Raw genomic sequence first — 115,343 nt, forward strand, 5'->3', positions numbered from 1 at the left:
CCAACAACGTTCCCGGTATTGCTTTGCATTCATCCAATCTATTTGGACGGTTGACTCTCAATCAATAGAAAGTGACCCGTCACGACGGGGGTTTAGGTCCACTCTTATTATCATTGTCTGCTTTGTCATGACATCAAAGTCTCGTCTAACGACGAGGCTTTTTTTGTATCTGAAATTTACGTGTTATACCAATCTCATTAAATATCTGGTCAGTTCAGCGTCTCTCAGGTTTTTCAATTCAAGGCGCATTGATGTAGAAATGGTTGTTCTCTTTTAAATAGACGTAACACAGAAGTGGAATAACTGAGAGACTCCATTCTGGCGGGTTTCAAAGTCCTTTATGCTTTGTTAGATGTTTTCAAAATACGACGGCATGGTATATTTTTTTCCATAAAAAATAAGACATCCCCACCATCCATGGCGGTCAGATGCTGGAGGTAGAGTAACGCAGGAGCTTATTACCGAGAATCACTATTCGATTCAATCATCTGCCTTGCCTACAGCACTTTGAACTCCCGCTGAAAGATCACATATTTAATAGGATTGGTATTAACTCCAAATTGATATACATAGCTAAAAGCTGAGTGTTAGTTAAGTTAGATTAAAAGTTTATCGAGATTGTGTACCATTTATTATTGGGTGTGGATTATAGAGATAATAAAATAGTCTTTGTCGTATGGGCCGCTGGTTCATTGTTTATTGCTGTAGTTAGTTTTAGGGAATACTAATTGTTAACTAATTAAGCAGAGGAAAATGGTTGAATATAGACACTTGCTCGGTATTGGTACTGCAGATAACGAATATGATATTAATAGTTATCCGCAGTTATTGCCATGCAGGTTACTTTTATCTGCATGGCATGAGTTTGTTAGTAATCGCTTAGACGTTCTACGATAAAGTCGACAAAACCTGTTCGGTTAATATTAAACAGTACTTTTGCATTGTGCGGTTTACCGGTTAATTGATAGCGATCAACCACAGTCATTCCCTGTGTATATTCACCTTTCGTTTCAACACCCACCCAACAATCGACCGAGGTAAACAGTGATGGATTAAGTAACCATGCGATGGTGCAAGGGTCATGTAGTGGTGCGCCGGTGAATCCCCATTTGGGGTCGCGGTGATAAATCATAAAAAAGTCGAGTAATTCAGCTACACATAGCGCGATAGGATTATTAATAGCCCTAATTCGCTCGATATCCTCATCCATTATCTGAGCTTGGTGGGTGACATCTAGTCCACACATGACTATCGGTAAGCCAGATTTGAATACCATATCTGCAGCTTCTGGATCGACAAAAATATTAAATTCAGCTGCAGGAGTCCAATTACCTACACCTGCAGCACCACCCATAAGTACGATACTATCTATGTTTGAATGTAACTCAGGATGAGCAGCTAGAAACAGCGCAATATTAGTTAACGGTCCAGTTGGAACAAGTGTGACGGGTTGCTTACTGTTACGCACTTTATCGGCCATCAGTTCAATAGCCGTTTGTTCTACAGGTGCAAAGGCTGGATCGGGCAATTTGGGTCCATCCAGACCACTCTCGCCGTGAACATTATCTGCAATGATCAGATCACGAGCTAATGGCTTAGGGGCGCCACTTGCAACGGGTATATCATGACGACCCAATAGTGTTAGTACACGTAAAGCATTGTTTAAGGTTTTGTCTGGTGTTTGGTTGCCTGCACTGGTGGTGACAGCTAATACATCAAGCTTTGTAGAGCTAAGCGCTAAAATAAGTGAGATGGCATCGTCATGACCGGGATCACAGTCGAGAATTACAGGACGTTTCATGGGTAATTTCCTTATTCTATAAGAGGGTATAATGTACCACTATGGTTGTTGTGTGCTTAATGCTTAAGAACTAAAAATGTGATCTAATATACAATGGCATAGTGGTTGAAGAAATGCTCGAGAGTAACTTGCCTTAGCTCGGCGACTATTTCAATTATTCTCGATACCAATAATGTAATTAAACATGTCGTTAAGAGTACATTCTTGTAAAATACAGTGCTTTTTATTTAGTGGGTAAAGTTATGGATTGTCGTTTGGGTTGTGGTGCCTGCTGCATTGCGCCTTCTATCACTAGTGCAATACCAGGCATGCCAATGGGGAAACCTGCTGGGGTGCGTTGTATTCAATTAAATGCCGATAATCTGTGTATGATTTTTGGTCAATCAGAACGTCCAGATGTTTGTGCTGAGTTTAGTGCAAGTATTGATGTGTGCGGCACCACAAATGAACAAGCTTTATGGTTGATCACTGATTTAGAGTCTTCAACATGCTAATCTGCGTCTATTACTTACCTTGGATATTTTAGATCATGCAATTAACCCGATATACAGATTTTGGTATTCGCATTTTGATGTATCTTGCGGTGCAATCTGAACGCGAAAGTTTGTTTCGAATAGCTGAAGTGACTAGTGTGTTTGACCTTTCTTCAAACCATGTAGCCAAGATTATCCATCAATTGGGAAAAAAGGGATATTTGCAGACGGTCAGAGGTAAAAGTGGTGGTTTTAGATTAGCAAAAGCTGCTGATGAGGTGTTAATTGGGCAATTGGTCCGTGATTTAGAGCATTCACTATCACCTATTGATTGTGACTCACCTTATTGCCGATTTACGCCAATATGTCAATTAAAAGGCGTGTTGGGTCAGGCTGTTACAGCTTATCTGGCGGTACTTGATCAATATACCTTAGCTGATATTGTATCCAATAAAACGGAAATTTTATCTACACTACCTGACTTATCTATTTCAGTGTTGCAGTTGGATTAGGCAGACTTGCTGTCGTGACATTCATATCATCAAATAATTGAGATGTTGGTACTAATGTGATGCCATTATCGTTCAAACGAGCTAAATTAGCGTTTAAAAATCGAATGGTCTCTGGGTAAGGATGTGCAATAACAACCAGCTTATCTTGCCGTTTGGATTGCGTAATCATCTGCTGAAACTGACGTTCAAGCGCACGTTCACTAATGTCGTTATCTAAAAATATGTGTCTTCTCAGTGATGGTACTCCAAGCTGCATCGCTTTGTTGCTGGCTTTGGTATATTTAGTGGTAAAACTATCGACAAAAAACAACTGCTGCTGTTTTAAACTCTGCATTACCCATAACATCGGTTCATCCATTTGAGTCAATAAACTCCCCATATGATTATTAGCCCCTTTAGCAAACGGGATATTAGAGAACGCATTTTGTAACTGTTGTTTAATTTGTGTCTCATTCATATCATTGGTTAGCCCTCCAGGTCCTAAAGCTTTGCCATTTAAGGCTTGCATTGGTAGGTGTAACATTATTTCATGACCTTTATGATAACCATCTTGCGCAAGTTTTTGTCCTAGTGGAGTATGGGGCAGCACCGATAAAGTGATCGAAGTGGGTAATGACAATGCTGCTTCGTCAGTTAGGCGATAACCAATATCGTCAATGATAATGGCTAATTTAGTCGCTGTAGCGGGCATGATGCTACATAAGCATAGTAGGAGTAATAGTAGGTTTCGCACGAATTTAGCTTATCTGGTTGTGTGAGTTATATTGTTCAATGATATCTACATAACGGCGTGATTATAGACACAGTTATGCCCGTTGATATAGTGCTAATTAATCGGGCCGTTAACCGCTTTCTTTGGCAAGGCATAATGCTATACCTTGTAATACGTTGAACCATTGAATATTAGCAGTACGTGTTTTGCTATTAACGACAATAATAGGCTGGGTCGACAGCCTTACCTTTATTACGGATTTCGAAATATAACCCTGGTTCGCTTTGCCCACCTGAACGGCCAACAAGCGCAATAGACTCGCCAGTTTTCACCATATCCCCAGGTTGTCTTAATAGTGTTTGGGCGTGACCGTATAGGCTCATATAACCCTTACCATGATCAATAACTAACACCATACCAAAACCACGTAACCAGTCGGCATAAATAACTTTTCCTGATGCCACAGCATTGATATTTTGTCCTTCAGGTGCGGCAAGTACAGTTCCTTTCCAAACAATTTGTCCAGAACGGTTGCTACCAAATCGTTTACTCACTCTGCCGTTAGTTGGCCATTTTAATTTGGCTTTTTGACTGACTAATCCATCCATGGTTGGATTGGCTTTTGCGGCAAGCATTGCTTGTTGCACTATACGTTTTAAACTTGCCTCTTCTATTTGCAGTTGCTCTAATTCCGCACCTTTACTGGATAAGGTTCTTTGTAGTTGAGTCAATGTTTGTTGGCGTTGGCCTTGCTCTTTGGTTAATTGCAGCGCTTGTTGCTTTTGATCTATCACTAAAGCATTGAGTTTTTGCTTTGCTGTTACTTGCTGTTGCTTAACTTTATTAAGATCAATGCTAGTTTGCTTGAGTTGTTGAATAGCTTTTATGCGGGCATTGTTGAGAAATTGATAATACGCCAGCATGCGCTCAACTGTGGCCGGATTTTGCTGATTCAGCATCATCTTAGTGTAATCATGATTACCTGCCAAATAAGCGCTAGATAACTGTTTTGATAAGGTGTCTTGCTGACTTTTTTTAAGCTTGGCTAAATCTATCTGCTGTTTATCCAAGTTGCTAAGTTTGGCGTTAACTTCAGTCAACGAATTTTGTGATTGATTGACTTTTTTAGCTGCTTTTGCAATCGCTTGCTCGTCACTTTTTAGTAACGCAATAAGCTTCTCGCGTTGCCTTGAGGTGTCTTTGAGCGAATTTTGTTGTTGGTTTATTTGTGCTTGAATAGACTTCAAAGCCGACTGGCGTGAAGACAAATCAGCACTATTTGCCGTAAATGAAAAGATTAGAAAGCCAGCAACAATGCTGGCTTTAATAAATAAACGAGTTATCACGAGTTAATGTTTACTCTTTAAGGTCAATGATACAGCGTCCACTCATTTCTTTCGGGATGCTTTGGCCCATTAAGGTTAACATAGTTGGCGCAATATCGCTCAAGCGTCCACCATCTTTTATCACGGCATCACGACCGACATAAACGAACGGTACCAAGTTACTGGTGTGAGCTGTAAATGCTTGTCCGTTAGAAGGATCTTTCATTTTTTCGGCATTACCATGATCGGCAGTAATCAAGCATTCGCCATCAACTTTAGCTAACGCTTCGACGACACGACCAATACATGCATCAACCGCTTCACAAGCTTTAACTGCGGCATCAAAGTTACCGCTATGGCCGACCATATCACCATTTGGATAGTTACAAATGATGACATCATATTTTGTAGATTCTATCGCGGCGACCAATTTATCGGTTAATTCTGTCGAGCTCATTTCAGGTTGCAGATCATACGTAGCGACCTTGGGCGACTGAATTAAAATGCGATCTTCACCTTCGAATGGCTCTTCTTTACCACCATTGAAAAAGAAAGTCACATGAGCATATTTTTCAGTTTCCGAAATACGCAGCTGGGTCTTACCCTGATTTTGCAGGGTTTCGCCTAAAGTATTGACTAAATCACTCGATGGATAGGCTACCGGAGCATTAATGTCTGCAGCGTAGTCAGTTAACATCACAAAGTTGATTTTTGGTGTTTTATTACGTTTAAACCCGTCAAAATCTTGATTCACGAAAGTGCGGGTGATTTGGCGAGCACGATCTGCACGGAAATTCATAAATATCAGTGAATCATTATCGCTTAATACGGCAGCTTCGCCTTGCGCATCAACAATGGCAGATGCTGCAACAAACTCATCGTTTTCATCACGAGCATATGCCGCTTCAAGCGCTTCTGGTGCCGAAGCATAAGCGAACTTACCTTTAGCTTCGGTGATTAATTCGTAGGCTTGCGATACGCGATCCCAACGATTATCACGATCCATGGCAAAATATCGACCAATAATTGAGGCTGTACGGCCATGACCTAATTCAGCAAATAGCTCATCAAAATGGACCAAGCTATTTTGAGCGCTACGAGGTGGCGTATCACGGCCATCTAAAAAGGCATGTAAGTACACTTTTGTTGCGCCGCGTTCAACAGCCATACGGCACATAGCTTCAATGTGCTCTTCATGGCTGTGTACACCACCGGCAGACAATAGCCCCATAATGTGCACAGCACCATTTGCGGCAATGGCTTTGTCTACTGCATCGCAAAGTGCTGCGTTTTGTTCAAACTCATGGTCTACAATTGCTTTACTGATGCGGGTGAGTTCTTGATAAACAATTCGGCCAGAACCAATATTGATATGGCCAACTTCAGAGTTACCCATTTGACCATCGGGTAATCCGACGTCAATACCAGAACCTGAAATAAGACTGTGAGGGTATTGTGCATTGAGCTTATCTAAGACAGGAGTGTTTGCATGAAAAACCGCGTTATCTTGCGTGTCTTCACTGTAACCCCAACCATCAAGGATAAGTAATGCGAGTGGACGTTTTTTAGCCATTTGCAAGTACCTTATTAAGTTAAAATAGAAGTGTTATAAAATTTCAATTGTATGAATATTACTACTTATCGATAGTGTGCAAAAGGCATATAGGTTTGAAGATATAACTAAAGCAGCTGATAACGAGGGGCGAGTCACGAATAACTCGGCGTAAACCGTTTATTTTAGGTGTTTCTTTAATGAAAACTGCCGAGCAAAACGATATACTCGAGGCCATCTCATCTTAGTCATCGTCAGAGAAATCAGTAATTATGCAAGAATATATGGAATTTTTTAAAGCGAATCCAATGTTAAGCTTAGCGTGGGTCGGCTTGTTTGTAGCACTTGTTGTTAGTGTCATTAAATCTGGTACATCAAAAGTGAAAAATGTCAGTCATCAAGAGCTAACACTCATGGTGAATAAGCAAGATGCCAAACTCGTTGATGTGCGTGGCAAAGAAGAATTTAAGAAAGGCCATATTGTTGACTCACTCAATGTGACCTTATCAGAAATTAAAAATAATCAAGTCACTAGCCTTGAAAAGTTTAAAACTAGCCCCATTATATTAGTATGTAACTCAGGTATGACATCGTCACAAGCAGCTCAACTTCTTACTAAACAAGGATTTGAAAACGTGTTTAACCTTAAAGGTGGCATGGGCGAATGGCAAGGTGCTAATTTACCAGTAGTTAAAAGCAAGCGTTAATATGGTTGCTTAATGGTATTCGGTGTTAACGAATTTGGGTATGAGTTAACACGGTTTATTATCAAGATCTTGTTCGTTATCATTTATCGAGCTGGATCAACTTTACGGGATAGCACTAATGTTAGATTAATTCTTTATGCATTGAGTGTGAAAGCCCAACACAATTAGCTTCACAGAAAAGCTAAATAACATTGATAGGTAGGAAATTATGGCTGAAGTAGCAAACAACGAAGCACAAGCACCACAGTTCAACATTCAGCGTATTTATACAAAGGATTTGTCTTTTGAAACGCCAAACAGCCCTGCTGTTTTCCAGAAAGAATGGAACCCAGAAGTAAAATTAGATTTAGATACTCGCAGCAACAAATTGTCTGACGACACATACGAAGTGATTTTATCACTGACTGTTACCGCTAAAAATGGCGAAGACACCGCATTTTTATGTGAAGTTCAGCAAGCGGGTATTTTCTCGATTGTGGGTTTAACTGAGCAACAACTTGCCCATTCTTTAGGTGCATATTGCCCTAACGTATTGTTCCCATACGCACGTGAATTAGTTGGCAACTTAGTTGGCCGTGGTACTTTCCCACAACTAAACCTTGCTCCAGTGAATTTTGATGCTCTATTTGCTCAGTACGTTCAACAGCGTCAAGCTGCTGCAACTGAAGAAGCAACTGCGTAATTTATGAATAACGCTGCCGAAATTACGGTATTAGGGGCGGGGTCTTATGGCACCGCCCTTGCTATTTCTTTAGCCAGCAATGGCCATAAGACATTGCTTTGGGGTCACGATCCTAAAAGCATGCAAGTATTAGCGGAAAGCCGCAGTAATGAACGTTTTTTGCCTGGCATTCAGTTTCCTGATTGTTTATCCATCGAAGCTGATTTAGGCAAAGCCTTAGCCGCCAGCAAGAATATTTTGGTTGTTGTACCAAGCCATGTATTTGGTGACGTGCTTAAGCAAGCAAAACCATTATTGCGTGACGACGCACGTATTGTGTGGGCGACCAAGGGCTTAGAGCCTGAAACTGGCCGTTTATTACAAGATGTTGCTCGTGAGCAATTAGGTGAACATTATCCACTAGCTGTGTTATCTGGGCCTACCTTTGCCAAAGAATTAGCCGCTGGTTTACCTACCGCTATTTCGGTTGCGGGTACTTGCCCACAGTTTACCCATGACTTAGTCGAATTGCTTCATAGTCCAAAACGCTTGCGTGTATACGCAAATGACGATTTTATCGGCATACAATTAGGCGGAGCGGTTAAAAACGTGATTGCCATTGGTGCAGGTATGTCCGACGGTATTGGCTTTGGTGCAAATGCGCGTACCGCACTCATTACTCGTGGTTTAGTTGAACTGAGCCGTTTAGGTGAAGCTATCGGCGCCGATGCATCAACCTTCATGGGTATGGCGGGTTTAGGTGACTTAGTATTAACTTGTACCGATAATCAGTCGCGTAATCGTCGTTTTGGTTTGGCTTTAGGTCAAGGCAAAGACGTTATCACCGCGCAAGAAGAAATCGGTCAAGTAGTCGAAGGTTATCGAAATACTAAAGAAGTGTTTACCTTAGCCAAGCGCCTAGGGGTAGAAATGCCGATCACCGAGCAAATTTACCAAGTCTTATACCAAGGTAAAGCACCGGTTGAAGCAGCAAAAGAGTTACTTAGTCGAGACAAGAAATCTGAAACGCTGAAAAAATAGTGCAACAGAGCGGCTAAGTTAACCGTGAATAGATACTAAAAAGGATGCTAAAATAGCATCCTTTTTTGCATTTAATATTTATCAATTAAATACAAAACAACCCATTTAAAGTGTGGAGTAAAACGTGAAACATCATGACGTAATTATTATCGGCGCCGGCGCGGCAGGATTAATGTGTGCTGCTACTGCGGGCTATCGAGGTCGTGATGTATTGGTGCTAGACAATGCCAAACAAGCTGGTAAAAAAATTCTTATCAGTGGTGGCGGGCGTTGTAACTTTACCAACCAAAAAGTTGAACCACATCAGTTTATTTGTGGCAACCCACACTTTGTCAAATCGGCATTAGCTCGCTATCGTTCAAGCGATTTTATTGAGCTGGTTGAACGTCATGGTATTGAATACCATGAGCGCGAGCATGGGCAGTTATTCTGTAATGACTCAGCCAAAGAAATCGTCACCATGTTAATGACTGAATGCGAATGGGCCGGCGCTAAAGTAAAGCTGCGTACTGAAATGCTATCTGTTACTAAAACGGATACAGGATTTAATTTAACTACCTCAAATGGTGATTTTAGCTGCGAGTCGTTAGTGATAGCGACTGGCGGTTTATCCATGCCCAAATTAGGTGCTACGCCTTATGGCTATAAGCTGGCAGAGCAATTTGGTTTAACGGTGTTATCAACCAGTGCTGGTTTAGTTCCATTTACGTGGCATGCCGAACAAAAAGTGCGCTTTGAGCCGTTATCGGGTATTGCCGTGCCAACAACCATTACCGCCCAAGATGGTACTCAATTTAGCGAAGCGTTATTGTTTACTCATCGAGGTCTATCAGGCCCAGCAGTACTGCAAATTTCTAATTACTGGCAGCCAGGTGAAGCAATTTCTATCAATTTATTACCGGGTGAAAACGCGTTAGATAAAATTGAATTTGCACTAAAACATCATCCAAAGCAAAGCCTACGCAATACCTTAAGCCAGTGGTTACCTAAGCGTTTGGTTGAAACACTATTTGACGAGTCTCAACTGGATAAAGCTTTAAATCAGCTCGGCCACGGCGAGCGTGAAAAACTTGCTAACGACTTAAACGACTGGTCTATTATTATGAATGGCACCGAAGGCTATCGCACTGCCGAAGTGACTTTAGGCGGCGTTGACACCAATGAATTGTCATCTAAAACCATGCAAGCTAATAAGGTACCAGGTTTGTATTTCATTGGTGAGGTAATGGACGTAAGTGGTTGGTTAGGTGGATTTAATTTTCAATGGGCTTGGAGCTCTGGTGTTGCTGCAGGATTGGCAGTTTAATTGTGTGTAGTGACAATAAAGTTTGCCCGTAAGTGCAAATGACCCGTAGTGGCCAACTCATTTTTAACGATGCTACATGCTGAATTCAGGACGACGTTAAACGAAAAGCTGATTAAAGGGTTTCCTTATGGGTAAACTCTTTTGTCATTATTTCGATCACTAATAATTTTTATTGTTCTGCACAAGATCTACCACTCAAAAATTACTTAATATCTTATCCTGTAACATACTTTTTCAACTTAATCGTGTAAGTTAATCGTGTAAATTAATTGTGAACTTTTTATTCTTTAGTCAGTAAACTCTCACAATTGTCGTTAGCTTAATAAGGGAATTGTTGAAAATGTTAAAGTTGAACCTTGTTTCTTATTCCGTGCTATTAGCCTTTTTGGCTAGTTACAGTGCAATTGCCAACGAATCAAACTCTCTCGATCTTAGTCTGCAAGAGTTACTGAATGTCGAAGTCACTTCGGTATCAAAACAAAAACAGTCTTTGTCGAATTCGCCCGCAGCAATCTATGTCATCACAAGCGAACATATTCGTAATTCAGGTGCTACTTCAATCCCGCAAGTGCTTCGCGATGTACCAGGGCTGCATGTAGGGCAGATTGACTCTCAAAAGTGGGCTATCAGCAGCCGAGGTTTTAATGGGCGCTATAACAACAAATTACTCGTATTGATGGATGGCCGAACCCTGTATTCGCCAATATTTTCAGGTGTCTACTGGGAGGTTCAAGATACGCTTATGGCCGATATTGAACGCATCGAAGTTATTCGCGGGCCTAGCGCAGCGATGTGGGGTGCCAATGCAGTAAACGGTGTGATTAATATTATTACCAAACACAGTGCAGATACATCTGGTGGCTATGCAGAATTGGGGGCCGGAGATTATGAGCAAGGATTTGCTGGTTTTCGTTATGGTTCCACATTGTCTGACAATGCAACATCAAGAGTGTATGTAAAAGGCCATAGCAGAGACTCGCTTGAGTATAATTCGCAAGATCTCGATAGAGCTCTTGCGGAGCAATTAGCCACAGTCGAGAAAGAAAATGACTGGACGCATTTTCAAGTTGGAGGTCGCGTTGATATAGAGCTCGAGACGGGCACAAGCCTCATGTTGAGCAGTGATGTGTATCGTACTGAAATGCAGCAGACCTCCTATTACCCATCATTAGTTGGGCCTTCATATCGTGAATTTAACCGTGATGAAATAAGCAGTGATGGCTTTAATCTATTATCAAAACTCACTAAAGCATTATCGTCGACCTCTCAATATAGCCTTCAAGCCTACTACGATTATGCAAAAAGAGATGATGACTGGTACGGATTTAGTAGTGAAACGGTTGATGTTGATTTTCAGCATCAGCTACTTGTTGGACAAAATCATAGTATTGTCTGGGGGCTTGGTTACCGTTTTATACAAGATGATTTCGACCAAAGCAGTATTATCGTAAGTAGCGAGCCAGAATCGACACGAACCAATTTGTGGAGTGCATTTGTTCGTGATGAGATTACGTTAGTCGAAGATGAGTTGTGGCTGACGTTAGCGTCACGTTTTGAACACTATGACTACACTGGCTTTGAGGTCCAACCGAATGCTCGCCTGATGTGGCAGTTGAATAAAAAAAATAATCTGTGGGCCTCTGTTGCTCGCGCAGTCAGAACACCGTCGCGGATAGAGAATAATCTATCGGTGAACTCACAAATCATACCGCCTTCAGTTCAGTCGCCATTGGTCAGTATATGGGTGGCTGGTAATGATAATTATAAATCTGAAGAGATCATTTCTTATGAGGTAGGTTATCGTTTTACGCCTGCAAAAAAATGGTCATTTGATTCAGCAATATTTTATAACGATTATGACCAATTGCGCAGCGCTCCAGCTGGCGCAACAGATTTAAGCACATTTCCCAATTATATTTCGCAATATTTAACATTCAGTAATGATCTTGATGGATATAACTATGGATTTGAATTGTCATCTCAGTGGGCTGCCACTGATACTATCCAATTCAAAATAAACTATAGTTTTACTCAAAATGAGTTTGGTGAAAGTCAAAGTCAAAATACTGATGCTCCAGAGCATATGATATCGACAATGATGGATTGGAGTATTAGCGATAATGTTGACTTTAATCTAGTTTGGCGTTTTGTTGGTGACGCTTACGTATTAAATATTAATGACCTCAGTACTAAGACAATTACCAGCACTAGCGGAGTCGATTTAGGGCTGCACTGGAAGGTTACGCCTGATGTCATACTGTCAGCGTTTGGTAAAAATTTACTTGATCCAGCACATCTTGAGTATGAAGGAGAGAGTTATCAGCTCCCTTATCGTGTGGGGCCAAGTTATTACCTCAAAGCTACTTTGACCTTTTAAGGTAGCAACAATGAAAAGTTCCAGTTTAAGTCGACAGTTACTGTATTCATTATTAGTCGTGGGAGCTATTTTGCTTCCACAAGTCTCTATGGCGCAGAACGTATTCGAGTTAAAAGCGGCATTAACCTATAACTTTGCTAAGTTTACTCAATGGCCTGAAGTGCGTCTTGATGCACAATCCGCGTGGAAAATATGTTATTTCAACAATCAATATCACGATAGTTTTATGGGGCTCTCTGATAAAACACTGTTCACTCAATCTGTCATGATTATTCAGTTGTCAGACACAAGTAAAATCGAACAGTGTGATGTAGTTTTTATTGACGCTAATTCTAGAGGCATAACACATCGCTTATTATTGACGGTAGAGAATAAAGCTATTTTAACGGTTTCGGATATTACCGGTTTTGCAATGCAAGGTGGGATGATTGAAATTGTCGAGCAAGATAAGCGATTACAATTCAAGGTTAATATGCAAGTGTTAGAAAAGTCAGGATTAAAGATCAGCTCCCAAGTATTAAAATTAGCCCTTGAGGTTAAGCGTTAACATCATTAATTGTTCACCGCCAAAAAGGTTATCGTTTAGCATAATACATCGCAGCATGACGCGATATTATCGTGAGCAATCTTTCTATCAGCGATTATGTTTAATCTTTCGGCGCAGCCCAAAAACGGCAACTTGCTAATGATATTGTTGCATTGGCCGATATTTATATTTGTGTCCTCAAAAATTAGCATAAGTTCAAAATTGAGACCTTCGACGGTTCATTTTTCGTGAGTTGTTGAGGTAATATTGCTATGTTTATTGTGCAACACACTTTCAACTTAATCGAATAAGTTGAAAGTGTGATGTAAATTATTTAATCAACAGATTGGCATGCCTGCCTTTAGCTTGACGAAGGAATTATTGAATATGTTAAAGCTGAAAATGACTTGTTATTCTGCGTTATGTATTTTTCTTGCAAGTTCTACAGCTATAGCGGCTGAATCAGACTCTTTGGATCTCAGTCTACAAGAGTTAATGAATGTTGAAGTGACTTCTGTATCAAAGCAAAAACAGCTTTTATCTAATTCACCCGCTGCAATTTATGTCGTCACCAGCGAAAGTATTCGTCGCTCTGGGGCAACCTCAATCCCACAAGCACTTCGCGATGTGCCAGGGCTGCATGTTGCGCAGATTGATTCACAAAAATGGGCCATCGGTAGCCGTGGTTTTAACGGCCGCTACAATAACAAACTATTGGTATTGATGGATGGTAGAACCCTTTATTCTCCAGCTTTCTCCGGTGTTTATTGGGAAGTGCAAGACACGCTTATGGCAGATATTGAACGTATCGAAGTCATCCGTGGTCCAAGTGCTGCTTTGTGGGGCGCCAATGCGGTTAATGGTGTGATTAACATTATTACCAAACACAGTGCCGACACATTAGGAGGCTATGCAGAGCTAGGTGCCGGAGATTATGAACAAGGTTTTGCTGGTTTTCGTTATGGTTCGACATTGTCTGACAAGGTCACGTCGAGAGTATATTTAAAAGGCCATGAAAGAGATTCGTTTGAGCTTGACCCAAATGATCTTGAGAGTGATTTACTGGTACCATTTGCTGATGCTGGCAAAGATAATAGCTGGCAGCATCTGCAATTAGGTGGGCGCATTGATATTCAGCTTGAGACAGACACAAGTCTCACGTTAAGCAGCGACTTTTATACGTCGAAGATGCAGCAAGCACCTAATATTGCATCAACAGACGCGCCGCTATACCGAGAGTATTATACTGACGAAGTCAAAAGTGATGGCTTTAATCTGTTATCAAAGTACACCAAAGCATTATCGGCAACCTCTGAATATAGCGTACAAACCTATTACGATTATGCAAATAGAGATGAAAATTTATATGGTTTAAGCAGTGAAACATTTGATGTTGATTTTCAACATCAGTTAATTGTTGGACAAAATCATAATGTTGTTTGGGGATTAGGATATCGTTATATACAAGATGATCTCGGCTCCAGCCCTATTCTAGAAAGTAGTGAGGCTTTCTCGACAAATACTGATTTGTGGAGTGCATTCATCAGTGACGATATTATGTTAGTTAAAGACGAGTTGTGGCTTACTCTGGCTTCACGCTTTGAACGCAATGATTACACTGGTTTTGAAGTTCAACCCAATATTCGTCTTAGATGGCAGTTAGATGCAAAAAACAGTGTATGGACTTCTATTGCTCGAGCAGTGCGAACCCCGTCAAGATTAGAAAATAATATATCTGTAAATGGCCTGAATATACCGCCTTCTGACGAGGCCCCACTGGTTAAGGTATGGGTGTCGGGTAACGACAACTTTGAATCCGAAGAAATTATCTCATACGAGATGGGGTATCGTTTTATTCCGGCAAGCCAATGGTCTTTTGATACTACCGTGTTTTATAACGATTATGACAAACTGCGCAGTACTTCAATAGCTGCAACAGATTTCAGTACATTTCCTAATTACATTTCGCAACATTACCTATTTGGAAATAGCTTGGACGGATATAACTATGGGGCTGAGTTATCTTCGTTATGGGCTGCAACGGATGCGCTTCAGTTTAGAGTCAATTACAGCTTTATCCAAAGCGAATTTGGTGACAGTTTAAATCAGAATACCGACGCACCAGAGCATATGTTGTCGACCATAATTGATTGGAATATTACCGATGATGTTGATGTTAACTTCGTATGGCGTTTTGTCGATAGCACTAACTTAATAAGCCAAAACGGCACAAGTATAAAGACAATTTCTAGCTATCATAGTGTTGATATTGGAGTGAGTTGGGACATCACGCCTGAGGCTACACTATCGGCCTACGGGAAAAATTTACTTCACCCAGCCCACCTTGAATATGAAGGAGAAAGCTTACAATTCCCTTATCGGGTAGGGCCAAGTTACTTTGTTAAAATGACTTTAACTTTTTAAGGTCGCGACAATGAAAAAAGCTAATTTGAGTCGACAGATATTGTATTCATTATTGATTGTATTTGTGCTGCTTCCACGTTCATCAATAGCCCAGGACTCGTTTGATTTAAAAGCGGCGTTTACCTATAACTTTGCTAAATTTACTCAGTGGCCTGAATCGCGTCTCCATGAAAAATCGGCGTGGAAAATATGTTTTTTTGGTAATCAATATCGTGACAGTTTTATTGAATTGGCTAATAAAAAACTGGCCGGTCAATCCATTGCAGTCATTCAACTTTCAGAAACAAGTGCAATCGCACAATGTGATGTGGTCTTCATTGATACCAACTCAAGAGATTTAACCCGTCGTTTGTTTTTGGCTGTCGATAATAAACCTATTTTAACGGTTTCGGATATCTCGGGGTTTGCAGTGCAAGGAGGCATGATTGAAATCATCGAGCAGGATAAACGATTATATTTCAATATTAATAGTAAGGTGTTAGAGGCATCAGGCTTAAACATCAGTTCACAGGTATTGAAATTAGCACTTGAGGTAAAGCGATGAAAATAATAAATTTTGCATCAATCCGAACAAAGTTGATTTTTTCAATGCTAGCGATCGCTATTATTGTCATTGTTATTATTTCTTCATCATTAATCACTAAACAATATGCCGTGACAAAAGAGAAGGCCGAACAAGGCTTGGCGGTGTTAAGTGATATTGTTGCGAGCAATAGCCTGTCAGCGGTTATTTTTAATGACCCAACATCAGCAGAAAAAACCTTATCTGCACTTATTGCTCAACCAGATATTATGCATGCGGCAATATATAACCCTACTGGGAGTCTATTTGCTACTTATCAGGGCAATAAGGCTTATCAAAGTAGTATTGATCAGCAAACGTTATTAAATATTATTTCTTCCAAGAAAAAACTGACGCAGTTTAATCAAGATGGCGTGCATTCATATACCCCACTAGTATTTGAAGGTGAGGTGGTGGGATTACTGCATATTACCGATAATATGAACGAATTCACCAAGCAACTAGACGACTATTTAGTACTTGTTTTATCCACCAGCATTTTTGCCATTTTTGCCAGCTTGTTGGTGATGTTTTGGTTGCAATCGTTATTCACCAAGCCACTTAATACCCTGTTAGAAGTGATAGAACATATCTCAAATAATAAAGACTATACGCAACGCGTAAACCTCAAGTCTAATGATGAATTCTCTCAGTTGGCGCACAGCTTTAATGTGATGATCGGCGAGGTTGATGCCCGAGGTAGACAATTAGAAACCATTAACCATGAATTAGAAAATCGAGTATCAGAGCGCACGTTTGAATTACAACAAACCCTTGAGATTGCCAAAAAAGCCAGCCAGGCCAAATCTGAGTTTTTAGCGGTAATGAGCCATGAAATTAGAACGCCACTCAATGGCATTGTTGGTTTTTCAGATCTACTGACCTCTTTTAAATTAAATAAAAATGTGTCCAACACGGTTCAAATGATCAACGACTCAGCACAAACATTGCTGGTGCTGTTGAATGAAGTGCTCGATTTCTCGAAAGCAGACGCCAATAAAATGGATTTAGACATTAAAGAATTTAATTTGCCCGATCTTGTCACTTCTGCATGCCATTCTCATAAAGTGTCGGCAGAGAAAAAGGGCCTTAATTTTGACGTGTTCATATCGCCATTGATCCACGAAAACTATTTGGGTGACTCCGTCAGAGTGCGACAAATTATTAATAACTTTGTCTCAAACGCTATAAAGTTTACACACCAAGGCGCTATTTCGGTACAGATAAGCGAGCACATGGAGGCTTCAGATACCTTTATTACGTTTACAGTTAAAGATACCGGTATTGGCATTGCGACAGCTAAACTAGAGAGTATTTTTACCCCCTTTATGCAGGCTGATAACTCTATTACCCGCGAGTTTGGCGGAACCGGCCTTGGTTTAGCCATTTGCCAACAACTCGTCGTATTGATGAATGGCCGTTACGGTGTAGAAAGCACCTTAAATGAAGGCAGCAACTTCTGGTTTAGCATTCCACTTGTACCACAAGACAACTCATTCATCGCTTCTCCTGCAGTAGTTGAACCGGATAAGAGTGTTCAGGCAACGTATCGATCAACAACCGTGCTTGTTGCTGAAGATAATGTGGTCAATCAGCTGGTGGTAAAGAGTCTGCTAGCGTCTTTGGGGCATCAGTGTGAAATTGTTAATAATGGCCAAGAAGCCATTGTCCGAGCGAGCGAGAAAAAGTTTGATTTAATCTTTATGGATTACCATATGCCAATAGCTGATGGAATAGTTGCAACTAAAGCAATCACTGAGTTAGGTCAGAATGGTATTAATCATGAAACCCCTATCATCGCACTTACTGCAGATATCCAACCAAGTGTTAAAAGGCTATTCCGTAATGCTGGCGCTAAAGACACGTTGTTAAAACCTTTTACCCGCCAGAACCTATCTGAATGTATGAATAAATGGGTGTTTGAACCTGCGAGTCTTTCCGAGGTTGTCGAAGATACTCAGGACGAGGCGTCGTTAGTATTTGTTGATGGACCGCTTGATGACATTCAACAAATTTCGCCAGATGACTCGTACGATCTTGTTAACAGCATAGTGGATTTGTACTTACAAAATGCACCTGAGTTAATTAAAAATATTATAGAAGGCGTAGTCGACAATAATGCCGACCAAGTCTTTAAATCTGCACACTCTTTAAAGTCCAGTTCGGCCAATGTCGGGGCGATAAAAATTCAAATGTTAGCGAGCCAAATAGAGTTGTTTGCACGTTGTGGTGACTTGAGCGATGCCAATCATCTCGCAGACACATTATTGCCCGTGTTTGAACAAACGAAAGAGGCAATATTGCTAAAGTTAGCGAGGTTTGTTTAATGTTATTAAATACACTTCAAGATGTGGTGCTAATCGTTGATGATGACCCTGTCATTCGGATTCTGATGCGTCGAGCATTAAACCAGTCAGTGGGTAGTATTATTGAGGCGAGTAGTGGTGAAGAGGCGATACAGCTTTTTTCTGAGCACTCTCCAGATTTAATATTACTCGATGTGTCGATGGATAACATGGATGGTTTTGAATGCTGTTCAATGATCCGTTCATTACCTGAAGGGGATAATGTCGCCATTATTATGGTGACAGCACTAGATCAGCCGCAAGATATTCAAAAGGCCTTTGATGTAGGTGCAACAGACTTCATGACTAAACCGGTTAAGTGGCCGCTGCTGAGTCACCGCATTCACTATGTGCTGAAAGCTAATAAAACAATCAAAGAGTTAACTAAGAGTAAAAACAAACTCGCCAGAGCACAAAGTATTGCTCACTTGGGCTCGTGGGAATGGGACTTCAAATCCAGTAAGTTAGACTGCTCTGATGAGGTGTATCGCATGCTGGGTATGCAACCTCAAGAGATTGATATTACGTTCTCCAAATTGTTAGAAATCATCCACCCAGATGACCGAGAATTCTTAAAGCTAACCGTTAAAACAGCCTTAAAAACCAGGCAGTCGTATGATATTGAATATCGTGTGTTACATGGTAGTGGAGAGGTGATTACCCTGCATGATAGAACCGATATCACTTACGATTTTGGCGAACCACGGATTAATGGCACTTTGCATGATATTTCTAGTCGGAAAAAGTCAGAGCAAGAAATCGCGTATTATGCCTATTACGATACCTTAACGGACCTGCCGAACAGACGTAAGTTTTTGTTGCAGTTGGACTCTGCGATTGCTCTAGCTAAGCGTCACACAACCAAATTAGCATTGTTGTTCATTGATTTAGATCATTTCAAAAGAATAAACGATACGTTGGGGCATAAAGCGGGAGATGAATTGTTATGCGAAGCAGCCACACGTATTAAAAACTCGGTACGCATGTCAGATGAGCTCAGTGTGGGCAGCCGAGTTGATTATGAAAATGAGCACCTTGCCCGTTTGGGCGGAGACGAATTTACTTTGCTTTTATGTGAGTTAGAAGCATTTGATAACGTCGCAATTATTGCTCAGCGAGTGCTCGATTCACTCTCTAAGCCCTATTTTATTCAGGGACAGCAAACGTTTATTTCGGCCAGCATAGGTATTTCGTTTTATCCTGATGACGGCGCTACCGGCGATATTTTGTTGCAGCATGCAGACACAGCCATGTACGAAGTGAAAAATAACGGCAAAAACGGTTATCAATTGTTTTCTCATGATATGCATAAGTCGTTAATGGATCGGCTTCAAATAGAAGCTGAACTACGTGAAGCGGTAAGATTAGGCAATCAACTTATGTTGTATTATCAGCCACAAGTTGACTCTGTGAATGGCAATATTATTGGGTACGAAGCATTGCTACGTTGGAATCATCCAACAAGAGGCTTGTTAGCGCCGATAGATTTTCTCGCGATTGCTGAAAGTAGCGGCTTGATTATCCCTATTGGAGAATGGGCTTTGCTTGAAGCTTGTAACAAAGCGAAGAAAATACACATTGCAGATGCCAATTTTCAGCGCATGGCAGTTAATCTATCGGCATTGCAATTCAACCATGCAAATATTTTTGACCACGTTAAAAGTGCACTTGTTGAAACCGGCTTACCACCAAGCTTACTCGAGCTTGAAATTACAGAATCAGCCATCATCAGTAACGTCGATGAGGCAATTGCTTTGCTGTTTATGTTAAAAAAACTAGGTGTGAAGTTAGCCATTGATGATTTTGGAACCGGCTACTCTTCATTAAATTACTTAAAGAGCTTTCCCATTGATACATTGAAAATAGATAAATCGTTTGTAGATGGCATTGTGAGTAATCAAAAAGATGCCGCTATTGCTCGCACAATTGTGCAGTTAGCACTTAATTTAGAGCTCAGTACGATAGCTGAAGGAGTCGAATTCATAGAGCAGCATGAGTTACTTAAGGCTATGGGGTGTACTAATTTACAAGGTTATTTGTATAGTAAACCCTTACCTTCGGAAATGGTTTAAAGTGATATGTAACAGCATACATTTTAGGGTTTACCTTTCAATGCCTACTAACTAAATACCTAATACCTAATAGCTAAATGCCTACTGATTAATAGTGTAGGTTAATGGCCGTCGATGACCCATTACGCCATTTTACTCACCTCACATCAGTACGAACTTTAAAAAAGCGATTAAAGAACGGTCATTTTCATAACCGACGTAATGCGAAATGTCTTTGGCTGTCATTGTCGTTGATATTAGTCACTGTTAAGGCATATCAATCCGTACTTCTTGTCAGTATTTATGACCCCCTCCAATTGGCGTAGCTAAAAACAATGAATCTGCAAAATGTGAAGCAAAAAACAATAAAATGCAGCGATAGTGTAGAACTTGTTGCCACCATTTATGAGCCCACAATAACAGTAAAAGGTGCCGTGATGATGGCGCCCGCTACAGGCATTAAAAGACAATTTTACGCTAACTTTGCCAACTATCTTGCCAATAATGGTTATGGTGTTATTACCTTTGATAACCGAGGCATTGGCGGATCATTATTAGGACCTGTTGCCCAGAGTACTGCGTCGTTACAGTGTTGGGGCCAAAAAGACATGCCTGCGGTATTGGAACATTTAAAAACGATATTTCCACAAACACAATATCACTTGGTCGGGCACAGTGCTGGAGGTCAACTGATTGGGTTAATGCACAATGCAATGGACATAAGCTCAATGTTCAATTTTGCCTGTTCTTCTGGACAACTACGAAACATGAAGTTGTCTTATCTGGTACAAGCACACTTTTTTATGAATGCTTTTATACCTTTGAGTAATACCTTGTTTGGTCATACTAAGTCGCAATGGGTTGGCATGGGTGAGCCCTTACCAAAGGCCGTCGCTAAGCAATGACGGCAATGGTGTAATGGAAAAGGGTATGTAAAAACGGCTTTTGGTAAAACCGTGTATCAACATTGTTATGACGAACTGACATTGCCGTCATTATGGGTTAATGCGGTAGATGATGACATTGCTAATCATGCCAACGTAGCAGACATGATGTCGGTATTTCCCAAGCTTAATGGTCAAACCTTAACATTAACGCCAAGTGAGCATGGATTATCAGAAATCGGCCACATGAAGTTTTTTAGCAGTAAGTCTCAAGTTTTGTGGCCATTAGCGTTGGATTGGCTAGACAAGCATTAAAGCCTGTTGATGAGTTGATGTTAATCTGTAGTTGAACACTAAACTACTTTTGCTGATTAGAGCTTGAGTGGTGGTATTACAATTAGGCGTCACTAGCGACCTTTAAACCTTAGAACATTACGACTTAGTAAGTGGCTCAATGTATACTGGATAATCTATTGCTATGACTAACTCATATTTTTCTGAGTTAGTGTATTCATGATGCTTTTCCAGTTTGGGTATGCTGTCGATCCAAAATGTATTAATTGCCCATCAAACTTATCTTGTCCTCTGCCACTTAATTGATCATCTATCAATATATCCCCTTTTAGAAGACTTTTATTCGCGCAGATAATTAACTTTTCAGTGAAGGCGATGCCAAAATATTTTTCTATCCATACTCGTTTTTCTGTATATGACAGTGGATTTCTGTTCGATGGGGCCGTGAGAATATAAGGGTCAAATTTTTCAGATTTGATCAGGGTATTTACACTTTCGATGGCACCTATTATAGGTGTTAGATTTGCGTAAAAACCATATTGTGACTGCGGAAATGCAATGGATGGTGTCAGATTAATAGCTTGATGAAAAGCGGTGGTATAATCACAGAGCACATCATCCATGTCGATGTATATAAGCATTATTTTATCTTATCCTTAAACACTTAAATTCCGCTCAAAGTTAACAATGTCTACATCTGGTTTTATTTTATAAAGTTGGGCTAAACGGCCACCGGATTTAACTTTTTCATCTATCGTTGCAAACATTTCAGAAGCTTCAATACGACGAATTAAGCTCTTACGTTGAATCGATTTACCGATAATAGTTTCAATAACGGTTTTGAGTTGTCCAATCGTAAAATATTCAGGCAAGCAGTATACGGGGACCATGGAATATAACGCTTTTTGTTGAAGGCGCAGTTGCGCTTGCTCAATAATGTATTGATGGTCAAAAGCAATGGATAAGCTTTTTAATTGATTAACATCAATCCACTGCACGTCTTCAACCGTGTCTATATGCGATGACACATCTTGTTCAGCAATTAATGCAAAATAAACCAAGGTAACGCTGAATCCTCTTGGATCTCTATCGCTGCTTGAAAATGCCTGTAGTTGTTCAATGTAAGGTGGCGCAATACTAGTTTTTTCTTTTAGCTTTCTCAGTGCTGTTTTATCCGTTGTGTCATCAATATCAATATCAACAAACCCGCCAGGTAATCCCCAACAACCTATAAATGGTTGGTTAGCACGCTTTACCATAAGCACTTTTAATGCCGTATCTTTTACGGTAAATAGCACACTATCTACGGTAAATAATGGGTTTTTGAACTGGTTGATATCGTATTTTTCAGTCATTTTTATTTATCACAACCTCTTTATGTCTTTACGACACATTAATGATTCGTCAGTGTTTCGTCAATTAAAAATAAACATTGACACAATAATGTCCCTGGGACAATAATAATTGTGTCAAAGAGACATTAATTGGAGGTTGTTATGTTTGGTTTAAAATATATAAAAGCAGATCCATCTACACACTTGATGCTATTTAAAAAAGGCAATGTTATTCAAGAAGGCGTAGGAGTCAGTTTTTTCTACTATGCGCCAAGCTCATCATTGGTTGCGATTCCAAGTAATAGTAAAGAACTCCCTTTTGTATTCAGACTACAAACGGCAGACTTCCAAGAATTAAGCCTTCAGGGACAAATTACTTATCGGATTGAAAAGCCACGTGAGGCAGCAAAAATGCTCAATTTCACTATTGAGCCTACAGGGCAGTATGTTTCTGATGACCCTAAAAAATTAGACGAACGTGTTCAGCGAGCAGTACAAGTGTTACTGCGTAATCATATTGAGTCTATGACGTTAAAAAATGCATTAACATGCGCTCGACAACTGACGTTAGACCTTAAGCAAGGACTGGGTAGTATTGACGCTATTACGAGCCTAGGGGTTGGGATTACAGATGTATCACTCACCGCAATCAAGCCAACGCCAGAAACAGGCAAGGCACTAGAGGCGGAAATTAGAGAAAGTTTGTTGAAAGAAGCTGACTCGGCAATTTATGCAAGACGTCTAGCCAGTATTGAGCAAGAAAAGAGTGTTAAAGAGTCTGAGTTAGAGACAGAAAAAGCGATTCAAAAGAAACAGCAGGATCTTGAAACATCGAAGTTAGAAGCTGTGCGACTTCGAAAGCAACAACAATTTAAAATTAATCAAGAAACCATCCAAGCTCAAATTGAAGATGAGAAGCAATTAGAGCAGTTAGTTACCATTAATGCTGCAAACGAAAGGGCACGTGGAGATGTGCAAGCATATAAAATACAAGTGCAGATGCAAGCCTATCAAAATATTGATATTGAAAAGCTTAAAGTCATGAGTATGAGTGGCATGAAGCCAGAGCAATTGATTGCACAGGCAATCGAAAACTTGACTCAAGGGGACAATAAGATTGGCAATCTAAATCTCTCACCTGATTTATTATTGGCGTTAACTAGTCGACAAGATGGGGGCCGTGGATGATTTCAAACCGAAAAATGGTGGTAGTGACTCGCAAAACTCGGCTTGAAGAGCTTAAGCAAAAATATTGTACTTTAGGCCAAGCTAAGTTTTATCTTGAGCATTTAGGTGAGTCATTTACCGATTACGAAGAAGAAAATCATCTTTACACTAATGTAATCAATATTGCTGTTGATTATCTTAAAACGATTAGCCGCGTACAATTACTTGAACGAAGTGTATTGTCTACTTACCTATTTTCACCAGACGACATTGTTATAGTGATTGGACAAGATGGTTTGGTCGCTAATACTTTGAAGTACCTTAATGGGCAACCTGTTATTGCAATTAACCCAATGCCATCAGTGTATGAAGGTAAACTGCTACCTTTTTTGATAGGGGAGCTGAAAGATATTGTTTTACAAACCTTAAGCGGTGTTGTCACCACTGACAACATTTCGATGGCTGAAGTGAACACCAATTTAGGTCAGACTCTATTAGCGGTAAACGATATTTTTATTGGTCCGAAAACACATTCATCCGCACGATATACATTATCCATTAATGAGCAACATGAAGAGCAAAGTTCAAGCGGTGTGATTATTAGTACCGGTCTAGGATCTACGGGTTGGTTTAAAAGCATTCTGGCAGGCGCTAGGGGCATCGCAAAGCAGCCAATACAGAATGAACTTACAGAAGGTTTTCCGTGGGCAAGCCCATATCTCTATTACTCCGTTAGGGAGCCATTTCCTTCAATTAAAACCGGTTGCGAACTCGTTTTTGGTCAAATATCAAATCAATCTTGTTTTTCTATGGCATCAAAAATGCCTGAAAACGGAGTGATATTTTCAGATGGTATTGAACAAGACGCCATTGAGTTCAATGCCGGCGTCGTTGCCCATATTTCAATGAGTTCACGTGTTGGTCATTTGATTAGAAAAGAGTAAATTTTTTATTATCAGTTAGTTGAATTAGCTGTTACTATTTTTTTCTTAAACATTAACAATTGTGTCCTATTGACACAAAGATCTTGTTTAAAATTGGAATCTTTGCTACATTCGATAGTGTCTTACGGACATTATCTTAAAAGGAGTTAACATGAATGTATTTAGTCACGATTTATCAGGAAATAAAACGGTATTTAACTACGACACTTTTACTTTTTCTGGCGGCGAAGAGCACATCCGCTTTAATATAGAAGATATGTTAACGTCAGTAAAAATCGAAATTTTTGCTCGTTTAACCAGTTCATCTCAAATTGTAAAATTAATGGTCGCAGTCGATGCATTAAGAAGACTGTCAAATGACAGTATCCCAATTGAATTAGTCATCCCTTATTTCCCTTACGCTCGCCAAGATAGAGTATGTGTCGAAGGAGAAGCATTAGGTGCTTCTGTTATGGCAAATTTTATCAATCAACTTAATTTTTCTAAAATCACAATATGGGATGCCCATAGTGATGTGTCTCCAGCGCTGTTACACCGAGTAGTCAATATCCCCCAATTGTCATTGCTTATGCGTTGCGAAGAGCTATGCCAACGCTTAGCAACGGGAGAGTTAACACTTATCTCTCCTGATGCCGGAGCCAGTAAAAAAACGATTAAGATTGCCGAAGCATTTAAGGGCGAACCTGAGGTTATTCAAGCTCAGAAAATTCGAGATCTTAAAAGTGGTGACATCATCAGTACCGAAATTATAGGCGACGTTCAAGGCAAAAAAGTGCTGATTGCAGATGACATTTGTGATGGCGGTCGTACATTCATTGAATTGGCAAAAGTCCTTAGAGCTAAAGGTGCCATCGAAATATCATTGTTTATTACCCACGGTATTTTCTCAAAAGGCCTAGCTGTTTTTGAAGGGTTAATCGATACGATTTACACTACAGATTCGTTTAAACCCGCAGCAGAGTTTACACAAAGTAAAAACATTAATTTACACATCATCGAGATGTAAGGAAACCCTCATGACTATTACAGCTGCAAGTATGCAAAAAGATGTTTATAAAGAATTTCATAGCCGTGCTTATCATCCAGACGTCACAGAGGTTTATGCTAATTTTACCTCAAGAAGTGGCAAGCTAAGTAATGTTGAGAATAACGATAAAGTCGCGTTTGTGGGTTTACAGTACTTTATTAAAAGTTATTTACAGGACGAATGGGCTGAATTTTTTAACGTGGATAAAGCCTCTGCCGTTGCTAACCATAAGCGCATTTTGAGTGCAATGTTAGGTTATCCTGTTAATGTTAAATACTTAGAAAACTTACACGATTTAGGTTATTTACCACTAAAAATTAAAGCGTTACCAGAAGGTTCGCTAGTTCCTTACTTGGTTCCACCGATCACAGTTGTCAATACTAAAGAGGGTTTTCAGTGGTTAACTAACATGATTGAAACTGTGTTGAGCTGTGAAAACTGGCCCATTCAAACAAGTGCAACAACGTCAGTTGCCTATTTGAAAGTATTCAAAGAGTTTGCAGAAAAAACCGGGTTACCAATGGATTTTGTGCCTTTTCAGGGGCATGACTTCAGCTTTAGAGGCATGTTTGGTAAACAAGCTGCGGCAATGAGTGGTTTTGGCCATTTGGCGTCAGGTCTCGTTGGAACCGATACGATTCCCGCCGTACTATTTGCAGAAAAGTATTATGGTGCCAATGTGGATGCTGAGCTAGTGGGGTGTTCAGTTGATGCCACGGAGCATTCGGTGACATGCTCTTGGATCATGGAAGGTGAGATAGCGTTTTTTAGATATTTAATGAGAGAACAATCTCCTAAAGGTATATTGAGTGTCGTGTCAGACACTTGGGACTTTTGGACGTTAGTCACTGAGTATCTACCGCAATTAAAACAAGAGATTATGGCTCGTGAAGGTACCTTAGTTATTCGTCCTGACTCTGGTGATCCAGTAAAAATTCTGACCGGATATAAAGTCTCTCCAGTATCTGATTATGCAGAATTGTTTAACAGTCAGAATGAGGCTGAAAAAGATGCTAATACCAACGGTTATGAAGCTTATCGTTGGAATGGGGAGTATTTTGGTTTTGAAGAAGAGCAAACCATTAGTTTAATGGACTTTGAAGTCAAAGGGCTTATTGAGTGTCTTTGGGATATTTTTGGTGGCACTACTACAGACAAAGGTTTTAAGTTACTTGATGAGCATATCGGTGCCATTTATGGCGATGCAATTACTCTACCGCGCCAACGTCAGATATTACAGCGTTTAATGGATAAAGGCTTTGCGTCTAAAGTGGTTTTAGGAATTGGTTCTTATAGCTACCAGTATGTCACCCGTGATACCCATGGTTCAGCAGTTAAAGCTACTAGTGTGGTTAAAAACGGTGAGCGAGTGGCGATATTTAAAGATCCTAAAACAGATACTAAGAAAAAATCTGCTAAAGGATTACTCAAAATCGAGCGAGTTAATGGTGAGTTTGTATTGTTTGATGATGTTACTGAGCTCGAAGAATCTCAAGGTTTACTTGACGTGGTTTTTGAAAATGGACAACTAGTTAAAGAAACGACTCTAGCGCAAATACGAGAAATGATTAATAGCCAGATTTCATGCTAAATTAACTATCGCGTCGTAGCCTATGATTAACAGGCACACAGACAAAAATAGAAACCTATTTACAGATCAGTAAGTAGGTTTTTTTTAACCCGAGCTTGTATATATAAACTTTCATATATACACTTGGTCGTATATTTTTACTTCTTGTTTATCCGTTATGAAAAAGAAAACTGTGTTGTTTCTATGTACTGGCAATTCGGCGCGTTCGCAAATGGCTGAGACGTTGTTACGCAATAAAGCGGCTGATCAATTTGATGTGTTCAGTGCCGGGACATCGCCAGAGCAAGTCGATGTTCGAACTATTGAGGCTATTACTCGCTTTGGTATTGATGCGGGTGATTTAGTGTCTAAGCACTTGCATACTTTTGCTGGCAAAGACTTCGATTATGTTATTACCCTTTGCGAAAAAGCTAATAATGAATGTCGTAGTTACCCTGGTGCAGGTAAACAATTGGCATGGGATTTCCCTGATCCTAAATCCCGTACAGGTAATCATCCATTTTCAAGCACCATGACCGAGCTTAACAATCGTTTGTCGATGTTTTTGCTGGTGGAAAATAAAGTCACTTCCGAGGCCTCGAATGAGATTATCATCGAGACAAAAATCGAAGATCGCAATCAATCTGCCCCAGAACGATTAATCGATTTCGATCCCATTACATTTTATAAATGCCTAACCGATGACATTCGCCTAAAAAGCTTAATGCTGACCCATTACCACGGTGAATTGTGTGTGTGCGAGCTGATGGAAGCGCTAAATGAAGAAAGCCAACCAAAAGTCTCGCGCAATTTAGCCTTGTTAAAAAAGGCTGCGATTATTAGCGACAGAAAACACGGTCAGTGGGTGTTTTATCGCATCAATCCTAACTTACCTCTATGGGCCAAATCAGTAATAGCAGAAACCACTGAAAACAATCTTGGGTTGATTATGTCGCCATTAGAGCGGTTAGACATTATGCAAAATAGACCGAACAAGGTGAGTTTTTGTCGTTAATGCTGTGTTGTAAAAAATATTATTAATATTTTTGTGTTGTACCCTCATTGTTTGGAGTCTTGCTATGGGCATGTTTGAACGGTTTTTATCGGTATGGGTTGGTTTAAGTATGTTGGCCGGAGTGTTGTTAGGTTTATGGCAGCCAGATATCTTTCAAGCTATAGCAAACCTTGAAATCGCCCACGTTAACTTGGTTGTTGCGGTATTTATCTGGGTGATGATTTACCCCATGATGGTGCAAATTGACTTTTCGGCAATGAAAGATGTGGGTAAAAACCCTAGGGGATTATTGCTGACCGTGGTTATTAATTGGTTAATTAAACCCTTTACCATGGCGGCATTAGGATGGCTGTTTTTTAAGGTGTTGTTTGCCGATTTGGTCGACCCTGCATCTGCACAAGAGTATATAGCAGGGATGATTTTATTAGGTGTTGCGCCATGTACTGCGATGGTTTTTGTGTGGTCACAACTAACCAAAGGAGATGCTAATTACACCTTGGTGCAAGTGTCGGTTAATGATGTGATTATGATTTTTGCCTTTGCGCCAATTACCGCATTATTACTGGGCGTGAGCGATATTCAGGTGCCATGGGAAACCTTGCTTATTTCGGTATTACTGTATGTGTTGTTACCGCTATTGGCCGGAGTGACAACACGTTACTTGCTTAATCGCCGCCATGGATTAGCCGCAGTTAACTCATTTTTGGCCACCTTAAAACCATGGTCGATTATCGGCTTACTGGCTACTGTGGTGTTGTTATTTGGTTTTCAAGCTGAAGTCATTGTGTCAGATCCGCAAACCATTGGCTTGATAGCTGTGCCTTTGATTATTCAAACTTACGGTATTTTTATTATTGCGTATATAGCAGCTAAATGGCTTAAATTATCCCATAACATTGCCGCTCCAGCTTGTTTAATTGGCACCTCTAACTTTTTTGAACTGGCGGTGGCCGTGGCGATATCGCTATTTGGGCTACACTCAGGAGCCGCGTTGGCTACAGTGGTTGGGGTATTAGTTGAAGTGCCGGTGATGTTATCGCTAGTAGCCATTATTAATCGAACTCAACATTGGTTTAATCACTGATTTAGTCGCTTTGTGAGTTCAGTTTTATGAGCCAATTTGTTGAAAGCGTTTTTTAAGTTACTTTTTGGAGTTAACCATGCAACCTCATCCTTATGATGTTTTAACGTTAGATAATGGCGCCAAACTGATTTTTACTCCGTGCCCTGGTACCAAAGATGAAGCTGTATCTGCGTCAGTTGCTACATTGAAGGCGGCAGGTACAAAAATGCTAGTCACCTTGATGTTCGATGATGAAATCGTACGCAATGAAGCAGAATATTTACCTGCAGAATGTACCAAACAAGCCATTACATGGGTGCAATTGCCTATTGCTGACGATGCCGCGCCAGGGCAAGAGTTTGAAACCCAGTGGTTAGCCCATAAAACCCAGATTATTGAATTGTTAAATAACCAAGGCATTATTGCAGTGCATTGCAAAGGCGGTTCGGGCCGCACTGGATTGGTGATTGGTCTGATATTAGTCAGCTTAGGCTGGCCTAAAGATAAAGTCATTAATGCAGTACAAGCCTTGCGGCCCAAGGCGCTAGCTCATCCAGTTCAGCGTGAATATTTTGATGCATTTAATGGTTAGCATGTAGTGATTAACCTTTGAAACGATAACTTAACAATGAGAGCAAGCTTAGGACACCATTATGACGATAAAAATAGGTATTAACGGTTTTGGCCGTATGGGACGTTTATCAATGCGCGCGGCATATGATTGGGACGATGTTGAAATTGTGCATATTAACGATCCTGCTGGTGATGCAGCCACGCTGGCGCACTTAATGACCTTTGATTCAGTCCATGGTCGTTGGCATCATGAGGCGACCCATAATGGTGATGCCATTGTGATTAACGGTAAAGCCATTCCTTGCAGCCGTAATGTCGCTACCCAAGACACTGACTGGTCAAAATGTGATGTGGTGATTGAGGCCTCTGGCAAGATAAAAACCAAAGCCTTGCTACAAGTTTACTTAGATCAAGGTGTAAAACGGGTTGTGGTGACTGCGCCAGTAAAAGAAGACGGCGTGCTTAATATTGTGATGGGTGTTAACGATGATTTATACGACAAAGCCATCCATCCCATCGTGACCGCAGCATCGTGTACTACCAACTGTTTAGCGCCAGTGGTAAAAGTGATCCATGAGAACATCGGCATTAAGCATGGCTCGATGACCACAATTCATGACATCACTAATACCCAAACCATTTTAGATGCACCACATCAAGACTTACGTCGCGCCCGCGCATGTGGCATTAGTTTAATTCCCACTACCACTGGTTCAGCTACTGCTATCACCCATATTTTCCCAGAGCTAAAAGGCAAATTAAATGGTCATGCGATACGTGTGCCATTAGCCAATGCGTCACTGACCGATTGTGTATTTGAAGTGGCTCGTGGAACCACAGTTGAAGAAGTAAATCAGCTATTGAAGCAAGCCGCTGATAGCGAGCTTAAGGGCATTATGGGCTATGAAGAGCGCCCATTAGTGTCGGTAGATTATAAAACCGATCCGCGCTCAAGCATTATTGATGCGTTGTCGACCATGGTGGTGAACGACACCCAAGTGAAACTGTATGTGTGGTACGACAACGAGTGGGGATACGCTAATCGTACCGCTGAGCTCGCACGTAAAGTCGGCTTAGCAGATAAGGAATAAGCTTCATGGGGCTGGATACATTGCGTACCTTATCACCATCGATAAAACAGTACTTATTGATTACCGGTAATTACTGGGCATTTACCTTAACCGATGGCGCTTTGCGTATGCTGGTGGTGTTGTATTTTCACCAATTGGGTTACAGCCCGTTAAATATTGCGATGTTGTTTTTGTTTTATGAGATTTTTGGTGTTGTGACTAATCTTGTTGGTGGTTGGTTAGGCGCACGGCTTGGCCTAAATAACACTATGAATATTGGCTTAGGCCTGCAAATAGTGGCACTAGCTATGCTAACTGTACCTGCTGACATGCTAACCGTCATGTACGTTATGGCTGCTCAGGCGCTGTCGGGCATCGCCAAAGATTTGAATAAAATGAGCGCCAAAAGTGCCATTAAAACCTTAGTGCCAGCAGATGCAGAAGGTAAGCTTTACCAATGGGTTGCGTTGTTAACGGGCTCTAAAAATGCCTTAAAAGGAGTGGGATTCTTTTTAGGTGGTGTGTTACTCACAGGCCTAGGGTTTACAGGCGCCATTATTTTAATGGCCACGTTATTAGGCATTGTATGGTTATGTAGTTTAGTGACCTTAAAAGATGATTTAGGCAAAGCGAAAAACAAACCCAAATTCAAAGATATTTTTTCTAAAAGTCAGTCGATTAACATCCTTTCGGCGGCGCGGATGTTTTTGTTTGGCGCCAGAGATGTATGGTTTGTGGTGGCATTACCGGTATTTTTAGCCACAACTTTTGGCTGGGATCATTGGTGGGTTGGTAGCTTTATGGCTAGCTGGGTGATTGGTTATGGTGTGGTGCAATCCATTGCACCTTATTTCACCGGTAAACGACAGGGAAAAGTGCCGAGCGGCCGAGCTGCTTTTACATGGGCAACTTATTTACTACTCATTCCTGCCGCAATTGCAGTCGCACTACATGCCGATTTTTATGTGCTAGAAAGTGTCGTCATCGGTTTATTAATGTTTGGCGCGGTGTTTGCGATTAACTCATCACTGCATAGCTACTTAATTGTTAGCTATGCTGGCAGTGATGGCGTGTCACTGGATGTGGGCTTTTACTATATGGCCAATGCCATGGGAAGGTTGATTGGAACGATACTGTCAGGTTGGGTCTATCAAGCCTATGGCTTAGAAGCTTGTTTATGGATATCGAGTGGTTTTATAGCTCTTGCTGCCTTAATTTCACTTAAGTTGCCTCATAAAAGGTAAGCCATTACAGCCGCTAGATGCATTTTTGTTTACACATCGATATTTCGTTATCTAACCGTGATAGCCTGAAACTCTTACCGTATCATCGGTAAAAATTGCCTGCTCATCTATGGCTTTCTCATTATTGACTTTCTTGCTTTAAATTTTAAAACCATAAAAATCATGGTCTTATGGCTTTTTTTAAAAGTTGGCATGATGCTGGCTTTAACTAATTCATAGTCGTGGTGTGAATCGTTAATTTTTACGATAGAGATAAGATATTTGTATCAATCGTCAGCGTAAATTCAACGCACATCACAATGTAAACCGTACACCAAGGAGGTTTTTATGTTGGGCTGGACATTAATGTTTTTAGTGATAGCCGTTATAGCGGGTCTATTGGGGTTTACCGGTATTGCAGGTGCAGCAGCAGGCATCGCGAAAATTATTTTCTTTATTTTTATTGTGTTGCTAGTGATTTCGTTAGTAGCCAATGCGATTAGAGGCAAAGCTCCCCGAGGATAGTATTAACCCCTTACCTTAATCCAAGTTGAGGCTGCTTAAACAAGTTTATACGATTACAACCATCATCCAGGAGATGAATATGAATTTATTAAAACTACTGACAATGGCAAGTTTAATGGTGTTTTTAACGGCCGGTTTATCAGCATGTTCAGATAACAAAGCTGAAAACGCAGGTGAGAAAGTGGATGAAATGATGCAAGATGCCGGTAATGCAGTTGAAGATACATGTGAAGATGTTAAAGAAGGTATGAAAGCTGAAGATCCAGACTGTTAAGCATTGTACCAATCACATTAACTATTTTATTTGTTTAAGTCGTTAAGTGTTACAACTCAAAATGCATTGTTCTAGGTAGAGTCATTCCATTTAAACCAATGTAAGTCGAGGTGGAATGTTTGACTGACAGCGACGAAATAACCAGATAGTTATTAAGATAAGTATTAGCCTAAGCAGCACACATGTGCTGCTTTTTTTACAACAGGAGGACCACAATGCTAACCCGTATTCATATTAAATATTATTATACTGTTGGCGCATTATTGGCTTTGTGCTTATGTGTGGCGCTTCCTTATGTGTTACTTAAGGTTATTTTTGCTTGGGTTGCATTATCTTTGGGGCTGGTGAGTTCAGCTTATTGGTTTAATAGCGCAGGCATTTTCCGAAAAAGCCAAGATGGCAGCATTCCTTGGTATATCAGTTGGAGTTTTGTTCCCTTTTTAATGGGGTGCCAGCTGTATAACGCCTGGGCAAGAAAGCATGACAAAGTGCCCGTAATCCAAAAAATAGATAAGCAGTTGTATTTAGCCTGCCGATTGTTTCCCAGTGATATTGACCGACTTAAGCATGAAAAAATTGATGCAATTTTGGATGTTACTGCCGAATTTGACGCATTAGAGTGGACCTTGTTTGATGAAAATATTGGCTATTTAAATATTCCCATATTAGATCACAGCGTACCGACTGTCGCGCAGTTAAATCAAGCCATTAATTGGTTACACACTCAAGTCAGTAATGGTAAAAATGTAGTAGTGCATTGCGCGCTAGGCCGGGGGCGTTCGGTGTTGGTATTAGCGGCTTATTTAGTCTGCCGTGAGAGAAATCGTAATGTTAATGATGTGCTTAAATCCATCAATAGTATCCGCCAAACGGCACGGTTAAATAAATGGCAGTTGGCCGCTATAGAAAAAATGCATAGTCAGCAACAAATTAATATTCACAAACGTGCTTGGTTGATTGTTAACCCAGTGTCTGGTGGTGGTAAATGGCATGATGAAGCAGACCATATTACCCAAACCTTGACGGATTACTTTCAGCTTGAAGTGCTGTATACCGCCAAAGATAAGTCTGCAGTGCAATTAGCCAAACAAGCTAAACAAAAGGGCGCAGATATTATAGTTGCCTGTGGTGGCGACGGTACGGTTAACGAGGTGGCATCAGTGATTGTTGATACCGATATTTTCTTAGGTATTATTCCGATGGGAACCACCAATGCACTAAGTCATACTTTGTTTGGCGCCGCCAGTAAATTGGTGCCGGTATCGCAAGCGCTTGATATTTTGATTCAAGGTTATTCACAACGTGTTGATACTGCTACATGTAATGATGAGTTGATGTTGTTGCTGGTGGGGCTAGGCTTTGAACAAAAAATGATAGCGAAGGCTGACCGTGACCAAAAAGATGCCCTAGGACAATTAGCCTACCTTAATGGTTTGTGGGAGGCGGTAGGCGAAAACCAGCCATTGTCGATAAGAGTGCAGATCGATGGTGGCGATATTAAAGTGATTAACACCACTAGCCTAGTGATAGCCAATGCTGCGCCATTTACCAGCTTGTTAGCGCTAGGTAATGGCGAACCCAATATTACCGATGGCTTGTTAGATATTACCTGGATTGAATCGAGTGAGACATCGCCACAACAGTTATTGAGTATGACCGAGTTGCTATTTGCAGGCTTAACTGGAGAACGTGAAGATAATCAACAGAGTCAAATTCATCATGAGCAAGCAAAAAAAATCTACTTAAACACAGATTCGTCTTGCCAATATGTGATCGATGGTGAGTTATTTGAATCAGAAGATTTGTGTATTAAAGTCAAACCCAGGTCATTAAATGTGCTTGTGCCAGAAGCGAGCAAACACGTTTAATGACGCTATGGTTCGTCTGAACCGGTTTGGTCTTCGTATTTACTGAGTTTGTTGTAAAGGGTTTTGACGCTAATACCGAGCTGTTTGGCAGTATCATTTTTATTGCCCAATGAGTTGTCGAGCGCTTGATAAATAGCTACTTTTTCAAGTTCATCTAAGCGCATACCAGCAGGTATTTGTACGTCGTCAGCTAAAGGCTCAGTTGATGGTTCCAGAGGTGTCACCGTGATATGACTCGGTAAAATAGTATCTTCTGCCAAAATATATGCACGTTCTATTGCGTGTTTTAGTTCGCGAACATTTCCAGGCCATTTTTGTTGTTGGATAAGTTTAATCGCATCATCTGAAAAGGTTTTAGTCAGTTTTTCAGCAGTATTTCGGTAGGCTAAAAAATGTTGTGCTAGGCCACTGATGTCATTGCTACGATCGCGTAATGGTGGCACTAGGATAGGGAAATGCGCTAAACGAAAATATAAATCTTCGCGAAAACGCCCAGCATCAATAGCGTCAGCTGGATCGCGATTGGTGGCAGCAACAATGCGAACATTGGCTTTTTTAAGCTGTTGTGAGCCGACAGAGCGATATTCATTGTTTTCGAGTACGCGTAACAATTTTACTTGATGTTCTAGCGGCATTTCGGTGACTTCATCAAGAAATAAGGTACCGCCTTCTGCTTGCTCGAATACACCACGGTGATCACGATGAGCACCGGTAAAAGCGCCTTTTACATGGCCAAACAGCTCACTGTCGACCAGTTCAGGGCTTAATGCACCACAGTTAATGGCGATAAATGGTTGGTTGATTCGGTGACTGGCCAGGTGGATGGTGTTGGCTACAAGCTCTTTACCCGCACCGCTTTCACCGACAATAAGTACGTTGCTTTCGGTTACGGCAACTTTACGAATAGTACGATACAACTTGTGCATTGCCCGCGATGAACCAACCAACAAACCGTATTGGTCTAGTTCACTAGAAAATGGCTGTTGTTGTTTTGTCGATTGTGACTGCAAGTCTTGGGCAAAGTCTTCTAAGGTGTCGTTGATTGCGTCGGCATCGTAAGGCTGACGAAAATGATAACCAGCGCTTTTTGACATTAAGTAATCTAAGTTAGGATTCGGTTTACCTTCGCTTAAGAAGATGAATTCAATATCAGACATTAACGCACTGTCAGTTAACTCTGCGTATTCTAGTTGGCTTAACTGTGATAATTCAATGATCGCAACATCTATCGAGTTACTGTGCAGTTGGTCTAACCAGGGCTGGTCAACTGAACTAGCAATCTTATTAAAGTGCTGACAACTCGGTAAGGCCAGGAGCCGTGCTTCACCTTCTTGACGACGGTGTAAATGATAAAAAAGTGTTGGACGTGGCATACCGATTCACTCCCTGTGGTGTTAAGTCTAATGTTTACCAGTGATGTCGTGTTGACAATCACAAGTGATCATTCCGTGTAATTAGGTAATTAACTCAGACCCGGACAAATTATAATAACTTTAACTATTAGAAGGTTAATTAATTTTTGCCCATGTACATGGGGTGTACATGGTTTAGTTTTTGCTTAATAAAGTGTGCTGTACCCGTATATGTTACACAACCCATCCAACAAAGTGCCAGTAAAATTATCGAATGCAGGAGGATTTACATTGAAATCATTTACTCGAGAAGAACAGGTTGAGTCCGATGTATGGCTATTACATGAGGCAATTGATTTATGCCAGGAAGGGCAACAATTTTATTCCCAAGCTACATTAGGGGCGGACGATTACAACATCAAACGGATTTTTATCCACATGGCCGACATTCGAAAATGCATGCTGGATCGTTTAACTCCTTTGTTTAGCGTGGTGCGAACAAGCCAAGCAAGGCCAATAGACAGTCAAACTTATCATCAACAATCCTCACATCGACACTATGCTAAGGCTGAGCAGGTTATACAGCATAAGCCGTTACCCCAAGTGATTGCGGTATTGGTTGAAACCGAACAACAGGTCTTGGTTCATTTAAAACAAACGGCTAGAAAAACTAAAAACCAGCGTGTTGCTAGCCAACTTGCCGAAGGTATTGCTTGGCTACAAATGAGCTGTGACACCATGAAAAACCTCTCTTTTGCTCATACTTAGCCATCGGCGACACAAACAGCGTGTTTTAATAGATGTTAATTTGTGACTAGCGTGTGTTTACCTGACTGACAGCATAATAGTACGGCATTAGTCATCTGTTCATTCTCTAGAGGGGTCATTTAATGCTAGAGCAGGCTATTCCGCGAATGCAATTAAGAGTCATTAATTCTCATCGCAACGATGAAAAATTTACCTAGCGTCGGTAAAAAAGTCCGATATTATCATCTATCAGTAAGATGAAAATAACCATGAATACTTGTTAATTCATTATTAACAGATACTTATAATAATTGGCATGGTTCACGCATTGTATTCCTTGAGATTAACAACGGAGGAAAACTTTATGAACAAGACCACATTATCTGTAGTAATGAGCATTATGTTAGGTTCAATGGCATTCGGTGCAAATGCAGCACAAGATTGGCAAGATGATGCAAAAGATGCGTGGATCGATGGTAAAGCTGAAACCACACTTTTGTTAAATGCAAATCTGAACTCATTTGATATTAATACCGACGTGCATGATGGCAACGTGACCCTAACAGGTAAAGTTAACAGCAGTGTTGATAAGTCACTTGCTGGAGAGTTAATTAAAAGCTTAGATGGCGTAAAAGACGTTAACAATGAGCTTTCGGTGATGAAGCAGCACAGTGATAAAGACAGCAAAGATTTAAGTGACTCACTCACAGATTCGAAAGTTGCTGCTGTAGTGAAAACCCGATTATTATTCTCTGCTGACGTGTCGGGCACCGATATTAACGTTGATGTCGCACATGGTGTTGTGACCTTAAAAGGTACTGTGTCGAGCGATGCAGAACGTGATTTAGCCTTAACCATCGCTAAAAATACCGATGACGTTAAAGATGTAGTCGATGAGTTACGTGTAACAGGATAATTTATTCGGTTATACTTAAAACCAGCCTTCGTGCTGGTTTTTTTATGCCTAAAATAAGTATGTGAAGTGGTGACTTAAGGATGCTCTTTTCTATGACAAACCATGTGATAAAACCGCTGTTAAATGTCATGTCGTGGCTAGCGTTGGCAAGTGTGTTGTTACTATCTGGCTGTGGCAATGTATTGTGCCAAGCGCAAACTGATAAAGAAGTGGATCCCCTCAAGCAATATGAAGCCCAAAAGCGTTGTGAACAGCTAGTCGATGAGCATATGGACAATAGTTATTCTGATCGGCGTGATGAAAATATGCAGTTATTGAAAGAGTCGATAGCCAATAATACCCATAGTGGTTAACCCCGTTTTATTCAGGGTGGTACAAGCAGTATTTACCCATATATTGGCTGTTTTTTCTGTTCCATCTTGGGTAGATTTTTTGCTTATAAGAAATCTGGCCGATAGTAATTATGTTATGTTGAAAAGCCTGCGTGGTTACCGCTGCATTTAATGCCGTGGTGCTGATAGAACATGGTTTTTCAAAGTCCACTACTGAGCTTAAGTTTTGTCGGAAACATATTTTGGTTGCGTATATAGATGATGGATTGATCCAGAAATAGAGCTTTGATGGGACAATTTTGTTGAATCATCTAAAGATAAAAGCGCATGTTTTAGCTTATCAGTAACTAAAATTAGCCGACTGGTCTATTCTTGTTTATCCTATCACTAAAAAATGGAGGTTAAATGAATAAAAGTGCAGCGAGTAGACAGTCAATATGCGTCGTAGGTGAAAAGCTTTTTGCGTTACACGGTTATAGCGCAGTAGGTATTAAATTAATTCTCGACGAAGTGGGTATTCCTAAAGGTTCTTTTTATCATTACTTTGCCAGTAAAGAAGCGTTTGCTGCAGCTGTGGCTGAACATTATTTCCAGCAGCGCATTCAACCTATCGCTATCGATTCAAGCGTAAACTTTAAAACCAATTTATCTACTGTGCTAAATGGATATCATCAACTCATTGACGAGCTGTTTAGTGGCAGTGAACCACGCGGCTGCTTGATGGGTAACTTGATGGTAGAGGTCAGTAGTCAGTCGCCGCAACTGCATCAAACCTTGAATCAGCTTTATGATCAATGGATCGGCCTATTGAGTGCACTTATTCAACAAGGGCAGCAACAAGGGCATATTCGTGCGGACTTACCGGCATCAACGTTAGCGAGTGTTTTTTGGTCAAATTGGCAAGGAACTATGCTACGCTGCCAAATTAAAATCGATAAAATGGCAGCTAAACGGGCTTTAGTGCAGTGCATACAAATGATGACTCGTTAACGCTAAGCGGTGCGGCGGTTATTTTTATTGTGTATTGCGGCAAAAATATTTATATTTCGGATGATTTTTCGGGGTTTGGAGTGGGTTGAATTGGCTAAAAGATTATTGTTTAGTTGTTTAGTGCTGTTGTTATCTGCATGTGCGTCTTCGCCTGCTGTGGTTATCGCGTCTAAGCCCGTGGTGGTTCCTCCCATGCTTAAGCCAGAACCACCTAAGTGGAGTGAGTCAAACCTACTGAGTTTTCATAATCAATGGAAAGGCACTCCATATCGTTTAGGTGGCCTGAGTAGAAATGGCGTAGATTGTTCAGGGTTTGTGTATTTGGCCTACTTGAATATTGTTGGCGACAAGTTACCTCGTACCGTGAACTCGCAACGTATTTTAGGTAAAGAAATCCCGCGTAATCAGTTAAAAACTGGCGATCTCGTTTTTTTCAAAACCACCCGAACCGTTCGTCATGTCGGTATTTACATGGGCAATGACCGTTTTTTACATGCCTCGACTAAAAAAGGGGTAAAAATTTCGAGTTTGAATAATATCTATTGGAAACCTCGTTTTTGGTTTGCAAAACGCTTAAAAAACCCAACTGTTGAGCAAAATATGTCGATCGCTAGTCTTGTTGATCATGTTCAACAGCAAGACGATTTATAATTTGGCAGCAGTTTAACTAGCTGGTGCCGTTTTTCGCTTAAACGCTAGGCCTGTATCTGAAATGCAGATTTGATTTTCTACCGCCTAGCGTCAGTATATTCATGTTATTTATAGCTATTTTAGGCTAACGCCACGACATAAACGGACCCACTATGCCAGACTCCAAGCATTGGACCTTAAAAAGTATTGCTAAAGAATTAGGTGTGTCGAATGCGACGGTATCTAATGCGTTTAATCGTCCAGATCAGTTGTCGGAAAAACGTCGAATAGACATTCTAGCTGCCTGTAACGAGCTCGGATATTTTGGACCGAATAAAGCAGCGCAATCTTTAAGGCGTGGCAAATTTGATACGGTAGCATTAGTGTTGTCGGACAGTATTGAATACATGGTGTCTGATCCCGTGGCCAGTAAGTTTATGAAAGGCGTTGCGGCAGTTTTTGAGCAACATAAAATTAATTTACTGTTGTTTTCTGGCAGTTCTGACAATGTGAATGGCGTAAATGATTTTGTCGATGGTTTTATTTGTTATGGCCGTCCTCGCAACCGTTTATTGGCCGAGCAATTAAAAAATATCCGTAAAAAAGTGGTGACGGTCGACTTTAATATTCATCGTAGTGCTTCGGTGAGTATCGATAATAAAGCCGGTGCCTATGAAGTGGCTAAATTGGCAATTCAATCTGAGCAAGATCAGGTCGCAATTCTTGGATTACGCTTGCTCGACACTCACTTAACCTGCCGCGTATATGATATTCATTCTATGGAAATCGACACTTCAGTAGCACATCAGCGTTTGCAAGGCTATTTGGATGCCATTGGTGATACTGGGGTTAAGCTTGGTGATGATCGCATTTGGAATATTCCTGAAAGTAATGCCGACTTTGCTGCTATAGCAGCCAAAGAAGCGCTTAATTGTGTACCGCGTCCGAATGTATTTTTGTGCATGAGTGACCTCATTGCCTTGAGTTTAATGCGCGAGGCAATCCAACAAGGTTTGCGGATCCCTGAAGATATTCGAGTGGTGGGTTTTGATGGTATTGATGAAGGCTCACGAGCTATCCCGCCGCTGACAACCGTGTTCCAGCATTCAGAACAAAAAGGCCGTAAAGCCGCAGAAATGTTTATTGCTGATGCCCATCATGCTGAAGTGTTAGGTTATGAACTTTCTCGTGGTGGCAGTTGTTGATGTAATATTGATGACCGGACAATTTTTGATACAAACAGTTCGATACAAATATATCTAGACAATCATATCGAGACCAACAAGGCGCCTAATTAGGCGCCTTGTTTACGTTTAAGCTTACAACACTCGTAGATTATCCGCTGTGTTTAGCCAGTAAATCAGTCAGTACAATGTGAGTCGATTGCTGAGATTCAACGATGTTGATATGGGCTTCTTTGGTGGCAAAATTAACGCTTAACTTGGTTGAACTGTCGCCATGCACCCAACAAAGATCTAACTGATTAGCCTGGTTTGTCATGGTGAACTCACCATTAAAGGCATCGACGTTATTACGTAGAGTAATCAGCTCACATAGCGCTTTAACAACCGGTTTTTGCATGGCGGTTTGAATGTCGCTTACCTGTAGATAAGGGCGGTTAATGTCACGACCTACCTGAGTTTGATTCAGCAATTCCATGGCATTAGGCACAGCCAATAAACCGGTGTAATACACCTGCGGAATACCTGGAGCAAAAAATTGCACGCTTCGAGCGATTAAATAATCAATGTCATTTTGGCCAAGCGCATCGTAGTAGGTGCAATTAACTTGATATAGATCGACATTGCTGGCTGCCGCGCCCGTTGCTTGTAAGCTTTCACCTTTGCTATTGCTATGGATGCGGTTAACTAAGTTATCAATTTCTGCCGCTGTTAATAAACCTGCTTTATTGCCGACCGGGCCAGCGTCAATAATGCCAATGCCGTCATGAGTATCTAATACCGTGACACAGTTGCGTGGGGCAATGGATAGCCAATGGCTTAATGCACTGACATCTTGGCTAAATAAGCTGTGGAGAATCAATGGCGGCAGCGCAAAGTCGTACACCATGTCTACGCGCTTAGCAATATCGAGCTGGGTCATATAATGCGAGTGAATTTCGGCAAGGGTGGTCATGCCTAGGCTGTTGGCTTTTTTGGCTAACTCATCGACAAATTCAAATGATTCTTCAATCATAAAACAGCTAGTGCCTGGTTTTTTAATGGCATAACCCGCAGCGTCAAGACGAATAAGATCGACTTTGCTTTCATGAAAACGCGTTAGCACCTTGTTTAAATGTGCCTGACCTGCAGCGGTATGCACATTAATATCAATTTGATTTGAGGTAAAAGTCGTCCAAAACTCGGCTTGTGTACCGTCGGCGAGTTTATAGGTGGTGAAACAACTCCCCGGACGTGGGCGATAAATTTTAGCTTGGTTTTCTGCGCTTAAACCGTCTGGAAATACACTATCTTTGGTTAAAAATAAATCCCAATAAACAGAGTTTTTGCCGTTGGCAAGCACGTCTTGAAACTCGGTAGACTCTGCTGACATGTGGTTAACGATTAAGTCGGCCATGATGTCGTATTGTTGGCCAATCTGCTTTACGTCATTCCAATCACCAAGACGTTCATCTACTTTTGCATGGTCTATAGGGTCAAAGCCAGCATCGCTGCCGTCAATCGGATAATAAAAAGGTAACAGATGTACGCCACCAAAGAGATCATGCAGTTCTGTGTCGAGAACCTGTTTGAGTCCTTTTAAGTCTGAGTGCGCTATACGATCTACGTAAGTGATCAGCTGAACATTATTTTTCATGTTGGTGACTCTTAAAGTAAGTATTTAAAAAAAACTTAATCGATTAAGTTGTATATTTAACCAATATGAAACATTATTCAAGGGCTTTGTTTAAATATTGAATTCGTTTTCTGTGGGAGAAGACGAATGTGTCGCCATAAATAGACTGTGTGACCACAAAGAAAACATATAACAATAAGGTGAAAAGTATGGTTAACCATATGAAGAGTAATGAGAATAGTGGTAACACTAGGATAAGAATACTAACATATTTAATGTTTTTTATGTTCGCGATGACTTCTGATGCGGTGGGAGTGATTATTCCTGAGCTGATTAACACATTTGATTTATCGATGTCTCAAGCGAGTGCATTTCATTACATGCCAATGCTATTTATCGCATTAAGTGGGCTATTTTTGGGTTTTCTGGCGGATAAGTTAGGCCGGAAAATAACAATTTTAATTGGCTTACTGCTGTTTGCGCTAGCCAGTTTTATGTTCGCATTAGGTGAGTCATTTTATTATTTTCTATGTTTATTGGCGTTAGTCGGTATTGCTATTGGGGTGTTCAAAACGGGTGCGCTAGGATTAATTGGTGATATTTCAACTAACTCAAAACAACACTCAAGTACCATGAATACCGTCGAAGGCTTTTTTGGTGTGGGTGCCATGGTCGGCCCGGCGATTGTCAGCTATTTATTGATAACAGGGGTGTCGTGGAAGTATCTGTATTTTGGTGCAGGGGTGTTTTGTTTAATATTATGTTGGTTAGCTTATAAGGCTGAATACCCGCAACTTAAGCGCTCATCTACTCAAGATATTAATCTAGCCAGTACGTTTAGCATGATGAGGAACCCTTATGCATTGGGCTACTCTTTAGCGATTGGGCTTTATGTTGCTACTGAAGTGGCCATTTATGTATGGATGCCGACGTTATTACTCAACTATGAAGGTGAGTTGGCATTAATCGCGACGTATGCATTAACAATCTTTTTCACATTACGGGCACTGGGACGTTTCTTAGGTGGCTGGATCCTCAATCGATACAGTTGGCAGCAAGTGATGTTTTGGTTCAGCCTAGCAATTAGCCTATGTTATTTAGGTGCAATGATGTATGGCATTTCTGCGGCGGTTATTTTATTGCCTTTATCAGGCTTGTTTATGTCAATGATGTATCCAACATTAAACTCTAAAGGGATCAGTTGTTTCCCTGTTGACCAGCACGGGTCGGTTGCTGGGGTTATTTTATTCTTTACTGCGCTTTCTGCTGCATTAGGTCCATTGTTGATGGGAGTGGTAGGCGACATATTTGGTCATGTTAAATACGGGTTTTATTTAGCAACCGGCTTTGCATTTATGTTGTGCTTATTGGCAGCCTACAATCTGCTTCGTGATCCGTCAGGGCATTTGTTGACCGCTGACGCTAAATAATGAACCTCTGCGATTATAAATATTTAAGCTAATAAACATCTACTTAGGCGATTTTTTAATCCTGTTAACGATAATTGAACATAAATTGTACTTGCAATTTACTATTTAGTTGCTAACTTGTAACTTAATCGATTAAGTATGGGCTTGAATTTAACTTTAACCTTAACCTTTTGACTCGCTACTGAGCTAGTTTGGGGGCTTAGTTCGATTGATGAATATATTACTGATGTTGTTATGGGGAGATAAGACAACATCAATACACTCTATGTGGGGACATAAAAATGATAATAAGCACATCTAAAAAATTTGTATTGAGTACGCTAGCTGTGATGGTTAGTTCGAGCTTGTGGGCTGCTGAAGCAGATACTGCGGAAACCAAGAAAGACGCCATTGGCCTTGAGCGCATTGTGGTAACGGGTGTAGCCCGTGGTACACGTGTAATGGACTCGAGCGTGTCGGTGAGCAGTGTGTCGCCAGAAGATTTAGCGATTAGCTCACCTCGTTCATCAGCCGAAGCGTTCCGTATTATTCCGGGCATGAAGGTTGAATCGACTGGTGGTGAAGGTAACGCCAACATTGCGGTACGTGGTTTACCTGTTGCCTCTGGTGGAGCTAAATTCTTGCAAATTCAAGAAGATGGCTTACCTATTTTACAGTTTGGTGATATTGCATTTGGTAATGCGGATATTTTCTTACGAATTGATTCTACAACACAAACTATTGAGTCAATCCGTGGCGGTTCAGCATCAACAGCTGCCAGTAATGCACCAGGCGGTATTATTAACGTCATCAGTAAAACCGGTACCAGTGATGCTGGCAGTATTTCATCTACTGTAGGCCTAGATTACGATACTTTGCGTACTGATTTTGAATACGGCACCAGCATTAATGACTCGATGCGTTTTCACATCGGTGGCTTTGTGCGCACCGGCGATGGCCCGCGTGACCCTGGTTACACCGCGAACAAGGGGGGCCAAATTAAAGCTAACTTAACCAAAGAGTTTGATTCTGGTTATGTGCGTTTATATGTAAAGCACTTAAATGATAAGAGCATTGGTTATTTGCCGATGCCAATGTATTCCGATGGTAGCTCAATACCTGGATTTGATGCTCAATCTGATACGGTTCATTCAGCTAACATGTTATCAACCCTGCGCTTAGATGCTAACGGCAATATTAGTCGTGGTGATATGCGTGATGGTATGAATCCGATTGTTAACTCGGTGGGACTAGAAGCCTCATTTGATTTAGGTGACGATTGGTTAGTGGAAAACCGTTTCCGTATCTCGGATGTGAGCGGTAATTTTATGTCGTTAATGCCTGCCGAAGTGGCTAACAGCTCAAGTATTGCTAGCAGTATTGGCGGCGCAGGCTCGACACTTATTTATGCTAACGGTGCTAAAGCAGGCCAAGCCTTTGACAGTGACTTAGCAATGCGGGTGCACAGTTTTGATGTGACCATGAATGACTTTGGTTCTATCGTCAATGACATGAAATTAACCAAGACTTTTGACGATTCTAACGTCACTTTTGGTTTTTATACTGCCACTCAAAATATCAATATGACGTGGATGTGGAACTCTTACTTAATGGAAGTGCAAGGCGATAATGCCGCACTTTTAGATGTGGTTGCCGCAGATGGTACATCTTACTCTGATAATGGTTTATATGCTTATGGCGTGCCTTATTGGGGCAATTGTTGCCAACGTAATTACGATTCGGACTACACCATTAAAGCACCGTATATTGCTGCGTCATCTAAGTTTGGCGATTTATCGTTAGACGGTAGCGTGCGCTATGACTCTGGCGATGCCAGTGGTTACTATGCGGGTAATGTGCAATCACAAGTGGATATGAACCGTGATGGGGTGATTTCTCAGCCTGAGTTAAGTGTGTCGTCAATTGATAATGCTAACCCACAGTTAGTGAATTATGACTGGGGATACTTATCTTACTCATTCGGTGCTAACTACCAAGTGTCTGAAGATTTAGCTGCATTTGGTCGTATCAGTCATGGTGGCCGTGCTAATGCTGACCGTTTATTATTTGGTAAGGTGAGTCCTGATGGTTCAGTTTCTGACGAAGACTCAGTGGATAAAGTAGACCAGTACGAAGTGGGTGTGAAGTATCGTTACGATAATATGTCGGTATTTGCGACAGCATTTTACTCTGAAACCGAAGAGCAAAACTTTGAAGCCACAAGCCAAATATTCTTTGACCGTAAATATGAAGCCAAAGGGATTGAGCTAGAAAGTGCTTACTACGTTGGCGATTTCGACTTCCGCGGTAACGTAACCTGGACCGATGCTGAAATTGTTAAAGATGCCCTTAACCCAGGCGTAATCGGCAACACACCACGTCGCCAAGCAGATTTTATTTACTCTCTAATGGGCCGTTATAACTTTGATAAAGGCTCTGTTGGGGTCAATTTGATTGGTACCACTGAGTCTTATGCTCAAGATAACAATGACCTAAGTTTTGATGGTTACACTCAAGTCAATGCGTTTGCGTCGTACCAGCTAACCGATATGTTATCGGTCGCGCTTAACGTCAATAACTTGTTTGATACTGTCGGTATTACCGAAGCTGAAGAAGGTTCGGTACCCGATAACAATATTATTCGTGCCAGAACCATTAACGGCCGTACAACCAGCGCTACCGTTAAGTACGAGTTTTAATCGTTTATTGTCATTGCCTTAGTTGTAATCAGCTAGTTTTAGTCAGCTAGTTGTAGTCATCTTATTTGCAATGGTATTAGTTGCATTAGTTTTAGAAATCCCTGTTAACAAGCCCATGCAAATGGGCTTTTTTTTGGACGTTTTATATGAGTACATTATTGAGTTTTGGTGAAGTATTAATTGATTTACTGCCAGTGGGCCATTCTGGTTTAGTGCACGAGCCTATCCCTGGCGGCGCGCCTGCCAATGTCGCTGTGGGTTACGCTAAATTAGGCGGTAAGAGCCATTTTGCTGGTGGCATTAGTGCTGACCATTATGGCGTGATGTTGCAAGATGCCTTGGCAGCACAAGGTGTGGATGTCAGTTGTTTAACATTAGTGCCAGATGCTGCTACTGCCACCGTGTTAGTTAGTTTAGATGCTCAAGGGGAACGGTCGTTTAGCTTTAATCGGCAAAGCACTGCCGACATGCTATACCGTGAAGCTGATTTTGATGCTATCGATTGGTCTCAAATTGATATTTTTCATCTTTGTTCAAATACATTTACTGAAAAGGCTATTTTCACCGCCAGTCTCTATGGTGCTAAAAAAGCGCATAAAGAACAAACGTTAGTCAGTTTTGATGTCAATTTACGCTTGTCACTATGGCAAGACACTCGGCTGTTATCGGCTCGAGTAGAGCAATGTTTTGGTTACACACACCTGTTGAAAATGAGTAAAGAAGAAGCACTCTATTTGGCTCTGGAGCGTGGGGTATCATTTGACGATTATTTAGCATTCTGTATTGCGCAAGGGGTGAGGTTAATTTTGGTCACCAATGGTGCTGAGTCCGTTTTATGCCACAGTGCTGAGTTTTCCTTTGAGTTGCCGGTGCCTAAAATTGTTGCCATAGATACTACTGCCGCCGGAGATAGCTTTGTTGCGGGGTTCTTATTTGAACTCGGCCGTGATGAAGGATATTTTACTCCTGGGCCTTTAGTACAAAAATTGCTTAATCGAGTGAACGTTCAAACTGCTGCCGAGTTTGCAATTAAGTGTGGTGCGATAACGTGTACGACAAAAGGTGCTTTTCCTGCGCTGCCCGTTTTGGCGCAAGTGCAATCGTGAATCAAATTTGTGTAAATGAGTTATTGAGCAATAAAAAAGAGGTCACCTTAGGTGACCTCTTTTTTTGTTATCACTGAATCAATAACGTGGTTAATCGTGCGTTATGGCCGATTCGGCTAACTCGGTTTTATTTTTGCCTCGTTTTGCGAGGGCATAATAAAACAGTGGCGTTAAGATAAGGCCAAAAATCGTCACCCCAATCATGCCTGAGAATACTGCAACACCCATTGCTTGACGCATTTCTGAACCAGGTCCGCTAGAAAACACCATAGGTACCACACCCATAATGAAGGCTATCGAGGTCATTAAAATAGGCCGTAAACGTAAGCGCCCGGCTTCAAGTATGGCCTCTAATGGTTCCATGCCATCATCTTGTAACTCTTTGGCAAACTCAACAATTAGAATGGCATTTTTGGTTGCCAGCCCCACCAGTACAATTAACCCAATCTGGGTAAAGATATTGTTATCTCCACCGTAGATAAGTACCCCTGTTAATGCCGATAACAGTGTCATTGGGATAATCAGAATAATGGCTATTGGTAAGCTTAAACTTTCATATTGCGCGGCTAATACCATAAACACTAACAAGATAATTAATGGGTAAATATAGGCGCCCGCATTGCCTGCCAAAATTTGTTGGTAGGTGATCTCAGTCCACTCGTAGGTCATACCGTTAGGTAAGGTTTCAGCTAAAATCTTTTCAATTGCAGCTTGCGCCTCACCGCTACTAAATCCAGGTGCAGCACCACCATTTAATTCCGCAGTGGTAAAACCGTTGTAATGCATGACTCGGTCTGGACCAGATGAATTGGTGACATTAATAAATGAACCAATAGGCACCATTTCACCTTGGTTGTTACGTACTTTTAGTTGGGCGATTTGTTCAGGGGTTTGTCTAAACTGCTCATCTGCTTGTACGTTCACTTGATAAGTTCGGCCAAACTGGTTGAAGTCGTTGGCGTAAACCGAACCCATGTATCCCTGCAGGGTGGAGAACAATTCGTCTAACGACACCGATTGCTGCTTGGCTTTAGTACGATCGATGTTTACTTCAAGTTGTGGCACATTGACTTGATAACTCGAGAATACTCCTGCTAGCTCTGGCGTTGCCCATGCTTTTTGCATCACTTGCATGGTCACTTTATACAACTCTTCGTAACCGTAGTTAGCACGATCTTGAATTTGTAATCTAAAGCCACCAATGGTGCCTAAGCCTTGCACTGGCGGTGGCGGGAAAATCGCAATAAATGCGCCATTAATCGAGGCGAATTTTTGATTTAACGCGGCAGCAATAGCACCTGCTGATAATGATGGATCTTTGCGATCGGCAAAGTCATCCAGCGGGGTAAATAAAATGGCGCTGTTAGTACTATTGGTAAAGCCATTAATGCTTAAACCTGGGAAGGCTACAGCATGGGCGACACCAGGTTGCTCAAGTGCAATACGTGACATTTCTTTCACGATAGCTTCAGTGCGATCTAATGATGCAGCATCAGGTAGTTGGGCAAAGGCAATAAGATATTGTTTATCTTGCCCAGGCACATAACCTGTTGGGGTATTGGCAAACTGTAAGCCTGTTAAGCCGACTAAACCGATATACAAAATACCAATGACAGCACCAAAACGAATGATTTTCTTCACTAACCAGCCGTAACCGTTAGACATACGCGCAAACATGCGGTTAAACGGATTAAATAACCAACCGCCTAATAACTTATCCATACCGCGGGTAAGTGCGTCTTTTTTCTCGTGATGACCTTTAAGCAATAATGCCGATAAAGCAGGGCTAAGGGTTAACGAGTTAATTGCCGAAATAAAAGTGGAGATGGTAATGGTTAGCGCAAACTGTTTATAAAACTGTCCGGTTAAGCCTGACATAAATGCAGTAGGAATAAATACCGCCGCCAGTACCAATGTGGTGGCAATAATCGGACCGGTCACTTCTTTCATTGCCTTTTGAGTGGCAGCAACGGGCGATAATCCGTCTGAGATATTTCGCTCAACGTTTTCAACTACTACAATCGCATCATCGACCACGATACCAATCGCCAGCACTAAGCCAAACAGTGATAAGGCATTCAGCGAAAAGCCCATTAGGTGCATAAAGGCGAATGTACCCACAAGTGATACTGGAACCGCCACTAATGGAATAATGGATGCGCGCCACGTTTGTAAAAACAGCACTACCACTAATACAACCAGCAATAATGCTTCAACCAGTGTTTGTACCACAGCTTTAATTGAGCCACGCACGAACACGGTAGGATCATAAACGATGTCGTAGGTTAAGCCTTCTGGAAATGACTTAGACAACTCAGCCATTTTAGAACGAACATCATCAGATATTTGAATCGCGTTAGAACCCGAGGCCTGGAACACAGGTAATGCAGCCGCGTCTTTATTGTCTAACATTGAGCGTAGGGCGTAAGTCGATGCACCTAATTCAACCCGGGCAACATCTTTTAAACGAGTGATCTGACCTTGATCACCCACTTTAACAATAATGTCTTCGAACTCTTCAACGTTGGATAAACGGCCTTTAACGTTAATCAGTAATTGGAAATCACTGTCGCCACTAGGTTGCGCGCCTAAACTGCCGGCTGCGGCTTGTTGGTTTTGCTCACGAATAGCGGCAACAATATTGCTCGGTGATAATCCGATTGCCGCTACTTTATTAGGGTCTAACCACACACGCATACTGTAGTCGCCAGCGCCAAACACACGCACAGCACCCACACCGGTAATACGGGCTAATTCATCTTTTACTTTTAATACCGCATAGTTAGACAGATACAACATGTCATAACGATCGTCGGGCGAGGTTAAATGCACCACCATGGTTAAGCTAGGTGATGACTTTTCGGTGACTATGCCTAAGCGTTGTACTTCTTCTGGTAAACGAGGTTTTGCTCGTTCGACCCGGCTTTGGACTTGGGTTTGAGCTAAATCAACATCAGTACCAATCGCAAAGGTGATGGTTAGCGTCATGCGCCCATCAGACGTGGCTTGCGAAGACATGTACAACATGTTTTCTACGCCGTTAATCTCTTGCTCTAGCGGTGATGCAACGGTTTCAGCAATGATTTTAGGGTTAGCACCTGGGTAGTTTGCCGTAACAACTACCGTTGGCGGCACCACTTCAGGGTATTCGGTAATGGGTAATTGCCATACTGCTAGCGCGCCTGAAATAAAGAACAGCAGCGACAGAACAGCGGCAAAAATTGGTCTTTTAATAAAGAATTGAGACAACATTATGTGGTTTCCTTAACCCTGACTTGCGTCATCAGCAACACTTGCTGTTAATGGCTGGTTATCGAGGAGGCGTTGTGCTTGATGTAATGCTTCTAATTTGTCGCTATCGGCCATGTCGGTGAGATTTGGCTCAATAGTGACGTTAGGGCGTACTTTCTGCAGACTGTTTACCACGATGGTATCGTTAGGGGATAAACCGGCAGTAATAATACGTAAACCGTGAAGCTTCTCACCTAGGCTAACGCTACGATACTCAAGGGTGTTTTTGTCATTTACTACCAGAACAAACTTGTTATTTAAGTCAGTAAAAATGGCTTTGTCGTCAATTAAAATGCTGTCGTATGACTCGCTACCAGCAATGCTGATGCGGGCAAATAAGCCGGGTAATAATTGATTATCTTGGTTGGCAAAGTTTGCTCGAACGCGGATAGTACCTGTTTGTTGATCAACCGAATTATCGACAAAGTCGATCACACCCTGGTGGTTAAAACTGGTTTCATTTGCCAGAGCCATCACCACAGCATTGTTGCCCAAACGTGGATTTTGACGTTTGTTCTCGAACGATAACGCGGAATATTTTAAATACGTTTGCTCATCGATATCAAAATAAGCGTACATATGCGACGTAGAGACTAAGCTGGTGAGATGCGTTTGTCCTGCGGTGACATAATTACCTGCCGTTTCGTTGGCATACGATACTCGACCAGTGATTGGGGCGGTAACATGGGTATATTCAACGTTAAGTTGGGCGCTAGTTAATGCTGCTTTAACTGATGCTACAGCAGCGGCAGTTTGATGCATATTAGAGCGACGAGTATCAATAAGCTCTTCTGAAACCGCTTTTTGATGGAACAGCTTGTTGGCTCGTTCATAATCATTTTCAGCAAGTTGGTTAGCTGATATTGCACTGGTTAATTCTGCTTTAAGACGCTCATATTCAGCCGTAAATACACTCGAGTCGATGGTAAATAACACATCGCCTTTTTGCACTAGCGCGCCTTCTTTAAAGTTAATCGATTCAATATAACCTGACACGCGAGGTACCAAAGTAACCTTTTCTGGAGCTTGTAAGCGTCCAGTAAATTGATCCCACTCGGTAATGCGTTCATAAAGTACGTTGGCAACATCCACCTTAGGCGCTGCGGGTGTATTCGCTTGTTGTGCTGGTTGCTTTCCGCACGCCACTAATAGCAATGCCGTTAGGCTTACTAACAAAGTGATTTTAATTGATTTTAACGTCTTCATGGTGCTGTCCTCTAATCCATAGCATTTACGTTATTTAACAAGCTATTGGGTGCGTTACTTTTGTCTTTGGCTATTTTTTTATACCAATCGGTACAAATTGTTCTGTACCGCATGGTAATATATAGATTAAAATACAACTGTCAATTAGTTTTGTACCGATTGGTATTAAATTATTATGACAAGGTGATTAATAATCAGCATGATGAAATAGCTTCACGGCATATAACGTGGAGAGTCACGATGAAATAGCGTTAATCAATGCTTGATAAAGATGAAAAAAAGCGCTTAATCTACTTATTATTAACCCTTTCTATGATTTAGCGTTGTGCTAAGATGTACGAATTATCTATCGTAAATTAGTCAGTTAACGTGATGATAAATAATGATTCGTTAATATAAGAGGTACTATTGATGACAATAACTAAAGCAGCTTGCGTCGGACGCCCTCGTGGGTTTGATATCGACTTTGCATTAGAGCAAGCGCTACATGTTTTTTGGCGTAATGGCTATGAAGGTACCTCTATAAGCGAATTAACTGAGGTGATGGGAATTAAAAAACCCAGCCTATATGCTGCATTTGGTAATAAAGAGCAGTTGTTCTTAAAAGCCATTGAGCTTTATGAAAACCGCCCAGATTCGCTATTTAATACCGCCTTTAAACATGAGCATATTGCCGATGTTATTCGAGCTTTATTAGTAGGCGCGGCGGCGCAGTTCACCGATTGTAGCCACCCGCAAGGTTGTGCGCTAATCAATAGTGCGTTGTCATGCAATGAAGCAAGCGAAGGGATTAAAGAAGCGGTTCATCTGCTGCAAACTAAACATCAATCTGAATTAATTGATCAGTTTGCTGAGGCTAAACAAAGAGGCGAATTAGCTGATGATTGTCAGCCGAAAGTGTTAGCAACCTTGATCGTGACATTGTTTAAAGGTATGTCTATCCAAGCTGCTGATGGCGCGACACATGATGATTTACGTAATGTTGCAGAAATGGCGGTTACGGGGATTTTAGCCCAACATGTTAAAGGGTATTCAGGCATGAAATAAGCGTCTTTAAAAGATGCTGTCTGACAGTGTTTTATAACAGGAAGCGTCATCTTTTTTTATTGATGTTAGCGGCCAAGTTCAAACCAAACCAATTTATGTCTTGCTTCTACAATTAACAGCCTGTGGTTAGGGCATAAACGATTGGATCGGCCGGCTTAGTGCCATCGACAAAGTAACGCAAGCTGCAGTTGCCATTAATGTCATATCCCTTAGGGAAAATATACACGTTACCTCCTGACACATCAAAGAGTCCCCAGTCTGCGGTAATAGTATCATTTGCATTCGTCATCACTTCAAAAGAACCGTCAATCGACACCGCGACATTTGCACTCAGAGAGGTTATGTACCCCACAGTAGTACTAATCGTTGTGCCGTTGACCGTCACCGAACCAGGCTCGAGCTTTTCCTGCCCAGCCAATACTGCTTTTGAATAAACCAAGGTGTTAGCTGATTTTAATGCACCTTGTAAGCCATTTAAACTGGCAATAAGCGCATCACTTTTGAGATTGATAAATTTAAGTGCGGCAACTACGGCTAAAATGCCTAAAATAATAATGACCACCACCAATTCAATAAGGGTGAAACCACGTTGTTTGCTTGTATGCATAGAACTCACTCGCTTTATGTTGTTACGCTATACTGACGGGTTGCTAGGCCATATATTATGACGGATCTCATGGCATTCATCGTTTATCGTTGGGCATATTAAATAGCTGCCAAACCAAAACATTAACCCGTATTACTCAGTTCAATTATTTCAGTATGAATACCCCACAGACAGAAGTCATTGTTTGCCTTGGTCAATGGAATCCTAAATCGGTGATCTATCTATCAGTTTAACATTTTGTGAATGTCGATTTTTTTGGTAGATTGTCGGCATATATTTGCATTACTGCTTTTACCCCACATAAGGGAAAGATAACCATGAGCAAAGCTAAAATAGGCATCGTTACCGTTAGCGATCGTGCCAGTGCTGGCATATATGAAGATCTGTCTGGTAAGGCGATTATTGATGTATTGAATGAGTATTTAACCTCGGAATGGGAACCTGTTTATAAGGTGATCCCCGATGAGCGTGACGTTATTGAAGCCACATTGATTGATTTAGCTGACAATCAAGACTGCTGTTTAATCGTGACCACTGGTGGGACGGGCCCAGCAAAACGCGACGTAACGCCAGAAGCAACCGAAGCGGTGTGCGATAGAATGATGCCTGGTTTTGGTGAACTAATGCGCGCCGAATCATTAAAATTTGTACCAACCGCTATTTTGTCTCGTCAAACAGCGGGTCTTCGTGCCGACTCATTAATTGTTAATCTACCCGGTAAACCTAAGTCTATCCGTGAATGTTTGGATGCTGTATTCCCTGCAATTCCTTATTGCATCGATTTAATGGATGGACCGTTTTTAGTCTGTGATGAAGCGGTGATAAAGCCGTTTAGACCTAAAGCGAAGTAACTGTGACTGAGCAGTTGCTAGAGAATAAATGACTGCAAAGTCAGTATTTAATAAATAATGCCGTCCAGTTGTGACGGCATTATTTATTATCCCATATCGACGAAAATTTATAGCGGCCCCCATAACAGATTCGGTGTTACAGCTGTTTAAACTGCTGCTTTAAATCAAAATCACTGTCAGTTACTAATTTCTCTAATACTTGTACTCGTTCAATCAATGCTTGGTTTTGTGCTTGTAGATCGCTAACACTGCCCATGTCAGTTTGCTGCTTATGCTTCATATAATACTTAAACATTTCAGATGCAGTGGTGCCAACCACAATAATGAAGACCAACGCGATAATGGCGATATCATTTTCCATAATGACTCCTTATTAATGCTCTTTTGTTAATAGATTTGTGACTTTCTTATCTGACTTACTCTTATTAAAAGCGCTAGCTAATCTCTCTTGCTAATTACCTCAGCCTTATCTCTACTCGTTAAGGCTGAGGCTCGTCGTTATAAGCTAACGGTTATAAACCAAAGACGACTTTTTCACTTTTAAGCGACTTTTCTAAGCCCGCGGCTAATGCAATGGCAATGATCAGTGTGGTCACAGATGAAATAATTAATTGCATCATTGGAATCTCACGACCTTTAATAAAGTCCATTAATGCTTGTTGCTGGCCAGATACGGGTAACCACTGCAATACGTCTGGGGCGATGTTGTAACTGGCCGCCATTGACAGTGCCAGTGGTACAAATAACACCATGGTTAAGTATGATTGCGCCTCTTTAAAGGTTTTAGCCATAAACGATACATACAGTTGTAAGGTTGCGGCCATCAAGGCGACTGGAATACCCACAAGGAACATTAAGCCCATAAAGTCTGGAGTGATATTGACGGTAAAGCCAATTTCTTGCCATGGTACAAAGGGGTAAGCTACTTTTGATACCAGTAAAATCAAGATTAAGCCGAGCAAAGCAAAACAGGTTACGGCAATAATTTTACCGATGACTAATTCGCGGGTGCTCATTGGGTGGCTTAACAATAGTGCTAGTGAGTTACGCTCACGCTCACCTGCGCTGGTGTCGATAGCGAGGTTCATACCGGAAATAAATACCGAGTACATCATGGTGAAAATAGCGATGCCTAAAATCATCCCACCTTTAGAGTCTGGTGTGGCTTTGTCTTCGATATTGACCTTTAATGGCTGGGTTATCCGAGGATTAATACCGCGGGCAATTAAGCGAATACTGCCCATTTCAGCACTGTATGCTTGCAGTTGACGCTCTAGTCGACGAATTGATTTTTGCAGCTTTTCATCTGAATTGTCGGCTATTAATATCACTTCAGCTTGTTTAGCTTTGGCCATGTTAGCGGCGTAATCGTCACTAATGGTTAAGATTATTTTGTTCGCCTGTTCATCTTCACCGTGGTTGATGCCGTTATTACTTAAGTAGCGCACTAAATCTGGGGCGTTATTGGCATTGTTGATATTGATGTTTAAATCTTCTGGACTAGACAGCTGACCAATTAACACCATGAACATGCCGCACATGATCAACGGCGTACCAATGGCATAATATAAACCAGCCATAACCGATCGTTTATCTCGTGCGGCGTCGATGAGTTCTTTGCGCACCATTGCGAGTATCATTTTCATTATGCTGCAATCCCTTCGTCGGTACCGATAAGTTCGATAAATGCATCTTCTAGTGAGTCTTTACCTGTTTGCTGACACAGTTCATCAGGACTACCGATGGCGACTACTTTGCCATTAGCCATCACGATAACGCGATCACACAAGGCGGCGACTTCTTGCATCACGTGGCTTGAAAACAGCACGCAATGACCTTGGTCTTTGAGCTGCAATAAAATGTCGCGCAACAAACGGGTACTCATCACATCAAGCCCGCGAGTAGGTTCGTCTAAAATGATGTTACTTGGCTTATGAACAATGGCTTGTGCTAATGCCGTTTTCATCCGCTGGCCTTGAGAAAAACCTTTGCAGCGACGGTCACAAATGTCTTCCAGCTTTAATTGTGCAATCACATCTGCGGTGGCTTCTTTCGCTTGTTTGCGCGACATACCGCTGAGTTCGGCAAAGAAGCTAATGTATTCACGCGGGCTTAAACGTTCATATAAACCAAAAGGGTCGGGGAATAAGCCTAACTGCTTTTTGGCGCCAATTGGATCAACTGCAACATCTATGTTATCAACGGTAGCTGTGCCTGAGTCTGGCTTAAGTAAACCAAATAAGGTGCGTAAACAGGTGGTTTTACCGGCACCATTTGGGCCAAGTAAACCGGTAATTTGGCCATTCTCAGCGCTAAAGCTTAAGTTATCTAAGGCCTGCACATCGCCAATTTTTTTGGTTAAGTTTGCAACAGTAATCATGACTATTCCTTATCCGCAGCGGTATTCGCTGGTGCTGTTGTTTCTATGTCAGTGGGCGTGTCGATAACCGGTAGCGCTTCAACGGTATTGGCATTAAGGTAAAAGCTACGACGGACATCTTTTTGTAAGCATTCACCGTTGATGTCTTTTACTGAACCTTGGTCAACTAACTGGGCGACGAGGTCATTGCCACAGCTTTGGCCTGCCACGCCATGTGTTGCGTAAGGTGCAATGAAGTGCTTTGATTTTGTCAGTTTTTCTTGTGCCATTGCGCCCCAGTTTGGCGGTGTTGCCGGGTCGAGTTCGCCAGATAACAGTAAGGTGGGTATATCACTGAGAATTGGCTCACTAAAGTTGTCATCTACTTGTGGTATCGGCCAGGCTTGGCAGGTTTTTTCTAATCCATCTAACATATTACCGCTGATGTACGACTCTTTTGCATCTTTACGCATTTGATCAGTAATGCGGTGAATGTCTTCACCACACACAACGGAGGCGTGCATGCCCATCGCAATACCTGTGCTATCAGCAGTTAATGTGTAAATACCTAATATCGGTTGGTAATTACCTTGTGCCGCTTGATGAATAGCATGCGGGATAAGTGCACGGATGTTTGCCATGTACATCGCCATTCTAATAGCGCCGCTAAACTTGCCGCGGGTGAGTAAAAACTCGCTGAGTTCATCTGTTTGTGGGTCACGTACTTGTTGGCTTATTGGAGCGGTGGCGAGCAGTTGGTCGACTTTATTGTATTTGTCAGCCAAGTCAGGAAATTGTTGCTGGCAAGCAGGAGTACTTATACAGTCGCGCCATAATACATTTAAACCACGTTCTATTGAGTCACCAATCGCCACAACACTTTGTTGCATTGGCACTACGCCATCTAGTGTCACGGTTAATAAGGCTTCTGGGTAATGGCGCATATAAAGCTGTGCCATACGTGTTCCGTAGGAAATACCGTATAAATGCAGTTTTTGGTAATCCAAATATTCGCGTACTGCTTCGAAGTCTGTTAACGCGGTATTACTACCGTATTGGCTTACATCGGCATCAATTTGACCTAGGCATTTTTCTGTCATGGCAATGATATCAAGATCGTCATCATTCATACTGAGTAATTCAGTGGTGTCATCGTCGCAAGATAAAATGTTCGATTTACCGGTACCACGCTGATCAATCAGTAAAATATCGCGTTGCTGACGAACTTTGGTCAACATGCGATTAAAGAAAGCGGCATTTTCAATGGCTGACTGGCCTGGTCCGCCTGCGATTGCCAGTAACGCTTCATTTGGGTGAGTGTTTTTAATGGCTGGCAAAATAGCAAAATGAATGTCGATTTGCTTACCGTCAGGTAGCTGAGGGTTTTCCAGTACAGTTATTTTACCGCACTGTAATTGCTCGTCTAAACCGTCTAAGTAACAAGCACTGGTTTTAGCCGGTGCTGCCACATTGGTTTGTGATGTGTCAGCATGACTATTGTTGGCGAGTAAAATAGCAATAGCGACCGCGAGCCATCGGCTAGTACGTGTTGCCGATTGGCATAACCCAGAGCGGGTTGACCGCTTGGCTAAGACTGTGTTGATAAACTTCCTGTTGATCATCGGAACGTTTCCTTTTTGCATTTCATGACGATTATGATACCTTAGCACTTAGTGTATGAGTGTATCAATGTATTAATACAGTTGTTAAAGGCTAATGTTAGAATTAATAAATGTCAACCCCAGCAGTGGTGAACCCATCTATCGACAGTTGCACGATCAAATCGTGCGCTTAATTGTCGGCGGGCAATTGCACCCTGAAGATGTTCTGCCTTCGGTGCGCCAACTTGCCGAGCATTTAGCGGTAAACCCGATGACGGTATCACGTGCTATGCAGCAACTTGTCGACCAAGGTTGGGTTGAGCGCCGTCGTGGTCAGCCGTCACGCGTAGCTGCTAGAACTGCGGCCAATAATGATTCAGGCAGCAGTTTGTTGGCACCACAATTAACTGCATTAGTTGAGCAGGCACGGCAGCTAGGGGTCGATTATGACCAGTTACAAGTATTGTTGGAACAATTTTGGAATAAAGAATAGCCACAGTTGAGCTAATTTTTAAGGACATTATCTAGGAAGTCGAAAATGGAATCCGAACAACAGCCCGTTTTACGCTTTAATCATGTGAGCAAAACCTTTGCTGCAAAACACAAGTCTGCAGCAGGTCATGCGGTGTTGGTCGATCTATCGATGACACTCTATCCAGGTATGGTGGTCGGGTTATTAGGCCAAAATGGTGCGGGTAAATCGACGTTAATGCGTTGCGCATTAGGCATTGTGGGCATCGAACAAGGTGATATTTCAACCCTTGGCGAACCGCCTAGCGCTTTATCTATTCAAGCAAAAGAACGTATTGGTTACGTACCCCAGCAGCCTTTTGGTTATGAAGGCTTTACCATTGATAAAGCATTGGAGTTGCACCGTAGCTTCTATCCAAACTGGGATATGACACTCGAGCAAGATTGGCTTAAACGTTTTGATTTAGATGTTACGCAAGCGGTGCAAAAATTATCAGTGGGCCAGCGTCAATCATTAGCATTGATCATGGCTATGGCGTATCGGCCAACCTTATTATTACTCGACGAACCCGTTGCCAGCTTAGATCCCATTGCCAGGCGTCAGTTTATGAGCGACTTGTTCGATCTCGCGCTCGATTCAGGTTCTGCAGTGTTATTTTCATCGCATATCACCTCAGATTTAGAACGCGTTGCCAGCCATGTTGCCCTGATTAAAAAAGGCCAACTGATACTGTTTAAAGAAATCGACGCTTTGCGTGAAGAGGTTAAATTACTCAACTTAGCCGAAAACGCTCAGTTACCGTCACATTATAAAATATTGAGCCAAACCGGACAAAGTGTGCTGGTGGATACTCAAGGTAACCCATCGAATATTGCGGGTGTGCAGAGTGAAAAATCACTCAACCTAGAACAGTTATTTATGGAGCTGCATCGATGAATCAGTCGCTGCAAAACAGTCAACTTTCAGCATGGCGTAAACCTTACAGTGGCATGCTGCGGTTGTGGTTATATGACTTAGGCAGTGTCGGTTTTATTGGTGCCGCAGGATTAGGCCTAATGTTGGGTTTTTTGTGTTTTATCACGGGTAAAACTGAGGTTGTTAGCCTCGTTTTTTCCATGGCAACACTGTCTACGGGGGCGGCAATTGCTTGGCAGTTTAATCGCTTAGCAGCAACCGAGGTGACCGGTCTAATACCTGGCTATCAAAAGCACGTATTCATACAGGCGGCGTCCATCGCAGTGGGTATGTTATTGATACAACTATGTGCCTGTATTGGTTTTACTGCTTACGATGTCATCCCCAGACTACTGCTAGCCATTGTGGTCAGTTTGCTGTTTGTATGGGCCTGTTTATGGCGCAGTAACAGTTTTCATTTATCGTTTTTATTATTCATAACAGTGCCATTTTCAGATAAATTCACACTCACGATACCGACGTGGATGATGCTAATACTGATTGCTGGGCTATTGTCTTGGGTGATCCATTTATGTCGCCAACTTAGCTGGAATAACGAGGCGCGTGTGGTGTACCTCAACGCCGTGCAAATGGGCTGGATGTGGCTGCCGAGCATAAAAGGATTTACCTGGATTACTCGTGTTGAGCGGTTGTTTCATCCGATGAACTTTTTTATCGGCCCAGTGCTAACGATGATGCTGCTTTGTTTACCGTTGATCACCCTTGGTTTAATACTGCTGTCGTGGCTATTTGATATTGATGTACCAGCATTATTTTTATTGGTGCAATTTACCGTGATCAGTTGTGCCATTGTTCATTGGAGCCGAATTCAGCGTTGGCGCGCGGCAGAAACGCTGTTTTTATTGCCTTGTTATAGCGGCTTGAGTGGATTGCGCGATGCATTTTACCGCAGCCAGTATCGTTTCATCGCTGTGTTAGTGGCTATGGTCAGTGTGCTAGGTTTTACCAATAGCTTGATTGATCCTCAATACGGTGGGCTTTTTGTACTGCATTTAGGCCTAAGTACTTTTTGGGGCTGTGCAATTATGCTGGGAATGGGTGCGGCAAGCCGTAATAGCCTGCAAGCCACAGCTGCAATGCTAATAGTGTTACTCCATTCGATATTGGTGTCGTTGAGCTTTGCAGCAGTGCGTGACGGTGACAGCTTATGGGTATGGTTGCTTATTGATGTGCCGCTAATTATTGTTGGTGTTGGCGCATTAATTTGGGGTAAAAAACGTTTGTGGCAACATGGCGTTTTGGCCCCGTAAATCATCGAGCATAACTGACAAACGTGACCTTAAGCTCAAAAATAGAGCAAAAGCTCTTATGGTTTTTAGCGACTTCAGGTAGAATGCAAAAAGCGGAACACTTGTAAGCTAAAAGGCCACTATCATATGTCATTAGATCAATACCACGTAGTTCGACTCCTGCAACAGCAAGGTCAGTCATTAGGCAATAACATTGCCCTTGAAGGCTTTGACATGCCAGCTCCTTGGCATACCGTGACATGGGGCGCATTTGATACGGTTACAGACTCAGTCGCACAGTTGTTAATTGAGTTTGGCTTACAAGTGCAAGACAAAGTGGTGATTTTAGCGCAAAACTGTCCACAGTGGACCTGTGCAGATATTGGCGCCCTTAAGGCTCGTAATGTTGTGGTACCGGTATATCCAACCAGCACCATAGAGCAAGCGGTATTCATTGTTAACGACTCTCAAGCTAAATTAATTTTTGCTGGTAACCAACAGCAATACGACATGGCTTGCACAGTGGCAGCCCAAGCTGAGTGCGTGCAACACATTGTAGTCTTTGATGCTAACGTTACCCTTAATGCCGATAATCATGTGTATTTTGATCAGGTATTAGCGGCGCAATTTAATCCGCTGATTACCAATGAGCTCAATACTAGACTCGCCAATAGCAACCTAGACGACTTATTCACGCTTATTTATACCTCTGGCACCACCGGCAATCCTAAAGGTGTGATGCTCGACTACCGTAATTTTGCCTCGATGATTAAACAGCATGACAGTGAGTTGCCATTTACTGCGGGTGATGTGTCGTTGGCCTTTTTACCGCTTAGCCATGTGTTCGAGCGTGGTTGGAGCATGTATGTATTATGTCGCGGCGGCCACAATGTGTATTTAAACGACACTAATCGCATTAAAGAAGCCCTTGTTGCGGTTAAACCACATACCTTGTGTGCTGTGCCGCGATTTTTAGAAAAAATTTACAGCGCTGTGCACGATAAAGTCGGCCAAGCGCCTAAAGCGAGACAAACATTATTTGCTTGGGCGATGCGGGTAGGTAAACGCCAATTTGAAGTTAGCCAAGGTCGTGCTTCAGGAAGTTTGTGGTTAAGTGCACAGTGGACGCTGGCTAACAAGCTGGTTTACAGCAAGTTACAGCAAGTGTTGGGTGGCCGGTTAAAGTTCATGCCCGTGGGCGGTGCCGCACTCGATATTAATGTGGCCAGCTTTTTTCACAGTATAGGTGTACCGGTGTTGTGTGGTTATGGCATGACAGAAACCTGCGCTACGGTAACCTGTAATACTTTAGATAATCGTGTATCAGGTTCAAACGGTAAGCCACTAGAAGCTATGCAAATCAAGCTTGGCAAAGACGATGAAATCTTAGTGCGTGGCGACACTGTGATGCGCGGTTATTACAATCGCCCCCAAGATACCGCCGAAGCCTTTGAAGACGGTTGGTTAAAAACGGGTGATGCAGGGCGTATCGATGAGCAAGGTAACTTGTATATTACCGATCGCATTAAAGAGTTAATGAAAACTTCAAACGGTAAATACATTGCACCACAGCGGGTTGAAGGTAAGGTAGCTTGTTGCCCATTTATCGAACAAGTCGCCATTGTTGCCGATGCACGCAATTATGTGTCAGCCCTAATCGTGCCAGCATTTGAAGCATTAAATACTTGGGCTAAAGCGCAAGGTATTCATGTTGAAAACCCAATTGAGTTGTTACGTCACTCACAAGTGGTGGCTCATTTCGAGCAGCGATTAATCGAGTTGCAACATGAGTTAGCTGGGTTTGAAAAAATCAAAAAATTCACCTTATTACATGAAGCATTTTCGATGGAATCTGGACTCATTACGCCGACATTAAAGCTACGTCGTAAAATGATTTACAGCAAATATCACAGTGAAATTAATGCCATGTATGGCAAGTAATTAACCATTAATCTTTATACCAAAGGACGCATTAGCGTCCTTTTTCGTAATACTTAGTGATAATTGCCTGTATTTCCAATAGAGGTACAATACTCTATTTTAAAATTAGGCAACATAGAGGGAACTATGGAAATTATCACGGTAAATGGAAAGCCTGTTTTTAGATCTAGCACTCAGTCGTTTTATGACAATCAATTTAGCCAGAAAGTGTTAGCTAATATCGATACAAAAACGCTGTTCAAAAAAATTGACGCTATACCGGGTCTTGCGGGCGCAGGAATCGTTTATATTGATAGCAAATACAACATTATTGAATTAAGAAAATTCGAACCTGTTTGCCAGCTAAATCCGATTAAAATCGTTCTAAGGGAGCCTCCTCAATTAATGAGTCAGGCCGAGTTTGCCTCCCATTTAAAAGGTAGCCAAGGTAATATCCGTGAATCGAAATTAGTTGGTGAATTGGGAAATGCTGCTTGGAGTTGTGGGACTGCAGTTCTTGGTTGGACAGTTATTATTGGAAGTTTAGGCGCCATCCCATTAACCGGCGGTACAAGTAGTGCAATAACGTATCTAGCAATAGCAGGTGCAACGGCTGGTTCTGCTCAATGTTTTAATGGTTTGATTAGAGTAGGCGCTGAAGCTTATTCTCCTGAGTTGAAAGATGATTTTGACTCTCAAGAGTGGTACCAATATACCACTTCAGCTTTGGATTTAGTTTCACTTGCAGGAGCCGGCGCTGCTGCTTTAGGTACAATAAAAGCAGTGAAAATGATGCAATTAGGTACTAGCAAGAATACCTATGAAATTTTAAAGGGGTTATCCCGTGCCGAAAAAAAGAGATTAAATCGTGAAATTACCCGCCTTAATTTACCTGGTGCTTCAGGTAAATTAATAAAATCTATGGCTCGAAAAGGCAACATAAAAAAATATACAGGCAAACAAATTACCCATGCATTTCGTTTACATTTAATGGATGCTATTGGAGCTTCAATGAGCGTTTCTGGTAGCGCATTCAATGGAACAATTGGAACAATTGCTATTGGTATATATGAGGAGCTCGCTGATTAATGAAAAGACAAACTAAACTGAAAAGTGATGACGATATTGTCGGATTATTTCCACCTATGAAGTCTATAGCGGCTTTTTTAGCTGCGACACTATTCATGATGCTTGCCATATCGCTTTTAAATTTTCTCATTTTAGAGTTTTATTTTGGTATAGTTGATATAGGGAGTGAACTTCTGTTTTTATATTTTGCGGCATTAGTAATTATTTTCAGTGGCTTCAATTATGCAATTGTTAGAGGATCTTTCTTTGCTGTAAAAGTCTTAAAATGGTATTTCTGTATTTTATTTATTATATTTTTGCCAACAGTGTTTTTAATCGCAGAACAGGCAACATTTATTTATGCATATCTGTTAGCCGTCATTGTTTTGTTCATGTCACTTTACCTGTTACAGAGTAAATATTATCAAATTTTTGTTGAGTATCAATTTGATGCCTTAGAAGATATCAAAGAGGTTCGTGCTGAAATAGCGGCTGAAGTTGCTGCAGACAAAGCTAAACATGGAAATAAGTTCTAGTTGTTTGGCTTCAGAGTGACAATATTTTAAGCCGAGATTTGATGACATTTGTGCCTGTTTAGTTGATTTTGGCCATCATAGATGAGTACGATACCCAACCGAAAAAATAATTTTATTTAATTTTTTAGATGGTTACTGTTTGCTCCTCTAACATACCCCCATAATTCCTTCGCAATACAGACTTTTTTAATGACCTCGAGTGAGATGTGTCGTTAGAATGGGCTAATGACATTTGTTCATCGAGCAAAACGTCAATGGACTCAAAATAATAATAAAGGATTCTTTGTGACAGATACTCAATTTAGCATGACCCTCAAACCGCGCTTTTGTGAAACCGATGCGTTAGGACACATTAATAACACGGTTATCCCAGTGTGGTTTGAAGCGGCTCGTGAGCCAATTTTTGAAATCGTAAATCCAGGGCAAGATTTAACCAAGTGGAACATGATCATTGCTGGTTTTACTATCGCCTTTACTGCACCAACGTATTATGGCGAAGAAGTTATCGTTAAAACGCACATTAGTCGTTTAGGCAATAGCAGCTTTGATATATTACAAAGCTGTTGGCAGCACGGTAAAAAAACCGCTGAAGCGACCACCACTATGGTGCATTACAATTACCAAACTGAAAAAAGCGAGCCACTTGCAGATTTTGTACGTCAGCAATTGGCTGCATTAACTGGCACAGCTTAGGACTAACACAAAAGAAGCGATTAACGTAAAAACTTGGCTACGTAACTGCAACTGGCGCTGATGTTAAGTTTTTCTGCTTTCGCCCAAGCCAGTCCTGTATGAACCAATTTTTCGGCAATCCCTTGGCCGCGTAAAGCGGGTGGTACAAAGGTGCGACTAAAATCAATATTTTGACCCTCTAAGTGATATTCAAGTACTGCCTCAACACCTTGAGTGATAACCACAAAACGATGTTGGCTAGCTTGGTGTTGCACGGTTACTGCGTTTTGATTGCCCATCGTGTGTTGTCCTATTACTTGTAATGCCGCTTGTTGATGTGGCTATTGATGTTATGGCTGATGCTGTTACTCATGTTCCAACAAGGCGCTGAGTAATTCTGGTGTGAGTTTGGCTTTTTTGCCGGTTTTAAAGTTAAACATCACCACTTTTGCCCAGCCGATAGTCGTCACTGCTTGCTGTGCTTTACTGAACACGGTGTAATGCATCACAAAGCGATCTTCATTGATATCGCTGATCTTTACCCCTACAACAATTGAGTCAGGGAAGGTTACTGGGCGCTTAAAGCGGGCATTGGTTTCACTTAGTACTGGGCCGACACCCGTTGTTTTTAGATCGTCGAGTAGGTTAATTTGGTTAAAGAAATCGAGACGAGCGGTTTCAAAATACTTAAAATACACCGAATTATTAACATGTTGTAGTGCATCCATTTCACCCCATGCTACTTGAATGTCTGTGCTGATAGAATGTTGAGCTAAAAAGTCATTCATGGCGGTTCTCTGTTATGAATTAATAAATTAAACGCTTGTTTAAATTCTATCTGTTAATTTAACAGTCTGGACGATGAACAACAAGGGACAGTGGCTATTACAGTGAGTATATCCAGTGAACTTATAAGGATTTTCACCTTGCGAAAAGAGACTTTTTTAACAACATCAAATTTATGGATATCGTCATGTTGGACGGTGTTTAGTAGCCGATTTACTGAATTACAAACCAAACTGAGTTTGCCGCAGAAATTGTATTTGGTGGCGATAGTCTTACTGTTTGCCACAGACTCGGTGGCGTGGGTGGCCATTATCAGCGTGATAGCGATGTCGATTGAGTTCTGGAATTTATTTGAACGTATGTGGCACAGCTTGGCTGGCAAAGCGGTGTTGTTACTGTTTTATGCGATAGTGGCCAATTTTGCCCTGGCTAGCTCAAGTTCAGTGGTTAACGATGTGGTTGGCGTAGCAGCCAGTAGCTTTAATTACACCCATAACTTCGCCATTTTGCTCTACATTCCGGCATGGAGTGTGGTGATGAGCTGTATTGTGCTGTTATTACTACAGCTTATTTTTCCGCTAATGTTCGGTGTGTCTTTTATACTCCGTCCCTTTGGTGTGACCAACTTTCGCTTGATTAATCATGTGCATTTTCATCGTACAACTTTTTGGGTGCGAGTGATTCTTGCGGCAGTGGTGTTGTATCACCTCGCCATGCTGATGGACCTTTATGGTCAGGTTGAAAAAGCGTTGGATGATCCACAAGTGGTGCAATTAGTTGAAGCCGAAACCGAAGCGGAAATACTTGCTGATGATGGCTTGTCGATCATTGTCAAAACAGACCCTGCTAAGAAAGAACCACCCAAGTCTGAACCCAAAACAGCGAAACAAGTTGAACGCGAGCAAGAACTGGACGCCATTGATGAAATCGCCAAGCAGCCTTACAGTCATTTACGTAGCCAGTATTTTACCAGTGTGCGTAAAGCGATTGCGTTGTTTGCGTTTCAGTTGGAGGCGAATGCCAAATCCCGCTGTCAAAAACTACCGTTGTCGCATGTGGTCGAGCTTAATGATTATGAGATCCTTGAGATAACCCCCGATATCAATGCGGAATATGGTTATCATTTTGAAGTGAAAAAATGTATTTCACCTGCATTCCCCAGTTAACAGGCACTTTGCAGGCATAAAAAAACGACCTAGACGGTCGTTTTTTTATGCCTAATCAGTCAGTATTAATCGAACACTAACTCACTAAAGCTGCTTATTTTTTTGCACGTAGCTTGGCGTTGGTCAGCAAAGCGGATCATTTGGCAAGTTGTCATGCCGGCGGCTTCAGCAGCTTTGAGCTCTTCTGCTACGTCTGATACAAATAAAATCTGCTTTGGCTTCAAGCTAATGGTGTTGCAAATATTGCAGTAGGCTTGTTTGTCTAACTTATTGCCCGTGCGGGTATCAAAGTGACCATTGAACGAACCGGTTAAGTCACCTGCTTCGGTGTGGCTAAATAACAGCTTTTGCGCTTCGACAGAACCAGAAGAGAAGCTGTAAATACGAATGCCTTTTTCTTTAATGCGCTCAATGCTATCGATAAAGTCAGGGTAAATGTGGCCAGTAAACTCTACGCGGTTATAACCTTGTTTCCAGATTAATCCTTGTAGGGTTTTAAGTGGTGTTAGTTTACGGTCTTCATCGATCCATTGCTGTAAAATCTCAGTGACTCGTTCGAGTGTCGCATCTGGTTCTAAGGCAATATCTTTAACATCGCTGATACAGTAATCAACCACAACGTTATGTTGGTTTTGCTCAAGAAATTCAGCCATCGCTTTTCTTGAGTAAGGAAATAACACATCCTGAATAAAGTTAAGATCGGTAGTGGTACCGGCGGTATCAACGATAATAGCTCTAATACTCATAAGATTTGTTACTCCAAAACAATAAATTAACGTAATGATGATCCTAAGCTTTATTGGCGATTAAGGCTAGTGCTATTCGTGATATTGCATCCTCGTTAGATGACTTTGAATGCAAGATGTGAGCTAAGTTTAGATATTGCTAAATTGCCTTGTGTGATGTGGTCTGGTAGCTTCGGGTTAACTTAACTGTCACGTTTCACCAGGAAGGTACCATGCTTACAATAGGGAAAAAACGTTATTTCAAATGGCCGAGCTTATGGGCTAAAAGCCTGTCTATATGCGCATTATTACTGAGCTTTTTTCATGCTAGTGTGGTGTTCGCTACTGAAATGTTGCCGCCAACGACCGAAACCTTGAGTGTGAAGTCTGCTTTATTTAGCGAGCAAGCCGACTTTTTGGTGACCTTACCAAACAGTTATACCAAGCAAACCGATAAGCGCTACGTGGTGTTATTTGACTTACATCCTCGTAGCCATTTGTATTTAGCGGGTATGCATGACTGGATGAGCCATAATGGCGGCTGGCCGTGGTTAGAAACCATTATTGTTACAGCACCCGATGGCCATCAAGGCTTGGGAAAATTAAAACAGCGTGCGATAGAGCAGCAGGGCGATCAAGCGCTATTGGACTTTTTTGAGCAAGATTTACTGCCTGCAATTGATAAACGCTATCGCACCAATGGCTTTCGTATTTTTAACGGCTTCACTGGCAATGCAGGTTTAGTGCTATACAGCTTAATTAATCGCCCTAGCTTATTTAATGCCTATATTGCTGCCAGCCCAGTGTTATCAACAGACTTTGCTTATGTGCTCAATGATGCGCCTAAAAATCTCAAAAAAATGGACGGCAAACCAAGATTTCTATTTGTTAGCACCAGTGATAGCGACTTTGAACAAAGGCAGCTGGATTCGTTTGCTAGGCTTGAAGATATTATTCAAACCAATGCCAATGGTAGATTGAACTATCAAATAAAGCATTTTGACGGCAGCTATTATATGACTCAGCCTATCTTGGCGACGGCATTAGGTATCGAGAAGATATTTAACGATGTTCACACTGTTCTAGCGGCGGATTCAGAAGTATCGCAACAAGGGACTAAAGCGATTCTAGCCTATTATAAGCGACTGTCTGATGAGGTTTATGGCTTTGATGTGCCAGCAATTGATTCGCTGTTAGCTTTAGGTAATAGTTTAGTTCAAGCAGCACCACAGCAAGCGATTGGGGTTTATCAAGATACGCTGAAAGCCTACCCTAAAGCACATTCGGCCTACCATGAGTTAGCCAGCGTTTATGCCGCTACAGGTAAAATGACTCAGGCTATCGAAGCGGAACAACAAGCGTTAGCAAGTACCGACCATCCGTTCTATCAAAACAAATACACTAAAAAATTAGCAGAGTTTCAAAACTAAGCTAAATAAAACTGATCTAAGTTAAACCAAGCTGCAAAACGATAAATAACAATAAAGCCACAGCACGAGTATTCGCCCTGTGGCTTTATTGTGTAACCTGCTCAAACAATATTATTCTGAGCGGAAGCTTATTATTTCGAGCTGAGGTTGATTACGCAGCCGTTTCGCTGGCTAACCACTGATTAATTTTTTGCTCCATTAAATCTAATGGCAATGCGCCATTTTCTAATAAGCGATCGTGGAACACTTTAATATCAAACTTATCACCTAAGACTTGCTTGGCTTTGGTACGTAGTTCGATAATTTTCAGCTCACCTAACTTATAGCCGAGTGCTTGGCCTGGCCAAACGGTATAGCGCTCAATTTCGCCGGTGGCTTCTGATAAATGAATCCCTTCAGTTGCCACCGCGTAGTCAATGGCTTGTTCACGGCTCCAGCCTTTGGCGTGCATGCCTGTATCAACCACCAGGCGAACTGCACGATGTAACTCTGACTGCAAACGGCCAATGTTGTCGATAGGGTCATTAGCATAAATGCCCATTTCGGCCGCTAAACGTTCGGCATATAAAGCCCAACCTTCGCCAGCGGCATTGGAATAAAACACTGTGCTTAGCAGCGGTAATTCATCAGATAAGCCAATAATGGTTTGTAAATGATGACCAGGATTGGTCTCGTGGTAGGTCAAGGTCTGTAATGAATAAGATGGCAGTGATGCAGTGTCATACAAGCTGATCCAGAAGGTGCCTTTACGCGAACCATCTTGCGAAGGGGCATCATAAAATGCGCCGCTAGTAGAAGCCGCACGGCTGTCTGGTACCGCTTCAATAGCCACATCTTGATTAGGCAAGCGACCAAACCACTGTGGTAATTTTGCATCAACCAAGGCTAAGTCGGCATCAATATCGGCCATTAGCTGTTGCTTGCCTTCTGGGGTATTAGGGTAAAGATATTGTGGGTCGTTGAGTAACACCTGCATGCGCTCGCCGACGGTGCCATCAACATAACCGACTTCTTTGAGTAGCCCGTCCATCTCGGCAGTAATCCGGGCGACTTCAGCTAAACCGAGTTGATGAATTTCATCAGCAGTTTTGGTCGAATTGCCTAAATGCTGGATCAGCGTTTGATATAACTTCGCCCCTTGAGGTAAACGCCCAATGCCAGCTTCATGAGTTGCTTTTGGGCGCACGGCTTCTAAGGCGTTGATCAGTTGGCGGGTGGCGGCATAGTATTTAGTCTCGACCAGTTCCGTAGCAGACTTTACCAATGTATCGCTATCGGCCACTTTGGCTGCGTTAAGTTTAGCGTTGAAGCTGGTCACTAAAGGATGGCTGTTGGCTGGGCCGCTGATTTGGGCCTGTAACCCACGCAGTGTGTTATCAATGACAAAGTCTGGTGGAATGACGCCTATGTCGGCATCATGGTTAAGCTTATCGATAAGCGTCCCCATCGCTGCAGGGTATATGCTTAAACGGTTTAAATAAGCGTTCGCTTCATCGGTATTGGTAACGGAAAATTTGTCTTCCATGTAACCGGGGAATTCAATTTGCAAACCCGATAAATGGTTTACGGCATAGGGTAAAAACCACACGCCATACTCGCCTAATACCGTGCCATAATTCACTGTTTGAGCAGGTAATAAAGCGCCTTTCACTTCAGACTTTATCGCGTTTAAGCTGATTGTTTCTGAGGGAGTTAAGCTTGTTGCATCAATATCGTTGAGTTGACTCAGTATTGCCTTAAGCCCTTTGCGACGATGGGTTTCACCCGATGGGCTGTAGTCGGTGAGTTTAGACATCACTTTGGCATTGATGCTTGCGTCGCTCACGCCATAATAAGTGGCAATTTCAGGTCTGAGTACAAAATAGTCTTTAGTGATCGACTCTACTTGCTGCTTAAGACTGAGCTTAGTAGCAGACTTTCCCGCTGTTGCGGTGATAGAGTTGGAATTATTTTCAGGTGTTGCTGGATCTGAACATGCGCTGACGAGCAGACTGATGATTAAGACATTGAGAAGTTTTTTCATTGATTACTCATTAAGTTAATAGCGGTATTCAAGTACGAATATAAGCATATCCTAACAGTTATAGCGGTTAAGCTGTTGCAGTTTTTATATGCTTGTTATTGGAAAACATGAGAGTAAGTTTGACGATAAGGTGTAAATATGGTCTAACATTATTAGACATTGACATGAAAAGGAGAGAAGTATGTTAGGTGAAAGCCATGCGTTATTAGTTGATTTCCCTGAGTATCAAGACAAGATTTCATTGTTAACCGCCAATGATACTGAGTTTGCTGAAGATGCGAAGCTGTATCATAAATTAGATACTGAAATTCGTAAGCTGGAGTTACGCAATACTCCAACAAGTGATGACTTTATTGAGCAAGCAAAGCTTGACCGTTTGGTATTAAAAGATAAGTTGTATCAGTTGTTTACCCAAGCTTAATTCGTTTATTCCGCGTTTGTTTTGGCTATGTCAGCATTTAGGTTGTGATGACATGGTCAATTTCTTGCTGTTATCTCAGTAATTCTTATTTGTTTTTATTATCTTTGATTTATGGCCTGCGGCCACTAAGGTCGTGGCGCTTCGCCCACACCAGACCAAGAGGAAACCAACGGCTGTTCCCTCTTGGAACTCCCAGCCGCCACATCAAAATTATCTGAAAAGCGATAATTTCGCGACGTGGTTGAATCCAGCTTTTGACTTCGTTTTGGTGTTCTTCGGCCTTATTCGAAAATGCTAACGCTTTCGGTGGTACATCCTGTACCTCGAAAGCTAGCCAGACATCCATGTCTGGACTCACGCTATTTTCTTCAACGTCCTCAATGTTATTGAATCCTGGTGGTTTTAGTCTGCTCACATATTCTTTTTGTTTGTAGTCTTAGTAGTCTATATGTAAAGGCAACATGAATAGATTTAATTGCTTTACACTAAATAGATAGCAAATGTAGGATGTAGATTAATCAATAACTTAAATGTCCGACTTTATTTGGCTAGCAGTTCAATAAGTTGTTAACAGTAAAAGGAATCTACATCTCGTGAAGTATGCCATTATACCTCTAGTTCTTGTTTTAGCTGGTTGCGCTCAAAACTCAGGCATCATTCCAATGGGCGGTGAAACTTATATGGTTTCTCGTCAAGCTGCTACAGGTTTTACTGGTATGGGTACGCTAAAAGCAGAGGCTATGACAGAAGCGTATGCACAGTGTCAAAAGTCAAAAAAAATGGTTAAAGTTCTAGAAACTATCGATGCAAAACCGCCATTTATATTTGGTAATTTCCCTAAAACCGAAATTCGTTTTAAGTGTATTGAAGAATCATAATCTAGCAAATTACTGTTAACAATTTGATGAATCAGGACAAATAACAGTTGGATTTTGCTCCTACGTCGCTTATTTTAGCCAACATATTATTTTTCTCTTAATGAGGTGTTGGTATTTCACTAATAAAGGAATATTTCGTGGAATCAGAATTTCAGAACCAATTTTGTTATGTATCTACGCTAGAACATCAAAGTACATTTTATGGAAAGTATATTTATCTATACACCGACAAAGGTCAGCTTTCACTTACAAATGATGGTTTAGAATACCTCGGTAAAAAAAATAATTATTCCATTACTCGTAGCTCAATAAAAAATATTGAAATATCTCACTATTCTCGGGTTGCAAAACCTTTTAAGTTAAACTGTATTAAGATTAGTTATATAGTTGATTCAGTTGAAAATACTATTTATCTAACACCAACAGGTTCAGGTTTTACTCCTATTTATAAAACCAATCAGTTAGTAAAAAATTGGTTCTCTAAATTAATGGAAATTATGCCTGAGTTACAAAATACCTAACAAATATGAGCTCCCGCCAGTCTTTAGGTATTAGCCTTAACGCGTTTCCCCTTAAAACGCGTTAGACCAATTCTACTTATCTTACTTATCTTACTTATCAATAAACCCTACTCAACGCAGTTTACTCTTGTGCAAATACCTTGCGGCCGTTGACCCAGGTGGCGATGACTTTGTTTTGCCAGATCTGTTGTGGGTCGATTGTAAAATAGTCATCTTCGACTAGGATAAAGTCTGCTTTTTTACCGGGTTCTAATGAGCCTAAAAGCTGCTCTTGATGGCCTGCGTAGGCGGCGTCGATGGTGAAGCTTTTGAGTGCTTCGATACGTGATAGTTTTTCAGTGGCGAGCCAGCCGTCTAGTGGTTGGTTAACATGGTCTTGGCGGGTTACGGATGCATGCAATCCAAAAAATGGGTTGGGCGATTCAATAGGGAAGTCTGAACCATTGGCGATGACGGCATTAGCGTTTAACAGCTTGCGCCACGCATAAGCACCGGCCAAGCGGGCTTTACCTAAACGGTTTTCGGCCATATTTTTGTCGCTGGTGGCGTGGGTTGCTTGAATCGATGCGATAACCCCAAGTTGGGCAAAGCGCGGTATGTCGGCTAAATCGAGAATTTGTGCATGTTCAATGCGATGGCGTAATGCTTTTGAGTCGGTTGCTGCAATGGTAGTTTGGTATTTATCGAGCACCACTTGATTGGCGTTGTCGCCAATGGCGTGAGTATTAACCTGAAAACCTGCTTTCATCGACTGTAAAATCAGTTTGCCGAGTTGATCGTCTGAATACAGCATTAAGCCTTTATGGCCGGGTTGATCTGAATATTCTTTGATTAACGCTGCGCCGCGGCTGCCAAGCGCGCCATCGGCTGATATTTTAACGCTGTCGACTTTAAACATGTCATTAGCAGTGGTGATATGGCCTTGCTTTAAGATGGTGGTAAAGCGAGGGTCTTCAACCGATAGCATGCCATTAACCCGCACGCTCATGGCATTGTTCGCTGCTAATTGTTGGTATGCCTTGATGTTGTCGATGTTGATGCCGGCATCGTGCACACTGGTTAGCCCGTATGACGCTAGGCTATCCATCGCTAGGGTTAAGGTTGATTGTAATTGCTGCTGATTGAGATCGGGGACGATGTTAAACACTAAGTTCATCGCATTATCGATTAATACACCAGTAGGATTACCTTGCTCGTCTTTAACAATTTCACCGCCTTCTGGTGCCACTGTGGTTGACGAAATTCCCGCGAGTGCTAACGCTTTGCTGTTAACCCAAATGGCATGACCGTCAACTCGGCCAAATGATACCGGATTAGCTTTAAAGGCCTTATCTAGGCTTTCTTTAGTCGGGAATTGTTTGCTGTCCCATAACTCTTGGTTCCAACCTCGGCCCATTAACCATCCATCAGTCGGGTTGTTTTTACTAAATGCTTGCGCGCGTTCAACGGCTTGTTGTTCGCTACTGGTATTGGTCAAGTCTGCGGTTAATAAACTCAAACCATACCCTAGCACATGACCGTGGGCGTCGATTAATCCAGGTAATAAGGTTTTACCTTTGCCATCAACTGAGGTGATATCAATTGCACTCGGTAAGGCTTGATTTAAGGTAAATAGTCGATCAATTTTGTCGTCAGTAAATTGGATAGCATTGAAGGTTTGCAGTTTTCCGTCGACGAGCGTGTAGCCATTAACATGATGCATCAGTGTGGTTTGTGCCATGGTGTTTGCGCTTAAACTAGCCAAACATAATGCCACTGATAGCGCTAAATATTCCTTTCTCATCTGTTTTCCCTTTTTATGACGACGATTAATCAGCATTCATTAAATGTTAATTAATGGTTAATGGCAAGGGGCAGTGCAAGTCGTCTTAAGGGGGGGGGAGATTGATGGGGCTATATAGAAGGAAATACTCATTGCTGTGTAAATTTATCGCCCAGCTAATACTGGGCGATAATCGTTAAGGCTAGTTGAACTTAGCTAGGGTGCTGGCTAATTCGTTTACATCCAGTACGTTGTAGTCTGGTTGTGCTGCTAGTGGGAACAACACTTTACCTTGGCGACGAATAAAGGCGGTTTGTAAGCCTGCTTTATCTGCACCGGCAATATCCCAGCCGTGCGCGGCAACCATTAACGCTTCATTTGCATTAACACCTAAATCTTTAATGGCCCATTGGTACGTTTTTAAATGCGGCTTAAATACTCCAACAGACTCTATGCTTAAGTTGGCATCAAAATACTGGCTTAAATTAGCATTTTTAAGCTGTAAGGTTACGCCTTCCAATGATGAATTGGTTAAGGTGACTAGTTTGTAGCCTTGGGCCTTCAATTTAGCTAAACCTTCCGCAACATCTGGGTGAGCGGGTAATGAACGAAGTGGCGTTAAAATGGCGGTTTTAGCTTGTTCTGGTGTAATGGCAATGCCGTTGATTTCGGCGACCATTTGCAGTGACGCAACGCCAATGCTACCAAACGTTTGGTAATCACCTGTAGCTGAAACTACTAAAGAATGATGCAGCATGGTTGAGAACCATAATGGCAGTAAATCTTCACGGCCATTAAGCGCTTTACCCACAGAGGCGCGCATATTTTCAAGATCTAACAAGGTTTCATTCACATCAAAAATAATCACTTTAGGCTTAACTAATGGTGCTTGCACCGCAGTATCTGCTAGATCTTTAGCAAAAGCGCTACTGGTATTAAGCATAAAAAAAGCTGTCGCAAGCGATATTAAAACACGGATTTTCATAAAACCTCTGGCAATGTGATGTTGGTTAAAAAGAACTTATCGAGTATTCATCTCACTATTGTTGTCTGTGATACTGACTATAACAAGTTGAACGATTGTTCATTAATATAGTCAGCCTAAATGAAACTGACCTTAAAATCACGGTTTTATTGCCCAATAGTTTAATAAATCTGAACTCGGGATTTGAGGTGACGTACATAGCAGCGCTACTGGAGATAGACATTATCGCCAGTGGTACTGCTATTAGTAGTGAGTTTGAACTGAAGTTGAGGGCTATTTGACGGATATAAGTTGAGCCCAATTGTTTAACGGTTTAACTGTTTAATTGGGTAGCGCAACTACCTGACCATTTTTGACAACGGTTTTACACAGGTTCACTCCGTAAGCATAAGCTAATTGTGCTGGAGTGGTGATATCCCACAAACAAAAATCAGCTTGTTTACCTACGGTAATACTGCCGACATTATTGTCGATACCAAGTGCTTTTGCAGCATTAATGGTTACACCTTGTAAGGCTTCTTCTGGGGTGAGCTTGAATAAGGTGCAAGCCATATTGAGCATCAATAAAGTGGAGCAAATAGGCGATGACCCCGGATTAAAATCGCTGGCAATAACCATTGGCACCTTGTATTGACGCAGTAAGTCGATTGGCGGTAATTGGGTTTCGCGTAAAAAATAAAATGCGCCGGGTAACAAGGTTGCACAGGTACCACTTTCGCTTATGGCTTTAATACCTGCTTCATCTAGAAACTCAATATGATCGACCGATTTAGCCCCAAGCTTGGCTGCTAAGGCGCTGCCGCCCATATTGGTTAATTGCTCAGCATGCAGTTTAATCTGCAGACCTGCCTGTTTAGCCGCAGTTAATACTCGCTCAGTTTGCTCAAGATTAAAGGCGATATTTTCACAAAATACATCGACGGCATCAGCAAGGTTTTCGGCGATTACCGCGGGGAGCATGTCATTAATGACGAGGTCAATATAGGCATCTGCATTGTCTTTATATTCTGGCGGAACAGCATGGGCGCCCAAGAAGGTGGTGCTTACATCAATGTGATGATGTTCGCCTAGCTCACGAGCAACGCGCAATAATTTAAGTTCTGTTTCGGTGTTCAAGCCGTAACCAGATTTAATTTCAACCGTGGTGACGCCTTCTCTGGCTAGGGCGTTTAAGCGTTGTCGACCCAGTTCAAATAACTCAGCTTCATCAGCTTCACGACAGGCGTTAACGGTTGAGATAATACCGCCGCCAGCCCGAGCGATATCTTGGTAACTCGCACCTTGTAAGCGTTGTTCAAACTCATTGGCGCGATTACCGGCAAAGACTAAGTGGGTGTGTGCATCGATAAGCCCTGGTGTTATCCAGCCGCCTTTGCCTCTGTAAACTGGGGTTGCCAGTACATCAAATTCAGGTAGTTCACTGCGCGGGCCAACCCAAGCAATTTTGCCATCTTTTATTGCAATAGCCGCTTGAGGTATTACGCCGTAAGCCCCTTGGATATTGGTATCCATGGTGGCCACGTTTACATCAATCCACACTTGATCCCACGACATAAAAACCCCTAAAAATGCATTAATTATTGATTGCTAAACAATACTTGTTTTAACTTGTATATACAAGGTAGGATGAATGATGTGTTTTTAAACAGCAATGACATTATTGTCTAAAAAACCGAGAGCTGCTGATATGGCCCAAGCAAAGTTTGCCCAAATAAAACAATTCATTTTGAGCCGTATTGAAACGGGCGAATGGCAAGAGAACGATCGTGTCCCATCTGAAAATCAGTTAACTGAATTGTTTGCCTGTAGCCGTATGACAGCAAGGCGGGCGTTAACTGAGCTGGTTGAATCTGGCGTGTTAGAACGTACTCAAGGGGTAGGTACGTTTGTGGCCGGATTAAAGTCGCAATCGTCATTGTTGGCTATTCGCAATATTGCCGACGAGATAAAAGACCGTGGCCATGGCTACAGTGTTAACCAGCTTGAATTGAGACAAATTGAGGCCAGCACAACAGTGGCTAATGCATTGGGGCTGGAATTGGGCAGCCCTGTATTTTATTCGGTGTTGGTGCATTGCGAACAAGGCTTACCATTACAAGTTGAAGAGCGTTATGTGAACCCACTGCTGGTGCCTGATTACCTACAACAAGATTTTAGCTCACATACTCCCCATGAATATTTATCGGCCGTAGCGCCACTGACAGAGGCTAAACATACCGTTGAAGCCATTATGGCTAACGAGCTGTTACAACAACGTTTGGCGATAGCAGCGACTGAACCCTGTTTACAAATTTTACGTCGTACCTGGTCACGCCAAGGAGTGGTCAGTTTTGCTCGTTTAGTTCATCCGGGCAGCAAATTCAAACTAGGCGGCCATTTAACCTTTGCGCGTTAAAAGGTGGTATCGAAAATGAAAACCGTAAGACATTAAAAATACACAACAAGAGCAATAAAAAACCAAACTGAATAAACTCGGTTGAAGAGGAACATATGGATAAACGACACGACCCAAGCCGTCGCATTATTGCCCCGCACGGTACCCAATTACAGTGTAAAAGTTGGCAAACCGAAGCTGCGATGCGCATGTTAATGAACAACTTACACCCTGATGTTGCCGAACGCCCTGAAGATTTAGTGGTGTACGGCGGCATTGGCCGCGCCGCGCGCGATTGGCAAAGTTACGACAAAATTATTGAGGTGCTTAAACGTCTTGAAGACGATCAAACCTTATTAGTGCAGTCTGGTAAACCTGTTGGGGTGTTTACCACTCATAGCAATGCGCCACGGGTCATTATTGCTAATTCAAACCTAGTGCCACATTGGGCGAATTGGGAACACTTTAACGAACTGGATAAGAAAGGTTTGGCCATGTATGGCCAAATGACTGCGGGTTCGTGGATTTATATTGGTTCGCAAGGCATTGTTCAAGGCACTTACGAAACGTTTGTCGCCATGGCTAAACAGCACTTTAATGGCTCGTCAGCGGGTAAGTGGATTTTAACTGGCGGTTTAGGTGGCATGGGTGGTGCACAACCACTGGCTGGTACTATGGCGGGTTATTCGGTATTAACCTGTGAAGTAGATGAAACCCGTATCGATTTTCGCATGCGCACTGGTTACGTCGACAAAAAAGCCACTTCATTAGATCAAGCATTAGCGATGATTTATGAAGCAAACCAAAGCGGCAAGCCGGTTTCGGTCGGTTTATTAGCGAATGCCGCCGATGTGTTTACAGAGCTAGTGACCCGCGGCATTGTGCCTGATGTGGTGACAGACCAAACCTCCGCGCACGACCCATTAAACGGTTATTTACCTCAAGGCTGGACTTTAGAATACGCCGCTCAAATGCGTAAAACTAACGAAGCGGCAGTCGTTAAAGCGGCGAAGCAGTCAATGGCAGTGCAAGTTAGAGCAATGTTGGCATTACAGGCAGCCGGTGCAGCAACCACAGATTATGGTAACAATATTCGCCAAATGGCGTTTGAAGAAGGCGTCACGAATGCGTTCGACTTCCCTGGGTTTGTACCAGCATACGTGCGGCCGTTATTTTGTGAAGGCATTGGACCATTCCGTTGGGTAGCCTTGTCTGGCGATCCGGAAGATATTTACAAAACAGATGCCAAAGTCAAAGAGCTGATTCCAGATAATCCGCAGTTACACAATTGGCTCGACATGGCGCGTGAGCGTATTGCGTTTCAAGGCTTACCTGCACGTATTTGCTGGGTAGGGCTTAAAGATCGTGCCCGCTTAGCGTTAGCCTTTAATGAAATGGTCAAAAACGGTGAGTTAGCGGCACCGATTGTTATTGGCCGAGATCACTTAGATTCAGGCTCAGTTGCCAGTCCAAATCGCGAAACAGAAGCCATGTTAGACGGCTCTGATGCGGTGTCAGATTGGCCATTAATGAATGCCTTACTCAATACAGCTAGTGGTGCAACTTGGGTGTCATTACACCATGGTGGCGGCGTTGGTATGGGCTTTAGTCAACATTCTGGGGTGGTGATAGTGGCCGACGGAACCGATGAGGCTGCGGTACGTTTAGGCCGAGTATTGTGGAACGACCCTGCTACTGGGGTAATGCGTCATGCAGATGCTGGCTATGACATTGCAAAAAAATGTGCCAAAGAGCAAGGCTTAGACCTGCCAATGTTAGGAGCTTAATCCATGTCGACTTATTCATTTGAACTTATTCCAGGTACGTTAACACTGGCGCAGACTCGTGCGATCAGCCGTAATAGTGTCAAGCTTACCCTTGCGAAAGAAGCGATTAAAGACATTAATCAAAGTGCTGAAATCGTCCAACAAGTATTACGTGAAGGCCGTACTGTTTACGGTATCAATACTGGCTTTGGCTTGTTAGCCAACACTAAAATTGTTCCAGAAGATCTGCAATTATTGCAACGCTCTATTGTATTGTCCCACGCCGCTGGCATAGGAAAATACATGCAAGATGCTACCGTGCGCTTAATGATAGTGTTAAAAATTAACTCATTAAGCCGCGGTTTTTCAGGTATTCGTTTAGAGGTTATCGAGTTTCTCATCCAGCTAGTGAATGCTGGTGTGTATCCGTGTGTGCCAGAAAAAGGATCAGTCGGGGCATCGGGTGACTTAGCGCCATTAGCTCACATGTGTTTACCTTTGTTAGGTGAAGGTGAAATGAGCTATCAAGGGCTGATTATCTCAGCAGCGGAAGGGCTTGAGATTGCCGGGCTTGCACCTATTGAATTAGCGGCCAAAGAAGGCTTAGCGTTACTGAATGGTACCCAGGCCTCAACAGCGCTGGCGCTTGAAGGCTTGTTTAATGCAGAAGATTTGTTTGCCGCCAGTTCAATTATTGGCGCCATGAGTGTTGAAGCCGCTATGGGCAGCCGTAGTCCATTTGATGCACGCATTCATGCTGCGCGCGGGCAAAAAGGTCAAATCGATTCGGCAGCTATTTTCCGTCATATATTAACAAGTGAGTCTGAAATTAGCTTAAGTCACACTAATTGTGAAAAAGTACAAGATCCATACTCACTGCGCTGTCAGCCACAGGTTTTAGGTGCGTGCTTAACCCAAATCCGTCAAGCAGCAGAAGTGCTTGGCGCTGAGGCAAACGGTGTTACTGATAATCCATTGGTGTTCCAAGATACGGGCGATATTATTTCGGGCGGTAACTTCCATGCCGAACCCGTTGCGATGGCGGCTGATAACCTCGCGATTGCGATTGCTGAAATGGGCTCTATTTCGGAGCGCAGAATGGCGTTGTTGATTGATTCTAGCTTGTCTAAGTTACCACCATTTTTGGTGGATAACGGTGGGGTGAATTCTGGCTTTATGATTGCCCAGGTCACTGCAGCTGCACTCGCATCGGAAAACAAAACCTATGCGCATCCGGCCTCGGTAGACAGTTTACCGACATCGGCAAACCAAGAAGATCATGTGTCGATGGCGACATTTGCTGCACGACGTTTACGCTACATGAGTGAAAATACCCGTGGCGTGTTGGCGATTGAGTTGTTAGCTGCTGCGCAAGGGTTAGATTTTAGAAAGCCGTTGCAACCAAGCGCAGCTGTGGCGCTGGCCAAAGCTGAACTGCGTGAAATAGTGACGTTTTATGATAAAGACCGTTACTTTTCACCTGATATCGAGAACTCGGTCGACTTGTTGTATGGCGCCAGTTTTAACCGATTGCTACCGCAGGGCATGTTACCGAGTTTTTAATTGAGCGAAACTACATGTCATGAACAGGATATGTTTAGAGTAATTTGATAAAGGACCGCAAGGTCCTTTTTTATTATCTTTTATTGCCCACGCGTCAAAGCTAATTTTTGTTTAATCTTGTTTGGGTATACTCACATTCATTGCAACTGTTAACATAATCGTGAAAATAGTAACTTGCATTAAATTTATCATCTTGACCGATAGAGTCGATGTTTCGGTAACGTTATACATCAACACCATGCATAATGAGCACACTGATAAGCCTGTGAATGTTTGCTTGCATTTATGCGGTTTAATTTACGTCTTTTGATTGAGTAAAGGGCAAACGTGGCTAAGGATTTGTTTGTGAATACAGAAGTGCGGATTGAAATTGCGGCTTGGTTAACCCGTTTGGGTATTAATAGCCAACCATCGGATGGTGTCGCGACATCGATATTAATTTTGGCTTGTGTGGTTGTGGCAGGTTTAAGTTATTACATTACCCATCGATTTGTCGTTCACGGTGTGAATGCAGTGATCCGCCGATCCTCGGTGACTTGGGACGATATTTTCATGCGCTTTAATGTGTTTGAACGTCTCGCTATTTTGATCCCTATTTTAATCCTCGATTTATTGATCCCTATTGTGCTCACCGAGCATGAATTGATTAGCGCTTTTATTGACCGTTTCCTTAGCGCGTTGTTAGTGTTTTTTATGATTCGAGCTGTGTATAGCGGGTTGAATGCGATTGATGAAATTGCTGATATTAATCATGTTAATCGCCGTTTACCGGTAAAAAGTTTTGTGCAGCTGACTAAGTTATTCCTATTTTTTATTGGGTTAATTGTTGTCTTTGCTATTTTAGCCGACCAGTCGCCTATTTATTTCTTTAGTGGTTTAGGTGTGGCTACCGGTTTGGTTATGTTGGTGTTCCGAGACACCATTTTGGGCTTCGTTGCTGGGATTCAACTTGCTGCTAACCGCATGGTGAGTAAAGGCGATTGGATCCAAATGGATAAATACGCTGCAGACGGCGCCGTTGAAGATGTAACCTTAACCACAGTGAAAGTACGAAACTGGGACAATACCATTACCATGATCCCAGCCTATGCATTAGTGTCTGATGCATTTAAGAACTGGCGCGGCATGTCCGAGTCGGGCGGTCGACGAATTAAGCGCTCAATCAATATCGACGTCAATAGCATTCAGTTTTTGACCGATGAAGAACGTATTCGCTTAGGCAAAGTCAATTATTTGAAAGAGTATTTACCGCAAGTATTCAGTGAAATCAGTGTTGCTAATGCCAACATAAGTGATATTGAGATGAAGGTGAATGGCCGTCATTTAACCAATATCGGAACATTTAGAGCATACTTACAAGAGTATTTACGTCGTCATGACAAAGTACATAAAGACATGACATTGATGGTAAGGCAGCTTGCTCCAACCACTGAGGGCTTGCCGATAGAATTATATATTTTTACCAATGACATTCGTTGGACCTATTATGAAGCGATTCAGGCAGACATTTTTGATCACATTTTTGCCGTGTTACCTGAGTTTGGTTTACGTGCGTTTCAAAGCCCAACAGGTACTGACATTCGCAGCATAAAGCAATGTACCGAACAGCATTGATAAGCCGCCAGATAAGCGATATTTGCAGTGGTTAAATTCCTGGTATTAATATCATTGCTGTTGCTGTGGTGGGCGATGCCCGTGCAAGCTAATTGGTTTAATGATATCAATAGGCAAGTTCGCTCAATAGGCGCTGTAAAACCACTGACAGCCGAGCCATTAACAACCGCAGAGCTAGCTGATTACCCAACAAACTATCAATTTGAACGAGTGATAGTACCGAGCCATCAAACCCCGCTGTTTGTGCTACAAGCAGGGCTTGAGCACCGTGACACCGTTGTTCTTATTCACGGCTTAGGTGAGCTGGCTTCTAAAGACTGGTTAACGGTGATTCCCGCGTTAGCAAAGCAGTATCATGTAGTTGCTATCGATTTACCTGGTTTTGGTCTATCGCAAGGTGCGGTATTTACCTATTCACCTAAAGAATATGCCAAGGTGATCGATTGGGTTATTAGCCATTATCGCCATCCCAATGCTCAGGTACATCTTGTGGGACACTCGATGGGGGCAGCGATTAGCTTATACTATGCTAGTCAGTACCCCAGCAAAATTGAGCAACTCGTACTGGTCGATGCCGCCGGCATTTTGGACCGGACTGCCTACTTAAAACAGATTTCTAAACGAGGTATGGCTAGTAGCGAATTACCACAAGGCTTACGCCGAGTGTTAGCCCGGGTTGATAACTTTGCCGATAAGATACTAGAGAAAACTGGAACCGGGTTGGATCCAACGAAATGGTTAAGTCACAATGAGTCTATTCGTAATATGACCATTGGCGAACAAACCAATACTAATGCGGCATTAGCATTAATGGAACAAAACTTCTCAGTGCTTAATTACCAACAGATGCCCGCGACGCAGTTAATTTGGGGCGCAGATGATCAAGTTGCGCCACTACGGACCGCTCAAGCACTGCTACATGTATTACCCACAGCACAACTGCAGGTTATTGCTGGTGCAGGGCATGTACCGATGAAATCGCATCCACACATCTTTAATCAAATGTTATTAACGGGTCTAGCATCGACTTCTATTTTTCCTTCTAATGCTAATGTTTTGGCTCGTGAGCAACATTCAGAAAATAGCAGTAAGCGTATTGGCAAATGCTATCAAGAAAGCCAACAATATTTTTCTGGGCATTATGATCAGCTCATTATTGAAGACTGCAAATTGGTGTTCATTGACAATGTTGATGTAAACCAGCTCACGATGAGTGACTCGATTGTAACCATCAAGTCTAGTCGCATAGGTATGCAGCAGAAAAAGATGAAGATCGCCCGCAGTACTATTAGTGCCACAGACACTCACTTTTTGGGTGAGATTAACAGTACTCGCAGTCGGTTTGATTTAGCTGGGGTAACCTTTTGGGGTGAGTCTCCGGTGTTCATCTCGCAAGAGTCGACTCGGCTAGTGCTATCTTTAGTGCGGATCCATACGCCAACGCACGTTATACGTTTAGGCGGCAGCTATGTGCTAGCCGCTGAGAGTTTAGAAAGCGTGTTATAAAAACCGCTGAATGCTGTGTAAGACACTTCTTGTATATCCAACACTGTCGCACTTCTGATTAATCAATATAAGCTAATTGAACGTTAATTATTGCAGTACTATTTCTGCTGATAATCAGGAACCATTTTTGGATGATAGCCTTTGATAGAACGGTAAAAATCCATTAACTGATTTATTTCGCGTTCAATATCTCCCGTCGGTCTTAACGGTTTGGCAATCACAACCGCTTTGCGGCCAAAATCTAATCCGATTGGCACTATATCAACATCCGCTTTGGCTGCGATATGGTAAAAACCACTTTTCCAACGAGTTACAGGGCTACGTGTGCCTTCAGGTGCTAATGCCAGTTTATAAAGTGGATCTTGTTGGAATAACAGCACCACGCCATCAACTAAATTATTGTATTTACGTCTATCGACAGGGCTACCGCCCATGGCGCGAAATAGCCATCCCCAGGGCGGAATAAACAGCTGATGCTTGCCTAAAAAATGAATTTTGGTGCCTAAGGCGCTGCGGGCGATAATGCCAATGATGAAATCCCAATTACTGGTATGCGGGCCAACAATAATGACGCATGGCTTAGTATTATCGAGTTGGCCATCAAATTCCCAACCCAGTATTTTGAGTAATCCTAAGCAAAGTGAACTGAGCATAGTGTGACCCCAATCATTGAGCTTTATTAAGCTTCTTGTTATTTCAATTTGTCAGCCAAACTGGTGTGGTTAATTGACGTTAATTTGTTGCTGGCATCTGCTGATGCGTACTTTAGCTGATGTGTTATCAGCATAGCCTGCAATCGTACTAATTTCATGCTTAACCTCAATTGTGCTAAGGCATGAGATAAATGTGATTAGTTAAGTTGCTGCAAACTTGCCATTGGCTAGCTATTGACGCGTTATTTCATCTTGTTAGCAGAATAAATAACAAGTTTGATAGCGATAGTGACTAAGATTGTGTTTTTTATTATGACCTCCTGAACTCTTATCTCGAGTTCAGGTTAACTAATATGTTGCGCTAATGAGTGGTTGGCTTATCAAACTCGGCTATGTGTTTTGCTTCGTCTAGAATAACCTGTTCTAACTCTGCTTCTGATTTCATCCGCTCAAAATCAAACTTCATCCGTTGTTGTTTTGGTAGCTCATTACGCGCTTCCATGATGGGATGGTTTCTAATCAGCTCATAATGGGTAAACAGGTTAGGGAAGTCTGCCACAACTTGTTCTGACAAGGATAATGCATCAAATAATTTACCTATGCGCATAACGCCTTCAGACAGTTCACAACGATCTTCTAGCATTGCTGCGGCAATGTAACGGATATCAGTCAGTATTTGTTGTCTACGTTCTTCAGCTTTAGCCTTACGCTCAGAAAGTGCTTGTTGATTAGCTTGTGTTGTACGTTTAAGCGTTAACAGTAAGTGTGTTGCGTAGGTAGCAAGGGCTACAATGATGAGTAGAGCAATTACGATGGCGGTTGTAGACACAATTTATCCTTTTTTGAATACAAAACTGGCGCGATTTGCGCCAGTTTTTTGATATCAAACCAAGAAATAGCTTGGTATTACTTTCATCGAGCAGATTAATCTTTCTGCTGATAATCTTTAAGCATATCGGCACCTGATTCAAAACGATTTAATAGTTCATCGTCACTCAGTTGCTTTTTAGGACTTTGTGTTGGCGTATCATCGCCTTCAGTTAGGCCTAAGCTCAACATCAGTTGCTCAATTTTGTCTAATTGAATATTCAACCACTTTTGATCAGTGTCAGATAAATCACGACCTTCTTCAAGTTGGTCAAGTAACTGATTTAGTCTTGGATCATCTTCAAGTTTCAGTAACTTCTGTTCGTCAGTCAGTTTAGGCTGTTTAGGCTTAACCACTAATGGCGCGGTAACAGACGTAGGTAAAGTAAGTGCTACCGGCTTTTTGCTGCCATGACGGACATCTTTACTCTTAACCGAAGTGTTACCTGATGCTTGTTTAAGCAACGTTTCATTGTGACGGCTGCCTGATTTACGGCCGGTTTCAGATTTTTTACCATCGACCGCGTTGCGATCAACTTTTTTTACTCTAGGTGCAAACTTAGCGCCGTTTTCGCCGCCTTTGCGAGTTTTTTTACTGCGAGCCATGATGTTCTCGTTAGGTTTTCTAAACACGTCCTTGCAGAGCAATTTCTACAAGGCACTAAATAAGGATGCGCTTTATATCAGATTTTGATGATTTTTGCATCAAAACCAGATCTTTCGATGCAAATAATAGCTCAAAATCACTATTTAATGCTAAATATTCGAATGTCTGCTGCTGGTAAAAGCTTACATGAGTTGGATTGTTTTTGTAATGCCATTTGGCAAAATGGTCTTGATCGGTCAATAAAGGCGTGCCTATTGCTAACCAGCCATTGGGTTTAACCAGTTGATTGAGTAATTTCCATTCACGGTGTGGATGACGAAAGTGTTCGAATACCCGGTAACAACATACAAAATCATAGCTATGTTGCAGTACCGACTGATCTGCAGCAAAGAATGGGTCGTACTGATTAACAAGATGACCAGCATCAACAATGGATTGTCTGCTCTGGTCGTCAAGTAAGCGGCCAAAATTAAGACCAGTTAACGCACCGCTCTGTTGCTGAGATATTTGGGCTAATAGTGGCAGAATAAATTGCGATAATGGTTTCTGACTCGATGACTTTTGCGATCGACCGTAACGCTGACGCTCAACATCTGGCATAAGATGTGATTTTGGGTTAGCAAAGACTAAGCCACACCGTTCGCAGATGTAGAAAGCTCTTTTTTTGTCTTGAACAAAAAAATCAGCACTATGATTACAAAGCGGACATACGTTCATCAAATACAGCATTACCTAAGTATTGACTTAATAAACGATTATATAGCGAATGCGGTTAATTTAAAGTAAGTATTTGAAATGAAGTTGATATTGATGCTATTTGGGCATAAAAAAAAGCGGCAGTATAAACTGCCGCCTCGTAAAATAGTGCCTAACGCACTTTATTCTGATTCCAAGTATCCGTACTTGCTATGTGACTATCCCGGTCAGATCTTTATTTCTTCTGCTTTCCATGCCGTTTTTAATTGTTATTGGTCATCAATGACGCTTTTTTATATTCTGTTGCCGTCCTGACTACAGCTTCCGTAGATGGTCTTCAATGACGCATCATTATCCTAATTGTCTTCAATGACATTAGTTAACCATCCTTGTTACTTTATACCTTCGAGCGATAAAGCTTCCAGCGGGTGCATCCTCAGCAATAAGCTTTGTTTGCCATTATTTGAATCCTTCAAATAATACTCTGGGTTATCAGTCACTCTGTTGTGTAAGGCAGTGCTAAATAGCATGTCGACCAATCGGTCTATTCCTTACAAATTCTGCGACCAGTATTTCAAAATGAAATCTCGACTCATATTATTATTATTAGTGAGTGGTCTTAAATTATTATTATTATGAATTATCTTTATTCTTATATCTTAAATGTATCAGTCCGAAACCTGCTTGATGTTATTAGATTTATGTTACAAACAGTTGGGTTTACCTCGGTACGGGGTGTATTTAACGCTAAAAGTGTGAACACTGTCAAGCAATAATCGATGAAGCTTACGTCAACGTCAACTTGGTGGCATAAAAAAAGGGCTAGAAAGCCCATTTTTTTATTAGTAAATATTCAAGGGTATTAGTGCTTAATACTTGAAATATATTTAGATAATGCTTCGATATCAGCATCAGATAATTTTTTAGCTACATCTTGCATCATGCCATTTAAATCGTTGTGACGAACTCCATCACGAAATTGTGTTAGCTGAATTTTGATATAGTTAGCATGCTGACCACCCACGACAGGGAAGCCTGCAGCAGCTGCGCCTTGGCCTTCAGGACCATGACAGGCAACACATGCTGTAATACCACGAGCGGCGTCACCGCCTTTATACAGTTTTTCACCTGCTGTGGGTACGTCGGCAACATCGGCGACAACTTGTACTTGGCTTGCAAAGAATGCTGAAACATCAGCGATGTCTTCATCACTGAGCCCCATTGCAAAACCGATCATAATTGGGTTCATGCGACCTTCAGCACCACCGGTTTTAGCAGCAAGACGAAATTCTGTTAATTGTTTTTCAAGATAGGCAGGGTGTTGTCCTGCTAATTTAGGATACATATCAATCATGCTATTGCCGTCAGCACCGTGACAGGCAGAACATACGATTGCTTTAGTTTTGCCTGCTTCAGCATTACCTTCAGCCATAACTGATGATGACATAGCGGCGACTACAGACAGCGCAAGAGCTAACTTTTTCATGGCGTTCCAACTTCTAGTTAATTTATTGTCCTGAGCTTACTAGGAAGACCCGCAAGCGTGGTAAAATGTTTTTTCCAAGCGCTCTGATGTAGTTTACGATGCTCGTGAAGAGCTAGATCATTTATGACTACATCACACATATCAGCGTTGCTTGGGTATATAATGTGATCAGGCTAATATTTTACACGAAAATGTGCAAAAGTAAGCAATTGTTAAAAATTTATGGTAATGCGTTTACTAGAAGTAATTTAATTGGAGTTAAGAGTGACAGAATCTCGTATCGATTTCCGTAGGGCTAAGTTTTTAATCAGTGCGCCGGATATTGCGCATTTAGATCAGTATCTTCCTGGGGATATCGGGGTGGAGATTGCGTTCGCTGGGCGCTCTAATGCCGGTAAGTCCAGTGCGCTAAATGCGCTTACTGAACAAAAAAGTTTAGCTCGAACCAGTAAAACGCCAGGACGAACCCAATTGATCAACGTGTTTCAGCTAGATGATGATCGTCGTTTAGTCGATTTACCTGGCTATGGTTTTGCGCAAGTTCCTTTAGCATTAAAACATAAATGGCAAGAAGCGCTTGGCGAATATCTACAAAAGCGTGCTTGTTTAAGTGGTGTGGTGGTATTGATGGATATCCGTCATCCATTGAAAGATCTCGATATGCAGATGATTGAATGGGCAGTATTAAGCAACATTCCGGTATTAGCATTGCTAACAAAATCGGATAAATTGACTCAAAGCGTCAAAATGAAAACCGTTAATGATGTGCGTGCAGCCTTAAAAGATTTTGGTGATAAAGTGCAAGTTGAGACACTATCGTCGCTAAAAGGCACCGGTAAGCCCAAAGTGTTGAGCATCTTAAATGATTGGTGTCATCCAGAATGGTTAGCTGAGCAGAAGGCAGAGCAAGCGTCGGAGTCGGAGTTGGCACCAGAGTAGCGGTCGAGTGATATAAAAGATTAGCAAAATTAAGAACCGGCAAATATGTCGGTTTTTTTTCGTCTGAGTTTTCTACGTTGTAACAATGGCGATTTTTAAGCAAAAAAAAACCGATAACCAAACGGCCATCGGTACAAATAAATTAGCTCTTTTGGGGAGAAGCTAAATTCAACAAGACTCAAGTGCCATCAACTCAATTTGATGACTCTCAATAACCCTATAATAACTGTTTTTTAATCAACATTAAAGTATTTACTCTAAATATTTTTAATGATAAAAAAAATCAAAAAAAAGCCCCAGCAACCTAAGTTGCTGGGGCGCCGAATTTGGCTAGTCACTATCGCTAGTGAAATAAAGGTTTGAAAGATTGAACATCTTAACCTCTGTACCCTACAGCGAATATAATAGCTTATTCGCCTTAAAATGAAAAACTGTTTTTCATAAAAAGATACAATAACTGTGACTACAAACTCAAAATAGTCTTTATTTGCCGCTTAGAACGATGAACTAGTCGGTTATATATCATTAAATTGGTCATTGAGGCATAGGTTGAGTAATAGAGGATGCATAGGTGGTGAGGATATTTATTGCGCTAAGCGTTCATTTCGGTTCATTTCTGTTCAGTTTAAACATAGTTACAATGTCCAAATAAAAATACCGCATTCTAATGAATACGGTATTTTTGTTTTAGCTACAGACGTTTATTTTGCAAACATAACCTAAGCCAATGACTAGTGGGCTTCATTCCAGTTGTCGCCAATGCCAGCCTCAGCTAATAATGTCACGTCTAATGACGCTGCTTGCGCCATTAAATCGCACACTTTAGTTTTGAGGATTTCAGCCTGGGCCTCATCCACTTCAAATACTAATTCATCGTGTACTTGCATTATCAGGGTGATTTCACCTTGAGTGTCTTGGTTAATCCACTGGTGAATGGCTATCATGGCTTTTTTGATGATGTCTGCTGCTGTTCCTTGCATCGGAGCGTTAATCGCTGCACGTTCAGCTGCCTGACGACGCATTGCATTACGGTCGTTGATTTCAGGCAAGTATAAACGACGTCCGAATAATGTAGATACATAACCTAGCTCAGCGGCGATGGCTCGGGTTTCTTCCATGTATTTGAGTACACCGGGATAGCGAGCAAAATACGTGTCGATATACTTTTGTGCTTCATTGCGTGGAATATCGAGCTGTTTGGCTAAACCAAAAGCAGACATTCCATAAATTAAGCCAAAGTTAACCGCTTTAGCGCGGCGACGTTGCTCAGTGGTGACTTCTTCAAAGTGCACTCCAAAGACTTCCGCTGCGGTAGCTTTATGAATGTCTTTGCCTTCTGCGAATGCGGTTAGCAAGCCTGCATCTTGAGATAAATGAGCCATGATCCGCAGTTCTATTTGCGAATAATCGGCAGCTAAAATTTTACGACCGGCAGGGGCAATAAAAGCTTGGCGAATACGACGGCCTTCTTCAGTACGGATCGGAATATTCTGTAAGTTTGGCTCACTTGATGACAAACGACCGGTTGCAGCATTAGCTTGGTGATAACTAGTATGCACTCTGCCAGTCGTGGCATTAACCATAAGCGGCAGTTTGTCGGTATAAGTGCTCTTTAATTTGGCTAGGCTACGATGTTCAAGAATAACTTTAGGTAAAGGGTAGTCAAGTGCCAGCTCCACTAATACATCTTCTGCTGTTGATGGCGCACCTTTAGGGGTTTTCTTCTTTATTGGATAACCTAGTTTTTCAAAAAATAGCGTTTGTAGTTGCTTTGGTGAAGCGAGGTTAAATTTTTCTTCGGCAATTTCGTAGGCTTTATTTTCCAAATCATCAAGCTTTTTGGCTAACTCACCACTTTGTTGACTAAGTAGCATTGAATCAATCAATACACCTTGGCGCTCTACATCAGACAATACTTGTATTAATGGTAATTCTAGCTCATTAAATACACTGGCCAGTTCTGGTTCTTTTTCAAGCCTTGGCCATAGATGTTGATGTAAACGCAGAGTGATATCGGCATCTTCAGCGGCGTATGGCCCAGCAATATCCAAATGAACTTGATTAAACGTCAGCTGCTTTGCGCCTTTGCCTGCGACTTCTTCAAAACTGATATTTTTATGGCCAAGGTATTTTAACGCTAAACCGTCCATGTCGTGACGCGATGCGATTGAATTAAACACATAGGATTCGAGCATGGTGTCAAAGCGTATACCTTTGAGGGTAATGCCTGCGTTGGCTAAAATACTCATATCATACTTGAGATTTTGACCTACTTTTTGCGGTTTATCGCCTTCAAGGATCGGACGCAACTTTTCAAGCGCGCTGGCTTTATCAATTTGCTGCGGCGCATCAAGGTAATCATGTGCTAACGGTAAATAGGCTGCTTTACCTGCTTCGGTAGCAAATGATAAACCGACAAGTTCCGCTTCCATGTAGTTGAGACTGGTGGTTTCGGTATCAATCGCTATCAGTTCGGCGCTATTAAGTTTTTCAATCCATTTATCAAGCGCTTCTATGGTCAGAATCGTTTCATACTCAGCTTCAATGGTTGGTGATACGGTGATTTCTTCTTCGCTATCTTGGCTGATGGTACCGCGGGGTTGCTTATTATCGAGTACTTCCGCTAACCAACGCTTGAATTCCATTTCACCGAAGCATTTAATGAGTTCATCACGGTCTTGAGGCTTAACCGTCATTTGATGCCAGTCTTGTGCTAACTCGACATCGGTTTTAATGGTCGCCAGTTCATATGATAACTTTAACATGTCGGCATTTTCGATGATTTTAGCCGGCATGGTTTTCGAGCCTCTAAAGCCAACTTCAACGACGCTTTGTGGATCGGCTAAAATATTTTCTACACTTCCTACACCAAGCAGCATCGCCAGCGCGGTTTTCTCACCGACGCCAGGTAAACCTGGAATGTTATCGGACTTGTCGCCCATGAGTGCTAAGAAGTCGATTATTCTATCGGGACTGACACCATATTTCGTTTTGACCTCTTCAGGGCCCATAATGGTATCTGTCATGGTATTGATTAACGTGACATGCTCATTCACTAGCTGTGCCATGTCTTTATCGCCGGTACTGATTAATGTTGCCCGGCCTTCTTTACTCGCTTGAAGGGCGATGGTACCGATCACATCGTCGGCTTCCACACCAGAAATGCTGATCAAAGGTAAACCCATTGCGTGAATGATTCTATGTAATGGTTCTATTTGATTACGCAGATCATCGGGCATAGGTGGGCGCTGGGCTTTGTATTCACTGTACATATCGTTGCGGAAAGTTTTGCCTTTAGCATCAAAAACAACAGCGATATGACTAGGACTGTAACGGCTTAATAAACTACGAAGCATGTTAACAACACCGTAAACCGCGCCTGTTGCTTCACCTTTTGAATTGGTTAAATGAGGCGGCGCATAATAAGCGCGATAAAGATAAGATGAGCCATCAACTAAGATGAGCGGGTTATTGGGAATTGTTGGCATAATTAATATTCGTGTTCAGTATTTTGCGAGACTAATAGGATGACATTATACCCATAGCACCTCAAGATGCTTGTGCGATTGTCAGTTATTTACCCAAGATAGTGTCAATAATCGTAACGTTTGACTCGTTGTGTATCCAGTGAGGTTTTTTGGGCAATTTTATAGAGAAAAGCCAACAATCAGCCACGCCAAAAGACTCTCAGCCTGTGGATAAGTCTGTGAGTGAATTAATCAACGTTGCTGGATAGATTTTCTTACGGCTTGAAATGAAATCAGTAACTAGTTGAGTTATATGTTCTTTTTTATTTTTTGTGAGCTAAATATTATTTCTAATAAATATTACTAATTTGTGGACTTTTTTATTGATGTCAGTTAAGTCACAATCGAATTCAGTGATGTTTTATGACTAAAAAAAAGGCATCTAGCAAATTCGACGTTCTAAGTTAGCACGATTTTTAATCAGATCAATCGTTTTGTTGGTTTTTTGTTGTAAATTTTACATTATCAATTAAAAGTTGAAGGAAGATGTCATGAAAAAGATTGCTGTTTTACTGAGTGGCTGTGGTGTATTTGATGGAACTGAAATTCACGAGGCTGTATTAACCCTACTGGCGATAACGCGAGCGGGTGCTCAATATCAATGCTTTGCTCCAGATATTACCCAAATGCATGTGGTGAATCATTTAACCGGTGAGGTCAACACCGACGAAACCCGTAATGTATTAGTTGAGTCTGCACGGATCGCTCGTGGGGAAGTGCTTAATGCCAGTACATTAGAGATAAGTCAATTTGATGGTTTGGTGATCCCTGGTGGTTTTGGTGCGGCTAAAAACTTATCCAATTTTGCAACCACAGGCAGTAATTGCCATATTCAGCCAATTGTAGAAAACTTTATTCGTGAGTTTGCGTTAGCGCATAAACCTGTCGGTTTTGTGTGTATTTCACCGGTGATGATCCCTCATATTTACGGCGCAGGCGCTATAGGCACAATTGGAACTGATTCTGAGACGGCTCATGCATTTACTGAAATGGGCGGTAAGCATAAAAATGTGCAAGTTGAAGATATTGTCGTTGATGAAGTCAATAAAATCGTCAGTACACCTGCGTATATGCTAGCAACGTCGATTTTAGAGGCACATATTGGCATTGAGAAGTTGGTTAATAAAGTACTCGAAATGGCTTAGTGATTTGGGCTGAGATGCATTGTGAATATGAGCGGATTAATGATAAAAGAGTGCCACCTAAAGTGGCATTTTTATTTATGGTTAGCTGGTTTTAGTTGTTGGTGAGGTTCTACTATCAAATAATGCTTGAGCTAACCCAACACAAAGCCCTGCAATGTGGGCGCCATTCGCAATTGGCATGCCTAACACATCAGTAAAGCCGAGAACCAACCAAACGAGCATAAATCCCATATAAGATTGCGGCAAACTAATACCGCAGCTAGGTTTACGAATACCCATTAGCCAAGTGTAACCTACCACAGCGTACACGACGCCAGACAAGCCACCAAAATTAGGCCCTGTCATGTAAAACTGCACAATATTAGGCAAAGTACCCGCGACAACTAATAAAAACAGTAACGGTCTAGTCCCCAAATTGGTTTCAATTTTACCGCCTAAGTACCACCACCACAGCAAATTAAAGATAATATGCATAGCAGAAAAGTGCATTAAGCTTGGGGTGAATACCCGCCACACTTGGTTTACATCACTGTCCGCAACGGCACTAAAAAAAGATAACCTAGTGAAGATGGCATCGGCAAAACCAAGGTTCATGCCCGCGAAAACGGCAACACAAGCAAAAAAGCACACTAATGTCAGTGGGCCTGCACCTGTCATAAACTGTTGAATTAAGCCTTTAGTTCCTGGGCCATAGTCAAATTTGGTATCCGTTGCACCGTTGTCCCAAGAGGCTTGCAAGTATTTACTATCGTATGGGTTTTTAGCAAACTCAATTAACTCGGCGCGAGCTTGGTTTTCATCGGCGGGGTTAGTGATTATTAGGCCAACACCCTGAGAATGAGTCACTGCATGGCATTGAATATTTAACCCTTTGAGGTAGTCAATAAATGCCTGTGCTGCACGTGCATTAGGTAGTTGGCCGATTTCTATCATGCGTGAGCCAAGCTCCAAGCACTATAACCACCATCTAAACTGTAGATGTCGTCAAAACCTTGTTCGTTTAAATAACTGGCTGCGCTTTGGCTGCTCATTCCATGGTAGCAGACAACGACTACCGGCTTGTCCATATCAGCACCGCCAATGAAGTCAGCTAGATTTTCGTTGCTTAAATGGGTCGCACCTTCAATATGGCCAGCAGCAAAACTCGCTGCGTCGCGAATATCAACAACTTGTATGTCGTTAGATTCAGTCGACATATGGATAAGCTCATTAATAGACAAATGTTTAAAACCAGACATGATATTACCTATAAAAATGTACAAATAGCGATGTGCTTAGCGCCAGTTTGCAACAAGGGGTTGTATAAATACAACCCCTTGTTGGTGTACTGACTCATTAAGCCACAATACTGAGACAGTAAAGCTTAATCCCAGTTCAATATAACTTTACCTGACTGACCTGAACGCATTGCATCGAAGCCTTTCTGGAAATCATCAATACTAAAGTGATGAGTAATGATGGGTGACAAGTCTAAGCCAGATTGGATTAAGCTTGCCATTTTGTACCAAGTTTCGAACATTTCACGGCCATAAATACCTTTGATGATCAACCCTTTAAAAATGATTTTGCTCCAATCAATGGCCATTTCGCCACCAGGAATACCTAGCATGGCAATTTTACCACCGTGGTTCATGGTGTCTAACATCGCGTGGAATGCCGATGGTACGCCTGACATTTCTAAACCGACGTCGAAGCCTTCTGTCATGCCAAGTTCTTTCATAACATCTTTAAGGTTTTCTGTTGCAACATTTACTGCGCGAGTCGCACCCATTTTTCGGGCAAGATCAAGTCGGTATTCATTTACATCAGTAATCACAACATGACGAGCGCCGACGTGTTTACAAACCGCAGCAGCCATAATACCAATAGGACCCGCACCGGTAATCAACACATCTTCGCCGACTAAATCAAACGATAATGCAGTATGTACAGCATTACCAAATGGATCGAATATAGCCGCTAAATCATCTGGAATATCCGCAGGAATTTTGAATGCGTTAAACGCTGGTAACACTAAATATTCGGCAAACGCACCGTCACGATTCACACCAACGCCTGAAGTGTTACGGCATAAGTGGGTACGACCAGCACGACAGTTACGACAATAACCACAAGTGATGTGACCTTCTCCAGATACACGATCGCCAATACTAAACCCACGTACTTCCTGGCCAACATCGACCACTTCGCCGACATATTCATGGCCGGCAATCATCGGAACTGGAATGGTTTTTTGTGACCATTCATCCCAGTTGTAGATATGTACGTCAGTACCACAAATCGCTGTTTTACGAATTTTAATTAGCAGGTCGTTGTGACCCATTTCTGGTTTTGGTGCATCGACCATCCAGATGCCTTCTTCAGGCTTTAACTTACTTAATGCTTTCATGTTGATGACCTATTTTTAGTCTGAGCTATCGTTAACCACTGTTACGCGATGCTGTTATTAATCTATGCTTCTATTAACCTATGCTTTTATTAGTCAAGTTAGCTTAGATAATGCCCATATCTTTACCAATACGGGTAAAGGCACCGATAGCATGATCAAGTTGCTCGCGAGTGTGCGCAGCAGACATTTGGGTACGAATACGTGCTTGGCCTTTTGGTACCACTGGGAATGAAAAGCCAACTACGTAAATATGCTCTTGTAATAAACGGTTAGCAAAGTCGCCGGCCAATTTAGCATCGCCAATCATGACTGGAATAATGGCATGGTCTGCACCACCTAAGGTGAACCCAACCGCAGACATTTGCTCACGGAAATAACGACTGTTTTCCCATACTGCTTCACGCAAGTCTTGACCTGTTTTTAGCATTTCAAGCACCCGGATAGACGCACTAACAATAGAAGGCGCTAATGAGTTTGAAAATAGGTAAGGGCGAGAGCGTTGACGTAACCACTCAACGACTTCTTTTTTCGCTGCAGTAAAACCACCCGATGCGCCGCCTAATGCTTTACCTAAGGTACCGGTAATGATATCGACTCTGTCCATCACGTCACAATATTCGTGGGTTCCACGACCATTTTGACCGATAAAGCCAACTGCATGAGAGTCATCGACCATCACCAATGCGCCGTACTTATCTGCGAGATCACACACACCTTGAAGGTTAGCGATTACGCCGTCCATTGAGAACACACCGTCAGTGGCGATCAAAATGTTGCGTGCACCAGCAGCTTGAGCTGCAATGAGCTGAGTTTCTAAGTCGGCCATGTCATTGTTGGCATAACGGAAACGCTTAGCTTTACATAAACGCACACCATCAATAATTGAAGCATGGTTTAGCGCGTCGGACACAATAGCGTCCTCGGCATCTAATAAGGTTTCAAAAAGACCCGCATTAGCGTCGAAGCAAGACGAGTACAAAATGGTGTCTTCCATACCTAAAAAAGCACTTAGGCTAGCTTCTAATTGCTTATGAATGTCTTGAGTACCACAAATGAATCGTACCGATGCCATACCAAAACCGTGACTGTCTAAACCGGCTTTTGCGGCTTTGATAAGTTCAGGATGATTGGCTAAACCTAAATAGTTATTGGCGCAGAAGTTAATCACTTCTTCACTGTTAACTTGAATAGCTGTTTGCTGAGCGGAAGCAATGACGCGCTCACTTTTGTATAAACCATCGGCTTTTACATCGACAATTTGCTGATTAATTCGGTCGTAAAAAGAGGTAGATGCCACCTGTGTTCTCCTAAATATGGTTATTATGCTTATCCAAATCACGCAGTAAAACACCGCGATAAATGACAGGGTGTTTTGGAGTTATTGGCATTCTAACCTTTATTTTTGCCGCTCTACAGCGTTTTTTTTAGTCGTCAGACCAACATGAGTTAGATTAGGGGTATCGACTTATTCACATTAAAAAAACTAATCATTAACATGGTTGGTGACTGGATATGAAAGGCGGGTGATAACCCTAAGTTAATCCGCTAATAACTGATTCAATTGTAGTTGGTTATTGGCGGATTGGAAATTCTGTAATCGATGCGAGGTAAACGAAATACTTAGCTTATGTTTGCGCGACGCTATGGCGTTCTTGGCTGGCTATGTCTAAGTAGTGTTGCTCTAAACGACAAAATGTTGCGCTTGAAGTGGGAGTAGAGTAAGCCTGAAAAATCATCAAGACTCTTAATAGTCCATCGTATAGCGTGGCTTTAGTGATGGTTGATGTACTCGATTGAGTTAATTGGTAGCTAATCCAGAAACTGACCATCATTTTAATGGTGTCGGCAAGCGCGGTTACTTTATTATCATCGACGTCTAGGAAACCGTCTTTTTTGAGTTTGCGCAGTACATCACTTGAGCGAGTCAGTACTTGTTGTTGAGCATGTAAGTAGCGTTTCTTTAGCGCATCATCACGGCTTAAAATATCGGCTAAGTTGGCATACATAAACCTAAACTGCCATAAGGTATAGAACATGGCATCAAAATAACCCATTAATAATTCAATCGTAATAGGCACATCATCATAAGGCTTAAAGCCTGACTCTAAATGACTTTCATATAGACTGAAAATTGAATTAATAATGTCTTCCTTATTGCGAAAGTGGTAGTACAAATTGCCCGGACTAATGCCTAAATGCGCTGCAATATGGTTGGTGGTAATACTACGCTCACCGTGTTCATTGAATAGTTCTAAGCTGGCAAAAATGATTTTATCGCGGGTTTTCATGTGATTTCCATATTCATTATTGACTTATTGTCGCTCAAATAATTCGTTAAGCCGACTTAATATGAGTATGTTAACATTGTGCTTATCTGACAAGCAAAAATCGATGACCCATCTTACATGAACCGTATTGTTTATTCTTTGTTCCTATATTTGTTGTTTCCGCTGGTGATTCTTTATTTAGCATTTCGTGCCATAAAAAGTGTCGACTATCGTAGCCGTTGGTCTGAACGTTTCGGTTTTGCTAAGTTAACCAAAACGGATGTGTTGATCCACAGTGTGTCGATGGGAGAAACGTTAGCGGCGATTCCGTTGATTAAGCAGCTGATGACTGCGCACCCAGATTATGCTTTTACCGTTACTACAACCAGCCCAACAGGGTCTGCTGAAGTGACTAAAGCATTTGGCGATACAGTCCAGCATTGCTATTTACCGTTTGATTTTTCATATGCAATTAAACATTTTTTACGCCAATTACAGCCCAAAGTGTGCATTATCATGGAGACCGAGTTGTGGCCAAACTTAGTCCACTTTGCAGAGCAGCAACAAGTGACTCTGATTTTAGCCAATGCACGCTTATCGCAAAAGTCCGCTGATAAATACGCTAAAAAGCGTCGTTTGGCTGTGCCGATGTTAAACAAACTCAACTTGATTACCGTACAAACTAAAGCTGAAGCCGAACGGTTTATTACCCTGGGAGTGACTCGTCAGCGCATACATGTGTGTGGCAGTTTAAAGTTTGATCTCACTATTGATCCCATCAAAAAACAGCAAGCCAACACGCTTCGAGCCAAGTGGGATCGGGTTAATTCACCTATTTGGGTTGCAGGGAGTGTTCACCCCGGCGAGTTTGAGGCCATTTTGAGCGCCCATAAACAGCTACTAGCTTGTTTCCCGAATGCATTATTGATTATGGCGCCCCGACATCCTGAGCAATTTAATTTAGCGGCTATTACCATTACCCAATCTGGATTGACGTTAGCTAGACGCAGTATGAATGATGAAGTTAACAGCCAGACTCAAGTGTTACTTGGTGACACTATGGGGGAGCTAGTGATGCTATACGGTACAGCGGATCAGGCATTTGTTGGCGGGACACTGATTAATAATGGTGGTCATAACCCGCTTGAACCTGCTGCCATGGGGCTACCTGTATATGTCGGCCCCAACCATTGGGATTTTGCTGAAATCACCCAGTTACTTGCCGATGCTGGTGCATTAATCTGTATTAGCTCTGCAGATGAATTGGCGCAAGAATTACAAAATAAGTTTACCAATAGCCATATGTATCAATCCGCGTCCTTTGCTGGATTAGCAGTCGTTGAGCAAAATCGGGGCGCGCTTTTAAAGCAGTTTACCCTCATTAACGAGCTCATCGTGTAACATTTTTCTGTCAGTCATTTGAACATAAACGTATAAAAATAGACGCTCATTAGCGTCTATTTTTATCACCACCCCATACCAGAGTTAGCTTTAGATTGGGTTGATGCTTTGATAACCGGCAAGTAATTGCTGCCAATGCTGTTGACTAAATTGCAGCGTAGTCAGTTTAGCGTTCTCTTTGTTAAAAGAACGTAGCAAGCGGTCTAAATTGGCCTGTTGCCATGTAGGCTGTGGTGTGCGTAATTCACCTCTATCAAAGTCAATTAAATAGAATTTTCCGTGTGCAAGTAAGATGTTTTTGGCATTTAAATCGGCGTGATATACCCCACGTTGATGAAATTTGGCAATGGTTTCGCCTAGTAAATACCATTGCGATTCTGTCATTGGGTTATGGCTTAAGTAAGCCACTAAATCATTTGCACCAGCAACATGTTCAATAATTATATCGGCTCGATACCATAAACCAAAACGTTCAACATTCGCCGCAATAGGGCGTGGTACCGCAAATCCTTCTTGATACAAAACTTCAAGAATCGCTAACTCTGCTACAGCACGGGTTCGTTGTAGGCCGGTATAGAAGTAGGCATCACGGCTGAATTTTTCCATCATTCCACCGCGCCAATAATGGCGTAACACCCATGTTTGCGGGCTGTCCGAGTTTTCGGTTTTGACAAACCATGTGGTGTAACGGCCTTTGGACTGACCCACCACTGCATTTTTTTCTCGCCAACCATCAACCGCGAAGTCTTGCGGTGCTAAGTGTTGGGCAGTGGTTTCACACCATGCAATATGGCCAAGTTGGGTGTTTTTTATTTGCATCTAATTATCAATAGCATTGGTTAGATTGTGGATCGAAATAACATTATACCTTAAGATCACTAACTTGCCTTCACCGCCTTAATTCTTCACTCAAGCATATTGGATAATCAATGAAAGCTGACTTTAGTGCGATACGTTCATTATGTTTACTGCGTTTGTCTGCCATTGGTGATGTTTGCCACGCAGTAGCAATGGTGCAGGCTATTCAAAAACAGTATCCAGACCTGAGTATTACGTGGATTATTGGTAAGGTTGAATATCAATTACTTAAGCATTTGCCTGGGATCCAGTTTGTTATTTTCGATAAGTCCAAGGGCTGGCATAGCTATGTTCAGTTACGTCGTGATTTACAAGGTCAACGTTTTGATGTGCTGCTGCATATGCAAGTTGCACTTCGTGCGACCATAGCCTCATTAGTGATCAAGGCGCGGGTTCGGGTCGGGTTTGATAAGGCTAGAGCCAAAGAAGGTCAGTGGTTGGTGACCAATCACGCCGTTGAGCCCTTGGCCACACCGCATGTGTTAGACGGTTTTATGGGCTTTGCTAAAGCCATTGGTGTAGAAGACTTAACGCCACGCTGGAATATTCCTGTACCACAAGCCGACACCGACTTTGCCAAACAACTGGTGGGCGATGATAAAGTCATGGTGATTTGCGCAGCAGCCAGTAAGGCCGAACGCAACTGGCTGCCAGAGCGTTACGCTGCCGTTGCTGATTATGCTATTACGCAGGGATTTAGAGTAATGTTGTGCGGCGGCCCAACAGCGTTAGAAAAAAATCTAGCGGATGTGATTCAATCGCATAGCCAACAGCCATTGGACAACCAAGTAGGCAAGACATCTTTGACTCAGCTGCTTGCAGTGTTAAAACAAGCCAATCTAGTGCTAGCACCCGATACAGGACCCTTGCATATGGCTGTTACTCAAGGTACGCCAGTGATTGGTCTATATGCTCACTCAAACCCTGGACGAACAGGACCTTATCTGTATCGCCAGTACACTGTCAGTGTTTACCCGCAAGTGATAGCCAAGCAATTTGATGCACCTGTTAAGTGGGGCACGCGTGCTAAAGGTGAGCATTTAATGGTGATGATAGAAGTTGATCAGGTAAAGGCTCAGTTTGATCAATTCATTAACCAGTAAAAAGCTCGCCTTGAAGCGAGCTGTCATTATCTGAATTAGGATTTAATATTTATACTTGCCACGGAATAAACCAAATATCGCACTCAAAAGTGCTACGGGTAACTTTGTTTTTCGATGTTGTTTGAGTATGTACCAATTCCAAGCTTGTTTTTTATACTCAAGAATTTGTTCATTTGTTAATGTATCGTTGAACATATCGCAGAAATCGATGATGTATTTTAATTCTCTCATCGGGATATCTTGGCGGTAACCTCTGCCAGAATAATGGATGAAATCTGCTTTTTGATAATCATCATGCCCTAAAAGTTGCATACGATTAAAGTTAGCTTCTACACCTATGCTTTTTATATTATCTCTCCTGATGAGATAGTTAATATAGGTTTGGTCGTAAAATTTAACGTTGTTACAAATGGCCTGCATTTCTTCAATATTGGCTTTATCAAATAGTCCGGTTTCTTTAGATAGCAAAAACATCCCAGAGTTGTAATAAACTATTTTATTGTCTTCTTTTGGCCAGTCGACCTCGCCTAAGATATTATTAATTTGCACCGCTTGCTCACCCCGATCGCGATGAGCCCCTTCATTGAACATATAAACCGTATCAAGGTCAGAATAGAGTTCAAATATATCTCGCGCCCATGGCGTCACGATAATATCTGCATCTAGATACAGTACTCGATCATATTCTTTGAGTATCTCTGAAATATATAGCTTTTCAGACCATGCCGGGCTGGCATCAAATTTAGGGTTACTGACATGAATTTTATAATGCAGTTGATCTGAAACGATGACATCAGCCCCAATTCTTTTACCATAAGCTTTAAAGCTGGCAATGGCAGCGCGATACATTGGGTTATCGCCAATAGCGAGTGTAAAAATAGCCTTCTTCATCCGTTCACCTTGCGTATATTTATGTATTGGGTGTTAAGTCTTTAACCGAGAGAGTTCATTTTTTTATATTGTTGGAATACTCGGTCAACGCTGATGTCTTCAATGTGGCCTCTACCTTCTGTTGCATACATGACATGCGATACCTCACTTTCTGGTGGTGCCCAATAAGGCTTTTTCTCACGCATCATTGCTAATAAAGGACGTTGAGCAGCAAAAGCAAAGTGCAATATTGCCGTATCGACTGTTATCACAAAATCGGAGTGTGCAATGAGTGATGGTAGTTCAAAAAAATGTTCGTTAACGGTGAAAACAGCCGTTTGCGTATTTGTTCGAGCCGTAAATTTTTCAGTTTCAATACTAACAGAGTCAAAGTTTTCTTGAGTGACATTAATAATGAAACGTTGGCTAGAATCAATTGCCGATATTTTTTCAATGAGGGAGAATAATTGTGATAATTTCCAATCTTTTTTCTCATTGGTTGATAAATGATTTAAAAATATGAGTTTCCCTTGTTTTTCTGGGTCACTAAATTTGGAGTTTAACCACGACTGAGTAATGGGTTCAATTGCGTCTGGGGTCTTTAACGTCGGCATTAATTGCTCGGAAGTTAAGGTAAGTCCCAAAACTTCACTAAATATCATATTGTATCTGTCAGTAATGTGGTGCGACTTAGGTAAGTTACTCTCATCTAAGATAAAAGTATGGTCTGAATGGCGAAAAAATATCTTGTTTAACCATCCAAATGAAGCACTTTTAGGGATGCTCGACACGATAAACGCTTTGTCGTTTATGCTGCGAGCGATTTGTGAATATTGTCGACTTTTACTGACAGAATGACAAAAAATAATGTCATACTTACGCAGCTTGGCTTGCTCCACATGGCTTTGCATTGCTAATTTTGAATCAGTGCAGCCGTAAGTGAGCTTAAAGGCACCCTCTGTATCCATCCATTGTTGCAAAATTTTGCTTCTAGATAAGCGCCAGCTATCACTATTACAACGAATATCATCTAACCATATGTCGATTTCAATATGAGCATATTGCTTTTTTAAAGCGATAAGAAAGGTTTTTAAGTAAAGAAAGTCACCTAACGCAACTGGCGAAATAAACAGTAAGCGTTGACATGTTTGCAATTGCTTTGTAGACACTATTGGCATATGAATAGACAGCTTTGTTGATAGTTATACTTGAAATAATACCTTGAAAAGAGGGCTTTTTGAATCAATACCTTGAGAAAAGCTAATAGATGTATTGATTTCATTTGATATCAGATTGGTCGGTTGAGAGGATTAGATGTAAATTGAGGCGTGTTATCATTTATACTAGTGCTCTTTGCAAATTCTGATGCGGAATTATTAATAGGAATTGACTTGCGATGATTTGTTTTGATGTTTTACATCCCTATTATTTACCACAATACTTTCCTGTCGCTGCAGAGCTACAGAAGCGTTCGGTTCCTGTGACATATGTTATCTACAAGAGTGTTGATCAGCAGTCGGTATTGGAAGCGCTTGTAAGTAAGCATCAGCTAAATGTTGTCTGGGTTAATGATGAATCAGAAGCGCTTGAATTTTATTTGTTGAACAAGCCTCAATGGGTTGTGTTCGGTAATGCATTTGCTTCAGCGTCACGATTAAAAGGGATCAGTCAGACTGCTTTGATGCAGCATGGTGTCGGGCCAAAGTCGGTATATTATACTGTTTCAAAAGGCGATATTGAAGTTCGCTTTGTGGAAGGCCAATATCGTTTAAAGCGATTACAGGAGATGTTTCCTGAAAAAGTGTTCATTGATACTGGTTATGCCAAGCTAGATCCAATTATCCAAGGAGATGAACAGGGTTTAGACTTAGCTTCTTTAGGATTAGATACTAATAAAAAAACCTTGTTATATGCGCCTACATTTTACCCAAGCAGCATTGAAGAAATGGCTAAAAATTGGCCATCTCAATTTTCTGAATATAATATATTGCTCAAACCACATTATTTTTCATTGAGTAAATCAAATTATAAAAAACAAAAAGCGCTGCTAACTCACTGGGCTAGTTTCGACAATGTTTATTTAGCGCCTGCTGAAGAAGCAAATTTATTACCTTTTATGGTCTCTGCCGATGTATTAATTAGCGATGCTTCATCTGCCTTATTTGAATTTGCTGCATTAAATAAACCTGTTGTATGGTGTGATTTTTATCACTTACGTTGGTCTTATCGTGGGATTTTTAAATTCAGGTTTAAGAATCGTGTGGATCAAGATTTATACCGCTACGCAGACATTGCTGCGCACGCCAGAACATATAAAGAATTAAAGCAAGTTGTTGATCAACAGATAGCACATCCAGAGTTGTTTGCGCCTCAACGGACGCAATATACGGCAGAGCTAGTGGGTGTTGTTGATGGCCTTTGTAGCCAACGAATTACTGACTATTTATTAGAATAAGGATTTAGATGAACATTATTACATTCGGTACTTTTGACATGTTTCATATTGGTCATTTAAATATTTTAGAAAGAGCGAAAGAGTTAGGCGGTAAGTTGGTTGTTGGGGTGTCATCTGATGCTCTTAATTTTAGTAAAAAACAACGAAACCCTATTTGCGATGAAATCGATCGAATGAGAATTGTCGCGGCTCTATCCTGTGTAGATCAAGTTTTTCTTGAAGAGTCATTAGAGCTTAAAGCAGAGTACATTCAAAAGTATCAAGCTGATTATTTAGTGATGGGGGATGATTGGGAGGGACGTTTTGATCATCTATCTCATCTATGTAAAGTAGTGTATTTACCAAGAACCCCTGCGATTTCAACAACAATGTTAATTGAGATCGTTAAAGAAATTAGATAGTGAGTTCATCATTTCTATGAAACAGGAACATGCTATGGATAAAAAACGCCATAGCATGTTGCTGTTAAGCTAGTTTTCGCTTCGTAAGAGCTATAAACCGTTATTGACCAATAAAATGTTGGGTTTTAAGCCAATCTAAATATTCAGGTACAGCTTGCTCAACTGTTTTAAACTCAGCTTGATAACCAGCCGCTCTTAATTGAGTTAAATCTGCTTGGGTATAACTCTGATAAGCGCCTTTCAATTTGTCTGGGAAAGGAATGTATTCAACGTGCCCTTTACCATGATAAGCAATCACAGCATTGGCAACATCATTAAAGCTTTGCGCTTGGCCTGTTCCGCAGTTATATATGCCCGATACTGATGGATTCTGCCATAGCCATAAATTGACGTTAACCACATCTTCGACAAACACAAAGTCACGAAGTTGCTGACCATTTTCATAACCATCAACACCTTCAAACAAACGACACACACCATTAGCGTTAATTTGGTTGTTAAAGTGGAACGCCACACTGGCCATGCCACCCTTGTGTTGTTCACGTGGACCATAGACGTTGAAATAACGTAATCCTGCCACTTGGCCAGTGAGCTTTTGCTGTCTTACATATTGATCAAATAAGAACTTAGAGTAAGCGTAGACATTGAGCGGTTTTTCGAGTTCGCGTTGCTCAATAAACTTTTCGCTGCCACCATAGACAGATGCAGAAGAAGCATAAATAAATTGGCAGTTATTAGCTTGGCTGTAATGCAATAATGTTTTTGAATACTCGTAGTTATTGGCCATCATAAACTTGCCATCCCACTCGGTGGTCGATGAGCAAGCGCCTTGATGGAAAATGACTTCAAGTTTGTTATCAAAATCGCCCGCTTTGATTTGCTTGATGAAATCATCTTTATCAAGATAATCAGCAATTTCACAATCGGCTAAATTGAACATCTGGGTGCCGTCAGTTAAGTCGTCTACCGCAATAATGTCATTTCGGCCCATGGCATTAAGTTGTTTTACTAAATTACTACCAATAAACCCGGCTGCGCCTGTCACAACTATCATATTCGTATTTCCATTATTGTTGCTCGCGATGAGCTAATTTAACACACTGCGACAATCTAAGATTGTTTGTTCAAAAAGTCGGCTATTTCATTCGATACCTGATCAAAATTGATTAATGCCATATTACGACCCGTTCTTTTTCCTACGGGAGGCGTATAAGCAAATCGTTTGCTTGGTTCAGATAATGTTCCCCATCTAATATGAGGTGTTGAGCGTCTTCCTGCGTAAAATCCAACAGTAGGCACATTATGTAAGCCCGCGATATGCAGAGGCCCTGTTGAGCCGGCAATAAACATGTCTGCTGCTACCAATGATTCGGAAAAATCAATCAAACGGTCTAACGGCTTAGCCAGCGATATTTTAATTGAGGTATTGGCCAGTAACGTTTGAATTTCTTTTGCTAGCTCCAGTTCACTTCCGTTAAATGTTAAAATAAAATGGCATGCTGATTGAGTTTGTTGATCAACATTTATCATTAACTGAACTAGCTTTTCTACAGGTACGCAACCAGAAGAGCCACCGGTACCTGGATGAATAAAAATTAGCTTTTCGTTGGTTAACTTTTGGTAGTGTTGTTGCCAATATTCTTTGCGATCACTCATATCCCAAAATCTATCAGGTAGTTTAGGAATGGCATAACCGTGGTGAGTTAAGAAGTGCTCTACCAGCATACACGCACCTCGCCAGCAACCTTCACTGTTTAAGTATTCATTGCTTGCTCGATGTTTATATAAATATTGATACCAATTATGTTTAGGTACTAATTTATATGGAATATTGCTTTTGCTAAGAATTTTATAAATTCGAAATTCTGACAACAGAATGATTACAGCATCGTAATGTTGCTTCGCAATTTGCTCAGCAATGTCTGTATCATCTTTTGAGTCGATAATCGTGTTGTCTACATATGGACAGGCTTCAGCAAAGGACTTAACAACCGGTGCGACAAATACATCAATAGTCGCTTCGGGCATTGCTTTTCTGAGTAAATAAAGTGCTGGCCATGTCAGTACAAAATCGCCAATTTTATCGTGTTTGATGACTAAGATTTTTTTCATATGACTGTCTGAAAGATAAAATATTAACTTAATTCCATCAGATGATGGGGCTTATTGTATTGTGACTTTTAACGATTTTCTCAACGACCATGATGATTGGCGCAAGAGCTGTCACAGAGTATATCAACTCAAGACCGTTTGTTCATCGTTTGCATGCGGAATTGTATCAAGGGTTAACAAATATCGGTTGCTATTGTTAACTAATCTAGCCATTGTGATGAATTTTTTGACAACAAGCTAAAGCCAGAATATTAATGATATACTCCCAAACCTCTCACTGTAAAAATGGTGAAATGCATGTGAGTGCAAGGACGCAAAACAACCACGGTTTTCTTAAGGGTTGTTTTCAATTTATTCAATGGATTAAATCAAATGTCACTAGTAAAAGTAACCTAACGGTAGCATCAACCATTTTATTCAGCAGATGTCGCCATTACTGAATATTCTAGGGTTAAATATCAGTAGTTGAACATGATTAAATTGGGTGTTTGGGTTAGTAATATATGAAATGTAAAGTTTTTCTCATTAATTTAGATAACAGTACTGAACGATTTACGTTCATGGATGAGCAGCTAAAACAATTAGGTATCGAATACCAACGTATTTCCGCCGTATACGGTAAGGATTTGCACGATATCGATATTGCGAAAGTGTATGATCCGCAAACAAACCTTCAAAAATACGACAAAAAGCTTAATTTGGGTGAAATTGGCTGCTACCTAAGCCATGTCCAATGTTGGCAAATGATTATTGAACAACAGTTAGATTACGCTTTAATTCTTGAGGATGACTCTATCCTAGATCCTGCGTTAATGACGGTGATACAACACATTAATAATCTTTCTGCTGATTGGGATTACATTAAATTGTGTCACGGGCGTAAGCCCAAAGGTATTGTAAAATCGATTGTGCTTGATGAGCGCTTTAGTTTATCCACATGTTTAAAGTTACCAGCTTCAACCCGCGGCCAATGCGTGTCATTTGCTGGAGCACAAAAATTATTAGCAACGGCATACCCTATTGCCCGTCCTGTTGATATTGATATTCAATTTTGGTTCGAAAAACAATTACGTTGCTTTGTTGTAAGACCTTTTCCTGTGATTGGAACCGATTTAGACAGTGATATTAATCGACAAGGTAGACGTACTCATGTTGAACGTCATCATTTATTGCGTATTTGGCAAAAAGTGAAGTTCGAGTTGAAATTGTTGAAACATAAACAACATCTGCCATCACTTCCCAAAATACAAAAATAGTCATGTCGCCATGTGATATTAACCCATACCTAAACCAAATGGTGATTCATTCTGGTGATAAAAGTCGCTAAACTAGCGGCTACAAATGATGTAAAGGCGAAATATTATGCACAGAAGAGCAATTTATCCAGGTACTTTTGACCCTGTAACTAACGGTCATGCCGATTTAATCGAACGTGCAGCCCGCTTATTCAAGCATGTGATTATTGGTATAGCGTCAAATCCTTCTAAGCAGCCTCGTTTCTCTCTCGAAGAACGTGTCGCTCAAGTTAACTTAGTGACAGCACATTTAAAAAATGTCGAAGTTGTCGGCTTTACTGGGTTGTTGGTTGATTTCGCTAAAGAGCAACATGCGAGTGTGTTGATCCGTGGGCTTCGTGCGGTATCTGATTTCGAATACGAGTTTCAGTTGGCAAATATGAATCGCCGTTTAAGCCCTGATCTTGAAAGTGTGTTTTTAACCCCTGCGGAAGAAAACTCATTTATTTCTTCTACGTTAGTAAAAGAAGTGGCATTACATGGGGGTGATGTGAGTCAATTTGTTCATCCACAGATCGCAGCTGCATTAAAGCTGAAAGTAGCACAAATTCAATTAGATAAAGAAGGTAAGTAATTTCATGATAAAAGGATTTAAGTCAACTAAGGTTGCTGCCGCACTTGGATTAAGCGCGATGATGCTCTATAGCAGTGCTCAAGCTGCACCATGGGTCGATACTTCTGATATCTATTTGCGTGCAGATATTCAAGCCTTAGCTGATGCCGGAGTGATTAGTGCACCTATTAATACATTTCCATTGATGTGGTCTGGTATTGGAACTGATTTAGCTCAAGCTGAACCTGCTTTGTTAACGCCAGATTTGGTGGATGCATTTGCACGAGTTAATTTTTACTACCAAAATGCTGTAGGGAATCGTGGTAACACCAGTATAAAAGTAGCAGCAGCATCTGATGAGGCGCGTTTTCAACATTTTGGCTCTGATTATCGTGAAAAGGGCCAGTTACAAGGCTCACACGAATACACTGGAGAGCGATTTTCTTATAAGATTTCTGCATCGGCAAATTATAACCCTGCGGACGACGAAGAAATCCGTTTAGATGATTCTTATATTGCGGTAGTGCTAGGCAATTGGATTGTCACTGCCGGTAGCGTCGGTCAATGGTGGGGACCTGGATTTGACTCATCATTGCATAAATCAAATAATGCTCGTCCAATGCCGTCTTTAATGGTCAGTCGTAATAATTCTCAAGCATTTGAAACACCTTGGCTGTCATGGATAGGCGATTGGAGCTTAACTGGTGGTGTGAGTGTTACCGAAGAAGATCGTTATGCTCCACATACCCTATTATGGAATCTTCGTGGGGCAATTAAGCCATTTAGGCAGTTAGAAATTGGCTTATCGTGGACTACACAGTTTTGCGGTGAAGGCCAAGAATGTAGCTTCAATACCGCAGTTAAATCCATTACTGGTCAGCGTGATTGTCGAGCGGATACCGGCCAAGGTGAAGGTTGTTCAAACTATGGTAACCAGATGGCGGGCTTTGATGTCCGTTATGCAGATACCTGGTTTGATGTGCCTGTCGGTTTGTACTTAGAGCGTACCTGCGAAGATTCAAAAGGTGATCCATGGCAAATCGTTGATTGCGGTAAAATGGTTGGTGCAGACACACGCTTTAATATTGCCAAACAACAATATAAATTATTTATCGAGTACACCGATACTATGGTGTATTGCGGTGAAGACAAAGATCAATTTAACTGTTTTTATGAGCATTCAACATACCAAAGTGGCTCACGTTATTATGGTCGTGCGTTTGGCAGTACCTATGACAGTGATGCCAATGTTTATGCATTAGGCTTAATTGGTCAGTTCGATAATAGTCATGGTTTTACCTCTATTCTCCGTTATGCTCAACTGAATAAAGACGGTGTTAATCGCGGTGGTGTTTGGGCTCCACAGCCATTGAAAGAAGATATCATGATGCTGGAATTGTCATATCGTTTGCCTATGTTTAACGGCATGTTGACCTTAGGTGGCAGTGTGGCTAATTCAGAGTTCGAAGTACAAGATGATGATACTCAAGGCACTGTTTTTTCGACTTACGAATATAAGTTTTAAGCCTTATGGTTGATTAACCCGAGTTGAGGTTGATGATATGAGGGAGCCCAATGGCTCCCTTTTTTATGTGTAAATTGACATGCGATTTAGGCGTTATTTATCCGACTAACGCTGTTGGCATAAACCACAAAAAACCGTGGTACGTTGGCCCAGTTTTATCTCACTTAATAAATTGCCACAGGCTGTACAGGTTTTGCCGCCACGGCCATAAACATGCAGTTTTTGGGCAAAATAACCTGGCTTACCGTCTGCATTAGTAAAGTCTTTTAATGTTGTTCCGCCTTGTTCAATGGCGTGTGCCAAAATTTGTTTAACTTCACTGACAAGAATCGTTAGCCGTTCTAAATCAATACTTCCTGCCGCGGCTTCGGGGTGGATCCCGGCAGCAAATAAAGCTTCGTTGGCGTAAATATTACCGGCTCCAACCACGATGTGATTATCCATTAAGCACAGTTTAATCGCCTTTTTCTTGCCAGCAAGTGCTGCTTGTAATTGTAATGGCGTGAAATGAGGGCTTAGTGGTTCTGGGCCAAGCTTTGATAGCAGTGGATGGGCTTCTTCTGGTAATTCATACCACAACCAAGCACCAAAGCGACGTGGATCGTTAAATCGCAACATGCGGCCATTTTCGAGTACTAAATCAATATGGTCATGTTTTTCGATTGGGGTATTGCGCGGTAAAATACGTAAGCTGCCTGACATGCCTAAATGCACTATTGTCATTCCTGCATTGGTATCAATGAGTAAGTATTTCGCTCGTCTGCGGACATTGGTAATACGCTGACCAACAATGTTTTGAGCAATAGCCGGTACAGGCCAACGAAGCGAGGCATTGCGCACAATCAATTCACTTACCGTTTGCTCAATAAGATATGGACTGATCCCTAGACGGGTCACTTCAACTTCTGGTAATTCGGGCATAATGACTCATTATTTTGATTGAGGAGGTATGGCTAATATAGGTTGTAACCCAGCTCGTAAACTCGGCGGTACTAGATACCAATTTTGACTAGACGATTGTAACAAACCTTCATTAGGGAAATAGCGCCATAATTGTGTCGTTTGCATATTATCGATGGCAATAGACAGAGTTTGCTCTTTAAGGCTATGTTCAGGCTGATTTTTTAATGGTGATACACTAATATTTTGCCATGATAAAGCCCATTGCTGACAATTGAGCACCTGCGAATGACACTGCCACTGTCCGTCTTGTTGACTTAGCCAAATACCATTAAGTTGTAATTGTTTCAACGGCAGCTGCAGATCAAATAAAGGCACGGTATCATCCAGCACATTGGCGGTTTTGTCATTGATAAAAGACAACACCGCAATCATAAATACACTGGCACCAATAATAATATAGTTCCAACTTTTACGTGACAGAGCCATAAATCACCTTAACGTGAATAAAAAACTATCTCAAACTAGCGATGTAACGCGCTAGTTTGAAGCGGCAAATAATGGCATAAGTGTACCATTGACGATAGCAAAAACAATTAGCCGCCAGTGGCATTCATAAAGCGTAGTATTTGTGGCGCAGCGTTGAGGTTAAAGTGGTGAGATTGCGGCTTGTATTGCATTCCATCGGTAATGGCTTGTTTAAGACGTTCAATGTCGGCAGGGAATTGTCGCACAATTGACTTTAAATCAATGGAATTGTCATTACCTAAGCACAAGAGTAATTGCCCTTCAACGGTCACTCTTACGCGATTACATTGATGACAAAAGTCATTGCTGTGTGGCGATATAAATCCGATACGAATCGTGCTGTCGGCCATCTTTACATATCGAGAGGGGCCGCCTGTGCGTTTTGATGAAGCGATTAAGGGATAGCGCGTTTCTATAATGTTTCGGACTTCGTCACTTGAGCAATGACGGTGACGATGGCGATCATCCATGAGTCCAATTGGCATTTCTTCAATAAAAGCAATATCGAGTTGGCGTTGGCGACAGAACTCAACTAAATCTAATACTTCATGATCGTTTTGCCCGCGTAGAATGACCGTATTAATTTTGATGTTACGAAAGCCAGCCGCTATTGCGGCATCAATGCCAGCGATGACACGCTCCAGTTTACCGTTACGTGTTAGCTGCGTAAACACATCGGGGTTTAAGGTATCAAGGCTGATATTCAATCGGCTAAGACCATTATCAAACAGTGGCTGCGCCAACTTAGATAACCGAGACCCATTAGTGGTCATTGAGAGTTCTTCAAGACCAGGCAATTGCTTTAACAATTTGACCAGTTTGTCACAGTCGGATCGCACTAGTGGCTCGCCACCAGTGAGGCGTATTTTTTTTACCCCAAGCTCTGTAAAAGCTTGGGCTATCCACGATAATTCTTCCAAGCTAAGAACATGTGATTTAGGTAAAAAAGTCGGATCTTCACTCATGCAATATACACAGCGAAAATCGCAACGATCGGTTACCGATAAGCGTAAATAATCTACTTTTCGCTGAAAGCTGTCGATAAGTTGGCTCATATCAGCACTTACAGTAAATCAGCAAAGGGTTGAATAAACACAGACTCGCCAGCAGGTATGCTGGCAGTATCATCACCAATAACAATTAAACAATTAGCGCTGACCATTGAGCTGAGCATGCCAGACCCTTGCGCACCCGTGGTACTTACCTTGATTCTGCCATCTGACCCAATA

Annotated in this window: 103 protein-coding genes and 1 pseudogene (1 of these 104 running past the window's edge); 62 read left to right on the top strand and 42 right to left on the bottom strand. The window is 41.7% G+C overall.

Annotated features, from left to right (window positions below):
* Positions 1 to 868: 868 nt before the first annotated feature.
* Positions 869 to 1,801, bottom strand: a complete 933-nt coding sequence (gene rihA, locus AAEY98_RS05320; RefSeq protein WP_351015415.1) for a pyrimidine-specific ribonucleoside hydrolase RihA — start codon at positions 1,799 to 1,801, stop codon at positions 869 to 871.
* A gap of 242 nt (positions 1,802 to 2,043) precedes the next feature.
* Between rihA and AAEY98_RS05325 the strand changes: the two genes are divergently transcribed.
* Positions 2,044 to 2,295, top strand: coding sequence for a YkgJ family cysteine cluster protein (locus tag AAEY98_RS05325; protein ID WP_351015418.1), 252 nt, complete (start codon positions 2,044 to 2,046; stop codon positions 2,293 to 2,295).
* A gap of 35 nt (positions 2,296 to 2,330) precedes the next feature.
* Positions 2,331 to 2,786, top strand: a complete 456-nt coding sequence (locus AAEY98_RS05330) for an Rrf2 family transcriptional regulator (protein ID WP_101088681.1) — start codon at positions 2,331 to 2,333, stop codon at positions 2,784 to 2,786.
* Here the strand turns inward: AAEY98_RS05330 and AAEY98_RS05335 are convergent.
* The 3 genes from AAEY98_RS05335 to gpmM form a co-directional block, all read right to left on the bottom strand.
* A complete protein-coding gene (locus AAEY98_RS05335) occupies positions 2,761 to 3,519 on the bottom strand; it encodes a divergent polysaccharide deacetylase family protein (RefSeq protein ID WP_502959635.1) in 759 nt (252 codons plus the stop codon). The two genes, AAEY98_RS05330 and AAEY98_RS05335, sit on opposite strands and share 26 nt — an antisense overlap.
* 191 nt (positions 3,520 to 3,710) lie before the next feature.
* Positions 3,711 to 4,844: a murein hydrolase activator EnvC family protein gene (locus AAEY98_RS05340; RefSeq protein WP_101088679.1), complete on the bottom strand. Its 1,134-nt coding sequence runs from the start codon at positions 4,842 to 4,844 to the stop codon at positions 3,711 to 3,713.
* Positions 4,845 to 4,854: 10 nt separating this feature from the next.
* Complete coding sequence (gene gpmM / locus AAEY98_RS05345; protein ID WP_351015424.1) at positions 4,855 to 6,396, bottom strand: 2,3-bisphosphoglycerate-independent phosphoglycerate mutase; 1,542 nt, start codon at positions 6,394 to 6,396, stop codon at positions 4,855 to 4,857.
* A 251-nt stretch (positions 6,397 to 6,647) separates the two neighbouring features.
* Between gpmM and AAEY98_RS05350 the strand changes: the two genes are divergently transcribed.
* The 11 genes and pseudogenes from AAEY98_RS05350 (at position 6,648) to AAEY98_RS05400 (ending at position 21,574) form a co-directional block, all read left to right on the top strand.
* On the top strand, positions 6,648 to 7,082 hold the full coding sequence (locus tag AAEY98_RS05350; protein WP_101088677.1) for a rhodanese-like domain-containing protein: 435 nt from the start codon (positions 6,648 to 6,650) through the stop codon (positions 7,080 to 7,082).
* Positions 7,083 to 7,290: 208 nt separating this feature from the next.
* On the top strand, positions 7,291 to 7,764 hold the full coding sequence (gene secB / locus AAEY98_RS05355) for a protein-export chaperone SecB (RefSeq protein WP_011639424.1): 474 nt from the start codon (positions 7,291 to 7,293) through the stop codon (positions 7,762 to 7,764).
* Positions 7,765 to 7,767: 3 nt separating this feature from the next.
* A complete protein-coding gene (gene gpsA / locus AAEY98_RS05360; protein ID WP_162024215.1) occupies positions 7,768 to 8,784 on the top strand; it encodes an NAD(P)H-dependent glycerol-3-phosphate dehydrogenase in 1,017 nt (338 codons plus the stop codon).
* A gap of 124 nt (positions 8,785 to 8,908) precedes the next feature.
* Positions 8,909 to 10,090, top strand: a complete 1,182-nt coding sequence (locus tag AAEY98_RS05365) for a BaiN/RdsA family NAD(P)/FAD-dependent oxidoreductase (RefSeq protein ID WP_350998468.1) — start codon at positions 8,909 to 8,911, stop codon at positions 10,088 to 10,090.
* Between the two features lie 340 nt (positions 10,091 to 10,430).
* A complete protein-coding gene (locus tag AAEY98_RS05370; RefSeq protein ID WP_351015427.1) occupies positions 10,431 to 12,467 on the top strand; it encodes a TonB-dependent receptor plug domain-containing protein in 2,037 nt (678 codons plus the stop codon).
* 10 nt (positions 12,468 to 12,477) lie between these two features.
* A complete protein-coding gene (locus tag AAEY98_RS05375) occupies positions 12,478 to 13,014 on the top strand; it encodes a YfiR family protein (protein WP_351015430.1) in 537 nt (178 codons plus the stop codon).
* Positions 13,015 to 13,380: 366 nt separating this feature from the next.
* Positions 13,381 to 15,417 carry a TonB-dependent receptor plug domain-containing protein gene (locus AAEY98_RS05380; RefSeq protein WP_351015433.1) on the top strand — a complete coding sequence of 679 codons (2,037 nt, stop codon included), beginning with the start codon at positions 13,381 to 13,383 and terminating at the stop codon, positions 15,415 to 15,417.
* Between the two features lie 10 nt (positions 15,418 to 15,427).
* Positions 15,428 to 15,961 (top strand): YfiR family protein, encoded by a 534-nt coding sequence (locus AAEY98_RS05385; RefSeq protein WP_101088672.1) that lies wholly within the window; start codon positions 15,428 to 15,430, stop codon positions 15,959 to 15,961.
* Complete coding sequence (locus tag AAEY98_RS05390; RefSeq protein ID WP_351015436.1) at positions 15,958 to 18,306, top strand: ATP-binding protein; 2,349 nt, start codon at positions 15,958 to 15,960, stop codon at positions 18,304 to 18,306. The genes AAEY98_RS05385 and AAEY98_RS05390 overlap by 4 nt, the downstream gene beginning before the upstream one ends.
* Positions 18,306 to 20,396, top strand: a complete 2,091-nt coding sequence (locus tag AAEY98_RS05395; protein WP_350998450.1) for a two-component system response regulator — start codon at positions 18,306 to 18,308, stop codon at positions 20,394 to 20,396. Before AAEY98_RS05390 ends, AAEY98_RS05395 begins: the two co-directional genes overlap by 1 nt.
* 314 nt (positions 20,397 to 20,710) lie before the next feature.
* Positions 20,711 to 21,574: pseudogene (locus tag AAEY98_RS05400) on the top strand (alpha/beta hydrolase family protein).
* Between the two features lie 167 nt (positions 21,575 to 21,741).
* Here AAEY98_RS05400 and AAEY98_RS05405 read toward each other — a convergent pair.
* Both AAEY98_RS05405 and AAEY98_RS05410 read right to left on the bottom strand, forming a co-directional pair.
* Positions 21,742 to 22,194: a 5' nucleotidase, NT5C type gene (locus AAEY98_RS05405; RefSeq protein WP_350998444.1), complete on the bottom strand. Its 453-nt coding sequence runs from the start codon at positions 22,192 to 22,194 to the stop codon at positions 21,742 to 21,744.
* A gap of 15 nt (positions 22,195 to 22,209) precedes the next feature.
* On the bottom strand, positions 22,210 to 22,908 hold the full coding sequence (locus AAEY98_RS05410; RefSeq protein ID WP_350998441.1) for an NUDIX hydrolase: 699 nt from the start codon (positions 22,906 to 22,908) through the stop codon (positions 22,210 to 22,212).
* A gap of 141 nt (positions 22,909 to 23,049) precedes the next feature.
* On the opposite strand from AAEY98_RS05410, the gene AAEY98_RS05415 reads away from it, so the two are divergent.
* The 12 genes from AAEY98_RS05415 (at position 23,050) to AAEY98_RS05470 (ending at position 35,206) form a co-directional block, all read left to right on the top strand.
* On the top strand, positions 23,050 to 24,075 hold the full coding sequence (locus AAEY98_RS05415) for an SPFH domain-containing protein (RefSeq protein WP_350998439.1): 1,026 nt from the start codon (positions 23,050 to 23,052) through the stop codon (positions 24,073 to 24,075).
* Positions 24,072 to 24,998 carry an NAD(+)/NADH kinase gene (locus AAEY98_RS05420; protein ID WP_351015439.1) on the top strand — a complete coding sequence of 309 codons (927 nt, stop codon included), beginning with the start codon at positions 24,072 to 24,074 and terminating at the stop codon, positions 24,996 to 24,998. Before AAEY98_RS05415 ends, AAEY98_RS05420 begins: the two co-directional genes overlap by 4 nt.
* 151 nt (positions 24,999 to 25,149) lie before the next feature.
* Positions 25,150 to 26,004 (top strand): ribose-phosphate diphosphokinase, encoded by an 855-nt coding sequence (prs, locus tag AAEY98_RS05425; protein WP_351015442.1) that lies wholly within the window; start codon positions 25,150 to 25,152, stop codon positions 26,002 to 26,004.
* Between the two features lie 10 nt (positions 26,005 to 26,014).
* The gene (locus tag AAEY98_RS05430; protein ID WP_351015445.1) at positions 26,015 to 27,616 is read left to right on the top strand and encodes a nicotinate phosphoribosyltransferase; all 1,602 of its coding nucleotides are present in this window, start codon (positions 26,015 to 26,017) and stop codon (positions 27,614 to 27,616) included.
* A 157-nt stretch (positions 27,617 to 27,773) separates the two neighbouring features.
* Complete coding sequence (locus AAEY98_RS05435; protein WP_351015448.1) at positions 27,774 to 28,610, top strand: metalloregulator ArsR/SmtB family transcription factor; 837 nt, start codon at positions 27,774 to 27,776, stop codon at positions 28,608 to 28,610.
* A gap of 64 nt (positions 28,611 to 28,674) precedes the next feature.
* Complete coding sequence (gene arsB / locus AAEY98_RS05440) at positions 28,675 to 29,694, top strand: ACR3 family arsenite efflux transporter (RefSeq protein ID WP_351015451.1); 1,020 nt, start codon at positions 28,675 to 28,677, stop codon at positions 29,692 to 29,694.
* Positions 29,695 to 29,770: 76 nt separating this feature from the next.
* The gene (locus AAEY98_RS05445; protein WP_351015454.1) at positions 29,771 to 30,265 is read left to right on the top strand and encodes a phosphatase domain-containing putative toxin; all 495 of its coding nucleotides are present in this window, start codon (positions 29,771 to 29,773) and stop codon (positions 30,263 to 30,265) included.
* 61 nt (positions 30,266 to 30,326) lie between these two features.
* Entirely contained in the window at positions 30,327 to 31,337 is a 1,011-nt protein-coding gene (locus AAEY98_RS05450) for an ArsJ-associated glyceraldehyde-3-phosphate dehydrogenase (RefSeq protein ID WP_351015457.1), read from the top strand.
* A 5-nt stretch (positions 31,338 to 31,342) separates the two neighbouring features.
* The gene (gene arsJ, locus AAEY98_RS05455) at positions 31,343 to 32,560 is read left to right on the top strand and encodes an organoarsenical effux MFS transporter ArsJ (RefSeq protein ID WP_192116241.1); all 1,218 of its coding nucleotides are present in this window, start codon (positions 31,343 to 31,345) and stop codon (positions 32,558 to 32,560) included.
* 327 nt (positions 32,561 to 32,887) lie between these two features.
* On the top strand, positions 32,888 to 33,064 hold the full coding sequence (locus AAEY98_RS05460) for a DUF1328 family protein (RefSeq protein ID WP_101088664.1): 177 nt from the start codon (positions 32,888 to 32,890) through the stop codon (positions 33,062 to 33,064).
* Between the two features lie 79 nt (positions 33,065 to 33,143).
* Positions 33,144 to 33,338 carry a hypothetical protein gene (locus AAEY98_RS05465; protein WP_192116240.1) on the top strand — a complete coding sequence of 65 codons (195 nt, stop codon included), beginning with the start codon at positions 33,144 to 33,146 and terminating at the stop codon, positions 33,336 to 33,338.
* A 215-nt stretch (positions 33,339 to 33,553) separates the two neighbouring features.
* On the top strand, positions 33,554 to 35,206 hold the full coding sequence (locus tag AAEY98_RS05470) for a diacylglycerol kinase family protein (RefSeq protein WP_101088662.1): 1,653 nt from the start codon (positions 33,554 to 33,556) through the stop codon (positions 35,204 to 35,206).
* Between the two features lie 5 nt (positions 35,207 to 35,211).
* On the opposite strand, the gene AAEY98_RS05475 is transcribed toward AAEY98_RS05470, so the two are convergent.
* A complete protein-coding gene (locus tag AAEY98_RS05475) occupies positions 35,212 to 36,579 on the bottom strand; it encodes a sigma-54 interaction domain-containing protein (protein ID WP_101088661.1) in 1,368 nt (455 codons plus the stop codon).
* A 270-nt stretch (positions 36,580 to 36,849) separates the two neighbouring features.
* On the opposite strand from AAEY98_RS05475, the gene AAEY98_RS05480 reads away from it, so the two are divergent.
* The 6 genes from AAEY98_RS05480 (at position 36,850) to AAEY98_RS05505 (ending at position 41,378) form a co-directional block, all read left to right on the top strand.
* Positions 36,850 to 37,326, top strand: a complete 477-nt coding sequence (locus AAEY98_RS05480; RefSeq protein ID WP_351015462.1) for a hypothetical protein — start codon at positions 36,850 to 36,852, stop codon at positions 37,324 to 37,326.
* A gap of 343 nt (positions 37,327 to 37,669) precedes the next feature.
* Positions 37,670 to 38,221, top strand: coding sequence for a BON domain-containing protein (locus AAEY98_RS05485; RefSeq protein ID WP_351015465.1), 552 nt, complete (start codon positions 37,670 to 37,672; stop codon positions 38,219 to 38,221).
* A 92-nt stretch (positions 38,222 to 38,313) separates the two neighbouring features.
* Positions 38,314 to 38,574 carry a hypothetical protein gene (locus AAEY98_RS05490; protein ID WP_102036312.1) on the top strand — a complete coding sequence of 87 codons (261 nt, stop codon included), beginning with the start codon at positions 38,314 to 38,316 and terminating at the stop codon, positions 38,572 to 38,574.
* Positions 38,575 to 38,958: 384 nt separating this feature from the next.
* Positions 38,959 to 39,543 (top strand): TetR/AcrR family transcriptional regulator, encoded by a 585-nt coding sequence (locus AAEY98_RS05495; RefSeq protein WP_162024200.1) that lies wholly within the window; start codon positions 38,959 to 38,961, stop codon positions 39,541 to 39,543.
* Positions 39,544 to 39,603: 60 nt separating this feature from the next.
* Positions 39,604 to 40,194, top strand: coding sequence for a C40 family peptidase (locus tag AAEY98_RS05500; protein ID WP_101088656.1), 591 nt, complete (start codon positions 39,604 to 39,606; stop codon positions 40,192 to 40,194).
* 152 nt (positions 40,195 to 40,346) lie between these two features.
* A complete protein-coding gene (locus tag AAEY98_RS05505) occupies positions 40,347 to 41,378 on the top strand; it encodes a LacI family DNA-binding transcriptional regulator (protein WP_351015469.1) in 1,032 nt (343 codons plus the stop codon).
* 130 nt (positions 41,379 to 41,508) lie between these two features.
* On the opposite strand, the gene gtfA is transcribed toward AAEY98_RS05505, so the two are convergent.
* Positions 41,509 to 42,990 carry a sucrose phosphorylase gene (gtfA, locus tag AAEY98_RS05510; protein WP_351015472.1) on the bottom strand — a complete coding sequence of 494 codons (1,482 nt, stop codon included), beginning with the start codon at positions 42,988 to 42,990 and terminating at the stop codon, positions 41,509 to 41,511.
* Between the two features lie 188 nt (positions 42,991 to 43,178).
* Here gtfA and AAEY98_RS05515 point away from each other — a divergent pair, with 188 nt between their 5' ends.
* The 3 genes from AAEY98_RS05515 (at position 43,179) to AAEY98_RS05525 (ending at position 48,183) form a co-directional block, all read left to right on the top strand.
* Entirely contained in the window at positions 43,179 to 44,399 is a 1,221-nt protein-coding gene (locus AAEY98_RS05515) for an MFS transporter (RefSeq protein ID WP_101088653.1), read from the top strand.
* A 281-nt stretch (positions 44,400 to 44,680) separates the two neighbouring features.
* On the top strand, positions 44,681 to 47,077 hold the full coding sequence (locus AAEY98_RS05520; protein ID WP_351015475.1) for a TonB-dependent receptor domain-containing protein: 2,397 nt from the start codon (positions 44,681 to 44,683) through the stop codon (positions 47,075 to 47,077).
* Positions 47,078 to 47,223: 146 nt separating this feature from the next.
* Positions 47,224 to 48,183 carry a carbohydrate kinase family protein gene (locus AAEY98_RS05525; RefSeq protein ID WP_192116234.1) on the top strand — a complete coding sequence of 320 codons (960 nt, stop codon included), beginning with the start codon at positions 47,224 to 47,226 and terminating at the stop codon, positions 48,181 to 48,183.
* Between the two features lie 90 nt (positions 48,184 to 48,273).
* On the opposite strand, the gene AAEY98_RS05530 is transcribed toward AAEY98_RS05525, so the two are convergent.
* Positions 48,274 to 51,438 carry an efflux RND transporter permease subunit gene (locus AAEY98_RS05530; RefSeq protein ID WP_502959449.1) on the bottom strand — a complete coding sequence of 1,055 codons (3,165 nt, stop codon included), beginning with the start codon at positions 51,436 to 51,438 and terminating at the stop codon, positions 48,274 to 48,276.
* Between the two features lie 9 nt (positions 51,439 to 51,447).
* Positions 51,448 to 52,680 carry an efflux RND transporter periplasmic adaptor subunit gene (locus AAEY98_RS05535; RefSeq protein ID WP_182744666.1) on the bottom strand — a complete coding sequence of 411 codons (1,233 nt, stop codon included), beginning with the start codon at positions 52,678 to 52,680 and terminating at the stop codon, positions 51,448 to 51,450.
* Positions 52,681 to 53,091: 411 nt separating this feature from the next.
* On the opposite strand from AAEY98_RS05535, the gene AAEY98_RS05540 reads away from it, so the two are divergent.
* Positions 53,092 to 53,727 (top strand): TetR/AcrR family transcriptional regulator, encoded by a 636-nt coding sequence (locus AAEY98_RS05540; protein ID WP_351015479.1) that lies wholly within the window; start codon positions 53,092 to 53,094, stop codon positions 53,725 to 53,727.
* A 112-nt stretch (positions 53,728 to 53,839) separates the two neighbouring features.
* Here the strand turns inward: AAEY98_RS05540 and AAEY98_RS05545 are convergent, their stop codons facing one another.
* Positions 53,840 to 54,334, bottom strand: coding sequence for a prepilin-type N-terminal cleavage/methylation domain-containing protein (locus AAEY98_RS05545; RefSeq protein ID WP_351015482.1), 495 nt, complete (start codon positions 54,332 to 54,334; stop codon positions 53,840 to 53,842).
* Positions 54,335 to 54,651: 317 nt separating this feature from the next.
* Between AAEY98_RS05545 and mog the strand changes: the two genes are divergently transcribed.
* On the top strand, positions 54,652 to 55,185 hold the full coding sequence (gene mog, locus AAEY98_RS05550; protein ID WP_011639389.1) for a molybdopterin adenylyltransferase: 534 nt from the start codon (positions 54,652 to 54,654) through the stop codon (positions 55,183 to 55,185).
* A gap of 136 nt (positions 55,186 to 55,321) precedes the next feature.
* Here the strand turns inward: mog and AAEY98_RS05555 are convergent, their stop codons facing one another.
* From AAEY98_RS05555 to AAEY98_RS05570, 4 genes are all read right to left on the bottom strand, one after another.
* On the bottom strand, positions 55,322 to 55,546 hold the full coding sequence (locus AAEY98_RS05555) for a hypothetical protein (protein WP_351015485.1): 225 nt from the start codon (positions 55,544 to 55,546) through the stop codon (positions 55,322 to 55,324).
* 151 nt (positions 55,547 to 55,697) lie between these two features.
* Complete coding sequence (locus AAEY98_RS05560; RefSeq protein ID WP_351015488.1) at positions 55,698 to 56,831, bottom strand: ABC transporter permease; 1,134 nt, start codon at positions 56,829 to 56,831, stop codon at positions 55,698 to 55,700.
* Positions 56,831 to 57,565, bottom strand: coding sequence for an ABC transporter ATP-binding protein (locus AAEY98_RS05565; RefSeq protein ID WP_335691686.1), 735 nt, complete (start codon positions 57,563 to 57,565; stop codon positions 56,831 to 56,833). The genes AAEY98_RS05560 and AAEY98_RS05565 overlap by 1 nt, the downstream gene beginning before the upstream one ends.
* Positions 57,566 to 57,567: 2 nt before the next feature.
* The gene (locus AAEY98_RS05570; RefSeq protein WP_351015491.1) at positions 57,568 to 59,166 is read right to left on the bottom strand and encodes an alpha/beta hydrolase; all 1,599 of its coding nucleotides are present in this window, start codon (positions 59,164 to 59,166) and stop codon (positions 57,568 to 57,570) included.
* Positions 59,167 to 59,260: 94 nt separating this feature from the next.
* Here AAEY98_RS05570 and AAEY98_RS05575 point away from each other — a divergent pair, with 94 nt between their 5' ends.
* The 7 genes from AAEY98_RS05575 (at position 59,261) to AAEY98_RS05605 (ending at position 66,038) form a co-directional block, all read left to right on the top strand.
* Positions 59,261 to 59,638 (top strand): GntR family transcriptional regulator, encoded by a 378-nt coding sequence (locus AAEY98_RS05575; RefSeq protein WP_011639383.1) that lies wholly within the window; start codon positions 59,261 to 59,263, stop codon positions 59,636 to 59,638.
* Positions 59,639 to 59,683: 45 nt separating this feature from the next.
* Entirely contained in the window at positions 59,684 to 60,553 is an 870-nt protein-coding gene (locus AAEY98_RS05580; RefSeq protein ID WP_350998385.1) for an ABC transporter ATP-binding protein, read from the top strand.
* Positions 60,550 to 61,842: an ABC transporter permease gene (locus AAEY98_RS05585; protein WP_351015494.1), complete on the top strand. Its 1,293-nt coding sequence runs from the start codon at positions 60,550 to 60,552 to the stop codon at positions 61,840 to 61,842. Before AAEY98_RS05580 ends, AAEY98_RS05585 begins: the two co-directional genes overlap by 4 nt.
* Positions 61,843 to 61,968: 126 nt before the next feature.
* Positions 61,969 to 63,762, top strand: a complete 1,794-nt coding sequence (locus tag AAEY98_RS05590) for an AMP-dependent synthetase/ligase (protein WP_351015497.1) — start codon at positions 61,969 to 61,971, stop codon at positions 63,760 to 63,762.
* A gap of 126 nt (positions 63,763 to 63,888) precedes the next feature.
* A complete protein-coding gene (gene ssp4, locus AAEY98_RS05595; protein WP_347690594.1) occupies positions 63,889 to 64,830 on the top strand; it encodes an Ssp4 family T6SS effector in 942 nt (313 codons plus the stop codon).
* On the top strand, positions 64,830 to 65,345 hold the full coding sequence (locus AAEY98_RS05600; RefSeq protein WP_011639378.1) for a hypothetical protein: 516 nt from the start codon (positions 64,830 to 64,832) through the stop codon (positions 65,343 to 65,345). Before ssp4 ends, AAEY98_RS05600 begins: the two co-directional genes overlap by 1 nt.
* Before the next feature lie 306 nt (positions 65,346 to 65,651).
* A complete protein-coding gene (locus AAEY98_RS05605; protein WP_392343375.1) occupies positions 65,652 to 66,038 on the top strand; it encodes an acyl-CoA thioesterase in 387 nt (128 codons plus the stop codon).
* Positions 66,039 to 66,058: 20 nt separating this feature from the next.
* Here the strand turns inward: AAEY98_RS05605 and AAEY98_RS05610 are convergent, their stop codons facing one another.
* Positions 66,059 to 66,316 (bottom strand): GNAT family N-acetyltransferase, encoded by a 258-nt coding sequence (locus tag AAEY98_RS05610; RefSeq protein ID WP_351015501.1) that lies wholly within the window; start codon positions 66,314 to 66,316, stop codon positions 66,059 to 66,061.
* 66 nt (positions 66,317 to 66,382) lie between these two features.
* Positions 66,383 to 66,805, bottom strand: coding sequence for an acyl-CoA thioesterase (locus tag AAEY98_RS05615; protein WP_011639375.1), 423 nt, complete (start codon positions 66,803 to 66,805; stop codon positions 66,383 to 66,385).
* A gap of 138 nt (positions 66,806 to 66,943) precedes the next feature.
* Here AAEY98_RS05615 and AAEY98_RS05620 point away from each other — a divergent pair, with 138 nt between their 5' ends.
* Positions 66,944 to 67,969 (top strand): hypothetical protein, encoded by a 1,026-nt coding sequence (locus tag AAEY98_RS05620; RefSeq protein WP_351009095.1) that lies wholly within the window; start codon positions 66,944 to 66,946, stop codon positions 67,967 to 67,969.
* A gap of 65 nt (positions 67,970 to 68,034) precedes the next feature.
* On the opposite strand, the gene mtnC is transcribed toward AAEY98_RS05620, so the two are convergent.
* A complete protein-coding gene (gene mtnC / locus AAEY98_RS05625) occupies positions 68,035 to 68,715 on the bottom strand; it encodes an acireductone synthase (RefSeq protein WP_335691704.1) in 681 nt (226 codons plus the stop codon).
* 212 nt (positions 68,716 to 68,927) lie between these two features.
* Here mtnC and AAEY98_RS05630 point away from each other — a divergent pair, with 212 nt between their 5' ends.
* Positions 68,928 to 70,124 (top strand): alpha/beta hydrolase-fold protein, encoded by a 1,197-nt coding sequence (locus AAEY98_RS05630; RefSeq protein ID WP_351015506.1) that lies wholly within the window; start codon positions 68,928 to 68,930, stop codon positions 70,122 to 70,124.
* A 151-nt stretch (positions 70,125 to 70,275) separates the two neighbouring features.
* On the opposite strand, the gene AAEY98_RS05635 is transcribed toward AAEY98_RS05630, so the two are convergent.
* The gene (locus AAEY98_RS05635) at positions 70,276 to 72,147 is read right to left on the bottom strand and encodes a DUF885 domain-containing protein (RefSeq protein WP_351015509.1); all 1,872 of its coding nucleotides are present in this window, start codon (positions 72,145 to 72,147) and stop codon (positions 70,276 to 70,278) included.
* Between the two features lie 181 nt (positions 72,148 to 72,328).
* Between AAEY98_RS05635 and AAEY98_RS05640 the strand changes: the two genes are divergently transcribed.
* From AAEY98_RS05640 to AAEY98_RS05650, 3 genes are all read left to right on the top strand, one after another.
* Positions 72,329 to 72,568, top strand: coding sequence for an HP1242/YdcH family protein (locus AAEY98_RS05640; RefSeq protein ID WP_101088629.1), 240 nt, complete (start codon positions 72,329 to 72,331; stop codon positions 72,566 to 72,568).
* Positions 72,569 to 73,161: 593 nt separating this feature from the next.
* Positions 73,162 to 73,446 (top strand): hypothetical protein, encoded by a 285-nt coding sequence (locus AAEY98_RS05645; protein WP_243638288.1) that lies wholly within the window; start codon positions 73,162 to 73,164, stop codon positions 73,444 to 73,446.
* A 137-nt stretch (positions 73,447 to 73,583) separates the two neighbouring features.
* A complete protein-coding gene (locus tag AAEY98_RS05650) occupies positions 73,584 to 73,967 on the top strand; it encodes a hypothetical protein (protein ID WP_162024179.1) in 384 nt (127 codons plus the stop codon).
* A gap of 121 nt (positions 73,968 to 74,088) precedes the next feature.
* On the opposite strand, the gene AAEY98_RS05655 is transcribed toward AAEY98_RS05650, so the two are convergent.
* The 3 genes from AAEY98_RS05655 to hutI all read right to left on the bottom strand — a co-directional run bounded on the left by AAEY98_RS05655 (position 74,089) and on the right by hutI (position 78,268).
* The gene (locus AAEY98_RS05655; protein ID WP_351015513.1) at positions 74,089 to 75,750 is read right to left on the bottom strand and encodes an amidohydrolase; all 1,662 of its coding nucleotides are present in this window, start codon (positions 75,748 to 75,750) and stop codon (positions 74,089 to 74,091) included.
* Positions 75,751 to 75,931: 181 nt separating this feature from the next.
* Positions 75,932 to 76,708, bottom strand: coding sequence for a haloacid dehalogenase type II (locus AAEY98_RS05660; RefSeq protein WP_409085826.1), 777 nt, complete (start codon positions 76,706 to 76,708; stop codon positions 75,932 to 75,934).
* Between the two features lie 327 nt (positions 76,709 to 77,035).
* Positions 77,036 to 78,268, bottom strand: coding sequence for an imidazolonepropionase (hutI, locus tag AAEY98_RS05665; protein ID WP_351015516.1), 1,233 nt, complete (start codon positions 78,266 to 78,268; stop codon positions 77,036 to 77,038).
* A 133-nt stretch (positions 78,269 to 78,401) separates the two neighbouring features.
* Between hutI and hutC the strand changes: the two genes are divergently transcribed.
* From hutC to AAEY98_RS05690, 5 genes are all read left to right on the top strand, one after another.
* Complete coding sequence (gene hutC, locus AAEY98_RS05670) at positions 78,402 to 79,109, top strand: histidine utilization transcriptional repressor HutC (protein WP_350998346.1); 708 nt, start codon at positions 78,402 to 78,404, stop codon at positions 79,107 to 79,109.
* 95 nt (positions 79,110 to 79,204) lie between these two features.
* Complete coding sequence (hutU, locus tag AAEY98_RS05675; protein WP_351015519.1) at positions 79,205 to 80,875, top strand: urocanate hydratase; 1,671 nt, start codon at positions 79,205 to 79,207, stop codon at positions 80,873 to 80,875.
* A gap of 3 nt (positions 80,876 to 80,878) precedes the next feature.
* Positions 80,879 to 82,417 carry a histidine ammonia-lyase gene (gene hutH, locus AAEY98_RS05680; RefSeq protein WP_351015522.1) on the top strand — a complete coding sequence of 513 codons (1,539 nt, stop codon included), beginning with the start codon at positions 80,879 to 80,881 and terminating at the stop codon, positions 82,415 to 82,417.
* A gap of 345 nt (positions 82,418 to 82,762) precedes the next feature.
* A complete protein-coding gene (locus AAEY98_RS05685; RefSeq protein ID WP_101088621.1) occupies positions 82,763 to 84,031 on the top strand; it encodes a mechanosensitive ion channel family protein in 1,269 nt (422 codons plus the stop codon).
* Positions 84,032 to 84,112: 81 nt separating this feature from the next.
* Positions 84,113 to 85,537: an alpha/beta fold hydrolase gene (locus AAEY98_RS05690; protein WP_162024172.1), complete on the top strand. Its 1,425-nt coding sequence runs from the start codon at positions 84,113 to 84,115 to the stop codon at positions 85,535 to 85,537.
* Positions 85,538 to 85,635: 98 nt separating this feature from the next.
* Here the strand turns inward: AAEY98_RS05690 and AAEY98_RS05695 are convergent, their stop codons facing one another.
* The 5 genes from AAEY98_RS05695 to AAEY98_RS05715 form a co-directional block, all read right to left on the bottom strand.
* Positions 85,636 to 86,190 (bottom strand): lysophospholipid acyltransferase family protein, encoded by a 555-nt coding sequence (locus tag AAEY98_RS05695; RefSeq protein ID WP_351015525.1) that lies wholly within the window; start codon positions 86,188 to 86,190, stop codon positions 85,636 to 85,638.
* 361 nt (positions 86,191 to 86,551) lie between these two features.
* Complete coding sequence (locus tag AAEY98_RS05700) at positions 86,552 to 87,019, bottom strand: DUF2489 domain-containing protein (protein WP_101088618.1); 468 nt, start codon at positions 87,017 to 87,019, stop codon at positions 86,552 to 86,554.
* 95 nt (positions 87,020 to 87,114) lie between these two features.
* Positions 87,115 to 87,663, bottom strand: a complete 549-nt coding sequence (yihI, locus tag AAEY98_RS05705; RefSeq protein ID WP_101088617.1) for a Der GTPase-activating protein YihI — start codon at positions 87,661 to 87,663, stop codon at positions 87,115 to 87,117.
* A 55-nt stretch (positions 87,664 to 87,718) separates the two neighbouring features.
* Entirely contained in the window at positions 87,719 to 88,381 is a 663-nt protein-coding gene (locus AAEY98_RS05710) for a methyltransferase domain-containing protein (protein WP_182744649.1), read from the bottom strand.
* 841 nt (positions 88,382 to 89,222) lie between these two features.
* Positions 89,223 to 89,846, bottom strand: a complete 624-nt coding sequence (locus tag AAEY98_RS05715; RefSeq protein WP_101088615.1) for a c-type cytochrome — start codon at positions 89,844 to 89,846, stop codon at positions 89,223 to 89,225.
* Positions 89,847 to 90,110: 264 nt separating this feature from the next.
* On the opposite strand from AAEY98_RS05715, the gene yihA reads away from it, so the two are divergent.
* Entirely contained in the window at positions 90,111 to 90,785 is a 675-nt protein-coding gene (yihA, locus tag AAEY98_RS05720; protein ID WP_101088614.1) for a ribosome biogenesis GTP-binding protein YihA/YsxC, read from the top strand.
* Positions 90,786 to 91,516: 731 nt separating this feature from the next.
* Here yihA and polA read toward each other — a convergent pair.
* Positions 91,517 to 94,273 carry a DNA polymerase I gene (polA, locus tag AAEY98_RS05725; RefSeq protein ID WP_192116213.1) on the bottom strand — a complete coding sequence of 919 codons (2,757 nt, stop codon included), beginning with the start codon at positions 94,271 to 94,273 and terminating at the stop codon, positions 91,517 to 91,519.
* Positions 94,274 to 94,803: 530 nt separating this feature from the next.
* On the opposite strand from polA, the gene elbB reads away from it, so the two are divergent.
* Positions 94,804 to 95,457 (top strand): isoprenoid biosynthesis glyoxalase ElbB, encoded by a 654-nt coding sequence (elbB, locus tag AAEY98_RS05730; protein ID WP_182744646.1) that lies wholly within the window; start codon positions 94,804 to 94,806, stop codon positions 95,455 to 95,457.
* A gap of 81 nt (positions 95,458 to 95,538) precedes the next feature.
* Here the strand turns inward: elbB and glpG are convergent, their stop codons facing one another.
* From glpG to AAEY98_RS05755, 5 genes are all read right to left on the bottom strand, one after another.
* Positions 95,539 to 96,390, bottom strand: coding sequence for a rhomboid family intramembrane serine protease GlpG (gene glpG, locus AAEY98_RS05735; protein ID WP_351015531.1), 852 nt, complete (start codon positions 96,388 to 96,390; stop codon positions 95,539 to 95,541).
* A complete protein-coding gene (glpE, locus tag AAEY98_RS05740; RefSeq protein WP_101088610.1) occupies positions 96,387 to 96,695 on the bottom strand; it encodes a thiosulfate sulfurtransferase GlpE in 309 nt (102 codons plus the stop codon). Before glpE ends, glpG begins: the two co-directional genes overlap by 4 nt.
* Positions 96,696 to 96,820: 125 nt before the next feature.
* The gene (tdh, locus tag AAEY98_RS05745) at positions 96,821 to 97,846 is read right to left on the bottom strand and encodes an L-threonine 3-dehydrogenase (protein ID WP_101088609.1); all 1,026 of its coding nucleotides are present in this window, start codon (positions 97,844 to 97,846) and stop codon (positions 96,821 to 96,823) included.
* A gap of 103 nt (positions 97,847 to 97,949) precedes the next feature.
* Positions 97,950 to 99,143 (bottom strand): glycine C-acetyltransferase, encoded by a 1,194-nt coding sequence (locus AAEY98_RS05750; protein WP_182745116.1) that lies wholly within the window; start codon positions 99,141 to 99,143, stop codon positions 97,950 to 97,952.
* Positions 99,144 to 99,471: 328 nt separating this feature from the next.
* Entirely contained in the window at positions 99,472 to 100,134 is a 663-nt protein-coding gene (locus AAEY98_RS05755) for a TetR/AcrR family transcriptional regulator (protein ID WP_059747035.1), read from the bottom strand.
* A gap of 117 nt (positions 100,135 to 100,251) precedes the next feature.
* Here AAEY98_RS05755 and waaA point away from each other — a divergent pair, with 117 nt between their 5' ends.
* Positions 100,252 to 101,514: a lipid IV(A) 3-deoxy-D-manno-octulosonic acid transferase gene (gene waaA, locus AAEY98_RS05760; RefSeq protein WP_162024166.1), complete on the top strand. Its 1,263-nt coding sequence runs from the start codon at positions 100,252 to 100,254 to the stop codon at positions 101,512 to 101,514.
* Between the two features lie 90 nt (positions 101,515 to 101,604).
* Here waaA and AAEY98_RS05765 read toward each other — a convergent pair whose 3' ends face one another.
* Positions 101,605 to 102,333 carry a 3-deoxy-D-manno-octulosonic acid kinase gene (locus tag AAEY98_RS05765; RefSeq protein ID WP_162024165.1) on the bottom strand — a complete coding sequence of 243 codons (729 nt, stop codon included), beginning with the start codon at positions 102,331 to 102,333 and terminating at the stop codon, positions 101,605 to 101,607.
* 110 nt (positions 102,334 to 102,443) lie between these two features.
* Between AAEY98_RS05765 and AAEY98_RS05770 the strand changes: the two genes are divergently transcribed.
* Positions 102,444 to 103,475 carry a glycosyltransferase family 9 protein gene (locus tag AAEY98_RS05770; protein WP_192116211.1) on the top strand — a complete coding sequence of 344 codons (1,032 nt, stop codon included), beginning with the start codon at positions 102,444 to 102,446 and terminating at the stop codon, positions 103,473 to 103,475.
* A 42-nt stretch (positions 103,476 to 103,517) separates the two neighbouring features.
* Here the strand turns inward: AAEY98_RS05770 and AAEY98_RS05775 are convergent, their stop codons facing one another.
* Positions 103,518 to 104,366: a glycosyltransferase gene (locus AAEY98_RS05775; RefSeq protein ID WP_192116210.1), complete on the bottom strand. Its 849-nt coding sequence runs from the start codon at positions 104,364 to 104,366 to the stop codon at positions 103,518 to 103,520.
* 41 nt (positions 104,367 to 104,407) lie between these two features.
* Positions 104,408 to 105,523 (bottom strand): glycosyltransferase family 9 protein, encoded by a 1,116-nt coding sequence (locus AAEY98_RS05780; protein ID WP_182745108.1) that lies wholly within the window; start codon positions 105,521 to 105,523, stop codon positions 104,408 to 104,410.
* A 218-nt stretch (positions 105,524 to 105,741) separates the two neighbouring features.
* On the opposite strand from AAEY98_RS05780, the gene AAEY98_RS05785 reads away from it, so the two are divergent.
* Both AAEY98_RS05785 and AAEY98_RS05790 read left to right on the top strand, forming a co-directional pair.
* Positions 105,742 to 106,800: a CDP-glycerol glycerophosphotransferase family protein gene (locus AAEY98_RS05785; RefSeq protein ID WP_162024161.1), complete on the top strand. Its 1,059-nt coding sequence runs from the start codon at positions 105,742 to 105,744 to the stop codon at positions 106,798 to 106,800.
* 8 nt (positions 106,801 to 106,808) lie between these two features.
* The gene (locus AAEY98_RS05790) at positions 106,809 to 107,201 is read left to right on the top strand and encodes an FAD synthase family protein (RefSeq protein WP_011639339.1); all 393 of its coding nucleotides are present in this window, start codon (positions 106,809 to 106,811) and stop codon (positions 107,199 to 107,201) included.
* A 100-nt stretch (positions 107,202 to 107,301) separates the two neighbouring features.
* Here the strand turns inward: AAEY98_RS05790 and rfaD are convergent, their stop codons facing one another.
* Both rfaD and AAEY98_RS05800 read right to left on the bottom strand, forming a co-directional pair.
* The gene (rfaD, locus tag AAEY98_RS05795) at positions 107,302 to 108,255 is read right to left on the bottom strand and encodes an ADP-glyceromanno-heptose 6-epimerase (protein WP_182745107.1); all 954 of its coding nucleotides are present in this window, start codon (positions 108,253 to 108,255) and stop codon (positions 107,302 to 107,304) included.
* Between the two features lie 56 nt (positions 108,256 to 108,311).
* On the bottom strand, positions 108,312 to 109,313 hold the full coding sequence (locus AAEY98_RS05800) for a glycosyltransferase family 9 protein (protein WP_182745106.1): 1,002 nt from the start codon (positions 109,311 to 109,313) through the stop codon (positions 108,312 to 108,314).
* A 503-nt stretch (positions 109,314 to 109,816) separates the two neighbouring features.
* Between AAEY98_RS05800 and AAEY98_RS05805 the strand changes: the two genes are divergently transcribed.
* From AAEY98_RS05805 to AAEY98_RS05815, 3 genes are all read left to right on the top strand, one after another.
* Positions 109,817 to 110,569, top strand: a complete 753-nt coding sequence (locus AAEY98_RS05805) for a glycosyltransferase family 25 protein (protein ID WP_192116209.1) — start codon at positions 109,817 to 109,819, stop codon at positions 110,567 to 110,569.
* Positions 110,570 to 110,675: 106 nt separating this feature from the next.
* Positions 110,676 to 111,182 (top strand): pantetheine-phosphate adenylyltransferase, encoded by a 507-nt coding sequence (coaD, locus tag AAEY98_RS05810; protein WP_011639335.1) that lies wholly within the window; start codon positions 110,676 to 110,678, stop codon positions 111,180 to 111,182.
* 4 nt (positions 111,183 to 111,186) lie between these two features.
* Positions 111,187 to 112,686, top strand: coding sequence for a capsule assembly Wzi family protein (locus tag AAEY98_RS05815; protein WP_351015539.1), 1,500 nt, complete (start codon positions 111,187 to 111,189; stop codon positions 112,684 to 112,686).
* A 105-nt stretch (positions 112,687 to 112,791) separates the two neighbouring features.
* On the opposite strand, the gene mutM is transcribed toward AAEY98_RS05815, so the two are convergent.
* The 4 genes from mutM to AAEY98_RS05835 all read right to left on the bottom strand — a co-directional run.
* Complete coding sequence (gene mutM, locus AAEY98_RS05820; protein ID WP_101088594.1) at positions 112,792 to 113,607, bottom strand: bifunctional DNA-formamidopyrimidine glycosylase/DNA-(apurinic or apyrimidinic site) lyase; 816 nt, start codon at positions 113,605 to 113,607, stop codon at positions 112,792 to 112,794.
* Between the two features lie 9 nt (positions 113,608 to 113,616).
* The gene (locus AAEY98_RS05825; protein ID WP_351015542.1) at positions 113,617 to 114,075 is read right to left on the bottom strand and encodes a hypothetical protein; all 459 of its coding nucleotides are present in this window, start codon (positions 114,073 to 114,075) and stop codon (positions 113,617 to 113,619) included.
* Positions 114,076 to 114,182: 107 nt separating this feature from the next.
* Positions 114,183 to 115,169: a GTP 3',8-cyclase MoaA gene (moaA, locus tag AAEY98_RS05830; RefSeq protein WP_351015545.1), complete on the bottom strand. Its 987-nt coding sequence runs from the start codon at positions 115,167 to 115,169 to the stop codon at positions 114,183 to 114,185.
* Positions 115,170 to 115,177: 8 nt separating this feature from the next.
* A protein-coding gene (locus AAEY98_RS05835; protein ID WP_351015548.1) for a bifunctional molybdopterin-guanine dinucleotide biosynthesis adaptor protein MobB/molybdopterin molybdotransferase MoeA crosses the window boundary here: on the bottom strand, positions 115,178 to 115,343 show its final stretch. The gene runs 1,652 nt beyond the window's last position; the window shows 166 of its 1,818 coding nt (coding positions 1,653-1,818); its start codon lies off the right edge, out of view; it ends in the stop codon at positions 115,178 to 115,180.

Origin of the sequence: Shewanella sp. AC91-MNA-CIBAN-0169 (assembly GCF_040310165.1) — a bacterium.
In the GTDB taxonomy this organism is placed as follows: Bacteria; Pseudomonadota; Gammaproteobacteria; order Enterobacterales; family Shewanellaceae; genus Shewanella.

Bases quoted from the DNA above. Each gene is read 5' to 3' on its own strand.
- secB (WP_011639424.1), top strand. From the start codon at position 7,291: ATGGCTGAAGTAGCAAACAACGAAGCACAAGCACCACAGTTCAACATT.
- AAEY98_RS05495 (WP_162024200.1), top strand. From the start codon at position 38,959: ATGAATAAAAGTGCAGCGAGTAGACAGTCAATATGCGTCGTAGGTGAA.
- moaA (WP_351015545.1), bottom strand. From the start codon at position 115,169: ATGAGCCAACTTATCGACAGCTTTCAGCGAAAAGTAGATTATTTACGC.
- coaD (WP_011639335.1), top strand. From the start codon at position 110,676: ATGCACAGAAGAGCAATTTATCCAGGTACTTTTGACCCTGTAACTAAC.
- AAEY98_RS05825 (WP_351015542.1), bottom strand. From the start codon at position 114,075: ATGGCTCTGTCACGTAAAAGTTGGAACTATATTATTATTGGTGCCAGT.
- hutU (WP_351015519.1), top strand. From the start codon at position 79,205: ATGGATAAACGACACGACCCAAGCCGTCGCATTATTGCCCCGCACGGT.
- AAEY98_RS05460 (WP_101088664.1), top strand. From the start codon at position 32,888: ATGTTGGGCTGGACATTAATGTTTTTAGTGATAGCCGTTATAGCGGGT.
- AAEY98_RS05535 (WP_182744666.1), bottom strand. From the start codon at position 52,680: ATGAAGACGTTAAAATCAATTAAAATCACTTTGTTAGTAAGCCTAACG.
- AAEY98_RS05755 (WP_059747035.1), bottom strand. From the start codon at position 100,134: ATGAAAACCCGCGATAAAATCATTTTTGCCAGCTTAGAACTATTCAAT.
- glpG (WP_351015531.1), bottom strand. From the start codon at position 96,390: ATGATAGAAATCGGCCAACTACCTAATGCACGTGCAGCACAGGCATTT.
- rihA (WP_351015415.1), bottom strand. From the start codon at position 1,801: ATGAAACGTCCTGTAATTCTCGACTGTGATCCCGGTCATGACGATGCC.
- rfaD (WP_182745107.1), bottom strand. From the start codon at position 108,255: ATGATAGTTGTGACAGGCGCAGCCGGGTTTATTGGTAGTAATTTAGTA.
- hutI (WP_351015516.1), bottom strand. From the start codon at position 78,268: ATGTCGTGGGATCAAGTGTGGATTGATGTAAACGTGGCCACCATGGAT.
- AAEY98_RS05560 (WP_351015488.1), bottom strand. From the start codon at position 56,831: ATGAAAATGATACTCGCAATGGTGCGCAAAGAACTCATCGACGCCGCA.
- AAEY98_RS05450 (WP_351015457.1), top strand. From the start codon at position 30,327: ATGACGATAAAAATAGGTATTAACGGTTTTGGCCGTATGGGACGTTTA.
- AAEY98_RS05545 (WP_351015482.1), bottom strand. From the start codon at position 54,334: ATGCATACAAGCAAACAACGTGGTTTCACCCTTATTGAATTGGTGGTG.
- elbB (WP_182744646.1), top strand. From the start codon at position 94,804: ATGAAAAAGATTGCTGTTTTACTGAGTGGCTGTGGTGTATTTGATGGA.
- arsB (WP_351015451.1), top strand. From the start codon at position 28,675: ATGGGCATGTTTGAACGGTTTTTATCGGTATGGGTTGGTTTAAGTATG.
- AAEY98_RS05420 (WP_351015439.1), top strand. From the start codon at position 24,072: ATGATTTCAAACCGAAAAATGGTGGTAGTGACTCGCAAAACTCGGCTT.
- AAEY98_RS05815 (WP_351015539.1), top strand. From the start codon at position 111,187: ATGATAAAAGGATTTAAGTCAACTAAGGTTGCTGCCGCACTTGGATTA.
- AAEY98_RS05435 (WP_351015448.1), top strand. From the start codon at position 27,774: ATGAAAAAGAAAACTGTGTTGTTTCTATGTACTGGCAATTCGGCGCGT.
- AAEY98_RS05715 (WP_101088615.1), bottom strand. From the start codon at position 89,846: ATGAAAAAGTTAGCTCTTGCGCTGTCTGTAGTCGCCGCTATGTCATCA.
- AAEY98_RS05370 (WP_351015427.1), top strand. From the start codon at position 10,431: ATGTTAAAGTTGAACCTTGTTTCTTATTCCGTGCTATTAGCCTTTTTG.
- AAEY98_RS05640 (WP_101088629.1), top strand. From the start codon at position 72,329: ATGTTAGGTGAAAGCCATGCGTTATTAGTTGATTTCCCTGAGTATCAA.
- AAEY98_RS05415 (WP_350998439.1), top strand. From the start codon at position 23,050: ATGTTTGGTTTAAAATATATAAAAGCAGATCCATCTACACACTTGATG.
- AAEY98_RS05390 (WP_351015436.1), top strand. From the start codon at position 15,958: ATGAAAATAATAAATTTTGCATCAATCCGAACAAAGTTGATTTTTTCA.
- AAEY98_RS05500 (WP_101088656.1), top strand. From the start codon at position 39,604: ATGATTTTTCGGGGTTTGGAGTGGGTTGAATTGGCTAAAAGATTATTG.
- AAEY98_RS05465 (WP_192116240.1), top strand. From the start codon at position 33,144: ATGAATTTATTAAAACTACTGACAATGGCAAGTTTAATGGTGTTTTTA.
- AAEY98_RS05485 (WP_351015465.1), top strand. From the start codon at position 37,670: ATGAACAAGACCACATTATCTGTAGTAATGAGCATTATGTTAGGTTCA.
- glpE (WP_101088610.1), bottom strand. From the start codon at position 96,695: ATGTCTGGTTTTAAACATTTGTCTATTAATGAGCTTATCCATATGTCG.
- gtfA (WP_351015472.1), bottom strand. From the start codon at position 42,990: ATGAAAAATAATGTTCAGCTGATCACTTACGTAGATCGTATAGCGCAC.
- AAEY98_RS05610 (WP_351015501.1), bottom strand. From the start codon at position 66,316: ATGGGCAATCAAAACGCAGTAACCGTGCAACACCAAGCTAGCCAACAT.
- mtnC (WP_335691704.1), bottom strand. From the start codon at position 68,715: ATGAGTATTAGAGCTATTATCGTTGATACCGCCGGTACCACTACCGAT.
- AAEY98_RS05505 (WP_351015469.1), top strand. From the start codon at position 40,347: ATGCCAGACTCCAAGCATTGGACCTTAAAAAGTATTGCTAAAGAATTA.
- prs (WP_351015442.1), top strand. From the start codon at position 25,150: ATGAATGTATTTAGTCACGATTTATCAGGAAATAAAACGGTATTTAAC.
- AAEY98_RS05770 (WP_192116211.1), top strand. From the start codon at position 102,444: ATGAAAGCTGACTTTAGTGCGATACGTTCATTATGTTTACTGCGTTTG.
- AAEY98_RS05470 (WP_101088662.1), top strand. From the start codon at position 33,554: ATGCTAACCCGTATTCATATTAAATATTATTATACTGTTGGCGCATTA.
- AAEY98_RS05410 (WP_350998441.1), bottom strand. From the start codon at position 22,908: ATGACTGAAAAATACGATATCAACCAGTTCAAAAACCCATTATTTACC.
- AAEY98_RS05395 (WP_350998450.1), top strand. From the start codon at position 18,306: ATGTTATTAAATACACTTCAAGATGTGGTGCTAATCGTTGATGATGAC.
- AAEY98_RS05385 (WP_101088672.1), top strand. From the start codon at position 15,428: ATGAAAAAAGCTAATTTGAGTCGACAGATATTGTATTCATTATTGATT.
- AAEY98_RS05590 (WP_351015497.1), top strand. From the start codon at position 61,969: ATGTCATTAGATCAATACCACGTAGTTCGACTCCTGCAACAGCAAGGT.
- AAEY98_RS05710 (WP_182744649.1), bottom strand. From the start codon at position 88,381: ATGAACGTATGTCCGCTTTGTAATCATAGTGCTGATTTTTTTGTTCAA.
- AAEY98_RS05540 (WP_351015479.1), top strand. From the start codon at position 53,092: ATGACAATAACTAAAGCAGCTTGCGTCGGACGCCCTCGTGGGTTTGAT.
- AAEY98_RS05800 (WP_182745106.1), bottom strand. From the start codon at position 109,313: ATGAAAAAAATCTTAGTCATCAAACACGATAAAATTGGCGATTTTGTA.
- AAEY98_RS05790 (WP_011639339.1), top strand. From the start codon at position 106,809: ATGAACATTATTACATTCGGTACTTTTGACATGTTTCATATTGGTCAT.
- AAEY98_RS05575 (WP_011639383.1), top strand. From the start codon at position 59,261: ATGTTAGAATTAATAAATGTCAACCCCAGCAGTGGTGAACCCATCTAT.
- AAEY98_RS05520 (WP_351015475.1), top strand. From the start codon at position 44,681: ATGATAATAAGCACATCTAAAAAATTTGTATTGAGTACGCTAGCTGTG.
- AAEY98_RS05570 (WP_351015491.1), bottom strand. From the start codon at position 59,166: ATGATCAACAGGAAGTTTATCAACACAGTCTTAGCCAAGCGGTCAACC.
- hutC (WP_350998346.1), top strand. From the start codon at position 78,402: ATGGCCCAAGCAAAGTTTGCCCAAATAAAACAATTCATTTTGAGCCGT.
- tdh (WP_101088609.1), bottom strand. From the start codon at position 97,846: ATGAAAGCATTAAGTAAGTTAAAGCCTGAAGAAGGCATCTGGATGGTC.
- AAEY98_RS05630 (WP_351015506.1), top strand. From the start codon at position 68,928: ATGCTTACAATAGGGAAAAAACGTTATTTCAAATGGCCGAGCTTATGG.
- AAEY98_RS05600 (WP_011639378.1), top strand. From the start codon at position 64,830: ATGAAAAGACAAACTAAACTGAAAAGTGATGACGATATTGTCGGATTA.
- AAEY98_RS05780 (WP_182745108.1), bottom strand. From the start codon at position 105,523: ATGCCAATAGTGTCTACAAAGCAATTGCAAACATGTCAACGCTTACTG.
- AAEY98_RS05615 (WP_011639375.1), bottom strand. From the start codon at position 66,805: ATGAATGACTTTTTAGCTCAACATTCTATCAGCACAGACATTCAAGTA.
- AAEY98_RS05325 (WP_351015418.1), top strand. From the start codon at position 2,044: ATGGATTGTCGTTTGGGTTGTGGTGCCTGCTGCATTGCGCCTTCTATC.
- AAEY98_RS05525 (WP_192116234.1), top strand. From the start codon at position 47,224: ATGAGTACATTATTGAGTTTTGGTGAAGTATTAATTGATTTACTGCCA.
- mog (WP_011639389.1), top strand. From the start codon at position 54,652: ATGAGCAAAGCTAAAATAGGCATCGTTACCGTTAGCGATCGTGCCAGT.
- waaA (WP_162024166.1), top strand. From the start codon at position 100,252: ATGAACCGTATTGTTTATTCTTTGTTCCTATATTTGTTGTTTCCGCTG.
- AAEY98_RS05490 (WP_102036312.1), top strand. From the start codon at position 38,314: ATGACAAACCATGTGATAAAACCGCTGTTAAATGTCATGTCGTGGCTA.
- AAEY98_RS05565 (WP_335691686.1), bottom strand. From the start codon at position 57,565: ATGATTACTGTTGCAAACTTAACCAAAAAAATTGGCGATGTGCAGGCC.
- AAEY98_RS05580 (WP_350998385.1), top strand. From the start codon at position 59,684: ATGGAATCCGAACAACAGCCCGTTTTACGCTTTAATCATGTGAGCAAA.
- AAEY98_RS05330 (WP_101088681.1), top strand. From the start codon at position 2,331: ATGCAATTAACCCGATATACAGATTTTGGTATTCGCATTTTGATGTAT.
- AAEY98_RS05350 (WP_101088677.1), top strand. From the start codon at position 6,648: ATGCAAGAATATATGGAATTTTTTAAAGCGAATCCAATGTTAAGCTTA.
- AAEY98_RS05405 (WP_350998444.1), bottom strand. From the start codon at position 22,194: ATGCTTATATACATCGACATGGATGATGTGCTCTGTGATTATACCACC.
- AAEY98_RS05555 (WP_351015485.1), bottom strand. From the start codon at position 55,546: ATGGAAAATGATATCGCCATTATCGCGTTGGTCTTCATTATTGTGGTT.
- AAEY98_RS05775 (WP_192116210.1), bottom strand. From the start codon at position 104,366: ATGAAGAAGGCTATTTTTACACTCGCTATTGGCGATAACCCAATGTAT.
- AAEY98_RS05585 (WP_351015494.1), top strand. From the start codon at position 60,550: ATGAATCAGTCGCTGCAAAACAGTCAACTTTCAGCATGGCGTAAACCT.
- hutH (WP_351015522.1), top strand. From the start codon at position 80,879: ATGTCGACTTATTCATTTGAACTTATTCCAGGTACGTTAACACTGGCG.
- AAEY98_RS05605 (WP_392343375.1), top strand. From the start codon at position 65,652: ATGACCCTCAAACCGCGCTTTTGTGAAACCGATGCGTTAGGACACATT.
- mutM (WP_101088594.1), bottom strand. From the start codon at position 113,607: ATGCCCGAATTACCAGAAGTTGAAGTGACCCGTCTAGGGATCAGTCCA.
- arsJ (WP_192116241.1), top strand. From the start codon at position 31,343: ATGGGGCTGGATACATTGCGTACCTTATCACCATCGATAAAACAGTAC.
- AAEY98_RS05785 (WP_162024161.1), top strand. From the start codon at position 105,742: ATGATTTGTTTTGATGTTTTACATCCCTATTATTTACCACAATACTTT.
- AAEY98_RS05515 (WP_101088653.1), top strand. From the start codon at position 43,179: ATGGTTAACCATATGAAGAGTAATGAGAATAGTGGTAACACTAGGATA.
- AAEY98_RS05375 (WP_351015430.1), top strand. From the start codon at position 12,478: ATGAAAAGTTCCAGTTTAAGTCGACAGTTACTGTATTCATTATTAGTC.
- yihI (WP_101088617.1), bottom strand. From the start codon at position 87,663: ATGGCTCGCAGTAAAAAAACTCGCAAAGGCGGCGAAAACGGCGCTAAG.
- AAEY98_RS05635 (WP_351015509.1), bottom strand. From the start codon at position 72,147: ATGAAAAAACTTCTCAATGTCTTAATCATCAGTCTGCTCGTCAGCGCA.
- AAEY98_RS05765 (WP_162024165.1), bottom strand. From the start codon at position 102,333: ATGCAAATAAAAAACACCCAACTTGGCCATATTGCATGGTGTGAAACC.
- AAEY98_RS05430 (WP_351015445.1), top strand. From the start codon at position 26,015: ATGACTATTACAGCTGCAAGTATGCAAAAAGATGTTTATAAAGAATTT.
- polA (WP_192116213.1), bottom strand. From the start codon at position 94,273: ATGCCAACAATTCCCAATAACCCGCTCATCTTAGTTGATGGCTCATCT.
- AAEY98_RS05805 (WP_192116209.1), top strand. From the start codon at position 109,817: ATGAAATGTAAAGTTTTTCTCATTAATTTAGATAACAGTACTGAACGA.
- AAEY98_RS05695 (WP_351015525.1), bottom strand. From the start codon at position 86,190: ATGCTCAGTTCACTTTGCTTAGGATTACTCAAAATACTGGGTTGGGAA.
- gpsA (WP_162024215.1), top strand. From the start codon at position 7,768: ATGAATAACGCTGCCGAAATTACGGTATTAGGGGCGGGGTCTTATGGC.
- gpmM (WP_351015424.1), bottom strand. From the start codon at position 6,396: ATGGCTAAAAAACGTCCACTCGCATTACTTATCCTTGATGGTTGGGGT.
- AAEY98_RS05445 (WP_351015454.1), top strand. From the start codon at position 29,771: ATGCAACCTCATCCTTATGATGTTTTAACGTTAGATAATGGCGCCAAA.
- ssp4 (WP_347690594.1), top strand. From the start codon at position 63,889: ATGGAAATTATCACGGTAAATGGAAAGCCTGTTTTTAGATCTAGCACT.
- AAEY98_RS05655 (WP_351015513.1), bottom strand. From the start codon at position 75,750: ATGAGAAAGGAATATTTAGCGCTATCAGTGGCATTATGTTTGGCTAGT.
- AAEY98_RS05380 (WP_351015433.1), top strand. From the start codon at position 13,381: ATGTTAAAGCTGAAAATGACTTGTTATTCTGCGTTATGTATTTTTCTT.
- AAEY98_RS05475 (WP_101088661.1), bottom strand. From the start codon at position 36,579: ATGCCACGTCCAACACTTTTTTATCATTTACACCGTCGTCAAGAAGGT.